Consider the following 90,926-nt stretch of genomic DNA (forward strand, 5'->3'; position numbering starts at 1 on the left):
ACCCCAACGTCACGCTCAGCCCCCGATTTCCCAACAGTGTCGCGAACGCCGGGGGCTGTCTCCCGGAGCAGCGCGAGGCCGCTCTCGAGGTCACCGTCGATCTGGTGAGCCAGGCGCACGGCCGGGCTCCGGGGGTCACACGCTGAGGCCCTCCGCGCGGAGGAACGTCACGGGGTTGATCGCCGTGCCGTAGTTCGGCGTCGTACGGATCTCGAAGTGCAGGTGCGGGCCGCTGGAGTTGCCGGTGTTGCCGGAGAGGGCTATGCGCTGGCCCGTCTTGACCTGCTGGCCGGGGTACACGTTGATCTTCGACAGGTGCGCGTACTGCGAGTACGTGTTGTTGTCGTGCCTGACCACGATCGCGTTGCCGTACGCCGGCCCGTCACCGGCACCGTTCGGGCCCGCCTTCACGACGGTGCCGCCGTGCACGGCGTCGACCGGGGTACCGACGGGCACCGCGAAGTCCTGCCCGGAGTGCTTGCTGGCCCACATGCTGCCGCCCTTGCCGTACGTCGCACTGAGCGAGTAGTGCTGGACGGGCTTCATCCAGGACGACGCCTTCTTGGCCGCCGCCTTCTTCGCGGCCGCCGCCTTGGCTGCCTTCTTGACCGCCGCCGCCTTCTTGGCGTCGGCAGCCGCCTTCTTCGCGTCGGCGGCGGCCTTCTTCGCACCGACTGCCGCCTTGGCCTGGATCTCGGCCTGCTTCTCGACGGCAGTGGCAGCGGTCCCCTCGACGGCGAACGCCACGCCCGCCGTGCCGAGCACCATCGACGCGCCGAGCCCGGCGGCCACGACGGCGTTGCGACGGGTGCGGACGGACGAGGAGCGGGCTCGGGAGAACATGTCGAACTTCGGCATACGGGAGGGACCTCCGGGGTGAGTGAACCCGGCAGTCCGCCGGGCTGGCTTCACATTGGTAACCCGCGCCCCCGCCCCACCCAAAATGGCCCATCTACTAACAATGACCGTATTACCGTCATCAATTATTCGACTCTTGACGGCATCCCCAGCACCCTCTCGAAGCATGGAAATAAGCCTCCTTGTGGCGGTTTAAACCCACGCCGGACCGGCACAAACCTGCCGCCGGCCCAGGTTTCCGCCCCGTCCTCCCCCCAGGCCCGAAGGTCCCGCCGCCCACCACCCCAAAGTCCCCCGCCCGGCACGCGGCGGACCCACTACCGCGCCTCGTAGGCCCCGAAACCGCTGTGCGCCTTGTCACCGCGAGGCCCCCCGATACGCTGATCCGACAACGCACAGCACAGACCTCGGGGGAGGGAACCGCGCGTGGATCCCGCAGTCGTCGGCACCCGCCTCGCAGCGAGCGTCGCCGGGCCACTGGTGAAGAAGCTCTTCGCGGCGCAGCCCCCGGGCGCCGGCCTGGTCGACCGACCGGTCCGTCTGGCCGGTTACGTCTCCTTCAGGGGCGAGAAGCGCACCCTCACCCACTCCGACCTGCGCACACTGGCCGCCGAGCTGGTCAAGCAGGCCCTGCGCACGGCCGGGCCGGGCGAGCGCCCGCTGCCCGCCGGCGAGGACCAGGCGGTGGTGGACGCCCTGACCACGACGCTGTACGCCCTGGGGGACCTCACCCTCACGGACGTCGAGGCAGTCGGCCTGGGCCACACCGCCCTGGCCGCGGAACTGCGCCGCGCGAGCGACAGCCCCGAGCGCCACCTGTCGGCCGACGCGACGTACTTCTACGAGCGCCTCCTGACCGCCACCTGCCTGCACATCGTCCACTTCTTCACCCAGCGCTCGACCTTCGTCCCGGCGGCCCTCGTCGCGCAGGGCCGCCGCCAGGGCGAAGTGATCGCCAAGGTGGACGCCCTCATCGCCCGCAGCCCGCTGCCGGGGGCCGAGGACGCGGCCTTCGAGCGGCGTTACCTGGCGCACATGGCGAAGAAGCACAGCAAGCTGACGATCTTCGGCATCGACCTGAGCAACTCACCGGGGAAGTGGCCGCTGGACGCGGCGTATCTGAGCCTGGAGGCGACGGCGGGCACCAGGGACATGCCCAGCCCGCGGGAGCCCTTCTCCGAGGACTGGCTCACGCGGCGGAAGCCGGACGACCGGGACGACCGGTGGGACGGGCCGGTCCACCCCGCCGCCTTCGCCCCGCACCCCGCCGACCAGGTGCTCGCCGACCACGAGCGCGTTCTACTACGCGGCGAGGCCGGCTCCGGCAAGACCACACTGGTCCAGTGGCTGGCGGTCTCCGCGTCCCGCCAGGACTCCGGCGGCCTCGGCCGTCCCGACGACCGCATGGCGTACCTCTGCCACCGCATCCCCTTCGTCCTCCCCCTCCGCACCCTCACCCGCCACGGCGAGCGCCTCCCCGCCCCCAAGGACTTCCTGGCCGCGGTGGGCTCCCCGCTCGCCGGGGAACAGCCCCCCGGCTGGGAGTCGCGCGTACTGACGGCGGGCCGCGCCCTCGTCCTCGTCGACGGCATCGACGAGATCCCGGAAGCCGAGCGCTCCCGCACCCGCGCCTGGCTGAGCGACCTCGTCGACGCCTGCCCCGGCAACCGCTGGCTGGTCACGTCACGCCCCTCGGCCGTACGGGAGGACTGGCTGGCCGACGAGGGTTTCACCGAGCTGACGCTCTCCGCGATGCGCCCGGCCGGCGTGGCGGCGTTCATCAAGCGCTGGCACGCGGCGGCCCGTACCGGCTCGGAGGACGAGGACACGGCCCTGCTCGCGTACGAACGCCAGCTCCTGGCTGCGGTACGTGCCAAACCCGACCTGGGCCGCCTCGCCACCAACCCCCTGATGTGCGGTCTGATCTGCGCCCTGCACCGCGACCGCCGCGGCTTCCTCCCGCTCGGCCGCAAGGACCTCTACACGGCGGCGCTCTCGATGCTGCTGGTCCGCCGCGACCGCGAGCGCGACATGGGCGGCGTACCCGAACTGCGCGAGGAACCGCAGGTCCAGCTCCTCCAGCGGCTCGCGTACTGGCTGATCCGCAACGGCCGTACGGAGATGGACCGCGCCCGGGCGGAAAGCATCATCGCCGACACGCTCCCCGCCGTCCCGGAGGTGGCGGCGCTGGGTGACGCGAAGGCGGTCTTCGACCACTTCCTGCACCGGAGCGGCCTCCTCCGCCAGCCCTCGCCGGGCACGGTCGACTTCGTCCACCGCACCTTCCAGGACTTCCTCGGGGCACGTGCCGCCGTCGACGAGGGCGACTTCGGCGTCCTGGTCGCCCACGCGGCGGACGACCAGTGGGAGGACGTCATCCGCATGTCGGTGGCCCACGCGCGCCCACGCGAACGCGCGGAGTTCCTCACGGACCTCATCGCACACGGAGACGGCCCCGCGAGTCCCACGGTGCGTACCCGAACGCACCTCCTGGCGGCTGCCTGCCTGGAGCACGCCGCCGAACTCTCCCCGGCCGTACGCCAGGAAGTCGAGCGCCGCGCGGCATCCCTGATCCCGCCGCCCGACGCCCAGGCGGCCCGGGAACTCGGGGCGGCCGGCCCGGTGATCCTGGACCTGCTGCCGGGCCCCGAGGACCTGGACGCACACACGGCGGTACTCGTCGTCACCGCGGCCTCCCACGTCGGCACGGAGGCGGCGATCCCCTTCCTGACCCGCTTCCGCGGGCACCCGTCGATCTCGGTGCGTTCGCAACTCGTCTGGTCGTGGGGCCGTTTCGACACGCAGCAGTACGCCGACGAGGTGATCGCCCGCCTCGATCCGCTCCGCCTGTACTTCACCGCCACATCGGACGAACAGCTGACGGCACTGCACCGGCTCGGCACCCGGCCGTGGACCGAGGTGCGGGGCGGTGTCTCGCCGGACGCTCTCCGGGCGTACGCGCGCGGAGCAGCCATGACCCGGCTCAGGATCCGTGACAACGAACGGCTGCCCGACGTGTCCTTCCTCCGCGGCCAGTCCGGTCTCCACACCCTCGACATCGCCGGCTGCCCGCGGCTCGACGACCTCTCCGGACTCGCGGGGCTGCCGCTGGCCTCGCTCCGCCTGGAAGCGGCGCCCGGTGCGGACCTCGGCCCGCTGTCGTCGCTGGACCGGCTGCGGGCCCTTGAGCTGGAAGGCTGCGAACGCGGAACGTCCCTGGACGTACTGCCCGTTCGCGCGCCGTTGCGGGGGCTCACCCTGACGCGGATGAGCCGGCTGGTGGGCGCCCTTCGCGGACTGAGCAGGTTCACCGGGCTGCGAGAGCTCACGCTCGGGCCGGTGAGCAGTCCCCGGGACGCGGCGGACTGGGAGGAGATCGGCGGCCTGCCGGGCCTGACGGTCCTGCAGGTGCACTCCGACACCCTGGCGTCGGCGCCCCGCTCGCTCGCCGTGCCGTCCGTCCGGCGGCTCGTCCTGCGCGGGAACGTCGCGCAGGGGGAGGCCGAAAGGGGTGCGGAGCTGTTCCCCGGGACCCGGGAGCTGTACATCGCCGGCCCGGCGGAGGAACTCGACCTCGCGCCCCTGGCGGCGGCGCTGCCGGATCTGGAGAGCCTGCACGTCCTGGCGGGAGTCGGCGCCGTACGCGGTACCGACCGGCTCCCCGCCTCGGTCACGGTGTCACGTCCCGGCCCTTCCGTCACCCACTGACCGCGCCCGGCTACGCGGCGTCCTTCCCCCCGCCGTTCCCGTCCGGGATGCTCATGTCGCATGAGTAGACCCGTGATTCGCGCGAAGCGCCCGGTGCGCCGCGACCGTGCCCGGGTGTGGTCCGCCGCCGTCGCCCTCGCCTGCGCCCTCACCTGGAGCTCGACCCCCACGACCACCGCCGGCCCCTCCGACACCGGCCTCAAGGGCGCCATCGACACCATCCTCACCGACCCCCGCCTCGACGGCGGCGCCGCGAGCGTCGTGGTCGCCGACGCCACCACCGGCGAGACGCTCTACCAGCGCGACGGCGCCGACCGCCTCATGCCCGCCTCCAACACCAAACTGCCCACCTCCGTCGCGGCCATGGCCCTCCTCGGCCCCGACTACCGCTACCGCACCGACGCCCTCTCCACCGGCAGCCGCCACGGTTCCGTACTCCGCGGCGACCTCTACCTGCGCGGCACCGGCGACCCCACCACCCTCGCCGAGGACTACGACGGACTCGCCGCCCAGGTGGCGAAATCCGGCATCAAGCGGATCACCGGCCGCCTGATCGCCGACGACACCCGCTTCGACACCCAGCGCCTCGGCCGCTCGTGGGCCGCCGACGACGAGTCGTCGTACTACTCCGCCCAGATCTCGGCGCTCACCGTCGCCCCGGACACCGACTACGACTCCGGCACGGTCGTCGTCGAGGCCGCCCCGGGCGCCGAGCCGGGCGCCGCTCCCCGGCTCACCCTCACCCCGCCCACCGGTTACGTGGACATCGACGCCCGTACCGCCAGGACCGTCCCCGCCGGCCGGCCGGACACCCTCACCGTCGAACGCCGGCACGGCTCGAACACCATCAGCGTCTCCGGCGACATCCCCGTCGGCGCGAACCCCACCAAGGAGTGGGTCACCGTCTGGGAGCCGACCGGCTACGCCGCCGCCGTCTTCGCCGACGCGCTGGCCGCCCACGGCGTCCGCGTCACAGGCCCCGCCCGCCTCGGCCGCCCCACCCCCAAGGACGCCAAGCCCCTCGCCACCCACACGTCCATGCCCCTCAAGGAGCTGATGCACCCCTTCATGAAGCTGTCGAACAACATGCACGCCGAGGCCCTCACCAAGACCATCGGCCACGAGACGGCCGGCAAGGGCACCTGGAACGCCGGCCTCGCCGCCATCTCCGCCCACCTCGCCACGGAGGGAGTGGACACGGCCACCCTCCGCCAGGTCGACGGCTCCGGCCTCTCCCGGATGAACAACATCCCGGCCGCCCAGTTCGCCAAGCTCCTCCTCGCCGTACGCACCGCGCCCTGGTACGCCGACTGGTACGCGTCCCTCCCCGTCGCCTGCGCCCCGGACCGCGCCGTCGGCGGCACCCTCCGCTCCCGCATGTGCAAGACCCCGGCCGCCCTGAACGCCCGGGCCAAGACCGGCTCCCTGACCGGCGCCTCCGCCCTCTCCGGGTACGTCACGGACGCGGGCGGCCGCGAGCTGGTCTACAGCATCGTCCTCAACAACTACCTGGCCTCCTCGGTCAAGAGCATCGAGGACGCGATCGTGACCACCCTCGCCTCCTCGACCGGGACCACCACCACCCTGGTACGCCCGTCCGCCCCCCGGGCCGCCGCCTCCGCCACCGGCACCACGCTCGAATGCTCCTGGCGCAAACCGGCCCTCTGCTGAGGCGGCAGCAGTTCCAGCGGCAGCGGGCACGCGCCATGAACGAAGACAAAGGGGCGGCCCCGGAACCTTGGTGTGGTTCCGGGGCCGCCCCTTCAGGCCGTCAGGGCGCCGTTACGCGTCCTTCGACATGTTCGGGCCGCTGCTGCCGCCCGTTGCCTGCTCGATCGGGGGGACGTCGGGCAGGGCCGACTTCTCCTCGCCGCGGAAGGTGAACTTCTTCGCGTCACCCTCGCCCTCGACGTCGACGACCACGATGTGGCCGGGACGCAGCTCGCCGAAGAGGATCTTCTCGGACAGGACGTCCTCGATCTCCCGCTGGATCGTCCGGCGCAGCGGCCGGGCGCCCATGACCGGGTCGTAACCCTTCTTCGCGAGCAGCGACTTGGCCTCCGAGCTGAGCTCGATGCCCATGTCGCGGTCCTTCAGGCGCTCGTCCACCTTGGCGAGCATGAGGTCGACGATCTGGATGATGTCTTCCTCGGTGAGCTGGTGGAAGACGACCGTGTCGTCGACACGGTTGAGGAACTCGGGGCGGAAGTGCTGCTTGAGCTCTTCGTTGACCTTGTTCTTCATCCGCTCGTAACCGGTCTTGACGTCGCCCTGGGCGGCGAAGCCCAGGTTGAAGCCCTTGGAGATGTCCCGGGTCCCGAGGTTGGTCGTCATGATGATGACCGTGTTCTTGAAGTCCACGACCCGGCCCTGGGAGTCGGTCAGGCGACCGTCTTCCAGAATCTGGAGCAGGGAATTGAAGATATCGGGGTGGGCCTTCTCGACCTCGTCGAAGAGAACGACGGAGAACGGCTTGCGGCGCACCTTCTCGGTGAGCTGCCCGCCCTCCTCGTATCCCACGTAACCGGGGGGAGAACCGAAGAGGCGGGAAACCGTGTGCTTCTCGCTGAACTCCGACATGTCGAGGGAGATCAGCGCGTCCTCGTCGCCGAAGAGGAATTCGGCGAGCGTCTTGGAAAGCTCGGTCTTACCGACACCGGACGGGCCGGCGAAGATGAACGAGCCACCGGGGCGCTTCGGGTCCTTCAGACCGGCTCGCGTACGGCGGATCGCCTGCGAGAGGGCCTTGATGGCGTCCTTCTGGCCGATGACGCGCTTGTGGAGCTCGTCCTCCATGCGCAGCAGGCGGGAGGACTCCTCCTCGGTGAGCTTGAAGACCGGGATGCCCGTGGCCGTGGCCAGGACCTCGGCGATCAGTTCCTCGTCCACCTCGGCGACGACGTCCATGTCGCCGGCCTTCCACTCCTTCTCGCGCTTGGTCTTGGCCGCGAGGAGCTGCTTCTCCTTGTCACGGAGAGAGGCGGCCTTCTCGAAGTCCTGCGAGTCGATCGCGGACTCCTTGTCCCTGCGGACACCGGCGATCTTCTCGTCGAACTCACGGAGGTCCGGCGGTGCGGTCATCCGGCGGATGCGCATCCGGGAGCCGGCCTCGTCGATCAGGTCGATCGCCTTGTCCGGCAGGAAGCGGTCCGAGATGTAGCGGTCGGCCAGGGTGGCCGCCGCGACCAGCGCCGAGTCCGTGATGGACACGCGGTGGTGCGCCTCGTAGCGGTCGCGCAGGCCCTTGAGGATCTCGATCGTGTGGGGGAGGGAAGGCTCCGCCACCTGGATCGGCTGGAAGCGGCGCTCCAGCGCGGCGTCCTTCTCGAGGTGCTTGCGGTACTCGTCGAGCGTCGTGGCGCCGATGGTCTGGAGCTCACCACGGGCGAGCATCGGCTTCAGGATCGAAGCCGCGTCGATCGCGCCCTCGGCGGCGCCCGCACCCACCAGGGTGTGGAGCTCGTCGATGAACAGGATGATGTCGCCGCGGGTGCGGATCTCCTTCAGGACCTTCTTCAGGCGCTCCTCGAAGTCACCGCGGTAGCGGGAACCGGCGACGAGCGCGCCGAGGTCGAGGGTGTAGAGGTGCTTGTCCTTGAGGGTCTCGGGCACCTCGCCCTTGACGATCGCCTGCGCCAGGCCCTCGACGACCGCCGTCTTTCCGACGCCGGGCTCGCCGATGAGGACCGGGTTGTTCTTGGTACGGCGGGACAGCACCTGCATGACCCGCTCGATCTCCTTCTCGCGCCCGATGACCGGGTCGAGCTTGGATTCGCGGGCGGCCTGCGTCAGGTTGCGGCCGAACTGGTCCAGGACGAGGGAGGTCGAGGGCGTGCCCTCGGCCGGACCGCCGGCAGCGGCGGTCTCCTTGCCCTGGTAACCGGAGAGCAGCTGGATGACCTGCTGCCGCACCCGGTTCAGATCGGCACCCAGCTTCACGAGGACCTGGGCGGCGACGCCCTCGCCCTCGCGGATCAGGCCGAGCAGGATGTGCTCCGTACCGATGTAGTTGTGGCCGAGCTGGAGGGCCTCGCGGAGCGACAGCTCCAGGACCTTCTTGGCACGGGGGGTGAAGGGGATGTGACCGGACGGAGCCTGCTGGCCCTGACCGATGATCTCCTCCACCTGCTGGCGGACCGCCTCGAGCGAAATCCCGAGGCTCTCCAGGGCCTTAGCGGCGACACCCTCACCCTCGTGGATAAGGCCCAGGAGGATGTGCTCGGTGCCGATGTAGTTGTGGTTGAGCATCCGGGCTTCTTCCTGAGCCAGGACGACAACCCGCCGCGCGCGGTCGGTGAACCTCTCGAACATCGTTAATCGCTCCTCAGAGCGGTCAGGCAGTTAGGGGTCGGTCCCCTCCCTGTCCTTCCGCATGCTAGTCCCGCTGGGCAGGACAGCTCATTCCAACTGCCGACACCCGTCCTTGGCCTCCTGCCCCGAACAGCCGACAACTGCTCCAACCTGATGGTGCGAGACGATGTTCCCGCAGGCCAAGCAGATACCCGTTCATCCACTACGCCGATGGCGAACGTGAGACGCTCCGGCCAGCGTGTCGCCCCTTCCCACTAGGGATGTCTTACCCGCAAGCACTGACACTCCATGCGGCGCGCGCCGGTTCCCTCAGCTACGGGCGAACATCTTTGCGCCGCCGGATGCCTCCGTACGCCCTCATGGCCTTGACCCAGCGTATCCGGACAGGGGCTCAGCGTAACTCCGGGGCGCTTCGGCAGTTGGTCCGGACATGACGTCCAGGGTTCCGCCGCCGCGCACGCCGCTGCCCCTGCCACGCGAAGGCGGCATCGCGCAGTGGTACGAGCACGAACTCGGCTGGGCCACCGCACCGGCCACCGCGGAGGGCCTCCCGGTCCGGTTGCTGACGGGGCTCCGCTTCGACGTACTGGAACTGCCCGCGGACGCGGGTCTCGCCGTACTGCGGCGCCACACGGGGCTCACGGGTCCCGTCGCGCTCAGGGGGCGGCGGATCCGGCTGCTGGTGGCCGCGGGGAGCGCCGAGGAACTGCCCGGGCTGCTCGACTGGCTGGAATGGGGCGGCGTCGCCCTGGAACTGCGCGCGATCGGCGCGGGGGGGCAGATGACCGCGCCCCCGCCGCCGGGGTGGGCCGGCCGGCAGGGCGGCGGATCACCGGGGGGCGGGTCGCAGGGGGCCGCCGTCTGGCTGCGGCCCCCCGAGCCGCGGCACGAGGTGGAACCGACGCTGCCGGCCTTGGCCGGACTCGGGTGCCGTGGGGAAACACCCGATCTCGTACGACTCGTGGGCACGGCGGCGACGGAATGCCACCGGGCCCGGTTGTCGCGTGCGAATTCCGCTCACGCGAATGCTCAGCCGTTGGCCTTCTCGTAGGCCTCACGGATGTCGGCCGGGACGCGGCCGCGGTCATTCACGTTGTAACCGTTCGCCTTGGCCCACTTACGGATCTCGGCGGTGTTCTGGTTGCCGCCCGCGGCTGCGCGCGTCTTGCCACGACCCGAAGCCGCACGGCCACCGGTGCGTCGGCCGCTCTTGGTGTACGGGTCGAGCAAGCTACGGAGCTTGTCCGCGTTCGCGGTGGTGAGGTCGATCTCGTAGGTCTTGCCGTCCAGAGCGAACGTCACGGTCTCGTCCGCCTCGACGCCGTCGAGGTCATCGACAAGAAGGACCTGAACCTTCTGTGCCACCGGATTTCCTTTCATCGAAAATGCAGTACGCGGAAAGGAAACCGCTTTTCCCTGGAAAACACAAACCCCCGGAGGAGGTTCAGTACCTCGAGAAGACGGGAAACATGCGCGTTTCGGACATAGGGATCTGACCGCTTCTGCCGATCACAGGTGCAGAAGCATCCGGCTGTTGCCCAAGGTGTTCGGCTTCACTCGTTCGAGACCGAGGAACTCCGCCACACCCTCGTCATAGGAACGCAGCAGCTCGCTGTAGACATCTCCGTCGACCGGCGCCTCTCCGATCTCCACGAAGCCGTGCTTGATGAAGAACTCGACTTCGAAGGTGAGGCAGAAAACCTTGCGCACACCGAGCCAGCGGGCGGTCTGGAGCAGCTTGTCCAGCACGTGATGTCCGACTCCGGCGCCCTTGAAGGACGGGTCCACGGCGAGAGTGCGGACTTCGGCGAGGTCTTCCCACATCACGTGCAGCGCACCGCAGCCGACCACGGCCCCGTCCTCGTCGCGTTCGGCGACCCAGAACTCCTGGATGTCCTCGTAAAGGGTCACGTTCGCTTTGTCGAGCAGGATCCGCTTCTGCGCGTACGTGTCCACGAGGCGGCGCACGGACGGCACATCACTGGTCCTCGCCCGCCGGACGGTGATGGCTTTTAGCTCTGAAGGCATACCTCGACGCTATCGCCCCGGGCCGCCGGGGCTCTCGTCACCCTCTGCCGGATCAGTCGCTGCTTCAGTCGCGGGTTCCGTCACAGCTTCAGTCGCGGGATCGTCGCGCTGAACGACGCGCATCGCGTCCTGAAGGGCTTCGCGCTGCCCCGCCGACATCATGCCGAAGAACGCGACAAGAGCCGCCGCGGGGTTGTCACTCGTCGACCAGGCTTCGTTCATCAGTGCGGCCGAGTAGGCGGCCCGGGTGGACACGGCCGTATATCGATAGGCGCGGCCGTCGACTTCCCTGCGCACCCAGCCCTTCTGATGGAGATTGTCCATTACGGTCATGACCGTGGTGTAGGCGATGGACCGTTCCCTCTGAAGGTCTTCGAGGACTTCCCGGACGGTGACCGGTCGGTTCCACTGCCACACGCGCGTCATGACGGCGTCTTCCAGCTCTCCCAATTGGCGAGGCACAGCGCCACCATAGTAGGAAATATCGGTAATGGCTGGTTATTCGCGCAGCGAAAAGGGCGCACGGCTCGAAATGAGTCGTACGCCCTGGTGAAGTACAGGGGCGGGGTGGGCGGAGTCAGGCGCCGTCGGTCCTGGGGGTTCCCGCCTGCCGGGCGGACTCGGCGCGGGCGAGCGTGGCGTCCACGGCCGCATCTTCCTTGGCCTTGTTGGAACCACCCTGCGTCTTGACGATCGTCGTGACCAGGGCGATGAAGAACGCGGCCATCACCACGGGGGGCAGGAGCGCGGAAACGTAGTCCATGCCGTCCAGAGTAGCTACCCCGCGACCCTTCGCTCCCGCGGGGGCGCGGGGCGTCTGCGGGGCGGGAACACCTCGGAAGGCTTCGGCATCGGACGCTGCACGGGCTCGCGTCCCGGCGACGGGCCCCTGGGCTTCGACGGTTCGTCGGCGGCCGTGGCCCGGCCGCCGGCGATGGCCAGCAGCCGGGCGCGCGGGAGCGGCGCGTCGCTGCGGCCGGCCAGGCGGGCCCGTACGGACTGTTCCACGATGGCCCGGCAGCGGTCGTGGAGCAGCGCGCCGGCCGGCATGCCGCGCAGGGTGCGCAGCGCCACGAGGTCGTCGGGGGTCGGCTGGTAGCCGGTGGCCAGGGCGTCCTGGAGCAACCCCAGGTAGCCGCTGGCGGCCGCGGGGAGCGCGGCGCGGTACCGGGCGAGGTCGGCGAGGAGGAACGCGCGCAGTCGGCCCGCCTCGCGGACCGCCTCGTCCAGGGTGCCGGCGAGGCGCAGGCAGTCCTGGACGTCTTCGTCGGACAGTGACGCGGGATGGAGGGCGATGGCGAGGGCGCGTCGGAGCACACGCAGCTCGTCCGCACCGAACGCCATGCCGCCACGGGAACCGTATGGCGTGGGCATGCAGTGACAATACGCACTAAACAGACACAATCTGCTTAATGCATGTATGACGGCGCGCCGGACGGCCCTCCCCCGCTCGTTCCCCGGTCGTTCCCCGTCACATCCGGGCGATGTTGCGCTCGTACACCAGGCGCAGGCCGATCAGGGTGAGCCACGGTTCGTGCTCGTCGATCTCCGAGGACTCGCCGAGCACCATCGGGGCCAGCCCGCCCGTCGCGATGACGGTCACGTCGTCCGGGTCGCCGTCGGGGCCCACGAGCTCGCGCGCCATGCGCCGGGTGACGCCGTCGACCTGGCCCGCGAAGCCGTAGATGATGCCGGCCTGCATGGCCTCGACGGTGTTCTTGCCGATCACGCTGCGCGGACGGGCCAGCTCGATCTTGCGGAGCTGGGCGCCCTTGACGCCGAGGGCCTCGACGGAGATCTCGATGCCCGGGGCGATGACGCCGCCGGTGTACTCACCGCGCGCCGACACCGCGTCGAAGGTCGTCGCCGTACCGAAGTCCACGACGACGGCGGGGCCCCCGTAGAGCTCGACGGCCGCGACCGCGTTGATGATGCGGTCCGCGCCGACCTCCTTGGGGTTGTCCATGAGGATCGGCACGCCCGTCTTGATGCCCGGTTCGACGAGCACGGCCGGGACGTCGCCGTAGTAGCGGCGGGTCACCTCGCGCAGCTCGTGCAGGACGGACGGGACGGTGGAGCAGATCGCGATGCCCTCGATGCCGTCGCCCAGTTCGTCGCCCAGGAGCGGGTGCATGCCCATCAGGCCCTGGAGGAGTACGGCGAGCTCGTCGGCCGTGCGGCGGGCGTCGGTGGAGATGCGCCAGTGCTCGACGATCTCCTCTCCGTCGAAGAGGCCGAGGACGGTGTGCGTGTTGCCGACGTCGATGGTGAGCAGCATGGGTTACTTCGCCTCGCGCAGGTCGAGGCCGATGTCGAGGATCGGGGAGGAGTGCGTGAGCGCCCCGACGGCGAGGTAGTCGACGCCCGTGTCCGCGTACGCGCGGGCGTTCTCCAGGGTGAGGCGGCCGGAGGATTCGAGCGTCGCGCGGCCGTTCACGAGAGCGACCGCCTCGGCGGTCCGCTCCGGGGTGAAGTTGTCCAGGAGGATCAGGTCGGCGCCGGCCTCCAGGACCTCGGTGACCTGGGCGAGTGTGTCGACCTCGACCTCGATGGGGAGGTCGGGGAACTGTTCGCGTACGCGCGTGAACGCCTCGGCCACGCCGCCCGCCGCGACCACGTGGTTGTCCTTGACGAGCGCCGCGTCCGAGAGGGACATGCGGTGGTTGACGCCGCCGCCGCAGCGGACCGCGAACTTCTCCAGGGCGCGCAGGCCCGGCGTCGTCTTGCGGGTGTCGCGGACCTTGGCGCCCGTGCCGTCGAGAGCGTCCGCCCACGCGCGCGTGGCGGTCGCGATGCCCGACAGGCGGCACAGCAGGTTGAGCGCGCTGCGCTCGCCGGTGAGCAGGTCGCGGGTGCGGGTGGTGACGCTGATCAGCTTCTGCCCGGCCTCGACGCGGTCACCGTCCTCGACGTGCCGCTCGACCTCGAACTCGTCCGTGCAGACGATGGACAGGACCGCTTCGGCGACGCGCAGGCCCGCGACGGTGCCGGCCTCGCGGGCCGTGAAGTCACCGGTCGCGACGGCGTCCTCGGGGACGGTCGCGACGGTGGTGGCGTCGGGGCCGTGGGCGAGGTCCTCGGCCAGGGCGACGTTCGCGACGTCCTCGACCTCGACCGGGTCGAGGCCCGCCGCGACGAGGAGCTGGGCGAGGTCGGGGTCGAGACCGCACTCGGCGGTGTCGAGTTCGTACGTCGCCTCCGTCCCGTCGCCTTCGCAGCCGCAGGAGTCGCCGCAGCCGCCGGACGCGGTCGGCAGGAGCTGGGGGTTGTCGGGCGTACTCACGGTTACTGCTCCCTCGGGAGGTGTACGGGCGGGAATGAGGCGGATGCGGTGCGGTGCACGGCGAGGGCGCGGCCGGGGGTGAGCCGTACGACGAGGTGGCTGCGCCAGGTGTCGTCGTCGCGGTCGGGGTGGTCCTCGCGCCAGTGGCAGCCGCGGGTCTCCTCGCGCGCGCGGGCGGCGGCGACCAGGACCCGCGAGACGAGGAGGAGGTTGGTGGCCTCCCAGGCGTCGACGCCGGGCTCTGTGTCCTTGGTGTCCTGGACGCCGTGGGTGTCGTGGACGCCGTGGGCGTCGTTCCCTCGGTCCTGGTCCGCTTCGGCGGCCGCGCTGCGGTACAGGGCCTCCAGGGCGTCCGCCGCGTGGTCGAGGCTGGCCGCCGACCGGAGCACTCCCGCGCCCGCCGTCATGATCCGCTGGATCTCGATGCGGGTGGCCGGGTCGAGGAGCGGGCCGGGGGCCTCCTCGCTCCGCGCGGCGGAGTCCGGGACAGGCGCGGTGGCGGCGGGGCGGGCCGCGATGTCCTCGGCGATGCGTTCCGCGAAGACCAGGCCCTCCAGGAGGGAGTTGGACGCGAGCCGGTTCGCGCCGTGCACGCCCGTGCAGGCCACCTCGCCGCACGCGTACAGGCCCGGGACCGTCGTACGGCCGTGCAGGTCCGTCCGTACGCCGCCGGACGCGTAGTGGGCCGCCGGGGCGACCGGGACCGGCTCGGTGACCGGGTCGATGCCGTGGGAGCGGCAGGCCGCCAGGATGGTCGGGAAGCGGGTCTCCCACATCTCGGCGCCGAAGTGCCGGGCGTCGAGGTACATGTGCTCGGCGCCCTGTTCGCGCATCCGCCGCATGATGCCCTTGGCGACGATGTCGCGGGGGGCCAGCTCCGCCAGCTCGTGCTGCCCGAGCATGAAGCGCACACCGTCCGCGTCGACGAGGTGGGCGCCCTCGCCGCGTACCGCCTCGGAGACCAGTGGCTGCTGGCCCTCCGCGTCGGTGCCCAGGAAGAGCACGGTGGGGTGGAACTGAACGAATTCGAGGTCCGAGACCTCCGCGCCGGCGCGCAGGGCGAGCGCGACGCCGTCGCCCGTCGAGACGGACGGGTTGGTGGTGGCCGAGAAGACCTGCCCCATGCCGCCGGTGGCGAGGACGACGGCCGGGGCGCGGACGGCGCCGACGCCGTCGTGCTGGCCCTCGCCCATGACATGCAGGGTGACGCCCGCCGTGCGCCCGTCGGGGTCCGTCAGCAGGTCCAGGACCAGGGCGTTCTCGATCGTACGGAGAGAGGCGGACCGTACGGCTTCGACGAGCGCCCGGGAGATCTCCGCGCCGGTCGCGTCGCCGCCCGCGTGGGCGATGCGGCGGCGGTGGTGGCCGCCCTCGCGGGTGAGCTGGATGACGCCCGACTCGGGGTCGGTGTCGAACAGGGCGCCGGTGTCGATCAGCCGGCGTACGGCGTCGGGACCCTCGGTGACCAGGGTCCGTACGGCCTCCTCGTCGCACAGGCCCGCGCCCGCGACGAGCGTGTCGTCCAGGTGCTGTTCGGGGGTGTCCCCGTCGCCGAGGGCGGCGGCTATGCCGCCCTGGGCCCAGCGCGTGGAGCCGTCGTCGAGGCGGGCCTTGGTGACGACGACCGTGCGCAGGCCGGCGGCGGTGCAGCGCAGGGCGGCGGTCAGGCCGGCCACGCCGGAGCCGACGACCACGACGTCGGCCTCGACGGTCCAGCCGGGGGCGGGGGCCTTCAGCCGTATACCGGTGCTGGTGCGGGTCATGCCGAAGCTCCCTGCTCGCTGTCTTCGCCGACTTCGTTGCCTTTGCCGACTTCGTTGCCTTCGTCGGCGAAGGTCAGCGGGATGTTGTCGATCAGCCGTGTGGCGCCGACCCTGGCGGCCACGGCGAGGACCGCGTCGCCGCGGTAGGTGTCGGGGACCTCGGTGAAGTCGGACGGGTCCACCAGGGCGACGTAGTCGAGGGTGAGCGGCGGGTCGGAGCGCGTGGCGGTGTCCAGGACGGCGGATGCCGCCGCGCGGACGGCCGCGGGACCGCTCAGGTCCGCGTGGCCGGCCTGCTCGACGGCGTGCGCGTCGGCTGCCGCCCGGGTCTCGCCGACGGCCGCGAGGGCGGCGGCACGGGCGGGGTGCGGGCCGCCGAGGGCGGCCGCGCGCGCGTGCAGTGCCTCCTGGGCGGCGAGCCGGTCACGGCCCGCGAACAGCGCGCGGGAGAGGGCGAGCGCGGTGCGGCGCTCGGCGGGCGAGAGGTAGCGGTTGCGGCTGGACAGGGCCAGGCCGTCGTCCTCACGGACCGTCGGTACGCCGACGATCTCGACGGGGAAGTTCAGGTCGCGCGCCATGCGGCGGATCAGGGCGAGCTGCTGGGCGTCCTTCTGCCCGAAGAAGGCGGCGTCGGGCCCCGTCAGGTGCAGCAGCTTCGCGACGACGGTCAGCATGCCGTCGAAGTGGCCGGGACGGGACGCCCCTTCGAGGCGCCCGCCCATCGGTCCGGCGGCGATACGGACCTGCGGTTCGCCGCCCGGGTAGACCTCGTCCACGGACGGTGCGAACACGGCGTCCGCACCGGCCCGTTCCGCGAGGATCAGGTCGGCTTCCAGGGTGCGGGGGTAGCGGTCGAGGTCCTCGCCGGCGCCGAACTGGAGCGGGTTGACGAAGACGGTGACGACGACGAAGCCCTGGGGTCCCACGTGCTTCCGCGCGGCGCGGACGAGCGTCGCGTGGCCCTCGTGCAGAGCGCCCATGGTCATGACGACGGCGGTGCGGCCGGGGGCGCCGGAGCGGTCGACGGCGTACTGGTCGAGGGCGTGCTGGAGGTCCTCGCGCGTGGGGACCAGTGCGAAGGTCCCGGCGGTCCCGGGGGTTTCGGGGGTGCTGCTCATCGGTCGTCTCCCTCGGCCCCGTCGGTCCCGGCCCCGTCGGCCAGTACGTCCAGAAGGTCCTCGGCGAGCTCCGGCCTGAGCAGCCCGTGCGCGAGGGCGCGGTCGGCGGTCGTACGGGCCATGGCCAGGTATCCGGCGACGGTCTGCGGTGCGTGCTTGCGCAACTCCGTGACGTGCGCGGCGACCGTTCCCGCGTCACCGCGCGCGACGGGTCCCGTGAGGGCCGCGTCGCCGGAGCGCAGGGCGTTGTCGAGGGCGGCGCCCAGGAGCGGGCCCAGCATCCGGTCGGGGGCCCCGACGCCTGCCGTACGGAGCAGCTCCATGGACTGGGCGACCAGGGTGACCAGGTGGTTCGCGCCGAGGGCGAGGGCCGCGTGGTAGAGCGGACGCGCCTCTTCCGCGACCCACTCGGGCTCGCCGCCCATCTCGATGACCAGGGCCTCGGCGGCGAGACGCAACTCCTCGGGCGCGGTGATGCCGAAGGAACAGCCGGCCAGCCGCTGGACGTCCACGGACGTTCCCGTGAACGTCATGGCGGGGTGCAGGGCGAGGGGCAGCGCGCCGGCGCGCAGGGCGGGCGCGAGGACGCCCGTTCCGTACCGCCCCGAGGTGTGCACGATCAGCTGGCCCGGACGGACCGCGCCGGTCTCGGCGAGGCCCTCCACCAGGCCCGGCAGGGCGTCGTCGGGGACGGTCAGCAGGACGAGCTCGGCGCGGGCCAGGACCTCGGCGGGGGTGACGAGCGGGACGTCGGGCAGGAGCGCGGCGGCCCTGCGGACGGACGCGTCCGACACGCCGGAGACGGCGACCGGGCGGTGGCCCGCGAGCCGCAGCGCGGCGGCGAGCGCGGGGCCGACCCGGCCGGCTCCGACTACGCCGACGGTGAGGCGGGCGGGGCGGTCCCTGGCGTCCAGGGGCTCATGTGCTGCGTTTGGTGCGTTCGCGTTCACGCGGGGACGGCCTTCCGTTCCAGTCCGCGGGGGGTACCGGACGATTTCTCGTCATGCTACGCCAGCGTTTCGTCCGATTGCCCCGCTGTCCACAGGCTGTGGGCACGGGTACCGCCGTACGCGGTGACCGGCCGATGGCGGACACCGGCGAGCAGGAACAACGCCGGCGCGGGCTCACCGCGTGGAAGAACTCCGGCCGCGTACTTTCGCGCTCCTCCCCGGAGGCGACGCCCGGCGAGCGGCTGACGGCGCCAGCACTAGCCGCAGGCGCGGGGGGTGCCGGAGCCCGCCGGGCGGGGCCGCGCGGTGCGGGGGCGGGGGCGGGGCCCGGAGTCGCGGGCGGCCGGGGTGCGGAGCCCGAGCAGGCGCGTCAGGGCGGTCCGGAGCCGGCGGGCCAGCGGCGGCCGGCCCTCGGCCACCGCGCGGAAGCGCCAGTAGTCGCGGACCTCCCGGACCGCCTGCCAGTCGTTGAGGCCGGGCGCCGGCGGGACGGGGGCTCCGAGCCGGGTGGCGCGGTAGGCGTCGAGCATGTGCTGCTGAGTGGCGTTCATGTCCTCACCATGCGTACACCGCACCGCGCACCGCGCTTCGTTTGACGACCCCCGTCAATCGGCGGCCGCGCTGTCAGTGGCAGCGGGCACGATGAGCCCATGAGCGTGTCCATCGACATCACCGGCCTGCCGCCCGAGCGCATCGCCTTCGAGACCTCTCCGCTGGCGGAGCTCGGCATGGCCCTGCACGCCCTGTCCGAGCCCGGCCACCACCCGGGGCTGCACGGCTGGGCGACCGCGACCGCCGCCTCCCTGAAGCCGGACCTCGCCGACCGGCTGAGCGAGGCGGACTTCCTGTGGCGCAGCACGTTCTCCGACGTCTTCATGCCGTTCGCCGGCGTGCGGGGCGGTGACGGCAGGACGGGCGCGAGGCTCAGCGAGGACCTGGACGCGCTGGACCGGCTGGACGACGAGCGGTTCGTCTCCTCGGCACTGGAGTTCACCTGCTCCAGTACGTACGGCGCCGGCGGCCCCTCCCCGCTCGTCGACCCGGCGGTGCGCGAGCGGGCACTGGACCTCGCCGCCGCGCGCGGGCCGAAGCAGACGGACTTCGCGCGGCGGCTGCTGGCCGACCCCGCGTCCGTACGGGCCTGGCTGCGGCGGCTCTTCGAAGACTGCGACCAGGCGTTCTTCGCCGACACCTGGCGCCGCGCACGGGTCCAACTGGCCGCCGACGCCCGGCACAAGGGCGAGCTGCTGCGCCACAAGGGCCTGGCGGAGGCGCTGCACGCGGTCTCCCCCGCGCTGACCCTGGTGGAGAGCGGCGGCGCGGGCGGGGCCAGGACCCGCATCCACGCCGACAAGCTGGCCGAGGGCCGCACCAGCGCCGTGGAGGCGGCGGTCGGCACGGGGCTCACGTTCGTCCCGTCCAGCTTCGGCTGGCCGCACCTGTCCGTCCTGCACGCTCCCGGCTGGCGACCGGTGATCCACTACCCGGTCGGCGCCCCCGAGCTGCCGAGCCCGGCATCGGTGGAGCTGCTGAAGCTGCGGATGGAGGCGCTGGCCCACCCGATGCGCATGCGCCTGTGCCGCAATCTGGCCCGCTCTCCGTACACGACGGGCGAGCTCGCCGACTCGCACGGCATCACCGCGCCCGAGGTCTCCCGTCACCTGGCGGTCCTGAAGAAGGCCGGCCTGCTGACGACACAGCGCCGCGGCCGGTACGTCCTGCACAGCCTGGACCTCCAGGTGGTGTCCCGGCTGGGCAGCGAGTTCCTGGAGGGCGTCCTGCGCTAGGCGGTGACGCGCGGCGGGGCGCCGCCCCGGTTACTTGTCGATGTCGCCGACGACGAAGAAGAGCGAACCGAGGATCGCCACCATGTCGGCGACGAGCGTTCCCGGGAGCAGCTCCGTCAGAGCCTGGATGTTGTTGAACGACGCCGAGCGCAGCTTCAGGCGGTACGGCGTCTTCTCGCCCTTCGAGACGAGGTAGTAACCGTTGATGCCGAGCGGGTTCTCGGTCCAGGCGTAGGTGTGGCCCTCCGGGGCCTTCAGCACCTTCGGCAGCCGCTGGTTGATCGGGCCGGGGGCGAGGCCGGCCATGCGGTCCAGGCAGGCGTCCGCCAGGTCCAGGGCGTTGTGCGTCTGGTCGAGGAGGACCTCGAAGCGGGCGAGGCAGTCGCCCTCGGTCCGGGTGGCGACCTTGAGCGTGTCCTGGAGCTCGCCGTAGGCGAGGTACGGCTCGTCGCGCCGGAGGTCGAAGTCGACGCCGGAGGCGCGGGCGATGGGGCCGCTCACTCCGTACGCGTGCACGGCCTCGGGCGACAGCACGCCGACGCCGCGCGTACGGCCGCGGAAGATCTCGTTGCCGAGGACGAGGCTGTCGTACACCTCCATCCGGGACCGGACGTCCGCGACGGCCTCGCGGGCCCGGCCGAGCCAGCCCGCGGGCAGGTCCTCCTTGAGGCCGCCGACCCGGTTGAACATGTAGTGGATGCGGCCGCCGGAGACCTCCTCCATGACGGCCTGGAGCTCTTCGCGCTCGCGGAAGGCATAGAAGACGGGGGTGATTCCGCCCAGTTCGAGGGGGTACGACCCGAGGAACATCAGGTGGTTGAGCACCCGGTTCAGCTCGGCGAGGAGCGTGCGGGTCCACACGGCGCGCTCCGGGACCTCCATGCCGAGCATGCGCTCGACGGCCATGACGACGCCCAACTCGTTGGAGAAGGCGGACAGCCAGTCGTGGCGGTTCGCGAGCATCACGATCTGGCGGTAGTCTCGGGCCTCGAAGAGCTTCTCCGCGCCCCGGTGCATGTAGCCGATGACCGGCTCGGCGTGCTGGATGCGCTCGCCGTCGAGCACGAGTTTGAGGCGGAGGACGCCGTGCGTGGAGGGATGCTGGGGGCCGATGTTGAGCACCATGTCGGTGCTCTCCGCCGCGCCGCCGATGCCGACCGTGGTCTCCGTCATGCGGACAGTATCCCCCCGCCGGGGTCGCCGCGGCCGGGCGGGTGCGGGGGCGTGCGGGGACGCGCTGGGTACGGGGACGCGCCGGGCCTCGGGGGCGGGGACGCGTGGGGTGCGGGACGCGCTGGGAGCACGGACGCGGTGCGCGGCGGGGTCTCGGGGGCAGGGCGAGGGGACGGTGGCGCGCCGGGTGCGGGGTCGCGTGGGCCTTCGGGCGCGGTGGCGCGGTGGCGCGTGGGGTACGGGCCTTCGGGCGCGGTGGCGCGGTGGCGCGTGGGGTACGGGCCTTCGGGCGCGGTGGCGCGCTGGGCGCGGTGGCGCGTGAGGTACGGGCCTTCGGGCGCGCTGGGCGCGGTGGCGCGTGGGGTACGGGCCTTCGGGGCGGTGGCGCGTCGGGGTGTTTCCTCGGGTGCCGAACCTTCGGGTACGGGGGTTCCTTCGGGGGGCCGCGTTCGACACCCTGCGGGGAGCGCCCCGGCACACCCCCTCCCGCCACCGCCGGACGCTCCGCGGGGCGGTGGCCGCTCACACGGCCGGCGGGAGCGGCTGGGTCAGCCAGGTGAAGTCGCCCAGACCGCCCCGGGCCGTGAGCTCCGCCGCCTCGCCCGCCCCCGCCAGCGCGCGTACGTACGCCGCCGGGTCCGTGGACGCCAGGGCCAGCGGGGGGCGGCCCGCCGTCACGCCCAGGCGGCGCAGGGCCTCCCGCTGCGACAGCAGCTCCGCGCCCGGCAGTGCGCACGCGTCCAGGGCGACGTGGGAGGTGATGTCGCAGGTGCCGTCGGGGACCGGGCGTACCTCCCGGCCCGCCCGGAAGCCCGTCAGCGTGCCGAACGGGGGGCGCGCCGTCCGCTCGTGGGCGTAGTCCACCGCCACCGCCAGGCCCGCGTCGAGCGTCGCCACCGCCGCCGCCCACGCCGCGTCGCGCGGGCGGCCGATCTCCGCCCGCAGTCCGGGCCCGCCGCCGCGCGGCAACGGCCACCAGCGCGCGAGCCACTCGGCGTCCGCCCCGGTCACCGGGTCGCCGAGGCGCTCCTCGCCGTCCCGGCGTACGAGGACGTACCGGGCGGCACCCGCCGCGTCCGTCTCGGCCACCTCCACCGGGACGTTGTCCAGCCACTCGTTCGCGAACAGCAGCCCGGCCACGCCCGACGGCGGTGCGGCGAGCCACTCGACGCGGTCGTCCAGGCCGGCCGGGCGGGGCGCGCGTTCCACGGCGTAGGCCCTCACGCGCGCCGAAAGCTCCGGCGCCAGGGCCGCGAGCACCGCCGACACCAGCTCGCCCCGGCCCGCCGCGACATCGACCAGCGCCAGCTCCCGCGGGTGGCCGAGCGACGCGTCGACGTCCCCGAGCAGCCGGGCGACCGCTCCCGCGAACAGCGCGGACGCGTGCACCGACGTACGGAAGTGCCCCGAGGGGCCCGGACCCGCGGGGTGCACGTAGAAACCCCCGGGGCCGTACAGCGCCTGCTCCGCCGCCTCCCGCCATCCCTGCCACTCATCCGTCACGACACCAAGTCTCCACCTTGGGGAGTAGGCTCCGGCCCACCGGATCGCTCCTCCGGTTGACCCCTGCACCTCTTCGTTTTCCTTACGCTGGGTTACGTGCAACGCCTCTACGATTTCATCCGCAGGCACCCGACGAGTGTCGACAGCTTCTGGGCTGTGATGCTCTTCGGGTTCTCCCTGCTGTGGGCCGTCCAGGCGTCCATGGAGACCGCGTCGCGCATCGCGGCCGTTCCGATCGTCGCGCTGCTCTCCCTCGTGGTGGCCCTGCGCCGCCGCGCGCCGGAGAGGATGCTGCTGCTGACCCTCCTGCTGGGCGTCGCCCAGCTCGTGTCCGACGTGGAGGTCAATCCGGCCGACTGGGCCATGCTGGTCATCGTCCACACCGTCGCCGCGAGCGACGGGCCCCGCTGGGCCTCGCGGGTCGCGCTCGGCGGCGGCCTGGCCGCGGCTCCCCTGGCGCAACTGCGCTGGCCCCCGCCGGACAGCGGCCCGGTCCTCGCGTCGGTCTTCTTCGTGATCGTCATGGCCCTGCCGTTCGCGCTGGCGTGGGTGCTCGGCGACTCGCTGCGGACCCGGCGCGCGTACTTCGCCGAGCTGGAGAAGCGCGCCGCGCGCCTGGAGAAGGAGCGCGAGGCGCAGTCGAAGGTGGCCGTCGCCGCCGAGCGGGCCCGTATCGCCCGCGAACTGCACGACGTCGTCGCGCACAACGTCTCCGTGATGGTGGTCCAGGCGGACGGCGCGGCGTACGTCCTGGACGCCTCGCCCGCGCAGGCCAGGCAGGCGCTGGAGACCATCTCGACGACCGGGCGCCAGGCGCTCGCCGAGATGCGGCGGCTGCTGGGCGTCCTGCGGACCGGCGAGCCCCAGGAGGGCGGCGAGTACGTGCCGCAGCCCGACGTCGAGCAGATCGAGGACCTCGTGGAGCAGGTGCGGACGGCCGGGCTGACGGTCGACTTCAAGGTCGAGGGCACGCCGCGGCCGCTGCCGAGCGGGGTGGAGCTCACGGCGTACCGCATCGTGCAGGAGGCCCTCACCAACGCGCGCAAGCACGGCGGTCCGGACGTGGGCGCGAGCGTGCGGCTCGTCTACTTCGACGACGGGCTCGGCCTGCTCGTCGAGGACGACGGGCGGGGCGCGACGCACGACCTGTACGAGGACGGCGGCGCGGACGGGCAGGGCCACGGCCTCATCGGCATGCGCGAGCGCGTCGGTATGGTCGGCGGCACGCTCGACGCGGGGCCGCGGCCGGGCGGCGGCTTCCGGATCAGCGCGCTGCTCCCGCTCAAGCCGGCCCACTGAGCCCCTTTCCTGTTCCTCCCCCCTGCCTACGCCGACGAAAGGCACCCACCCCATGTCCATCCGCGTGATGCTCGTAGACGACCAGGTGCTGCTGCGCACCGGCTTCCGGATGGTCCTCGCCGCCCAGCCGGACATGGAGGTCGTCGCCGAGGCCGGTGACGGGGCGGAGGCGATCGAGGTGCTGCGCGCCACGGCGGTGGACGTCGTTCTGATGGACGTACGGATGCCGAAGCTGGACGGGGTCGAGGCGACGCGGCGCATCTGCGCGGATCCCGGAGCGCCGAAGGTCCTCATCCTGACCACCTTCGACCTGGACGAGTACGCGTTCTCCGGGCTGAAGGCGGGGGCCAGCGGCTTCATGCTGAAGGACGTGCCGCCGGCCGAACTGCTGGCCGCCATCCGCTCGGTGCACAGCGGGGACGCGGTCGTCGCGCCGTCGACCACGCGGCGCCTGCTGGACCGCTTCTCACCGATGCTGCCGGGTTCGGGCAAGGAGACGAAGGCGGCCGACACCGCGCTGGCCCGGCTGACCGACCGTGAGCGCGAGGTGATGCTGCTCGTGGCGCAGGGGCTGTCGAACGGCGAGATCGCGGCCCGGCTGGTGCTCTCGGAGGCCACCGTCAAGACCCATGTCGGCCGCATCCTGGCCAAGCTCAACCTGCGCGACCGCGTCCAGGTCGTGGTCCTGGCGTACGAATCGGGGCTGATCCGCGCGGGTGGCGGCGGCCACGCGTCCGCGTAGGCCCGTTCACGAGATCGCGCTGCGCAGCTCCACCACGTCGAGTTGTTCCGTTTCGTCATGGGCCGTCAGGTCGATGACCTGGCCCACCACCGGGGCTGCCGAGTCCCGGTGCGCGGCCGCCAGGGCCTCCTGGCCGACCACGTCCGCGAGATCCTCGTCCTGGACTGCCGCGATCGCCGCCTCGGCCGACTTCTGGGTGCCGAAGAAGTCGAAGCCGCCCTCCACGCGCGAGGCGCGGCGGCGCCGGGCGGCGTACGGCTTGTCCGTGGAGGCGGCCGCGACGCGGCGCGGGACGATGGCGGACGACGGGCGCGCGCGGTCCGCAAGGGACACGGCGTCGGTACCGGCGGCCGCCTCGTGCTTCCCCTCCGGCTCCTCCACCCCGCGTCCCCGGGCCTCGTGCCCCTGGGCCTCGCGTCCCTGGCCGGCGGGGCCCCGCTCGTCACGGTCGCGTGCTTCGCGCGTCCTGCGGGCCTCCTGGTCCGCCGCGTTGCGGGCGAGCCGGTCCAGCGCCATGGACGCCCGCAGGTACGCGGACGGCGTCGGTGAACTGCCCGCCGCGGGCAGGGCCTTCGCGGAGGCCGACGCCTCGATCGCCAGCAGCCGCCGGCCTTCCAGCGCGCTGGCCCGCTCGGTCTCCGCGGTCGCGTAGCGCCGCAGCAGGGCGGCGTGCTCGCCGCGCAGGGCGGCCAGCTCGGCCCGTTTGCCGCGCAGTTTCGCGTCGAGCCTGGCGCGCAGCCGACGCGACTCCTCCAGATCCGATTCGAGGTCCGCCACCCGCTCCTCGGTCTTCCATTCGTCGCTGACCCGGGCCCGGGTCAGCTCGGCCACCCGCCGGCCCGCCGCCCGGTCCCAGTCACGCATGAGAACCGCGCCGGTGACCGCCGCGGCCGCGGCCGCGGCCACCAGGCCGCGCAGCACCACCGGTTCCGCGAACAACCAGGCACCGGCGGCGCAGAGCATCGACGCGCCGGCGACCGCCGAAGGCGGAAGGAGCTTGTGCAGGGGTGGCGAATGGCGGTGGCGTCCACGTGGCATGGCCTGAAATTTACCGTGCGTACGCGGAAGATGGGGACCCGCCCGGCAATCTGTTCCCGGGCGGTTACCCAATTCCTCGCAGGATCTACTTCTTGATCAGACCCTTCGACTCCAGATACTCCTTCGCCGCGTCGGCGGGCTTCGCCCGGTCGGAGTCGATCTTGCGGTTCAGCTCCACCAGATCATCGGTCGTGAGCACCTTGGTGAGCTTGCCGAGAGTGTCGGCTATCTCCCGCGTTCCGGCGTCCTTCGCATTGACCACCGGCAGTACGTTGTCGGCGTTCTGGAGCTTCTTGTCGTCTTCCAGGAGGACGAGCCCGAAGCTCTCCAGCGTCGCGTCGGTCGTCGTGGTCAGCACCAGCTGATCGGCGCCGTCCTTGACGGCCTGCTTGGACTGCGTAGTGCCCACGCCCTTGGGGTCGACGCCGGTGACGTCAATCCCGTACTCCTTCTTCAGGCCCGGTGCGCAGAAGGGCCGGATCTCGCATTCGTCGCCCGCCGCGATCTTCACCTTCAGCTGGGACTTGCCAAGATCGGAAAGGGTCTTGAGGTCGTTCTTCTCCGCGTATTCCTTGCTCACCGCGAAGGCGTTCTGGTCGACGGCCCCGCCGGCCGGCAGCACCTTCAGTCCGCGCGGCTCCGCGAGCTTCTCCAGTGCTTCGACGGTGGCGGCCACATCGCTGGACGCGACCGGATTCTTCTCCGGCGCCTCGGGGCCGTTCGCCTTCGCGTTGAGGAATTCGGCAAGCGTGGCGGCGTATTCCGGTACGACGTCGATCTCGCCCTTCTCCAGGGCGGGTGCGTAGAGTTCGCGGTTCTCCACGGTCTTGACGGAGGTGCCGTATCCGGCGTCGGAGAGAAGCTGCGCGTACAGCTCGGCCAGCACCTTGGACTCGGTGAAGCCGGCCGAACCCACCACCAGCGACCCCTTCTTCCCGGCCGCACCGGCCTCGGTGGCGCCGCCGGTCCCGCCCTCCTCCAGGTTCTTGCCGCCGCATGCCGCCAGCCCACCGGCCAGTGCGATCACGGCCACTACCGCACCCGCTGTGCGTGAGGTCCTGCTCATGACGTTCACCATCCAAGAGAAGAAGTAGGGAAACCAACCAGAGAGTGCGTCAGGCGGCCGGCCGGTCCGCGCCGCGCCGCCGCATCGGGTCGAGCAGCCGGTCCGCCGCCACCAGCACTCCCTCGACCAGGAGCGCGAGGACGGCGACGAGCAGCGCGCCCGCCACCACCTGCGGCGTGTCGTACGTGTTGAAGCCGGCCGTGATGATCCGGCCGAGGCCGCCCTCGCCCGCCATCGCGGCGAGCGTGGCCGTGGCGACCACCTGGACGGCCGCCGACCTGAGCCCGGTCATGACCAACGGATACGCGAGGGGCAGCTCGACCCGTACGAACAACTGCCACCCCGACATGCCCATCCCGCGCGCGGCCTCCACCACCGCCCGGTCCACCTCCCGCATGCCGATGTACGCGTTGGTCAGCAACGGCGGTACGGCGAACAGCACCAGCGCGACGATCGTCGGCAGGTCGCCCTGCTTGCCCAGCGGGGTGAGCGTCAGCAGGACCAGCACCGCGAGGGTGGGGACCGCCCGCCCCGCGTTGGAGAGGTTGACGGCGAGCGCGCCGCCCCGGCCCACGTGCCCGAGCCAGAGCGCCACCGGCAGCGCGATCAGGCAGGAGAGCAGCAGGCACACGCCGCTGAAGTACAGGTGCTCGCCGAGCCGGTTCCAGATCCCGCTCTCCCCCTGCCAGTTGGCACCGGCCGCCAGCCAGGCGAAGGCCTCCCCGATCGCTCCCATGGATTCAGCCGGCCTTCGTGACAGAGGCGGGTACGGAGGTGGTGCGGGTGGTGCGTACGCGCGGTGTGCGCGGCCGGGTCCACGGCGTCAGCAGTCTCTGCAGCCCGAGCAGCAGCAGGTCCGCCGCCACCGCCAACAGCACACAGATCACCGAAGCGGTGAGGACCTGCGCCCTGAAGAGGGAGTCGAGGCCGTCCACGATCAGCGTCCCCAGACCGCCGTACCCCACGATCGCGCCGACCGTCGTCAGGGCGACCGTCGAAACGGTCGCGATCCGCACCCCGGCGAGCAGGGCCGGGAGCGCCAGCGGCAGTTCGACCTCCCACAGCAGCCGTCCGCGGCCGTACCCCATCCCCAGCGCGGCCTCCCGCGCCTCCGCCGGCACCGCTTCCAGCCCGGCCAGGATGTTGCGCACGAGGACGGTCAGCGAATAGAGGACCAGGCCCGTGACCACCACGGCCGCCGAAAGCCCGAACACCGGCAGCAGCAGGGAGAACATCGCCAGCGAGGGGACCGTGTAGAGCACGGTCGTGAGGCCGAGGACCGGCCCCGCGAACCGGGACCGGCGTCCGTCCCGGTCCCGCGCGAGCAGGGCCAGCGGGAAGGCGATCAGCAGGCCGATCAGCACGGAGACCAGGGTGATCCACACATGCTGGACGGTCGCGTCGGCCAACTCCTGGCTCCGGGAGCGGACGTACTCCCCGCAGATCCAGTCGTTCGCCGTCAGGCAGCTCCGGCCGCTCATGCCGCCCCGCCTCCCCCCGAGATCCCGAACTTGTGTCTGACGACCCTATCCCCGGCCACTGACAGCCGCCGGAATCCGTCACGTTCCCGCACCATGGTCGTGACACCGGACCGGCCACAATGGAGAGTCATGATCCGTTTCGAGCACGTCACCAAGCGGTACGCCGACGGCACCACCGCCGTCGACGACCTCTCCTTCGAGGTCGCCGAGGGGGAACTGGTCACGCTCGTCGGTCCTTCCGGTTGCGGCAAGACCACCACCATGAAGATGGTGAACCGCCTGACAGAGCCGACCGGCGGCCGGATATTCCTCGACGGGGACGACATCTCCACCATCGACCCGGTGCGGCTGCGCCGCCGCATCGGCTATGTCATCCAGCAGGTCGGCCTCTTCCCCCACAAGACGGTTCTGGACAACACCGCGACCGTGCCCCACCTTCTCGGCGTCAAACGCGCCAAGGCCCGCGAGCGCGCCGCCGAACTCCTCGACCTGGTCGGCCTCGACCCGTCCGTCCACGGCCACCGCTACCCCGACCAGCTCTCCGGCGGCCAGCGCCAACGTGTCGGCGTGGCCAGGGCCCTGGCGGCCGACCCGCCCGTACTCCTGATGGACGAGCCCTTCGGCGCGGTCGACCCGGTGGTCCGTGAGCACCTCCAGAGCGAGTTCCTGCGGCTCCAGTCCCAGGTGCGCAAGACCGTCCTCTTCGTCACCCACGACATCGAGGAGGCCGTCCGGCTCGGCGACCGCATCGCCGTCTACGGGCAGGGCAGGATCGAGCAGTTCGACGCCCCGGCCGCCGTCCTCGGGGCGCCCGCCACCCCGTACGTCGCGGATTTCGTCGGCGCGGACCGCGGTCTCAAGCGCCTCTCCGTCACGCCCGTCGAGCCGGGCGACCTGGAGCAGCCGCCGGTCGTCCACCTCGACGACCCGGTCGGCAAGGCTGCCGCCGAGCTGGCCTCCAGGGGCGCCCGGTGGGCCGTCGTCCTCGACGGCGCCGACGATCTGCACGGCTGGATCTCCGCCGAACAGGCACGGACGGCCACCGGGACCGTACGGGAACACGCCCGCCGCATGGAGGCGTGGCTGCCCGTCGGCGCCTCCCTCAAGCAGGCCTTCTCCACGATGCTCCAGCACGACGCGGGGTGGATCGCGGTCGTCGACGCGGAGGGCGCGGGACGTTTCCTCGGTGTCCTCACACCGGCCCGTCTCCACGAGGCGCTGCGCCGTTCCATCGACGCGGACGCGCAGGCCGTTCCCCGTACGGCGGTGGAGGTGGAGACCGTCGGCCGGGACTGAGTCATCGGCTCGTCCACCGGCTTTCCGGCTGAGGATTTTCCGCGCGCGAGTGAACCCGCCTCCCGGATGCGCCGTCCTAGAGGGCGCAAATTGTCCGGATGCCTCGGCCACGGACAGACGATCTCTCGCGGAGCCACGGGAAGCGATGTCTATCAGCCTGGACGGCGACAACTCAGGGGCGGTTCCGGACCGGGCACGGCGGACACGGCGGACACGGCGGATTCTGCCGGTACGGGGGATCCTGCGGGGCCCGCGTCCCGATCGGGTGCCTTTCCTGGTCGGGACGGCCTGCACGGTCGTGGGCGTCCTCGACATCGCCGCCGGCGTCTTCCCGCGCTTTCGGCACAGCAGGACGCACACCGTCGCCGAGGTGTTGCCCGGGGCGCTCGGCCCGTTCGCGGCCGCTCTCGCGATCAGCGCGGGCGTACTGCTGTTACTTCTCGCGCACGGCCTCAAGCGCCACAAACGCCGTGCCTGGCGGGCCGCCGTGGTCCTGCTGCCCGCCGGAGCGGCGGCGCAGTTCGCCTACCGGCACTCGGTCATCGGCGTGCTGCTCCCGATGGCGCTGCTGGTCCTCCTGGGGCGCCACCGCGGGGAGTTCGCGGCCCTGCCCGATCCGCGCAGCCGCTGGAAGGCGCTCGCCAACTTCGTCCTCCTGGGCGCCGGTTCGCTCGTCATCGGTCTGATCGTCGTCAGCTCGCACCCGGCGAAGGTCGTCGGGGACCCGAGCGTGGCGGAGCGACTGGAGCACGTCCTGTACGGGCTCTTCGGCATCGAGGGCCCCGTCGACTACACGGGCGGAATCTCCTCCACCGTCGGCTACTCGCTCGGCGCCCTGGGCCTGCTCACCGCCGTCACCACCGTCTATCTGGCCCTGCGGCCCCAGCACCCCGCGGCCCGCCTCACCGCCGACGAGGAGCAGCGGCTGCGCGCCCTGCTGGCCCGGCACGGCGGCCCCGACCGCCCGGGCCACTCCGCGCCGCGCCACGACCGGGCCGTCGTCTTCTCCCCCAGCGGCAGGGCCGCCGTCACCTACCGCGTCGTCTCCGGCGTGATGCTCGCCGACGGCGACCCGATCGGCGACGTGGAGGCATGGCCGGGCGCCATCGAACGCTTCCTGGACGAGGCCGGGGCCCACTCCTGGACCCCCGCCGTGACGGGCTGCAGCGCGATCGGCGGTGAGGTGTGGGCCCGCGAGAGCGGACTCGACGCCCTGGAGCCCGGGGGCGAAGCGGCGGTCCACGGGCCGGGTTCCTCCCTGGCCGGGCGTGCCGTACGCCGGATGGCCCAGCGCATCGGACAGGGCGGTTGCGCGTCCCGCGCGCGCCGCGCCCGTGACCTCGGCGACGCCGGGCCGGAGGGCACCGGACGGGCCCCCGCCGACCGGCGCGGCCCGGACACCGCGCGCGGCGCCCCCGTGGCGCCCGGCCCCGCCGGGGAGCCCGGCGGGGGGCCGGTGCCGCGCCCGAGCGAGCACCTCGCCCGGGCGCGGACCGGTGATCACGGGCGGCCGGACGGCCTGCCCGTCACGACGCTCAGCCGACGCTGATCGCGATCTTGCCGCGGGTGTGGCCTTCCCCGCTCAGCCGCAGGGCCTCGGCCGCCTTCTCCAGCGGGAAGACCGCGGCCACCTCGACGGTCAGCGCGCCGCGCTCGGCCAGCTCCGTCAGCGCCGTCAGATCGGCGGTGTCGGGGCGTACGAAGAGGTAGGTGCCGCCGAGGCCGGTGACCGCGGCGTCCGCGACGGAGACCAGCCGGCCGCCGGGGGCGAGCAGCTGCGGCGAGAGCTTGAGCGCGTCACCGCCGACGAGGTCGAGCACGGCGTCGACGCCTTCGGGCGCGAGCGCCCGGACACGGTCGGCCAGCCCTTCGCCGTACGTCACCGGGAGGGCGCCCAGGGACCGCAGGTAGTCATGGTTGCGCTCGCTCGCCGTGCCGATGACCCGCACACCGAAGGCGCGCGCGATCTGCACCGCGAGCGAACCGACGCCGCCCGCCGCGGCGTGCACCAGCAGCGTGTCCCCCTCGCCCGCCCCGAGGTGGCGGACCAGGGCCTGGTACGCGGTGAGGCCGGCCAGGGGCAGCCCCGCGGCCTCCTCGAAGGAGAGGTTCGCCGGCTTGCGTGCCAGCGTGCGCACGGGTGCGGCGACGTACTCGGCGAAGGTGCCGCGGGAGACGAAGTCCTCGCGCACGTACCCGATGATCTCGTCGCCCGGCGCGTACTCGGTCACTCCGGCGCCCGCCCGCTCGACGACGCCCGCCACGTCCCAGCCGGGGACGACGGGGAAGACCGCGGCCAGCGCGGTGTCGAGGTGACCGGCCTGGACCTTCCAGTCGACGGGATTGACCGCGGCGGCCCTGACCCGGACCAGCACGGAGTCGGGGCCGAGCCGGGGCTCGGGCACGTCGCCGAACTCGAGGTCGTCCGGGGTGCCGTAGTGACGGTAGGTGATGGCCTTCATGGTGCTGCTCCTGGGACAGGCGTGAAAAAAATACTTGAGATCCTCAACTAATAACCGCACGGTAGGCCTCAATGCTTGAGAACGTCAAGTTTCGAGCGATAGGCTGCCCCCATGGCAGAGACAATCCGGACGACTCCCACCAAGGCCCAGCTCATGGAACGGATCGCCGAGGCATTCAGCGGTTACTACGGCGACTTCTCCCTCGCCGCCGCCGAGGCGGGCCTCACCGCCAGCCAGGCCAAGACCCTCGGCGTGCTGCGCGCGGCCCCCGCCTCGATGCGCGCCCTCGCCACCACCCTGGCCTGCGACGCCTCCAACATCACCGGGATCGTCGACCGGCTGGAGAAGCGCGATCTCGTACGCCGCGAGGTCAGCCCCACCGACCGCCGCGTCAAGAACGTCGTCCTCACCCCCGCGGGCGAGGAGACCGTCGACGCCATCCGGGCCCGCATGCACACCACCCATGCCGCCCTCGACGCCCTCGACGACTCCGGCCGCGCCATCCTCCACGACCTCCTGGGGCGCGTCTTCTGCGGTGCGCGCGGTCCGGGCACCACCGCCTGACGCCTACGCTGGACGCATGAGTACGTTGCGCACGCGTGGCCGGGTCGACGGTCTGCCGGAGTGGGACCGCTGTGCGGTGATGGGGGTCGTCAACGTGACGCCCGACTCCTTCTCCGACGGCGGCCGCTGGTTCGACACGACCGCCGCGGTCAAGCGCGGCCTGACCCTCGTCGCCGAGGGTGCCGACCTGATCGACGTCGGCGGCGAGTCGACCCGCCCCGGCGCCTCCCGCGTCGACGCGGACGAAGAGCTGAAGCGGGTGATCCCCGTGGTGCGCGGCCTCGCCTCCGAAGGCGTCACCGTCTCCGTGGACACCATGCGCGCCGCCGTCGCCGAACAGGCGGTCGCGGCGGGCGCGGCCTTGGTCAACGACGTCAGCGGCGGTCTGGCCGACCCCGCCATGATCCCGGCGGTCGCGGCGGCCGGAGCGCCCTTCGTCGTCATGCACTGGCGCGGCTTCAGCGAGCAGATGAACAGCCGGGCGGTCTACGCCGACGTGGTCGGCGAGGTCGTGTCCGAGCTGCACGCGCGCGTGGAGGCCGTGATCGCCGGCGGCATCGCCCCCGAGCGCATCGTCGTCGACCCGGGCCTGGGCTTCGCCAAGCAGGCCGAACACGACCTGGCCCTGGTCGCCCACCTCGCCGACCTGCGCGCCCTGGGCCACCCCCTCCTGGTCGCCGCCTCCCGCAAGCGGTTCCTCGGCCGCGTACTGGCGGCCGAGGCCGGCGAGGGAGCCGCGCCGCCGCCCGCCCGCGAACGGGACGCGGCCACCGCCGCCGTCTCCGCCATCGCCGCCCACGAGGGCGCCTGGGCGGTGCGCGTCCACGAGGTACGGGCGACCGCCGACGCCGTACGGGTCGCCAGGGCCGTAGAGGGAGCCCGGTGAGCCCCACGCCCACGGACGTCGAGCAGGTCGAACTGGCCAACACCGCGTTCTACGAGGCCGTGGAGCGCGGTGACTTCGAGGAGCTGTCGACGCTCTGGCTGGAGGACGAGGTCTCCTGCGTCCACCCGGGCTGGCCGGTGCTGACCGGGCGCGGCGAGGTGCTCCGCTCGTACGCCCTGATCATGGCCAACACGGAGTACATCCAGTTCTTCCTCACGGACGTGAAGGTGACGGTGCTGGCCGACGCCGCGGTGGTGACCTGCACCGAGAACACGCTCAGCGGCGGCCCGGCCGAGGAGGCCGGCGAGCTGGGCCCGCTGGTCGGCCAGCTGATCGTGGCCACCAATGTGTTCCGACGCACCCAGGAGGGCTGGAAGCTGTGGTCGCACCACGGGTCTCCCGTTCTGGCCGAAACCGATGACGAAGAGGACGACGAGACACCCGCCTGAGTGGGTAGGGGCCTGTGGAAGATTGGCGTCCGGACTCCCTGGGTAGGGGCGGCTACCAGCCGGACGAGCTTCTGTCCATAGCCCCCGTGGGCGGCCGCTGTCAGTACTCGCAGGTAGATTCGGGCGAGGGTGGCAGGCCGACCGCACTCGGCAGGTGCCCTTGTTCTCTACGACAGCAGGAGTGATTCGCGTGGATCGTGTCGCGCTGCGCGGCCTCAAGGCCCGTGGGCACCACGGCGTGTTCCCCCGGGAGCGCGAGGAAGGCCAGACCTTCATCGTCGACCTGGTTCTCGGTCTCGACACCCGCCCCGCGGCGGCCGACGACGACCTGGCGAAGACCGTGCACTACGGCGTCGTGGCGGAGGAGGTCGTGGAAGTCGTCCAGGGCGAACCGGTCGACCTGATCGAGACGCTCGCCGAGCGGATCGCCCAGCAGTGCCTCAAGCACGACGGCGTGGAGGAGGTCGAGGTCTGCGTCCACAAGCCGGACGCCCCGATCACGGTTCCCTTCGACGACGTGACCATCACCATCACCCGGAGCCGAGTATGAACCGCACACCGAGTGACCCCACCGTGCAGCCGGTACCCGCCTCCGTGGTGGAGCAGGTGGACGCCGCGGACATCACGCTGTCCAACCCGAAACGGGCCGTGATCTCCCTCGGCTCGAACCTCGGCAACCGTCTGGAGACCCTCCAGGGCGCGATCGACGCCCTGGAGGACACCCCGGGCCTGCGGGTCAAGGCCGTCTCCCCGGTGTACGAGACGGAGCCCTGGGGCGTCGACCCCGGCACCCAGCCGTCGTACTTCAACGCGGTGGTCGTCATCAAGACCACCCTGCCGCCGTCCTCCCTGCTGGAGCGCGGTCAGGCCATCGAGGAAGCCTTCGACCGGGTCAGGGAGGAGCGCTGGGGTCCGCGCACGATCGACGTGGACATCGTGGCGTACGCCGACGTGGTCTCCGAGGACCCGGCCCTCACCCTCCCCCACCCCCGCGCCCACGAGCGGGCCTTCGTGCTCGCCCCGTGGCACGACGTGGACCCCGAGGCCCAGCTGCCCGGCCGCGGCCCCGTCGGGGAGCTGCTCGACGGCGTCGGCGCGGGCGGCGTACTCCCCCGCCCCGACCTGGAACTCCGTCTGCCCGAGTAGTCGTTAGGCTGACGGGCCGGTACGGACCGGTGGCGGACCGGCAGTGGCCGTGACCTGATGATCGTGACTGGATGATCGTGACCGCATGTGAGGGGCGCTCTCGGTGAAGCAACTTCGGCTCGGGCTGCTGGCCGGCCTCTTCGCCGCGGCAGGAGTCCTGTCCTGGGGCGCCGCCCGGCTCTGGGACACGGTCGGCACACTGCCGAGCGTGCCGCTCGCGGCGCCCGTCGTGCTGGCCGTGATCGCCGTCGTGCTCCTGGCGACCGCCCTCTCGATCCGCTCCCGGCTGCGCGCCCAGCGTGAGCGCCGGCCGGGCGCGAAGGGCGTGGAGCCGCTGATGGCGGCCCGTGCGGTGGTGTTCGGCCAGGCGAGCGCGCTCGTCGCGTCCCTGGTCTGCGGAATGTACGGCGGCGTGGGCGTCTTCCTGCTGATGAACAGCCTCGACGTCCCCGCCCGCCGGGACCAGGCCATCTACGCGGGCCTGTCCGTCCTGGCGGGCGCGGGCGTCGTCGCGGCGGCCTTCTTCCTGGAGCGGGTCTGCAAGCTCCCCGACGACGAGGACCAGGGCACCGCCCCGGCGGTCTGAGCCCTTCCGGGCCGGTGGGCCGGCGCGGGAGGCTCGGGAGCGTCCTTCGGGCTTCCCGCAGGCGCCCTACAGCAGCGTGCCGCCCTCGACGCGGGTCTGCGCGAGGATCACGTCCAGCCGCTCCCGTACGCCGTCGGGCAGCTCCACCCGCGCGGCCGCCAGGTTCTCCTGGACGTGGGCGGGCGTACGGCTGCCGGGGATCGGCACGACGTGCTCGTCCTGGTGCAGCAGCCAGGCCAGCGCCAGCTGCGCCGGGGTGATCGAGAGCTCCTCGGCGACGGCCCGCACCGGCGCGAACCGGTCCTTGTTCATCTGCTGGTTGGCGGCGTCGAAACGCGGCATCTGCCGCCGGAAGTCGCCCTCCTTCACCTCGCCGACCGTACCGGTGAGGAAACCGGCGCCCAGCGGCGACCAGGCGACGAGGCCCACCCCCAGCTCACGGGCGGCGGCCAGCAGCTCCGGGTCCACGGGCCGCCACATCGACCACTCGGTCTGCACGGCCGTCACCGGGTGCACCGCGTGCGCGGCGCGCAGCTGTCCGGCCGTCACGTTCGAGAGCCCCAGGTGGCGCACCAGACCGGCACTGACCAGGTCGGCCACGGCGCCCACGGTGTCGGCCAGCGGCACCTGCGGGTCCGGGAAGTGCGGGTAGTACAGGTCGATGCGGTCGGTGCCCAGCTCGCGGAGGCTGGCCTCGGCGTAACCGCGTACGTGCTTGGGGTCGGCGTTGACCGCCAGCTCGCCCAAGGCGAAGCCGACCGGGAAGGGGTGCGCCTCGACGCCCTCCGGGAGCCGGAAGCCGAACTTGGTCGCGATGACGACCTCGTCGCGCCGGCCGCGCAGGGCCCTGCCGACGAGCCGCTCGTTGTGGCCGTCCTGTCCGTGGCCGTCGGAGGTGTCGACGAAGGTGGCACCCGCGTCGAGCGCGGCGAGCATCGCCCGCTCACCGCGCTCGTCGTCGATCTCTCCGTAGACCCCGGGCGAGAGGACCATCGCGCCGAAGCCGAGCGCGGACACGTCCAGGCCGCCCAAGCGGCGTATGGACAGCAGATTTTCAGCCATGCGCCCGATGCTTGCGCAACACCGCTTCCAGTAGCGGAAGTCGGCCGGATCTCAGCGGGCCATGATCAGGCTCATCGCCTCGTTGCGCGTCGCCGCGTCCCTGAGCTGCCCGCGCACCGCGGAGGTGATGGTCTTCGCGCCGGGCTTGCGGATGCCGCGCATCGACATGCACATGTGCTCGCACTCGATGACCACGATCACGCCGCGCGGCTCCAGGATCTCCATCAGGGAATCGGCGACCTGCGTGGTGAGCCGCTCCTGCACCTGCGGGCGGCGGGCGAAGACGTCGACCAGCCGGGCCAGCTTCGACAGGCCGGTGATCTTGCCGGTGGTCGCCGGGATGTACCCGACGTGGGCGACCCCGCGGAACGGGACCAGGTGGTGTTCGCACGTACTGAACACCTCGATGTCCTTGACCAGGATCATCTCGTCGTGGCCCAGGTCGAACGTCGTCGTCAGCACGTCCTCGGGCTTCTGCCACAGACCGGCGAATATCTCCCTGTACGCCCGCGCCACGCGCCCCGGTGTGGCCAGCAGCCCCTCCCGGTCCGGGTCCTCCCCGACCGCGATGAGGAGCTCACGCACGGCGTTCTCGGCCCGCTTCTCGTCGAACTCGCCGATGGAGCCTTCGCCGTCCAACGTCACCGGGTCGGTCATCTGTGCCTCGTTCCTGTGCTTTCACATGCCGCAAACGTGCAGGCGTACGAAAACGCCGCGTCCCCCAGGCTAAAACCTGGGGGACGCGGCGTTCATTCCGGGCCCGCGGGAGCGCCGGAGCGATCAGCTCTCGGGGCGCTCCTCGGGGACCGCCTCGGTGGCCGGGGTGTCCACGGGGCCGGCCGTCACCGCGGGAGTCACACCGTTGGCAGTGGCGCCATTGGTGAGGGAGAGCTCCTTCGGCGAGAGCACCGGCGGCCGGGTGGACGGCGTACGGCGGGAAGAGCCGGTCCACGCGGGGCGGGCCGGGCGCTTCACGATCGGGCTGAAGATCTCGGCGATCTCCTCCTTGTTCAGCGTCTCCTTCTCCAGGAGGGCCAGAACCAGGTTGTCGAGAACGTCGCGGTTCTCGACGAGGATCTCCCACGCCTCGTTGTGCGCGGTCTCGATGAGCTTCTTGACCTCTTCGTCGACCAGCGCGGCGACCTCTTCCGAGTAGTCGCGCTGGTGACCCATGTCACGGCCGAGGAACGGCTCGGAGCCGTCCTGGCCGAACTTGATCGCGCCGAGGCGCTCGGTCATGCCGTACTGCGTGACCATCGCGCGGGCCGTGGCGGTGGCCTTCTCGATGTCGTTCGAAGCGCCCGTGGTCGGGTCGTGGAACACCAGTTCCTCGGCCGCACGGCCGCCCATCATGTAGGCGAGCTGGTCCAGCATCTCGTTGCGCGTGGTCGAGTACTTGTCCTCGTCCGGGAGCACCATCGTGTAACCGAGGGCGCGCCCGCGGGACAGGATGGTGACCTTGTGCACCGGGTCGCTGTTCGGAGAAGCCGCCGCGACCAGGGCGTGTCCGCCCTCGTGGTACGCGGTGATCTTCTTCTCCTTCTCGCTCATGATCCGGGTCCGCTTCTGCGGTCCGGCCACGACACGGTCGATCGCCTCGTCCAGCGCGTGGTTGTCGACCAGCTTCTTGTCGCTGCGGGCGGTCAGCAGGGCCGCTTCGTTCAGCACGTTCGCCAGGTCGGCGCCGGTGAAGCCGGGCGTACGACGGGCGACGGCCCGCAGGTCGACCTCCGGCGTGACCGGCTTGCCCTTCGCGTGCACCTTGAGGATCTCCAGGCGGCCCATGAGGTCCGGACGGTCGACCGCGATCTGCCGGTCGAAGCGGCCCGGGCGCAGCAGCGCCGGGTCGAGGATGTCGGGCCGGTTCGTGGCGGCGATCAGGATGACGCCGCCCTTCACGTCGAAGCCGTCCATCTCGACGAGCAGCTGGTTGAGGGTCTGCTCGCGCTCGTCGTGACCGCCGCCCATGCCGGCACCGCGGTGCCGGCCGACGGCGTCGATCTCGTCGACGAAGACGATCGCCGGGGCGTTCGCCTTGGCCTGCTCGAAGAGGTCACGCACCCGCGAGGCACCGACACCGACGAACATCTCGACGAAGTCGGAACCGGAGATCGAGTAGAACGGGACGCCGGCCTCGCCCGCGACAGCACGCGCGAGGAGCGTCTTGCCCGTACCGGGCGGCCCGTACAGCAGCACGCCCTTGGGGATCTTGGCGCCGACGGCCTGGAACTTCGCCGGCTCCTGGAGGAACTCCTTGATCTCGTGGAGCTCCTCGACCGCCTCGTCGGACCCCGCCACGTCGGCGAACGTCGTCTTCGGGGTGTCCTTGGTGATGAGCTTGGCCTTGGACTTCCCGAACTGCATGACCCGGGAGCCGCCGCCCTGCATCTGATTCATCAGGAACAGGAAGACGACCACGATGAGGACGAAGGGGAGCAGGGAGAGCAGAATCCCGACGAAGGCGTTCTGCTTGGTGGGGGAGACCGTGTAGCCCTTTTCGATGTCCCCGCTGTCGAACTTCGACTGCAGCTTGTTGGCGAGCGCGACGCCCTGGTCGCCGATGTAGCTCGCCTGGATCTTGCTGCTGTCCTTGACCTTCTGGCCGTTCTTCAGCTCGACCTTGATGACCTGTTCGTCACCGGTCGTCAGCTTGGCCTGCTTGACCTGGTTCTTGTCGATCGTCTGGACGACCTCGGCAGTGTCCACCGTCTTGTAGCCGCCGGACGAGCCGACAACCTGCATCAACACGACCACGGCGAGGACGGCCAGCACGATCCACATGACCGGCCCACGGAAGTATCGCTTCACGTCCATCCATACGGGGCGGCAGTCGCCCCGTCCCTCCTGCCCGTAGGTAAATGCTGCTGGTTAAAAAGACTGTTCTTCGGACGGTACCCCAGCATTGTCACCCGCGACTGCCGGGGACGGCCGGTGAACCTGCCTTCCCCTGCTCCAACGGCGGGACACGGGTGGAGGTTCCCGGCAAGCGGGGCACGGCTCGGCCCGGCCGGCTCAGCCGCCGTAGACGTGCGGCGCGAGCGTGCCGACGAAGGGCAGGTTCCGGTACTTCTCGGCGTAGTCCAGGCCGTAGCCGACGACGAACTCGTTGGGGATGTCGAAGCCGGCCCACTTCACGTCGAGCTGGACCTTCGCCGCCTCGGGCTTGCGCAGCAGCGTGCACACGTTCAGGGAGGCGGGCTCGCGCGATCCGAGGTTCGACAGCAGCCAGGAGAGCGTCAGGCCCGAGTCGATGATGTCCTCGACGATCAGGACGTGCTTGCCCTTGATGTCGGTGTCGAGGTCCTTGAGGATGCGCACCACACCGGAGGACTGGGTGCCCGCGCCGTACGACGAGACGGCCATCCAGTCCATCGTGACGGGGGTGGACAGGGCGCGCGCCAGGTCCGCCATGACCATCACGGCGCCCTTGAGGACACCGACGATCAGCAGGTCCTTGCCCGCGTACTCCGCATCGATCTTCGCGGCCAGTTCGGCCAGCTTCGCGTCGATTTCTTCCTTGGTGATGAGCACCGACTTGAGGTCGGTGCCCATGTCCTTCTCGTTCACCCGGGTCACTTTCGTAGTGCTTCAGCGCATCAGCCCTGCCGAATGACCAGTCTGCCACCCTGCCGCCGCGCCTCCACCCGGCCGGGGAGGTTGATGACTCCCTGCCCGCGCCAGCCGGTGATCAGCCGGTCGACCTCTTCGACGTGCCGCGCGAAGAGCGCTCCGGCCGGTGAGCCCGCCGAGATGGCCGCCCGGCGCAGCACGCGGCGGCGTACGGCCGGGGGCAGGGCGTAGAGCTTGACGCACTCCAGGTGGCCGGATTCGTCCCGTACGGACGCGTCCGCCTCGGCGGCCCAGCCGTCCAGCGCGTCGGCGTCGTCCCGGGAGAGCTGCGCCGTCCGGGCCAGGGCTTCGACGACGCCCTTGCCGAGCGCCTTCTCCAGGGCCGGCAGGCCGTCGTGGCGCAGTCGCGAGCGCGTGTAGGCGGGGTCGGTGTTGTGCGGGTCGTCCCAGACGGGCAGCGACTGGACCATGCACGCCTTGCGGGCGGTCTGCCGGTCCAGCTGGAGGAAGGGCCTGCGGTAGCGGCCGGCGCCGGTCACGGCGGCCATGCCGGACAGCGAGCGGATGCCGGAACCGCGGGCGAGGCCGAGCAGGACCGTCTCGGCCTGGTCGTCGCGCGTGTGGCCGAGCAGGACCGCGGCGGCGCCGTGGCGCTCCGCGGCGGCGTCCAGCGCGGCGTAGCGGGCGTCGCGGGCGGCCGCTTCGGGGCCGCCGCCGCGGCCGACGGTCACCGCGACGGCCTCGACGGGGTCGAGGCGCAGCCCGGCGAGGCGGTGGACGACCTCGCCGGCCCGTGCGTCGGAGCCTTCCTGGAGGCCGTGGTCGACGGTGACGCCCCCTGCCCGGATGCCGAGCTTGGGCGCTTCGAAGGCGAGGGCGGAGGCGAGCGCCATGGAGTCGGCGCCGCCGGAACACGCGACCAGCACGAGCGGCGGGGGCGGCTCGTGCGGGGGCGTGCCCGGTGCGGTGACCGGTGTCGCGCGTGAGGTGATGTCGTTGAGTACGTCGTGGAGTACGCGGCGGACCGCCAGGCGTATCGCTGCGACCGCAGGATGGGGACCCATGTCCGGTGCCCTTCGGTGAAGTTGGGGGTGCCTCGGGAGGAGAAGCCAGTCACTCAGAGTGCGTCGATGGTGACAGAGCCGAGCCATTACCCGAGCATCGCACGCCTACTCAGCCCTCACGGTCCCTCGGATGGGTGATTGAAGGGGCGTTCTCCTGCCGTCGGCCGGATCCGGATCACGACTCTGCCCTACGGTGCACCCGCGCGACCCAGTCCGCCGGTTTGGCGATCTCGGCCTTGGTGGGAAGCGTGTTCGGGGAGGTCCAGGCCCGGTTGAAGCCGTCCATCCCGACCTCCTCCACCACAGCGCGCACGAAACGCTCACCGTCGCGGTACTGACGGAGCTTGGCGTCCAGACCGAGCAGCTTGCGCAGGGCGAGGTCGAGGCGGCTCGCGCCGCTGGCCCTGCGCTGCTGGAACTTCTCCCGGATCTCGGCGACGGAGGGCACCACGTCGGGGCCCACCCCGTCCATCACGAAGTCGGCGTGGCCTTCGAGCAGCGACATGACCGCGGTCAGGCGGCCCAGGATCTCGCGCTGGGCGGGGGTCTGGACGATCTCGACGAGGCTGCGGCCGCCGTCCTCGCCCGCCTCGCCCTCGGGGCGGCCGCCGGCCAGCGACTGGGCCGCCTCGCGCAGCCGCTCCAGGACGGTCATCGGGTCGACCTCGGTCTCGGCGAGGAAAGACTGGATTTCGCCCTCCAGGTGGTCGCGCAGCCAGGGCACGGCCGTGAACTGGGTGCGGTGGGTCTCCTCGTGCAGGCAGACCCAGAGCCGGAAGTCGTGCGGGTCCACTTCGAGCTCCCGCTCGACGTGCACGATGTTGGGGGCGACGAGCAGGAGGCGGCCGCCGCCGGTACCGGCGGGCAGCTCGCGGGAGGGCGGGGCGAACGTCTCGTACTGCCCGAGGACGCGCGAGGCGAGGAAGGAGAGCAGCATGCCGACCTCGACGCCGGTCACCTTGCCGCCGACCGCGCCGAGCACCGCGTTGCCGGGGCCCGAGCCCCTGCGCTCCTGCATCTTGTCGAGCAGCGGCCGCAGCACTTCCCGGAACCCGGCGACGTTCGCCTTGATCCAGCCGGCCCGGTCGACGACGAGGACCGGGGTGTCCTGCGGCTCGTGCCCCTCGGGGATCATCCGTGTGAAGGAGCGGACGTGCTCCTCGGAGGCCTTGGCGTGCCGGCGGAGCTCGGCGACGACGGCTCGCGCCTCGTCCCGGCTCACGTCGGGGCCCGGCCTCACCAGTCGGGTCGCGGTCGCCACCGCGAGGTTCCAGTCGACCATCTCCGCACCACTGATGCTCGTCATGCGTCAACCGTACGTTGTCGACCGGGCCCGCGGTCAGGTGTCGCCCTCCACCCGTACCCCTGAACTTCCTCGGGGTTCACGTACGTCCCGGCCGCCCGCCGGAGGGCTCGCAGCCGCAGTTGGCGATCGTGGAGGCCAGCCGGTCCAGGGCGGACTGGGCCGCGGCGGGGTCCTTGGCGCCCTCGGCGAGGAAGGCGAAGGAGAGGAGCCGGCCGTCCGCGTCGACGACGGTTCCGGCCAGGGCGTTAACGCCGGTGAGGGTGCCGGTCTTGGCGCGGACCATGCCCGTGCCCGCGGAGTCCTCGGTGTACCGGTTCTTCAGGGTGCCGTTGAAACCGGCCACGGGGAGGCCGGTCAGGACGGGCCGCAGCTCGGGGCGGGCCGGGTCGGCGGCGCGGGCCAGGAGTCCGGAGAGCAGGGCGGCCGGGACGCGGCCGGCGCGGTCCAGGCCGCTGCCGTCGGCGAGACGGGCGTCGGCCAGCGGCAGCCGGAGCTTCTTCAGCCGCGCCCCGACGGCCCTGCCCGCCCCTTCGAAACTGGCCGGTTCGTCCGAGGCGAGCGCGGTCTGGCGGGCGAGTGCCTCGGCGAGGTCGTTGTCGCTGTGGGTGAGGGTGCGCTCGACGAGGGCGGAGAGGGGCGCGGAGAGGGTCCTGGCGACCGGTGCGGCGCCGCCGGGCGCCTTCCCGGGGGCGGGGGCCCGCTTCACCTCGACGCCGCGTTCGCGCAGCATTTCGGCGAAGGCGCGGGCGGCGTCGCCCGCCGGGTCGGTGCTGCGCGGGGCGGGACCGTGGCGGGAGCCGTCGAGACGGCCCTCCTCCAGCATCAGTGGGGTGACGGGGCTGATGTTCTCGTTGGGGCCGATGGGGTGAAGGGCGGGTCCCGAGTACAGCGAGACGTCGTACGCCAGCTCCGCCTCGGTGACACCGCGGTCCCGCAGCACCCGTACGGTGTCGTCGGCCAGGGAGGCCAGGTCGTCCCGGTCGAGCGTGGGGTCGCCGCCGCCGGCCAGCACGACCTTCTTGCCGTCGGGGACCGCGGTGACGGTGGTGGCGATGCGGTGGCCGGGGCCGAGGGCCAGGAGCGCGGCGGCCGTCGTCGCGATCTTGACGGTGGACGCCGGGACCAGCCCGTCCGCGTCGCCCTTCCCGTACACCTGGGTGCCCGTCGCGGTGTCGAGCACCGACGCGGTACGCACCGTGCCGAGCGCGGGGTCGCGCAGCAGCGGTCCGAGGGCGTCCGCGAGCGCGCCGGGGGCCGGCGGCGGTACGGGCGAACCGAGCGCGGTGAGCACACCGGGCGCGCTGGGGGCGGGCGCCGGGGCGGCGGGCGGCGGCGGTTCGTGACGTGCGCCACCTTTCCCCGTGCTCCCGTGGCCCCGGGAGGCGGCCCACGCCCGCTCGGCCTTACGCTGACCGGAGTCCCAGGGGCCCGCCGCGGCCACCGCACCGGCGGAGAGGGCGAGACCGGCCACCGCCGCGACCGTCGCGAGCTGCCATGTTTTTCGCTCCGGCACCTCGGACCAGCCCCTTTCGCGATCACACACCTGCGTGAGGGACACTTAACCACTGCGTGTTGCCGGGAGCGTGACGCCCCGGCTCGTCCGGCCTACCGAACCGGCCGGGAGGTCTGGGGGTCCCTCCCCAGGAGGACGCAGCACCACCCGAAGCATGTGCTGATCATGGAGGAGCCACCCGTGGAGTTCGACGTCACCATCGAGATCCCGAAGGGTTCGCGGAACAAGTACGAGGTGGACCACGAGACCGGTCGGATCCGCCTGGACCGTCGACTCTTCACTTCCACGAGCTACCCGGCGGACTACGGCTTCGTCGAGAACACCCTCGGCGAGGACGGCGACCCGCTGGACGCGCTCGTACTGCTGGACGAGCCCACGTTCCCCGGCTGTGTCATCAAGTGCCGCGCGATCGGCATGTTCCGGATGACCGACGAGGCCGGCGGCGACGACAAGCTGCTGTGCGTCCCGGCGTCGGACCCGCGGGTGGAGCACCTGCGCGACATCCACCACGTGTCGGAGTTCGACCGCCTGGAGATCCAGCACTTCTTCGAGGTCTACAAGGACCTGGAGCCCGGCAAGTCCGTCGAGGGTGCCGACTGGGTCGGCCGCACCGAGGCCGAGGCCGAGGTCGAGGCCTCGTACAAGCGCCTCCAGGCGCAGGGCGGCAGCCACTGACGAGCCCCCGGGCTCACGCGACACCACGACGGCGGGCGGTGCACCCCAACGGGGGCGCACCGCCCGCCGTGTGTTGAGCCACCCGCAAGGGGAAGGTGTCCGTCCGCATACTGGGCACTGCCTGGGCACCGAACCGGGCACGGCCTGGCCTTTCACCGGGCAGGCGGGCTCACTGGATCAAGGAATCGAAGCGAGGCGAGTGGTGGCGGAGCCGAAGCGCGGCGGCAGTGGGGCCGAGAGCGAGGGCCCCGAGGACCGCAAGCCGCAGTCGGACGAGGCGCGCAGCGCCTTCGCACCGCCGGCCGGGGTGGAGCAGCCGGAGCCGGCCGACGAGGACAGCCCGACCTCCGAGTTCGCCCTTCCGCCGGGGCTGACCACCGGGGAGCACCCCGTGGTGCCGGAGGCGTCGGCCTTCGACACCCCGAGCACCTACAGCACCCGCAACCCGCCGCCCGCGTTCACCCCGGCCCACGGCATGCCCACGGTCAGGCTGACCAAGGAGGCGCCCTGGCAGGACCGGATGCGCACGCTGCTGCGCATGCCGGTGGGCGACCGGCCCGTACCGGAGCCGGTGCAGCGGCACGACGAGGCCGGGCCCGCCGTGCCGCGCGTGCTGGACCTGACGCTGCGTATCGGGGAGCTGCTGCTCGCGGGCGGCGAGGGGGCCGAGGACGTCGAGGCGGCGATGTTCGGCGTCAGCCGGGCGTACGGGCTCGACCGCTGCGAGCCGAACGTCACCTTCACGCTGCTATCGATCTCGTACCAGCCGTCGCTGGTGGAGGATCCGGTGACGGCGAGCCGGACCGTGCGCCGCCGGGGCACCGACTACACCCGGCTGGCCGCGGTCTACCACCTCATCGACGACATCACGTCCCCGGACACCGACGTCACGCTGGAGGAGGCGTACCGCACGCTCGCGGAGATACGCCGCAACCGCCACCCGTACCCCGGCTGGGCACTGACCTCGGCCAGCGGGCTGCTGGCCGGCGCGGCCTCGGTGCTGGTCGGTGGTGGGCCCGTGGTGTTCCTGGCGGCCGCGATCGGAGCGATGCTCGGTGACCGGCTGGCGTGGCTGTGCGCGGGACGCGGGCTGCCGGAGTTCTACCAGTTCCTGGTGGCGGCGATGCCGCCCGCCGCGATAGGGGTGGCGCTCACGCTGGCGCCGACGACGACGATGTGGGACGTGCGGCCCTCCGCCGTGATCACCGGCGGGCTCTTCGCGCTGCTGCCGGGACGGGCCCTGGTCGCGGGCGTCCAGGACGGCCTGACCGGCTACTACATCACCGCCTCGGCGCGGCTGCTCGAAGTCATGTACTTCTTCATCGCGATCGTCATCGGCGTGCTGGTCGTGCTCTACCTGGGGGTGCAGCTGGACGCGGAGCTGCACGCGTCGACGGCGCTGGAGACGGTCGAGCGTCCGGTGACGCAGATCCTGGCGTCGATGCTGCTCTGTTTCGCCTTCGCGATCCTGCTCCAGCAGGAACGCAACACCGTGCTGATAGTGACGCTGAACGGCGGAGTGGCCTGGCTCGTCTACGGCGCGATGCACGACGTCGGTGAGATCTCGCAGGTGGCCGCGACGGCCGTCGCGGCCGGGCTCGTGGGGCTCTTCGGGCAGCTGTTCTCGCGCTACCAGTACGCCTCGGCGCTGCCGTACGTCACGGCGGCGATCGGACCGCTGCTGCCGGGTTCGGCGACGTACTTCGGTCTGCTGGCCATCGCGCAGAACGACCTGAACTCGGGGCTCGCGTCGCTGTCGAAGGCGGCGGCGCTGTCGCTCGCGATCGCCATCGGGGTGAACCTGGGTGGCGAGATCTCCCGGCTGTTCCTGAAGATGCCGGGGGCGGGGCGGGGGGCGAGCCGCCGCGCGGCCAAGCGGACGCGCGGCTTCTAGGTCTCGTACGGAGCGGATCCGGTCCTTGTGCGTACGCGGATCCGGCCCTCTCGGGTACACGTAGCGGATCCGGCCCTCGTACGTACGCGGATCCGCCCGGTCAGCGCTTGGCGTGGCGGCCGCGCTGGGGGGCCGGGGACGCGCCGTCGGCGGTCTCGGCCGCGGCGGCCTTCTTGCCCTTGCTGCGGGCGCGCAGGTACTCGACGACGATCGGGAGGACCGAGATCAGCACGATCAGGATCAGGATCGCCTCGATGTTCTTGTGGACGAAATCGATCTTGCCGAGCGAGGCGCCGAGCAGCGTGACGCCGGCGCCCCAGAGCACACCGCCGATGATGTTGAACGTGATGAACGAGCGGTAGTTCATCCGGCTGACGCCGGCGATGATCGGCGTGAAGGTGCGGACGATCGGCACGAAGCGGGCCAGGACCAGCGACTTCGGCCCGTACTTCTCGAAGAAGTCGTGGGCCTTCTCGACGTTCTCCTGCTTGAAGAGCCTGGAGTCCGGGCGCTTGAAGAGGGCGGGGCCGACCTTGCGGCCGAAGAGGTAGCCGACCTGGTCGCCGACGATCGCCGCGATGCAGACCAGGGTGCAGACCAGCCACAGCGGGGTGTCCAGGACCCCCGTGGTCACCAGCAGACCGGTGGTGAACAGCAGCGAGTCGCCGGGCAGGAAGAAGCCGATGAGCAGGCCGGACTCGGCGAAGACGATGACCAGCAGACCGATCAGGCCGAACTGCTCCAGCAGGTAGTCCGGATCCAGCCAGGCCGGTCCGAGCGCAAGCGTATTCATCGGGTACCGGCTCCAGGGTGGGATCGTCTGCGGCGGGGTTGCCGACCAAAGCTATCAACGTGGCCGGAGCACTCCTGGTTCCAGTAGGCGTTCCAGCGGCCGTTCCCGTGGGCCCCGGGGCGCTCCGGGACCCACATGGGCTGTTTGTCCTGCCGCTCGTTCCGCCGCGTTACGCGTGGCGGGCGGCGTTGGCCAGGATCGCCTCGCGCAGATAGGCGGCCAGGCCGGGCTCCGCCGCGTCGATGGAGGTGGTGAAGCGCTCGTCCGTGACGTACATCTCGGCGAGGCGGGTGTGCATGTCGTAACCGCAGTCGTAGTGATTGCCGCTGATCCAGGCGCGGTGCTCCTCGGCCAGGTCCATGGCCCGGACCGAGTCGGGTGCGGCGCCCTCCTCCATGGCGGCGACCAGGCGGGCGGTGTTCTCCTCACCCTCCGCCTTGATCCGCAGCCAGTCCTCCTTGGTGTACGACGCGGTCCTGCGCTGCGACTGCTTGTACGCCTCGCCGGTGCCCCAGCGCCGCTCGGCCTCCTCGGCGTACTGCTCGGGGTCGTGGTCGCCGAAGACCTCGAACTTCTCTTCCGGGGTGAGGCTGATGCCCATCTTCCGTGCCTCCAAGGCGGTTTCGACGGCGGCGGCCATCTCCTGCAGCTTCGCGATCCGGCCGGACAGCAGCTCGTGCTGGCGCCGCAGGTGTTCCTGCGGGTCCGCGTCCGGGTCGTCGAGGAGGGCCGCCACCTCGTCGAGCGGGAAGCCGAGCTCCCGGTGGAACAGGATCTGCTGCAACCGGTCGAGGTCGGCGTCGTCGTAGCGTCGATGGCCCGCGTGGCTGCGGCCGCTCGGGGAGAGCAGTCCGATCTCGTCGTAGTGGTGCAGTGTGCGCACGGTCACTCCGGTGAATCCGGCGACCTGTCCGACGGAGTAGCCCATCGCTTTCCGCTCCTTCTTCTTCTCGGTACGCGCCTCAGCCTGAGCCCTCACGTCACGTGAGGTGCAAGCCCCGGGCGCCGGCCGCCGGGGTCGGTCCCGGCACTCGCCCACCTCGAAGGTGTCCCACCGCAAGCCGCTGCCGTCAGAGGCGACCCCCGCCGTGTCCGCCCAGCCGGGCAGGCCGGTCCCGGACGGCACCCGAGGTACCTGGGCCGGCACTGGCACCGGTACTTGCGCCGGTGCCGTCGGTTGCCGTGCGCCCCGGTCACCCGGATCGCGCTCCCCCGTCGCACACCCCGCCAGCAGTGCCGACAGCGCCGACGCCGCGCGAACGGCGCCGGCGCTGTCGGCACTGCTGGTCTGAACGGCCTGCGCCTCGCAGCTCCCCGGTCTCGCGGGCTGCGGGCTGCGGGCTCGCGGTGGACCGCTTCTCCTTCCGGTACACCGCGAGACCGCGCCCGGGTCCCCCTTCTCGGGCCGTCTCTCCGAATGGCTCGGCCGCCCGTGCCGACGGCCGGCTCAGCCCCAGGTTTCGCCGCGCTCCAGCGCCACCAGCTCGAACGCCGTCCTGCCGTCCAGGCTCTCGCGGATGATGTCGGCGTGGCCGGCGTGCCGGGACATCTCGGTGATCAGCCGGAGCAGCAACCAGCGCATGGACACCCGCTGCCCGTCGGGGAACCAGGGCTCGTCGGGCAGCGGGAAGGTGTCGTCCAGGCTGGGTACGGAGCGGATGAAGTCGTCGGTCTGCCGGGCGGTCTTCTCCCAGTACGCCAGGCGGCTCTCGACCGTCTCGTCACCGACGAGACGGAAGCTCTCGTGCCAGTTCTCCTCGGACCGCTGGATCTCCGGTGCGACCTGCTTCGCCCGGGCCAGCCAGGCCTGCTCGGTCTCGGACACGTGCTTGAGGAGCCCGGAGAGCGAGAGCTCGCTCGCGCTCGGCCTCGTCGCCGCCTGCTCGTCCGTCAGGCCCAGCAGCGCCCGGCGGACACCGCCGCGCTCGGCGTCCAGGAAGGCCAGGAGCGCGCCGCGCTCGTCGCCGTGGGCCTCTGGGTTCACGTGTACGACCATGGTGTCCGCCTCTTGCCGAAGGGGGTTCAGGGACGCTGCCGTCCTGCTGACAAGAACCACGTTACGAACCCTTGAGGACAGCTTCTGTCCGCATCGATCCGCGCCGATCCGCGCCGGTCCGCGCCGAATCCGTGTCGACCCACGCCGGTCCGCGTCGGCCAGTGGCGGAAGGGGACGTCAGAAGGGGAACTTCCTCCGGCCGTGCTGCACCGAGATCCACTTCTGGGTGGTGAACGCCTCCACCGCCGACTCCCCGTTCAGCCGCCCGATCCCCGAGAGCTTCTCGCCGCCGAAGGCCACCTGCGGTTCGTCCTGCACGGTCGCGTCGTTGATGTGGATCATCCCGGTCTCGATCCGCTCGGCGAACCGCACGCCCCGCTCCAGGTTCCCCGTGTGCACCGCCCCGCTCAGCCCGTACCGGCTGTCGTTGGTCATCCGTACGGCCTCTTCCTCGCCGTCGAAGGGCAGCAGCAGCACCACGGGCCCGAAGATCTCCTGTTCCAGGACCGAGGAGCCGGCCGGCAGGTCGCTCAGTACGGTCGGCTCGACGAGGTTGCCGCGCACCGCGCCCCGCACGAGCGCGGTCGCGCCCTCCGCGAGCGCCTGCTCCACCAGCCCCGTCAGGGAGTCCGCCTGGAAGCTGTTGATGACCGGGCCGATGTGGGTCCCGGGGTCGGCCGGGTCGCCGGTCACCAGGGACCGTACCTTCGCGACGAACTTCTCCGTGAACTCCGCCTCCACCGACCGGTCCACCAGGATGCGGTTGGCGGCCATGCAGACCTGCCCCTGGTACACGAAGCGGCTGAAGACCGCGGCGTCCACCGCGTAGTCGATGTCCGCGTCGTCCAGCACCACCAGCGCGCTGTTGCCGCTCAGTTCGAGCACGGTGCGTTTGAAGTGGCTCGCGGCGACCGCGGCGACGTGCCGTCCCACCTTGTCGGAGCCCGCGAAGGAGATCACCTTCGGCACCCGGTGCTCTATCAGCGCGTCGCCGATCTCCGCTATGTCCGTGACGAGCACGTTGAGCAGCCCGGCCGGCAGCCCCGCGTCCTCGAAGATCCTGGCGATCAGGCCGCCGCCGACGACCGGCGTGTTCTGGTTCGGCTTGATCACGACCGCGTTGCCGAGCGCCAGCGCGGGGGCGACCGACTTGAGCGTCACCAGGAACGGGAAGTTGAAGGGGCTTATGACCCCGACGACGCCGACCGGCAGCCGGTGGACGCGGTTCTCCTTGCCCTCCACGGGCGAGGGCAGGATGACCGCCCCGGGGCGCAGCGCCGTCCGCATCGCCTCGCGCAGGAACTCCTTGGCGAGGCCGATCTCGTACGACGCCTTCAGCCGCGTACCGCCGAGCTCGTCGGTGATCGCCCCGGCGATCTCGTCCTCCCGCTCCTCCGTGATCCGCAGGGCGCGTTCGAGGACGTCCCTCCTGCGGTACGCGCTCGACGCGGCCCAGGCGGGCTGCGCGCGCTCCGCCGCCAGGTACGCCTCGTCGACCTCGTCCACCGAGGCCACCGTGATCGCGGCGAGCTTCTCCCCGCTGTAGGGGTTGAAGTCGATGATGTCCCACGAGCCGCCGCCGGTCCGCCACTCGCCGTCGATGTACTGGTGGGCCAGGTCGGTGAAGAAGGACATGCGATCCCTTACTGCAGGGTGAGCAGGTGCGGACTCCCGTCGGAACCTCATCCTACTGGCGGGTTACGTCAGTTGGAGCAGACCACGGAGCACGTCCCGGGACTCGGCGGGGCTCGGACTGTCCTTCTGGAGCCGCTCCATCACCCGTTCGTACAGGGCGACTTCCTCGGGCTTGTCCAGGTAGAGCGCGCTGGTGAGCTGCTCCAGGTAGACGAGGTCCGAGAGGTCCGACTCGGGGAACCGCAGCATCGTGAACGCACCGCTCTCGCCCGCGTGTCCGCCGAAGCTGAACGGCATGACCTGAAGCGTGACGTTCGGCTGCTCCGAGACCTCGATGAGGTGCCGCAACTGCTCCCGCATCACGGCCCGGTCGCCGTACGGGCGGCGCAGCGCGGCCTCGTCGAGCACGGCGTGGAAGTGCGGCGCGCGCTCGGACACGAGCACCTTCTGGCGCTCCAGACGCAGGGCCACCCTGCGGTCGGTCTCGGCGGCGCTCGCGTGGGGCATGCCGCGGGTGACGACCGCGTGGGCGTAACGCTCGGTCTGCAACAGGCCGTGGACGAACTGGACTTCGTAGATCCGGATGAGCGAGGCGGCGCCCTCCAGCCCGATGTATGTCTGGAACCAGCCGGGCAGTACGTCGCCGTAACTGTGCCACCAGCCCGCCACGTTGGCCTCCCGCGCCAGGCTCAGCAGAGACTCGCGCTCCGCCGTGTCCGTGACGCCGTAGAGGGTCAGCAGGTCCTCGACATCCCTGGCCTTGAAGCTCACCCGTCCCAACTCCATGCGGCTGATCTTCGATTCGGACGCTCGGATCGAGTAGCCGGCCGCCTCGCGGGTGACACCACGCGACTCGCGCAAACGCCTGAGCTGAGAACCCAGCAGGATGCGCCGCACCACGGAGCCGCTCGACTCGCCTGCGGTCACTTCTCCGGCCCTCCCCAGTCCGACAGTTCAGCAGCGGAAGCCCTCCCCCGGGCTCCAAGAGGCGCAGTCTGCCATCAAAACGCTTCACCCCGTACTCGTTCGGTTACAGAAATGGCAAGAGCCACACAAGGCGCCGAAAGAGGACAGCGGAAGAAATGTGCAAGAACTGTCACGGAAACGAACAGGTCCGGCACATGCACGTGCATCTGCCCTTGCATCTGCCGTACGCATTCGGAACCATGGGCCGCGCGTACCTGCATGCTCTTTCGTGCTGTCGCCGTACCACCGCCGCATCGCTACCGCCGTATCGCAACGACCGCGAATCCCGGGAGTGCCTCGCATGGGGACGAATGGATCGACCGTGCTCGAGCCGTTCGAGCCATTGAGGCAGGGCCTCCCACCGATCGACCCCGCGGCGGTCTCCAGCTCGGCCTCCTGCGCGCTGCCCGCCCGGTACGAGGCGGTGTGCGGCGCACGGCAGTTCACCAAGTCGACGCTGGCCCGGTGGGAACTCGGCGAGCGCTTCGACGACGTGGCCCTGGTCGTCTCCGAACTCGTCACCAATGCGCTGCGGCACGCCCTGCCGGCCGACGTCCCGCGTACGGGCGAGCAGGATCCGCCCGTACGGCTGCACCTGATGCGCTGGACCTCGCGTCTGGTGTGCGCGGTGCGCGACCCCAGCGACGAGAGTCCGGTGGCGCGCGAGGAGGACGACTTCTCCGCCGAGTCGGGGCGCGGCCTGTTCCTGGTCGACTCGTTCAGCGACAGCTGGGGCTGGCACCCGCTCGCCGGACGACCGAGCGGCAAGGTCGTCTGGGCGCTGTTCCGCCTGAGAGCCGAGTAGCGGTGCAGCTGGTAGCTGACCGTTGCCGCCGCGGCCGGTGGGTGGCCGCCGGCTTCCGGTCAGCCGCCGGCTGTCAGGTGGTCGAACTCGCCGCCCTTGACGCCGAGCAGCATCGCCTCGATCTCGGCGGGCGTGTAGACGAGAGCGGGCCCGTCCGGGTGGCGCGAATTGCGGACCGCCACATTCCCGCCCGGCAATTTGGCGAACTCCACACAGGAGCCCTGCGAGTTGCTGTGCCTGCTCTTCTGCCAGACCACCCCGTGGAGCTCTGTGGCCGCCATGCCGTTGTACGCGTGGTGCACAGGTCGCTCCCGGAAAGTGCAGATGTCAACTGCCCCGGATCATAGCTTTGTTCACTTGCTGATGCATGGGCAGATGCACGTGCACGCGGGGTGTTCCCTCGGTTACAGAATCCCCCGCTCAGCGCGAGGAGTACGGCAGGAGGGCCATCTCCCTGGCGTTCTTGACGGCACGTGACAGCTGCCGCTGCTGCTGGGCCGAGACCCTTGTCACACGGCGGCTGCGGATCCTGCCGCGATCCGAAATGAATTTCCGCAGCAGATCGGTGTCCTTGTAGTCAAGGTACGCAATACCCGCCTCGTCCAGCGGATTGGGGCGGTACTTGGCGGATTCGCGAGGGTCATTACCTCGGAACGGCCGGGACATCATGCCTCCAGAAGGGAATCAAAAGCGGACGGCAGGCGCTTCCACGCATCACGCCCCGCCGCGTATTCGGCGTCGGTCAGCAAGCAGGATTCGAGGAGTCCTTCGAGCCCGTCGCGGTCGAGCCCGGGGGACGTGAAGACCAGGTGCTGGCAGCAGTCCCCGTGCTCGGGGTGCCAGTCGAGTGCGGCCGCCGCCCTGCGGACCGGCGGGACCATCTCCCACGCGGCGTCCGGCAGCGACGCCAGCCACGGCCCCGCGCTCTCCACGCACAGCGCTCCGCCCGCCGCGTCCCACGCCATCAGCGTGTCCGGCCGGTCGGCGAGCCAGAAACGGCCCCGGCTGCGGGCCGCGGCGCAGGTCAGGTCCTCCAGCGCCGCGTACAGCCGCTCCGGGTGGAAGGGGCGGTCGCGGTGCCACACCAGCGTGGAGACGCCCCTGTCGTCCGCGTCCTGCGGAAGCAGCGCGCACGCCGGGTGCTGGCGGGTGGCCGCCGCCTCGATGTCGAAGCCGGCGAAGGCCGCCTCGGCCAGCTCGCCGGTCGCGGCCCGGACCCGGCGGGCCGTCGGGTGCAGCTGCACGAGGAGGGCTTCGTCCTGTTCGTCCGCCTCCTCGCTCTCGACGACGGCCAGGACCGGGGCGTACTCCAGCTGCCGCGCCCAGGTGTCCGCGACCGTCCTCCGGTCGGTGGCCGCCGCGGCCAGGCCGGCCTCCGCCAGGTCGTCGCCGCAGCCGAGACAGGGCAGGAGCAGCGCGGGGTCGACGGCGGTCATGACGGCGGTGAGGTCGAGTACGTCCCCGCCGTGCGCGACGACGACCTCGGCCATCGCCTTGGGCTCGACCGAGTCCCACAGCTCGACGACCGCGAGGCGGGTGAGGCCGCCGCCGGCCAGCCGCTCCAGCTCGGGCACGAGGTCTTCGCGCAGCGCGCAGCAGGCGCAGTCGTCGACCAGCGGCGCTTCGCCGGACGTGCATATGCCCCCGGCGTCGCGGACGGTACGGCGTACCGTCCCTTCGGCCGCGGTCGAGAGGTCGTGGTGCAGGGCGACGCTGCCGGGGACCCGGCTCAGCAGTTGCTCCACGACCTCCTTGCGGGCGTCCGAGTGCAATCCGCCGACGATGACGACCGGCAGTTTCGATGTCTCGCCGCTCACCGCTTCTTCGCCCCGTAGCGGCGCTCGAAGCGCTCCACGCGTCCGGCGGTGTCCAGCACGCGCGCCGTCCCCGTGTAGAAGGGGTGGCTCCGCGAGGAGATCTCCACGTCGACGACGGGGTACGAGCGGCCGTCCTCCCACTCCACCGTCTTGTCGCTGGTCATGGTGGAGCGGGTGAGGAAGGCGAAGCCGCCGGCCTTGTCGCGGAAGACGACGGGGCCGTACGGCGGGTGGATTCCGGGCTTCATGGAGTGATGCCCCCTTCTGGTCTGGCTGGTCCGGTCGGGCCGTGGTGCCGGTCAGCGCTCTTCGCGGAAGTCGACGTGGCGGCGGACCACCGGGTCGAACTTGCGGAGCGTCATGCGGTCGGGGTCGTTACGGCGGTTCTTGCGGGTCACATAGGTGTAGCCGGTCCCCGCCGTGGACCTGAGCCTGATGATCGGGCGGATCTCGTTGCGTGCCATGTGGTTAGTATATGGAAATGGTTCCCATTTTCAAGAAGGAGTGATCAGCCTTGTCCGCCCACTGCCAGCTGACCGGCGCCCAGCCGGGATTCGGCAACAACATCTCCCACTCGCACCGGCGCACCTCGCGCCGCTTCGACCCCAACATCCAGCGCAAGCGCTACTGGCTGGCGAGCGAGGGCCGCCAGGTGCGGCTCACGCTCAGCGCCAGGGCGGTCAAGACCGTCGACGTGATCGGCGTCGAGGCGGCCGTGGCCCGGATCCGCGCGCGGGGGGTGAAGGTCTGATGGCCAAGAAGAGCAAGATCGCCCGCAATGAGCGGCGCAAGGCCGTCGTCGAGCGGTACGCCGTGCGGCGGGCGGAGCTGAAGGAGATCCTCCGCAGGCCCGGAACGAGCGAGGCCGAGCGCCGGTCGGCGCGGGAGGAGCTGGCCCGCCAGCCGCGCGACGCGAGTCCGACGCGCGTACGCAACCGGGACAGCGTGGACGGCCGGCCCCGGGGCCACCTCGGGAAGTTCGGGCTGTCCCGGGTCCGGATGAGGGAACAGGCACACGCCGGTTTCCTCCCCGGTGTGCGCAAGTCCTCCTGGTAGCTTGGCGCGTTCGGACCTGACGAAACTGGGGAGCCCGGAGTGCGTGAGCACGTACGTACCACCGTCGCGGCGGCGGCCGTCGCGGCCGTCCTCGTCCTGACCGGCTGCAGCGGTGACAGCGGCGGCACGGACGGCGGCAAGAGCGAGGAGAAGGGCGGCGGCAGCGGGCAGAGCAGCACGCCGTCCGGCGGGGCCAAGGGGGCGGGGGCGTCGGCGGACGTCACCGGGTCCTGGATCGCGACGACCGACGGCAAGGTCGTCGCGCTGATCGTCCAGGGGTCCGACGCGGCCGTCGCGGGTGAGCACGTCTGCTCCGGCAAGGTCAACAAGGAGGACACGGTGACGCTGGACCTGAGGTGCGGGGACGGCAACACCGACCGTACGGCCGGGCTGGTCACGCCGGGGGCCGACGGCGGCACCCTCACGGTGAAGTGGGACAGCGGGCTCAAGGACTCCTTCAGGAAGTCCGCCGGTGGCGCGCTGCCGGAGGGGATTCCCACGGACGTGCCGAAGCTGCCGGGTTCCTGACGGGCGGTCGGCCGGCCGGTCGGTCGGCCGGTCGGCCGGGCCGGGTCGCGCGTGGGCCGCGGTTCCCTCACGGGGCCGCGGCCCTTCGTCGTCCGGGGTCCGCGACAGGTCGTCCAGGGCGACGCCGCTCCCTGTGCGACCCGCCCCTCGCGCCGGTGGGCCGGGCCGCGGCCGGTGGGTGGTGTCAGCGGGTGATGCCGGGGCGGCCGGGCATTTTCGCCCGGTCGGCGGCGGCCGTGCCGTGTTCCCAGCCCGCGTGGTCGTCGACGCCCCGTACCCGCGTCGATGTCGTCTGCGGGAACATCCGCTCCGCGCGGTCCTCCACCGCCACGTCCCGCGCCGCCAGCACCGGCAGCAGCGAACCGCCGGCCTCCTCGGTCACGTGCCGCGTCGCCTCGGACAGGCGGTGGCCCACCCGGCTCGCGTACGCCGTCAGGAACGCCTGGCGGAACGCCCTGGTGCGCTTGCGGCCGGCCGCGCGCTGGGCCGCCTCCGCGCGGGTCATCGCCGTGGTGCCCTGCACGAGGAGGGAGGTGTAGAGCAGTTCCACGGCTTCGAGGTCGGGTTCGAAACCGATGACGGTGGAGAAGCCCAGGGCGCTGTTCCACACCGCGCGGCAGCGGTTCGCGGAGGCGGCGGCGTCGAGGAGGATCGCCTTGGCCGTCTCGTACGGGGCGTCGACGCCGATCCGGCAGGCGGCCGGCGCGTCACCGGTGTGGCCCTGGGCGGCGAGCAGCGCGGCGTCGATGCTGTGGCGCGCCATCAGCTCCTGCGCCTTGGCGGTCAGGGCTTCCGCCTCGTCGGGGTAGTCGGTGGCCTCCGCCTTGGCCAGCAGCGCGCGGATGCGGGTGAGCATGCGCGGTTCGCCGGGGGTGGCGGGTGAGTGCGGGCGCGCGCGGACGGGGTCGCCCGGGGGCGGGCCCACCGGCTCGATCACGGGGAGGCGGATCAGGAGGCGGAAGAGTTCGAGGAGCGCTGTGGCGAGGGAGAAGCGGTCCGTCCGCTCACGGGCGGCGAGCGCGTCGGCGTAACGGTCGTCACTGCCCCACCAGGGTTCCGTCGCCGTCAGATCGCGCAGCTGCGCCTCCCAGCGGGGGGCCGTTGTGGCGTACCTGCGGTTCTCGGCCGCGATCAGGTCGGTCGTCAGGCGCACGTGCAGGTCGTCGAGGTCGCGCCGGACGACGCGGACGACGTCGGCGGGCTGCCAGCCACGCTCCCAGGCCCGGCGTACGGACTCCTCGCCCCGGCGCAGGAGCTCACGGCCCGCGTCGGACCAGGGCGCGGCGGCGACGAGGGAGGCGCCGAGGTCGAGGCCCGCGTCGTCCTCGGCGTACACCGCTGCCGCGACCGCCTTCTCGATCTGTTCCATCAGCGGGTTCCCGCCGCTGGTCCGGCGACGGCCGGGATGCCGTGGTCCTTCCGCGGTTCGCCGCAGCCGGCCACGGGCCCGGTGGTTGTTCTCCTGTGCTCCGCTGACATCGGAGTGCCTCCTTACGCGACCGCGCGCCGCCACCGACGATGGTCCCAGTTGCGGACAGGAATCACGAACAGGGGGGAGAGCCGTCCCGCCGGGGGAGGAGGAGCACCGGCTTGCCGCCCGTGGTTCCCGGCCCGCTCGGCCCGTACGGCTTCCCGGTCGCTGTGAGCCGCAGCACTCCGGGGCCGTCGAACCGGCCGAAAACGTTCGCGCGCAGGGAGTTCTTCCCTGTGGGGATCATCACCCGGCCTCTCAGCGCTGTCCCTGCCCCGCCCAGGCGGGGCCCGCCTTCTGGCCGGTTCGGCCTCTCCGGAAGGCGGGCCGGCGGGCAGGATCGCCGCCTTACGCTGTCTGCCATGGAGCCGATGGCCGACAGGAACGCAGAAACCGCCGCTCTCACCGCTGCCGCCGAGGTGATCGGCGCACCGCTGGAGCAGGTGCACGGGAAGCTGTCGGCCGTGCTGGGCGGGATCGTCGCGCACCGCGCTTCCGCCGAGCTGTCCGGCGGGCGCGCGCACTCCCCCTTCACGGCGCACGGCGAGCCGGACCTCGCGGGCCGTGTCACCGGCTCCGAGCTGGCGGCGATCGCCGACGGTGTGCGGGCCGGGCGGCCCTGGCAGGGGCAGGCCCGTATCGCCGGGGACGAGCGTCCCGTACTGGCCGTGTCCGGGGCCGGTGACGGTGACGCGACGGCTCGCGGTGCGCTGCTCGTGCTCGTACGGACGGAGGACGCCCCGGTGCCGGAGGCCGACGCCGCCACCGTCCAGGCGTTCTGGGACCTCGTCACCGGCCACCTGGACCGCTTCTCCACCGAGGCCGTGCCCGGCCCGCTCGCCCCGTCGCGCACCGCCGCCGGCGAACGGGCGCGCGCCGTCGCCGAGCTGGGCGAGGCGCACGCCGCGGCCCTGACCGCCCTGCTGGGCGTACTGCGCAGCCGCGCCCTCGACGACACGGCGGCCCGCGCCCACGCCACCGAGCTCGCCGTGACCTCGCTGGTCGAGCTGCGCGCCGAAGCGGAACGGGACCAGGCCGTCACCGAAGAGCCCGCCGACCAGGCCTTCGCCCGCCTCGCGCAGTCGCTGCGCCCGCTGCTGAGCCACGGTCCGGTCCGGTTGGAACTCGGTCCGCCCGGCGACAGCCGTCCGCTGGCCGCCGACGTCGCGCACGCGGCGCGTGCGGTCGTACGGGCCGTGGTCCTCGCCGTACTGGAGCAGCATCCGCTCGACCGCGTCCACGTCGGCTGGCAGATCGGCGACGGGGGCGTACACGGCTCCCCGGGCACCGAGCTGCGCGCGACCGTACGGGACGACGGCCCCGGCGACCTGACCCGCGACGCCGTCGCCGTCCACCGCGTGGGTGAACGGCTCGCCGCGCTCGGCGGCCGCCTGGACGTCGACGCGGTGCCCGGCTGGGGCAGCACGGTCACGGCGGTTCTCCCGCTGGGCACGCCGGAGGCCGCGCCCGGCGATCCGCTGGCGGTGCTCGGGGCGCGCGAGCGGGAGGTGCTCACGCGTCTCGCGCGGGGGCACCGGAACCGGGCCATCGCGCAGGAACTGCAGATCAGCGAGTCCACGGTGAAGTTCCACGTGGCGAACATCCTCAGCAAGCTGAGCGTCAGCACGCGCGGTGAGGCCGCCGCCCTGGCGCACACGCTGCGGGCGGCCTGACCGGGCGCCGCGAATCGCTCCGGACCCCGCCGTCTTCGGACCCCGCCGGTGAACGGCCGTTGTCAGTGCCGGGTGCCAGACTCGCACCCATGAGCGAGCGCTGGGCCGTCGCCGCGACGGACGGGGGTGGGGCGCTGCTCGTGCCGCTGGGGCGGGACGGGCGGCCGGCCGGTGACGTGCGCGAGGAGCCCGATCTCGTGGCCGCGGTCGGCTCCCGGCCCGAGGTCGGGCGGTGGGTGTGGCGGTCCACCGCCGGGATCTATCCGCGCCTGCTCGCCGCCGGGGTGCGGGTCGAGCGGTGTTACGACATCGAGGACGCGGAGTCCCTGCTGCTCGGCCACGAGGGGCGGCACGGCGAGCCGCATTCGGCGGCGGCGGCCCGAGCACGGCTGCACGGTCTGCCCGTACCGCCCGATCCGCCGCAGCGCGCCGCCGAGCCCGGCTCGCAGTCCTCGCTCTTCGAGCCGCAGCCGGTGGCGGTGGCGTTCGAGGACCTGCTGGAGGTGTACGCCGATCAGCAGCGCAGGCACGGCGCGGCGGAGCACCCCGGCCGGATGCGGCTGCTGACGGCCGCCGAGTCGGCGGGGATGCTGGTGGCCGCCGAGATGAACCGGACGGGGCTGCCGTGGCGGGCGGACGTCCACCGGGCGCTGCTGGAGGAGCTGCTCGGCGAGCGGTACGCGGGCGGCGGCGAGCCGCGGCGCCTGGCGGAGCTGACGGACCAGGTGTCGGCGGCCTTCGGGCGACGCGTACGGCCGGAGCTTCCCGCGGACGTGATCAAGGCGTTCGCGCAGGCCGGGATCAAGATCGGGTCGACGCGGCGGTGGGAGCTGGAGGAGGTCGGCCATCCGGCGGTGGAGCCGCTCATCGCGTACAAGAAGCTGTACCGGATCTACACGGCGCACGGTTGGGGCTGGCTCCAGGACTGGGTGCGCGGGGGCCGTTTCAGACCCCAGTACCTGCCGGGCGGGACGATCACGGGCAGATGGGTCACCCATGGCGGCGGCGCGCTCCAGATCCCGAAGGTGATCCGGCGCGCGGTGATCGCGGACGACGGCTGGCGGCTCGTGGTCGCCGACGCGGACCAGATGGAGCCGCGCGTCCTCGCCGCGATCTCGCGCGACCCGGGGCTGATGGAGGTGGCGGGGCAGCCCGGCGACCTCTACAAGGCGGTGTCGGACCGGGCGTTCGCCGGTGACCGCGACATGGCGAAGCTCGCGGTGCTGGGCGCGGTGTACGGGCAGACGTCGGGGGACGGGCTCAAGAACCTCGCCGCGCTGCGAAGACGCTTCCCGCGTGCCGTCGCGTATGTGGACGACGCGGCGCGCGCGGGCGAGGAGAAGCGGCTCGTACGGACCTGGCTGGGGCGGACGTGCCCGCCTGCCGCGGGGTCGGGTGACGACGGTGACGGCAACGGTGAGGCGGGCATTCCGCAGGACGACGGCACGCCGGTGGCGGTGCAGCGCGACGGGGGGTTCACGCCGGGGTACGCGTCGGTGAACGCTCGCGCGCGGGGCCGTTTCACCCGGAACTTCGTGGTGCAGGGCAGTGCCGCCGACTGGGCGCTGTTGATGACGGCGGCGCTGCGGCAGAGCCTGAGGGCGGCGGGGCTCCGGGCGGAGCTGGTCTTCTTCCAGCACGACGAGGTGATCGTGCACTGTCCCGCCGAGGAGGCGGAGGCGGTCACGGAGGCGATCCGCGCGGCCGGTGATCTGGCCGGGCGGACCGCCTTCGGGGAGACGCCGGTGCGTTTCCCCTTCACGACGGCGGTCGTGGAGTGCTACGCCGACGCGAAGTGAGGAAATGTTTCACCTGTACGGCAGCTCATGACTCGGACGCCCATGGGTACTCGCCGCGCATGAGCGCACTCCAGAGCAGAACAACCGGTGAGATCGCGGGCTTCGCGGACCCCGTCGCCGCGAGTGACCTGGTCATCGGCATCGCGCCGTTCATCGCGGGCCTGGCCGTCGTGGCCGCTCTGACCGCCGCCGTGTGGTGGGGCATCCGGATCAGAAGCCGCGAACCGGCTCCTCCCACGCCCGAGGAGCAGCCGCACCGCCCGCCCGACGCGGAGCTGCCCGAGGACATGGAGTACCGGGAGCCCGACGAGGTGACGCCTGCGGAGGGCAGGCGGCTCCTGCCGCACGAGCTCAGGAACAGCGGGAACTCGTCCGGCAGGCACAGCGACAAGGACCCCCACGAGCGCCGGCAGTGGAGTGAGAACTCCGGCGGTTCGTTCGGCAGCGGGGGCCCCGGCGGCTGACTCGCCGGCGGACGGCACGGCGCCGGGCGTCAGCGGACCGGGAAGGCGGGGACCGGGCCGGTCCGGCCGGCCGGGCCACACGTGAAGACGGACGACACGACAGACGACAGAGCATCGAAGACGACAGAGCAACGAGAAGGAGCAACTGCATGACCACCCTGAAGAGCACCCTCCCCGAAGCTGCCCGCCAGACCACCGCGGACGCCCTCCAGGGGGCGCTGGTGGATCTCCTCGGTCTGTCGCTCCTGGCCAAGCAGGCGCACTGGACGATCGTGGGCCCGCGCTTCCGTTCCATCCACCTCCAGCTCGACGAGGTGGTGGCCTTCGCCCGTTCGTACGCCGACGTCGTCGCCGAGCGCTCGTCGGCCATCGGCGTCGCACCGGACGGCCGGGTCGAGACGGTCGCCAAGACCAGTGAGCTTCCCGAGCCCTCGAACGGCTGGAACCAGGACAACGACGTGGTGGCGCTGATCGTCGACACGCTCGGCACCATCGGCACCAGGATGCGCGAACGGATCGAGGCGACCGAGAAGGCCGACCCGGTGACCCAGGACATCTTCATCGGCCTCACCGCGGAGCTGGAGAAGCAGCGCTGGATGTTCCAGGCCGAGAACGGGTGACCTGGTCAGAGGCCTATACCGGACCTGACCAGTGAGGGAAGGCCCTACGACGCACCACGAGGCATAACACGACGTCTCGTGTTCGTACGGAAAATCTGCGGAAATCCGGGCGCGGCCGGAAGGCTTCCGGAAGGTTTCGGTGGGGCTCACCAGCTAGAACATCCGCTGAACATGTCTCAGGTGCCAAGAGGCCCTATCCGCTGTCTACGCGGATAGGGCCGAGTCGTTGCACGATAGAAAAAGCGACCGTCTGGGTACTGACTCAAGATCGATCGGACCTAACTGTTTGTCGAGTGCCAGCTCGACGAACGCCCCTGCCCGACTGGGTCATCGCCCGTTGCAGGGACCTTGGCCAGCGCATCGCTGAATCCCGGTGTCCCGCTCGCCGACCTCGTCAGGCAGTGAAGAACCCCGGCCGGCCGCCGCACGGCGCCGAACGACCGGGGCGGTGAGTCAGCCCTTCCGTGCGGGGACGACGAATCCCCTCACCGGCTCAGGCTCCGGGTCTCGCGAGTCCGGCTGCTGTGCGCGCTTCCACGCCGCGACCATTTCCGCGTACCGGGGGTCAGGACACCGCCGCCCGTCGGGGTTCCCGTGGGGACGGTGGCAGCGTTGCCGACGGCTACGACCCCGACACCGCCGCCGAGAGACGTGCTGTTGAGGGACAGGCTGGACGCGGACGCCGAGCCCCCGCGCGCGACCAGTCCCGGCCCGAGCGTGACGTTGCCGGTTGACCGGCTGACGGGGATCGGGTTGTCGAGGAACATGCCGTTGTCGTCATAGCGGGCGAGCTGGAGGTTCGCGCCCGCGTTGCTGCCGGTCTCGGACTCGTCTGTCGAGCGCAGCTTCCAGCGCCGGTACCGGGGGGCTCCCTCGGCGTCGCGAGAGAAGGTGATCGTCTTCTCTTGGCCGTTCGGGCTCGACAGCCGGAGGGAGCGAAAGGGACTCGTCGGCCCCGCCTGCTGGGCGCGTACCTGGACCGGGCGGAGCCGGGCAGCCCCGCCGGGGCGTGGGCGGGAGCCCCGGTCCGCCAGGTCCGCGCGGACGAAATGATGCGGCGCGCGCCCCTTCGTGCGTAGCTGGACGGGACCGCCCGAGAGGGACGACCGAGGGGGACGGAGGAGACGCGCCATGAGCCGTACGCCCTCGCAGGGGCCCGGCGCCGCAGGGTCCCCGGCAGCCGTGCCGGACCACACGTCCGGCCCGGGAGGGCTTGTCGTCCCGTACGGCCCGGACGGCGACGACGTGCCGGTCCTCTCGGTGTACGAGGACCCGCGCTGCCCGTACTGCGCGGCCATGGAGCGGTCCTCGGGCGCCGCGGTCCGCGCCTTCGCGGACGAGGGCCGGCTGCGCCTCGAATACCACTTCGCCACCTTCCTCGACGCCTCGCTGGGCGGCCGCGGCTCGAAGCTGGCACTGGGCGCGCTGGGCGCGGCGGCCGACGAGGGGCAGGCCGCGTTCAAGGGCCTCCACGAGGCGCTGTACGCGAACCAGCCCGCCGAGAGCGACGACGCGTACGGCGACACGGCCCATCTGCTGGTGGTCGCCGGGACGGTCGCCTGCCTGCCCTCCGAGGCGTTCAGGCAGGCGGTCGAGGACGGCACTTACCTCCCGTGGGCGGAGGCGGTGGCCGACGCCTTCGAGCGCGGCGGCGTACGCGGCACGCCCGCCCTGCGCCTGAACGGCCGCTCCCTGCACGCCTTCGACAAGGAGGGCCGGGCCCTGCCGGGCCCGGAGGTCGCCCAGCAGATCGAGCAGGCGCTGGCTCCCGGCCGCACGATCTGAGAGAGCCGACGGGCGGTTGTCAGTGGCGGGTGACAGGCTGTTCTGCAAGTCATGAGGTTTACGAGTTATGAGGATCTGCGACGAAAGGAAACGTCATGATCACCACTGACTTCGTGCCCGGTTCCCCCTGCTGGATCGATCTCGGCTCCCCCGACGTACCCGCCACGACCGCCTTCTACGGCTCGGTGTTCGGCTGGCAGTTCCAGAGTTACGCCCCCGACGCCCCGGACGCCTCCGACTTCGGCTTCTTCAAGCAGGGCGGCAGGACCGTCGCCGGAATCGGCCCGCTCACCGAGGAAGGCGCCCGGTCGGCCTGGATGATCTACTTCTGCACCCCGGACGCCGACGCCACCACCGAGGCCGTGGAGCGGTCGGGCGGCACGGTGCGGGTCGCCCCGACGGACGCCGAGGGCGAGGGCCGGATGGCTCAGTACACCGACCCGCAGGGCGGTCAGTTCGCCGCCTGGCAGCCGGGCAGGACCCGGGGCGTGGAGATCACCGACCAGCCGGGCAGCCTGTGCTGGACCGAGCTCTACACCACCGACTCGGCCGCGGCGAAGCAGTTCTACGGCGGCCTCTTCGGCTGGGAGACGCAGGACATGGAACTCCCGGGCGGAGGCGGGACGTACTCGATGATCGTTCCTTCCGGCCTCCCCCAGGAGCGCATGCACGGCGGCCTCATGCAGCTCCCCCCGGACGCACTCGCGCTGAACGGCGGCAAGCCCTACTGGCACCCGGTGTTCGCGGTCGAGGACTGCGACGCGACGGTCGCCAAGGTCACCGGGGGCGGCGGCAGCGTGCAGATGGGGCCGGAGGACGCCGAGGACGTGGGCCGGCTGGCCGTCTGTGTCGACCCGTCCGGCGCGGACTTCGTGGTGCTGGCCCCGGCCATGCCGGCCCCGGCCACTGCCTGAGGCGGTGCCCTGACACCTCGCGCGCAGAAGCAGAAGGGGACGGGAGGGAGGGGAGGAGACCGGGCCGGTGAGCCACCGGGCCGGTGAGCCACCGGCCCGGACCCGGGTGCGCTCAAGCAGCCACCACCACGACGACGGCGGCGTGCCGCCCGCCCCGTACGCCTCGCTGACCGGTACGAGCCGCAGGACTTCGGCTGCCGTCCCGCGGGCTGTCGTCCCGCGGTGTGCTCGTGCCTCGTCCGGCCGTCCCCGCGCCGCCGGATGCTTGTTTCTGTTCGTAACGCCGTTCCTGCGAACACCTATTGACATGTAACTGGCGACCCGACCAGAGTCAACTCCGCAAGTGATGCCGGTCACGTCACGAGGAGCGCTGTCGCCATGCCCGAAATCCCCGCAGTCTCACGTCGCCTGCTACTCGGAGGAACGCTGGCCACCGGAGCGCTCGCCGCCGGGATCGGCTCGGCCGGGAGCGCGTCGGCGGCGTCCGGGGCCGCCGCGTCCGAGGCATCCGACGTGTCCGCCGCGACGCCCGGCCGCAGACCGGGTCAGAAGTCGATGATCAACGTGCCCTTCGAGGTCCACAGGACCGTCCGCGTCGCAGTGATCGGACTCGGCAACCGGGGCTCCGGGATGACCCCCGGCTGGTCGGCCGTCCCCGGCTGCGTGGTGACCGCCGTCTGCGACATCCGCGCCGACCGCGCCAAGCGCACGGCCGACCGGCTGGCCGCCCAGGGCAAGCCGCGCCCCGCCGAGTACGGCGGCTCGGCCGGCTCGTACGCGGACATGCTCAAGCGCGACGACATCGACCTCGTCTACATCGCGACGCCGTGGGAGTTCCACTACGAGCAGGGCAAGGCCGCGCTGCTGGCCGGGAAGCACGTCGTCGTCGAGCTGCCCGTCGCGACCGAACTGAGCGAGCTGTGGGACCTCGTGGACACCTCGGAGCGCACCCGCAGGAACCTGATGCTGTCCGAGAACTGCAGCTACGGCCGCAACGAGCTGGCCATGCTCAAGGCGGCGCACGAGGGCCTGTTCGGCGACATCACCAACGGTCACGGCGGTTACCTGCACGACCTGCGCGCCCTGCTCTTCTCCGACACGTACTACACGGACTCCTGGCGCCGGCTCTGGCACACCCGCTCCACCGCGTCGTTCTACGCGATGCACGGGCTCGCCCCGGTCGCGGCGGCCATGGACATCAACCGCGGCGACCGGATGACCGTGCTGCGCGCCACCGCGACCGCGCCGAAGGGTCTCGCCGACTACCGCGAGCGCTTCGTGCCGAAGTCCCACCCCTCGTGGCGGGAGACGTACATCAACGGCGATCTGGTCACGTGCCTGATCGACACGGCCAAGGGCAGGGTCATCCGGGCCGAGCACGACGTGAGTTCGCCCCGGCCGTACAGCCGCATCAACTCACTCGCCGGCAGCCGCGGCATCTTCGAGGACTACGCCGGCGTCTCGTCGGCCGGGGGCGGCCGCATCTATGTCGAGCCGGACCACGGCGGTCACTCCTGGCGTGCCTTCGACGCCTACCGCAAGGAGTTCGACCACTGGCTGTGGAAGAAGATCGGCGACGACGCCGCGAACAACGGCGGCCACGGCGGCATGGACTACGTCCTGCAGTGGCGCACGGTGCAGCTGATGCGGGCGGGGCTGGTCCCGGACATCGACGTGTACGACTCGGCCGCCTGGTGCGCGCCGGTTCCGTTGAGCGTCATGTCCCTGGCGAACAAGGGGCGTCCGGTCGCGATACCGGACTTCACGCGGGGCGGCTGGGTCAATCTCCGTTCCGGCCTGGACTCGCGCGCCACCGAGATGCCCCCCGTTTCCTGAGGACGCGAAGCGTGAAGGAGGAGCAGGCCATGAGACCAGCGCGACTGATCAGACCGCTCGGAGCCGTGGCCGTGGCGGTGGCGGGAGCGGTCCTGCTCGTCCCCGCCCCGGCGGTGGCGGCCGCGCCACCGGAACCGGCGACGGCGACGGCGGCCGGGACCGGGACCGGGACCGAGGTGAGCGTCTCCCCCGTGGACCTCGACGGTCCGGCCGTCTCGACGGTGAAGGTGACCGTCAGGAACGGCGGCCCGCAGCGCATGCGTTCGCTGAAGGTGTCGTTCGCCGGACCGGCCGGGTGGGCGGTCCAGCCGTCCGCGCAAGCCGTGGACGGCTCCCTCGCGACGGGGGCCTCGGCCGGTGCGACGTTCCGGATCCAGGTGCCGGAGAAACGGCCGGGGTTCATGATCCGTACGTTCACGGCGACCGCGACGTACCAGGGCGGGGACGGCAGGGGCACGGCCACCGGCACCCGCGCCGAGCGCAGCGGAACACCGCGGGCGAGCCTGTCGGCGGCGTACAACAACGTGGCGATCACCGACGAGTCCGCGACGCGGGCCGGTGACTACGACGGCGGGGGCAACAGCTTCTCGGCGCAGAAGCTGGCGGCCGTCGGCCTGACGCCCGGGGCGAGGGTCGACGCCCTCGGGGCCGAGCTGACCTGGCCGGACGTGCCGGCCGGCACGAAGGACAACGTGGCGAGCTCCGGGCAGGCCGTCGCGCTGGGCGGCAAGGGCGGCAAGCTGGTGTTCCTCGGCTCCGGCGTCACCAGCGCCGCCACGGGCAGCGCCACGGTGTACTACACCGACGGGTCGTCCGGCACGGGGACGTTCGGCTTCCCCAACTGGTCGTTCGACCCGGTCACCGCGCACGGCGCGACGCTGGTCAAGTCGACCGACGGCCGCAACCGGCAGGACGGGTACGGCAACGCCGACGTGAAGTACAGCGTCTTCGCGCACTCGGTCCCGCTGGATCCGGCCAAGACGGTCGAGTTCGTGGTCCTGCCCTCGAACGCCGACGTCCACATCTTCGACATGGCGATCGCGCCCTGACCGCGTGCCGGTTCACCGGCGTGAAGCGCCTCTTCAGTGCGGTGTGCCGGGTCCCGTACCGCGCGGGCCGGGGCGGGTCCGCGAGCGGAAGGTGCGGCGGTAGGTGTACGGAGGCACGCCGACCGTGCGGTTGAAGTGCCGGCGCAGCGTGGTGGCGGGGACATCGGGCCGGGGCCGGGACAGCCCGACGACTCCGGCTCCAGAACCGTCGGTCCGGGACAGCGGGGTTTTCCGAACGGGCCCCGCCCCGGGGTCCGGACCCGGGCCGGGCCCCGGGGCGGGGCCTCCGGACCGCCGCGCCGTCCTCAGACGGCGATCACCTTGATCCCGGCGTCGGTGAGGCGGCCCGTCGCCTCGGCGGAGATGGCGGAGTCGGTCACCACGACGTCGATGCGGTCCAGCCCGCAGATCCGGGCGAAGGCGCGCTTGCCCATCTTGGACGAGTCGGTCACCACGATCACCCGGTGCGCGCGTTCGGCGAACAGCCGGCTGACGCCCGCCTCGTCCTCGTGGTGCGCCATGACGCCCAGGTCCGGGTCCACCCCGTCGACGCCGAGGACGACGACGTCCAGCACGACCTCGTTGAGTACGCCCATGGTCAGCGGCCCGACCAGCTCGTACGTCTGCGGGCGGGCCACCCCGCCGGTGACCACGATCTTGATCTGCGGCCGCACCGCCAGTTCGCCCGCGATGTTGAGCGCGTTGGTGACCACGGTCAGGACCGGACCGACGGGGGCGGGGACGGAGGCGGAGGAAGGGGCGGTGGCCGCGTCGCGCAGGCCGCTGCCGGTCCGCAGCGCCAGGGCCCGCGCCACTTCCGTCGTGGTCGTGCCGCCGTTGAGGCCCACCACTTCCCCGTCGGCGACCAGATCGGCCACGGCCGCGGCGATCCGCTGCTTCTCGGACGCGTGCCGGGAGGACTTGTAGCGCAGCGGCAGCTCGTACGACACCCCGTGCGCGATCGCGCCGCCGCGGGTCCGCACGAGCATCTGCTGCTCCGCGAGTTCGTCGAGGTCCCGGCGGATCGTCGCGGCGGAGACCTCCAGGGTGGTGGCCGCCTCCTCGACCTCCAGCCTCCCCCCGGCGGCCAGCAGTTCCAGCAGCGCGCTCCACCGCTCGTGTTTGGACATGCGGCCGGACTCCTTCGTGCCAGACGTGCGTGAAGGCGATGGTAGCCCGCCGGGGCGGCGCGGCCCCGGGGAGCGCACGGCCCCGCCGGGGGCCCGCGAGAGAGCCCGCAGGAGAGCCCCACCAGGGCGTCCTGGACTGCGTGTTCAGCTTCGTGGATACTTCGCCCCACGACAGACCAGCGCTCGAACCTGCTTGAAAGCCGACTGCTTTGAGCAGTTCCAATCATCGGGGAGTTCGTTCCATGTCCACCGCAGATTCCTCCCGCACCTCGGCCGAGATCGCCTCCCAGCCCGCCACCTGGGCCGAGGCGGCCGCGTCCCTCCCTCTCCACACGGACGCCCTGCCCCGCCGCGGCGAGCGCGTCGCCGTGATCGGCTGCGGCACCTCCTGGTTCATGGCCCAGGCGTACGCGGCACTGCGCGAGAGCGGCGGCCACGGCGAGACGGACGCCTTCGCCGCCTCGGAGTTCCCGTACCGCGACGGCTACGACCGGGTACTGGCGATCACCCGTTCCGGCACCACGACCGAGGTCCTGGAGGTCCTCCGGCGCGTGCGGGGCACCGTGCCCACCGGCGCGATCACCGCCGACCCGGCGACACCCGTCATGCGGGCGGCGGACGCCGTGGCCGTACTGGACTTCGCCGACGAGGAGTCGGTGGTGCAGACCCGCTTCGCCACCACCGTCCTCGCGCTCCTCCGCGCCCACCTGGAGGCCGAGGGCGCGCTGCCGGCCGGTGTGCGTCCGCTCGCGGAGGCGATCCGGGACGCCGGGCTCGCCGTCACCGTACCGCCGGCCGCCGAGGTGCTCGGCGCCGAGCAGTTCACCTTCCTCGGCACCGGCTGGACCTACGGTCTCGCACTGGAGGCGGGGCTCAAGATGCGCGAGGCGGCGGGCGCCTGGACGGAGGCGTACCCGGCCATGGAGTACCGGCACGGCCCGATCAGCATCACCGGCCCCGGCCGGGTGGCCTGGGTCTTCGGCGCGCTGCCGGCGGGGCTGGCGGACGACGTCCTGCGGGCCGGCGGCACGGTGGCCGCCGGCTCCCGGGGGGCGGCGGGCGACCTGGACCCGCTGGCCGACCTGATCCGCGTCCAGCGCCTGGCGGTCGCGCTCGCCGGGGCGCGCGGCTGCGACCCGGACAGGCCGCGCAACCTCACGCGGTCCGTGGTCCTGGAGGACACCGCCGCGTAACGCTCAGGACCGGCCCAGCGGGTACGCCGTACGGTCCCGCCAGCGGTCGCCGTCCCGGACGATCAGGTGGACCGCCCCGACCCGGGCGGTCAGCGGCAGGGCGGGCGCGCACTCGGCCTCCAGTGCGTCGTACGCGCGCTCCCAGGTCTCCGGGCCCTCGTGGTTGGCGAGCGTCAGATGAGGGTCGAGGCCCTCGCCGAACAGGCCCCGGTAGGGCACCGCTTCGGGCCAGCGGCCGGTGAGCTCCTTGGTGAGCGCCCGTACCGGATCGTGCGGCCGCGGGTCGAGGAAGAGGACGCCCGGATACCGGCCGAACCCGGCGAAGGACAGCTCGAAGGGGTCGTGCGAGCGGAACAGCTCCAGCAGCTCGCGGTGGACCGGACCGTCGATCCGGCTCTCGTGGAGGAACGGGTAGAGCACGGTGACGTGGGCGGGAAAACCGGCCCGGACGAGCGGATCGGCCTCGGGTACCTTGATGGTCAGGGCCGTGTCCCCGTCGACGTCCGGCCACCCCACTGTCCCGCCCCTCCCCCTGGTCTCCCCCGGTCGTTCCCGCGGGAGCCAAGGGAACCACAGGCGGCCCGGCCCCCGGCGCTCAGCCCCCGCCCCCGCGCTTGTCCCCGCGCCCGCCCCGGCGCCTGCGTACGGCCGCCAGTGCGCCGAGCAGCGCGCCCGCCGCGAGCACGACCAGGCCGCGGGTCCACACCTCGCGCTCGATCTGGGTCGCGAGGAGGAGGCAGGACACCGCACCGAGCACGGCGACCGGGACGGGTGTCCTGAAGTGGTCGTGGGCCACCGCGTCGCGGCGCAGCACGAGCACGGCCGTATTGACGACGAAGAAGACGACGAGGAGCAGCAGTACGAGGGTGGAGGCGAGCGCGGCCACGTCACCGGTGAGCGCGAGCAGGAGGGAGAGCGAGGTGGTGGCGGCGATCGCGGCCCAGGGGGTGCGGCGGCCGGGCAGCACCTTGGCCAGGAACCCCGGGAGGAGTCCGTCGCGTGCCATGCCGTACGCGAGCCGGGAGGACATGATGCCGGTGAGGAGCGCGCCGTTGGCGACCGCGACCAGCGCGATGAGGCCGAACAGCCGTGCCGGTACGCCCCCGGCGGCCTCGACCACTTCGAGCAGCGGTCCGCTGGACGCGGCGAGCGTCTTCGTGTCGACCGCCGCCGTGGCCGCGATGCCCACCAGTACGTAGACCAGACCGGCGGTGGCCAGCGCGCCGAACAGGGCGCGCGGGTAGGACCGCCGGGGGTCGCGGGTCTCCTCGGCGACATTGACGGACGTCTCGAAGCCGACGAAGGAGTAGAAGGCGAGGACGGAACCGCTCAGGACCGCCGCCGCGGGGCCGTGTCCGGGCGTACCGAGCTCGGTCAGTCTGCTCGGGTCGCCGTCGCCGCGCAGCACCACCCAGGCACCGAGCCCGACGACCAGCACCAGGCCGCCGACCTCGACGAGCGTGGCGACGGTGTTGGCCCGGGTCGACTCGCTGATGCCGCGGGCGTTGAGCAGGGCCAGGGCCGTCAGGAAGACCACCGCCACGAGCGCGACGGGCAGGGAGACGAAGGCGGTCAGGTAGTCCCCGCCGAATCCCCGGGCGAGGGCCGCGACGGAGACGACGCCCGCGGCGAGCATGCAGAAGCCCGCGAGGAAGCCGGCGAACGGTCCGTAGGCGAGGGTGGCGTAGTGCGAGGCACCGCCCGCACGGGGGTACTTCGTGGCGAGTTCCGCGTACGAGGACGCGGTCAGCAGGGCGAGGCCGAGCGCGACGGCGAGGGGCACCCACACGGCGCCGCCCGACTCGGCGGCGACCTGGCCCACCAGCACGTAGACGCCCGCGCCCAGCACATCGCCGAGGATGAAGAAGTAGAGCAGCCGTGTCGTCAGGGCCCGCTTGAGCGGGCCGCCCGGGGCCGGTCCCGGTCCCGGTGCCGATTCCTGTGCTGCTGTCCCGTACGAGGCCACGGCCTCCCTTTCTCTCCGCTTCTCCACCGGCCGCGTACCGCCGCCGTGACGCCCCGCTTCCGCGACGCCCCGCTCCTGCGGTACCCCGCTTCCGCGAGGCCACCGCCGCGAGGCAGCCGCGCTCCGCCCGTGCGCGACCGCACACGCCGGCGGACGGCGCCCCAGCCCCGGCGCTCTGCCGGATCCCCCACATCTCCGACACTCACCGCAACGAAAATGCGTCCGCAATCACGGTGCGTATTGAGCTGTTGTATCCGCATTGACTTTGCACCCCGTGTGGTGATCATTGGAAACATGTCTGCTGCCGCCCGCTGCCCGCATTCGACCAACGCGGTTCAGCCGCCCTCAGGTTGCGGACCATCCGGCTGTGGGTTCGAGGCGTCCCGCGTAGTCCCCGGGCATCACCCTTCCGCAGCCCGGGCACGGCACTGCCCGACCGTCCTGGAACACCCCCATCCACCTGCTGTTTTCAGCCACATCGCACAGGAGCGGCCAGCGGTGACCGAATGCCGCCGAGCAGACAACAGGGACAGGAACATGCAGTGACCCACCCGTTGTCCTTCAAACTGCTCGGACCACTGGAAATCTCAGCCGGCGGCGAGATGATCCGGGTGCGCAGCCCCCGGCAACGCGCGGTTCTGGCCATGCTGCTGCTCTCGCCCGACCGCGTCGTCTCGATAGCGTCTCTGACGGAAGCCGTGTGGCAGGGTGATCCGCCGACCACCGCACGCAACCAAATAGCCATTTGCATTACCACTCTCCGCAAAATATTCCGGGAAGCCGCTTCCGTCGAAGACCTCATTGAGACGAGGCACCCGGGTTACATCCTCAATTCGAAGAACTGCTACATCGATCTGCAGGACCTGAGCGAATCGGTCGCGTGCGCCCGCCTGGCCGCGGCGCACGACGAACAGGCCGACGAGGCCACCGCCCTCTTCGAGCACACCCTGGCCCTGTGGCGGGGTCCCGTCCTGGACGGGCTCACGGGGAGCAGGATCGACGACGCCGTCTCCCAGCTGTCCGAGTTCAGGCTGGACATCAGCGAGGAGTACGCCGCGCTGCAACTGCGCTCCGGCGGGCACCACTCGGTCATCACCCGGCTGACCGCGCTGGTCAAGGAACACCCGCTGCGCGAGCAGGCCAGGGTCCACCTCATGAACGCCCACAACCTGGCGGGCCGGCGCCCCGAGGCGCTCCAGGTGTACCGCGAGGGGCGCAGGGCCCTCGTCGACGAGCTGGGCATCGAGCCGGGGGCCGCGCTGCAGGAGCTCCACCAGCAGATCCTCCAGGACGCGAACGAGCTGGAGGGGTTCACCACCCAGCCCGCTCCGGCTCCGGCCCCCGCCTCCCCGGCGCCGGCCCCGCCCGCCCCGGCCGTCCACGCCCACGGCGCCGCCGTCGCCGTGCCCGCCCAGCTTCCGCTGCCCGTCACCGCGTTCACCGGCCGCGCGCCGGAGATCGCCACGCTCGACGGGCTGGTTCCCAGCGACGCCGACCGCGGTCCCCTGGCGGTCGCGGTCATCTCCGGGGTGAGCGGCATCGGCAAGAGCGCTCTGGCGGCGCACTGGGCGAACCAGGTCGCCGACCGGTTTCCCGACGGCCAGCTCTTCATCGACGTACACGGCTATCACGAGTTCGACCAGCCGCTGTCGCCCATGTCCGTGCTCGACCAGTCGCTGCGCGGGCTCGGGGTGCCCAGCGCGCAGATCCCCGCCCACCTGCAGGAGCGGTCCGCCCTGTACCGCAGCATCCTGAACAACAGGAAACTGCTCATCATCCTCGACGACGTGCGGTCGTTCACCCAGATCCAGCCGCTGCTCCCCGGGCGCGGCCAGTGCTTCGTACTGATCACCAGCCGTGATCCGCTGGACGAACTGACCAGCGACTACGCGGCGGTGCGGATCCCCCTGAAGGTCATGACCCCGGACGAGGCCGGCAGCATGCTCGCCACGGTGATCGGCGCCGAGCGGGTCGCCACCGACCCGGCGTCCGCGGAACGGCTCGTGGAACTGTGCGGCAGGCTGCCCCTGGCCCTGCGGATCGCCGCGGGCCGGCTGGCCACCCGGCCCCACTGGTCGCTGCGCCAGCTGACGTCGCGCCTGGAGGACCGGTGGCGCCGCCTGGACGTCCTGAGCCCGAACGACGGCGGGGTGAGAGCCGGTTTCTGGCTCAGCTACCGGGAGCTCTCCCCCGACGCCGCCCGGCTCTACCGAAGACTCGGCCTGCTCCCGGTGACCACCTTCGCCGCCTGGATGGGCGCCGCCGTCCTCGACGTCGGGACCGACCAGGCCGAGGACCTGCTGGAGCAACTCGTGGACGCCCAGCTGCTGGAGGTGTCCACCCTCGTGCCGGGAGCCCCCGTCCGCTTCCGGTTCCAGGAGCTGCTGCGGCTGTTCGCGTGGGAGCGTGCACACTCCGAGGACTCCGAGGCCGACCGGAACGTCACGATCGAGCGGGCCTACGCCGCCATGCTCACCCTGGCGGACACCGCGCACCAGCGGCTGTACGGCAAAGGGCATCTGACGGCCCACCGGCTGAGCCCGGACGCGGCGCTGCCCCCGGACACGGTCGCGGAACTGCTGGCCGACCCCCTGGAGTGGTTCGAGTCGGAGCGCACCTCCATCGTCGGCATGGTCGGCCACGCCGCGCAGAGCGGGGCGTCCGCCCACGCCTGGGGGCTGACCGCGCGCACCATGCCGCTCTTCGAGATGCGCAACTACCTGGAGGACTGGCAGCAGACCGCGCAGAGCGCCCTGGACGGGGCCCGCAGCGCGGGGGACGCCCCGGGTGCGACGATCATGCTGCGCTCGCTCGGCACCCTGGCGATCTACCAGCGGCGTTACGCGGAGGCCGACTCCCTCCTCTCTTCGGCGATGGACCTCCTGGAGCAGAGTGACGACCTGCACGAGCGGGCCATCGTGCTGCGCAACCTCGCGCTCTGCTCCCGCTTCAAGGGGGACCTGGACAACGCGGCCCGGCACTGCCGCGCGGCGCTCGACTGCTTCGGGCGGACGGACGATCCGACCAGCCGGTCCCACGCGCTCGGCCTGCTCGCGCAGATCGAGCTGGAGCGCGGGCGGACCGATCTCGGCATCACGCTGACGCGCGAGGCCATCAGGACGAGCGACGAGGCCGGCTCCGTACGGGGAAAGGCCCAGAACACCTACCGGCTCGCCGAGGCGTACCTGCGCGCCGGCGAGCTGGAGAGGGTCGAACGCGCCTGCCGGGAGGTCATCGAGCTGACCCGCGCACAGGGCGACCGCCTGGGCGAGGCCTACGCCCTGCGCGCCCTGGGTGAGGCGCAGTGGCGGCAGGACCGTTCCCCCGAGGCGGAGGTCACCCTGCGGGAGGCGCTGACCGCCGCCGAGGACGTCGGGGACCGGTTCCTCCAGGCCCGCATCGAAACCGACCGGGCCTGCGCCGAGGCCATCCGCGGTGACGCCGCGGCCGTCGCGCGGCTGCGGCGGGCCCACGAGATCTTCCGCTGCCTGGCCGCGACCTCGTGGGAGGAGCGCACCGCCCAGATCACGCACCTGATCGGCACGACACGGCAGGGCGCACGGGTCGACGCCGAGACACTGGCGGGGCTGCTGGGCACCCGCTAGCGGAGGCCGCGCGCCCGCCGGCGTCCGGCCGCGGCCCGGTTTCCCGCCGGGAAACCGGATCGAAAAGACGTCTTCCTACGATGCGCCAATGAACCTCACGGGCCCTGCGGGCAACGGCCTGCAGCTCATCCCCTTCCGCGGTCTGCGGTACGTCCCCGAACGGGTCAGCAGTCTCGCCGCCGTGACCTCGCACCCGTACGCCGCCGGGGCGGGCCCGGACGGCCCGCACCACCCGGACTCCGCCGACCCGCACCACATCGTGCGGCTGATCCTTCCGCGGGGGGCCACCCCCGCCGCCCGCGCCGAGCAGGCGGCGGCCACGCTCCGCCGCTGGCTGTCGGGGGGCGTGCTCGCGCCCGACCCCGAACCCGCGCTGTACGTGTGCGAGCAGCGGGGCGAAGGGCTCATGCAGCGCGGACTCGTCGGAGCGCTGCGGCTGTCCGAGCCCGCCGAAGGCATCGTCCACCCCCACGAGGCCGTGATGCCGCACGTCGTGGAGGACCGGGCCGGCCTCATGCGGGCGACCGCCGCCCACCTGGAGCCGCTGCTGCTGGCCTACCGCGGCTCCGGCGGGAGGGCCGGCGCCGTCATCGAACGCACCGTGCTGCGCCCGCCGCTCGTGACGACCACCACGCGGGACGGCGTCAGCCACCGGATGTGGGCCGTCACGGACCCGGTGGAGCTGGCGGAGATCGACGCCGACCTCTCCGGCCGGCAGGCGCTGATCGCGGACGGGCACCACCGCTGGGCGACCTACCTCCGGCTCCGGTCCGAGCAGCCCCGCTCCGCGGCCTGGGACTTCGGGCTCGTGATGCTGGTGGACACGGACCGCCACCCGTTCCAGGTACGGGCCATCCACCGCGTCCTGCGCCGGCTGCCGGTGGCCGAGGCCCTGTCGGCGGTCGAGGGCTCCTTCCGGGTCCGTCCGGCCGGGGCGTCCCTGCCCGCCGCCCTGGAGGCCCTGGGCGCGGCCGCCCGTGACGGCAACGCCTTCCTGCTCACGGGCGGCGCGGGTTTCCACCTCATCGACCGCCCCGATCCGGACCTGCTCGCCCGTACGGTCCCCGCCGACCGGCCCCGGGCGTGGCGGGCGCTGGACGCCGCGGTCCTGCACGCCACCCTGCTCGACCACCTCTGGAAGGTGCCGGACGGGCCGCGGGACATCGCGTACGTCCACGACGGCCGGGCGGCGGTCGACCACGCGCGGCGGGACGGCGGGACGGCGGTCCTGCTGCACCCGGTACGGGAGGAGACCGTCCGGGACCTGGCCGGCGAGGGGGTCACCATGCCGCGGAAGTCGACCTCGTTCGGGCCCAAGCCGGCCGCGGGCCTGGTGCTGCGGAGCCTCGCGCACCACTGAGCGCGGGGCGGCGCGCGAAGGGGCGGGCCCGTTCACGGGCCCGCCCCTTCGTCACCTCGTTCAGGAAGCGACCTCGGCCCTGGCCCCGGCCTCGGCGAGCAACGCGCCGACCTGGGGGTTCACCTGGAGGTACCGGCTCTCCAGCCGGCCCTGGAGGAACGTCTCGCGGATCGCCGCCCGCTGGATCTTGCCGCTCGTCGTCCGCAGGATCCCGCCGCGCCGGACCAGGACCACGGCCCCCGGCCGCACGCTGAAGCCGCGGGAGACGCCCGCCCCGATCCGGCCGGCCAGCTCCTTCAGGCCGTCCTGCGAGATCCCGCCGCGCACCTCGTGGGCCACGACGAGCTGCTCCTCGACCCCGCCCCCGGCGTTCTGGACGGGGACGACGAAGGCCGCACCGAACAGCCCGGTCAGGTCGCTCTCCTGCGCCCTGAGGAAGTGTTCGACGTCCTGCGGGTAGATGTTCCGGCCGCGCAGGATGATCAGCTCCTTGATCCGGCCGGTGACGTAGACCTCGCCGTCGTGGACGGTCCCCAGGTCGCCGCTCCTGACGTAACCGCCGTCCCCGTCCGCGGTCCGCACCCCGAAGGTCTCGCGGGTGGCGTCCTCGCGGCCCCAGTACCCCTGTGCGACGCTCCCGCCCCGGAGCCAGATCTCGCCGATCCGGCCGGCGGGCAGCACCTCCAGGGTCCGCGGGTCGACGATGCGTACGTCATAGGCCTTCGCCGACCCGCAGCTGACGACGTCGCGGCCGGGCTCCGCAGGGCTCACCGGGTGGAACTCGTGGCGCTCCAGGCGCTCCTCGTCGATGTGGCTGACGGTCAGCTCACGGGGGCCCGTCCCCGAGATGAACACGGTCGCCTCGGCCATGCCGTAGCACGGCGCCATGGTGTCGCTGCGAAAGCCCGCCGGGGCGAAGCGCTTGGCGAAGGCGGTCAGGGTGGACGCCTGGACCGGCTCGGACCCGTTGGCGGCAAACCTCCACCGTGACAGGTCCAGCTGGTCCAGCTGCTCGTCGGTGACCTGCCGCACGCACAGCTCGTACGCGAAGTTGGGCGCCGCGGACCAGGTGATGCCGTACCTGTCGATCATCTGGAGCCACCAGTGCGGCCGCTTCAGGAACGTGGTCGGGCTCATCAGCACGCAGGAGCCGCCCAGCAGCAGCGGGGGCAGCAGGATCGCCAGCAGTCCCATGTCGTGGTACTGCGGGATCCACGACCCGAAGCGGGTGGTCCTGTCGAGCCCGAAGGCCTCGCTGAGGATCTGCGAATTGTGCAGCAGGTTGCCCTGGTTGACCATCACCCCCTTGGGCGTGGAGGTCGACCCGGAGGTGTACTGGAGGAGTGCCAGGCTGTCGTGGTCCGCCGCGGGCATGCGCCAGGCCGCCGCGTGCGCGTCGGTGAACGCGGGACCGTCCGTGACGGCGCAGGCGATGCCGGCCGCCGGGTCCGACGCGGCCCAGTCCAGGACGGAGGGTGCGGCCGCCTCGCTGGTGAGGGTGACCGCGACGACGGCGTTCTCCACGATGGAGTCCACCCGGCGCCGCTGGTGCTGGTACTGGCCCGGCAGGGAGGAGGGGATGGCGACCATCCCCGCGTAGAGGCACCCCACGAACGCGGCGGCGAACTCCAGGCTCTCGGGATAGAGCAGCAGGACCCGGTCGCCCGGCGCGTACCGCTCCTGGAGCCATCCGGCTATCTTCCGCGCCTCGTGGTCCAGCCGGGCGTAGGACCAGGTCTCGGCGCCGTCCGGCGCGGAGGGATCGCGGACGAAGATCACCGCGGGCTCGTCCGGAGTGGCCAGCGCGTTCTCGCGGATGCGTGCCGTGGCGCTCGGAGCCTGCATGAGCTGGTGGTGCTGGGACATGGAACCCCCTGGGATGAAGTGGGCTGGAATGCGCGGACGCCGGTCGTCGGTACGGTCACCAGTCATCGGCCGCTCCCAGCGCCAGCAGCTCGTCCAGCTCGCCGGTGCCGACCAGGGCCGGTGCCGTCACCGGTGCGTCGACGTCCTCGACGGCGGCGCCGAGCAGGTGGACGTAGTGGTCCAGGAGCCGCTCGACGGTGTCCTCGTCGAACAGGTCCGTCGCGTAGCGGAACACCGCGGTGAGCGAGGACGCGCTCTGCCGCATCTCCACCGAGATGTCGAACTGGCCCTCCAGCTGCGGCACGTCGACGAGCGACAGGCGCAGTCCGGCGTACTCCGTCGACGTACCGGCCGCCGCGGCCTCGGTGACCCGCTGGAGCAGCGGCTCCAGACGGCCCGGTGCGACCATCGTGAAGGCCATCCGCACCGGTGGGCTGCCGGCGGCGTACCGGGCTTCCCCGGCCAGCAGGGCGTAGGGGTAGCCGATGTGCTTCATCGCCGACATCACCTGGCGCTGCGCCGACCCGGCCGCGTCCGCGAAGGTCGTCGAGGCCGTGAAGCGGGCCGGGAGGACCAGCGTGTTCACCAGGTACCCGACGACCTGCCGCATGCCGGGGCCGCTGCGGGTGGTCGTCGGGCAGCCGATGAGGAAGTCGGTCCGGCCCGTGTAGCGGTGGACGAGGGTCTGGAAGACGCTCAGCAGCAGGGCGAAACCGGTGACGCCCGTCCGCTTCGCCGTCTCCCGCAGCCTCGGCAGCAGCTCGTCGGGAACGCGCAGTTCGCGGGTGGCCCCGTTGAACACCCCGGGCCGGTCCTCGCCCCGCGGGCGGTCGGCGAGCAGCTCGGCGGCGTCGGCGCCCTCGGTGAACTCCTCCCAGAACGCCTGGAGCCTCTCGCGCCGGGGCCCGGCGAGCAGGTGCTGCTCCTGGGCCACGTAGTCGTCGTAACCGCGCTTCAGCGGTGGCAGCGGCGACGCGGAGTCCGCCGCGTACGCGTCGAGCAGTTCCTGGAGGAGCAGCCACTGCGAGGTGGCGTCGGTGACGATGTGGTGGGCGGAGACCACCAGCACGGCGTCGTCCGGCGCGACGCGCAGCAGCAGCGCCCGGCAGGTCCCCTGCCCGGTCAGGTCGAACGGGGTGTCGCCGAACTCCCTCACCAGCCGCGCCAGTCGGTCGTCGTCGGCGGCGGCCTCCGGCGCCTCGCGCACCTCCAGGGCGACCAGGTCCGGCGGCCCGACCAGCCGCCGGGGGCCGGCCGGGGTGTCCGCGAAGGTGGAGCGCAGGACGTCGTGGCGGTCCACCACGGAGCGCAGGGCGCGGCGGACCCGCCCCTCGTCGAGCGGGCCGCGGATCCGCAGGGCGGCCTGGACGTTGTACGCCGGACTGTCGGGCGCCATCCAGTACAGGAACCAGAGCGCCTCCTGCCCGATGGACAGCGCCCTGGCGGCGGGTCCGGTCCCCGCCATCAGCGGGCGCCGAGTTCGGAGTGGATGTGGGCCGTGAGCGCGTCGACGGTGGGGTGGTCCCAGGCGAGGGTCGCCTCGACGAGGATGCCGTACTCGTCCTCGACGTCACCGCACAGGGTGAGGGCGTAGACGGAGTCGAGGCCGATCTCGACGAGCAGGTCGTCCGGGGCGATCTCCTGCGGGGTGACGTCGAGGAAGTACGCGACCCGCTCGGTGAGCCAGGTGCGGATGGTCTCGACGGTCGCCGCGGTGCTGATGGCCTCGACGGTCGCCGCGGTGGTGAGGTCGGACATGAGAAGACTCCTTGAGATGTGCAGGGTGTGGAAATTGGTGGGGAAGGGTTTCTGGTCCGGGTACGGATACGGGCCCGGGGCCGGGGCCGGACAGGTTCTGGGGTCAGGCGAGCGAGAGTTGCGGACGGCCGAGGTCGTAGCCCTCATGGCTTTCCTCCCTGGAGATCAGTTCCTCGAAGAGCCGTCGCTCCGTCGGGGCGGGCAGCTCGCCCACGTCGTGGCCGAGGCGTGCGGCGATCCTGGACAGGACGCCGGTCAGCCAGTCGGGGTCGCGCAGGAACGCGTCGTCGCTGTGCTGGTTGTCCTGCCAGACGCCGATGCAGGCGGCGGCCATGGCGAGCTGGGCGTACCGGTCGGCCAGGGCGAAGCCGGCCCGGCCCGCGACCACCGAGTGCTCCCTCGGCGGCAGCGCGAGGCAGCGCTCGCGCAGGTCCGCCAGGTCCGCGCGCAGCAGGCCGGTCAGCCGTGTCGTGGCCGTGGGCAGGAGCGCCTCGGCGCTCGGGTGGCCGAGCATCGCGGTGAGGTGGTCGGCTCCCCGGGAGGTGAGTTCCAGGGCCTGGTAGTCGATGTCGTCCAGCGGGGCGTCGAGCCGGAACAGCTCCGCCGGCGGGCGCTGGGCCCGCAGCCAGCTGGTGGCGGCGAGCCGGGGCAGCTGGGGCAGCATCGTCGCCTGGCACACGGAGGCGTTGGCGTGGGCGAAGGTGATGGCGGGCAGGTCGCGGGCGAACTTCTGGAAGACGCCGTACGTACCGTCCCGCAGGTAGGAACCGGCCCCCAGCACCGTGCCCAGGGCGTGCGAGGACCGGTGGAGGACCTTGGGCACCAGGTACTTGTTGGCCGCGGTCAGGACACTGGTCTGGCCGGGCAGGACGTGCAGGGCGCGGCAGGCCACGGTGGACAGGCAGTCGCCGGCCAGCAGGTCGAGGAAGGCGCCGACCAGCGTGGACCTGGCGTGCGGCAGGTCGGCGACCCGGCGCCCGTACAGCCGGCGGTCGAGCGCGAAGCGGGTGACCGTGCGCAGCAGGGTGTCCGAGGTGCCGACCATCATGCCCGGCAGCACCGCCCGGGTGGTCTGGAAGGCGCGCAGTACGGTCTCCATCGCCCCGCCGGGCGGGCCGATGTGCGCGTCGGCGGGGACGGGGTAGTCGGTGAACTCGGCGCCGCCGATGAGGCAGCCGCGCAGGCCCACGGTGGGGTACCGGAAGTCGCGCCGGACCCGGTCGGCGGGACCGTCCGCCAGGTCCACGAACAGGTGCGAGTGGCTGCGGTTGCCCGGGCCGTCGCCGGTGCGGGCGAGCAGCACGACGGCGTCCGCCCGGCCGATGTTGTTGACGATCTGCTTGCGGCCGTTGATCAGGATCCGGTCGCCGTGCGGGGCGGCGGCGAGGTCGGTACGGGTGAAGTCGTTGCCGTGGGCCAGTTCGTTGTAGCCTGCCGCCGTCCTGCCGCCGCCGAGCAGGATCTCGGCCATCCGCCGCTGCTGCCGGTCGTTGCCGGAGGTCCACACGGCGGACCCGGAGATGTAGTTGGTGAAGCCGTACCCGAGCGCCAGGGTGGGGTCGCGCCGGGAGACCGTGCGCATCATGAGCATCAGGCGTTCGATGCCGCCGAGCCGCCCGCCCAGCCGCTTGGGCACGTACTCGGCGTTGAACCCGTAGGCGTCCAGGGCCTTCTCGCCCTCGGGCAGGATCTCGGCGCGCTCGTCCGCCTCCAGTACGGACCGGAAGCCCAGCGGATTGTCCGGGTCGTCGGCGTTGCCCAGCGCGCTCTCCAGCGCGGCCGGTCCGCCGGTCTCTGCGGCTGTCTCGGTCATGACGTCTCCAGGAGCTGTGACGCGGAGGGGAGGGCGGAGGGGGAGACGGCCAGCGGGAAGGAGAGCAGGGAGAACATCTCGCCCGTCCGGTACTGGTCGAGGAGCAGGGGCATCAGCCGGTCGAGCACGGCCGTGGAGTCGGCCGCGGGCCGGCCGTCCCCGGCGGCCGCGGGCAGGACCCCCGGAGCCAGGCGTTCGAGGAGGCGGCTCAGGCATGCCTCCAGCCACAGGCCGTCCTGCCACAGTCCGGCGACGGCCGCGGTGTCCCGCGCCACCCGGTCCCGGTTGCGCAGCCACACCTGGAGGCAGGCGGCCGCGGCCGTGCACAGGGTGTAGCGGTGGGCCAGCGAGAAGGCGGGGGCGGGGACGTCCCGGGGGGTGGGGCGGTGGGACGCCATCTGCCGGTGCGTCTCGTCGGTGATCTCCAGTACGTCCTCGGCCAGGGCCAGCAGCGTCTCGGGGACCTCTCCGCCGGCGGCGAGCCCGCGCAGCTCGGCGACGCTCTGCGGCAGGGCGGCGGTGACGCTGTTGCCGGTGCGTGAGGTCAGGTCGAGGCGGGTCGGGTCGAAGTCGGGGACCGGGGTGCTCAGGGTCGCCGCGACGGCCAGTCCCTCGGGGTCCGTCCGCTCCGCCCGGTAGCCCCGTGCGAGTACGCCGAACTGGTTGATCAGGGCGTTCAGGTTGACCAGGCTGTTGCCGTCGAAGATGCCGACGATCCGGTGGTCGCGCTCCAGCTTGGCGAAGGCGCCGTGCGCGTACTCCTCGCTGAGGAAGGACCGCGCGCCCAGGAACTGGCCCATGCTGGAGACGAGTTCGTCGACCGTGCTCGGCACGAGGTACTTCACCGCGCTCGACGTCACGCTCATCTCCTCGGTGAGCGCGTGGGCTCCGCGGCCGGCCACCAGGGTGACGGCCTCCATGGCGAGCAGGTCTGCGTACGCCTCGGTCAGGGTGCGGTGCGCCTGCGGCAGGTCGATGAGCCGCTTCCCGTACAGCTCGTGCTCCAGGCCGAACTCCGTCGCGATCCGCAGGGCCCGGTCGGCCGCGCCGAGCGACAGGGCTGCGCAGATCGTGCGGGTGATCTGCAGGCTCCGCAGGACGATCTCGATGCCCTGCCCCTCCTCCCCGATCAGGGCGCCGGCCGGGACGCGGGCGTCGGAGAACGCGATGCCGCTGATGTCCGCGCCCCGGATGCCGTGGGTGCGGGCGGCGGGCAGGCAGGTGTACGTGCCGGGGGCGAGCTCCGCCTTGTCGACGAGCAGCAGGCTGTAGCCGCGGGTGCCGCCCTCCGGTGCGGTACGGGCGAGGACGCAGACCAGGTGGGACCGGGTGGCGTTGTTGATCAGCCACTTCTCCCCGTCGAGCCGGTACCCGTCCCCGGTGGCGGTGGCGGTGAGACCTCCGGACAGCAGGTCGCTGCCGTGCTCGCGCTCGGTGAGGCCCCAGGAGACCACGGCGCCCGCCGCCACCCGCTCGCCGAGCGCCCGGGCCTGGGCCGCCGTGCCGCCGACCCAGGTGCTCACCGCGCCCAGGTAGGTCTTGGTGTGGGCGATCGCCACCGTCAGGTCGCGGCGGGCCACCACGCGGACGAGCTGGAGCAGGTCCTCGTAGCTCCGCAACGCCCCGCCGTGGCGCGCGGGCACGTAGTGGGCGGGCAGTTCCCGCGCGTCGAGCAGACGCACCGCGTCCTCGGGGAACGCCTCCAGCGCGTCGAGTTCACGGAGCCGGCCCGCGAAGAAGGGCAGGTCGGGGCGGTGGGGATCGCCCAGGTCCTGGTCGAATCCGCCGGCCAGGTCGTACGGCGCGTAGCGGGTCGGCCGGTCCGGTACAAGCTGAGGTTTCGTCACAACTCCACCTGGATCTGAGAGCGCATGAATTCCGGAAGAACCCCAGTCTTGGGTACGTGCGGGAGCGCTGTCCTGGCCCTTCCCTGACAGGACCTTGCGGTGGCACTTCCCTGCCAGCACAGAACCCGTTACCTCGTTTGGGCGGCAGCTACTGTCTCCATTGCACGCCTACAGGTGAGAGGGAATCCATGCCGAAAAGATCTGATTCGGGGATTCTGGGTACGATCGGCCGGACGCCCCTGGTGGAACTGGAGAGAATGTTTCCCGGGGGGCACTCACAAGTCTTCGCCAAGATCGAGCGTTTCAACCCAGGTGGCAGTATAAAAGATCGAAGCGGCCTCAACATGATCTCCGAGGCCCTGCGCAGCGGCGAGATAACGCCGGGGCGATCGGTCGTGGTGGAATCGAGCTCGGGAAACCTGGCGGTCGGACTCGCCCAGATATGCAGATACTTCGGGCTGCGTTTCATCTGCGTGATCGACGCCAAGACCACCGAGCAGAACATGGCCATCCTCCGGGCCTACGGGGCCGAGGTGGAGGTGGTCGACAAGAGGGACCCCGCCACAGGGGAGTTCCTGCCCGTCAGATTGCGCAGGGTGCGCGAGCTGGTGGAAAGCATTCCGCACGCGTACTCGCCCGACCAGTATGCGAACCTGTTCAATCCGAAGGCCCACGAAAGCACCATGCACGAGATAGTCGAAGCCCTCCACGGGCGGCTCGACTTCCTCTTCTGCTCGGTCAGCACCTTCGGCACGCTGCGCGGCTGCGCGGACTACATCCGCCGCGCCGGGCTGGCGACCAAGGTCGTGGCCGTCGACGCGGAGGGCAGCGCGATCTTCGGCCGGCCGCCCACCAGGCGGCTCATCCCCGGCCACGGCGCCTCCGTACGGCCCGCCCTGATGGACCCGGGAGCGGCCGACGACGTGGTGCACGTCTCGGACCTCGACTGTGTCGTCTTCTGCCGGCGACTGGTGGGGCGGGAGGCGATCCTGGCCGGCGGATCGTCCGGGGCCACGCTCGCCGCGGTGGACAAAATGCTGCCGCGCATTCCGCGCGGATCCGTCTCCGCCCTGATTTTCCCCGACGGGGGAGACCGCTACCTCAAGACCATCTATTCCGACGACTGGGTGCGTGAGAACTTCGGTGAAGTATCGCACCTGTGGAAGGGTTGATCTGTCCCATGCTGGTAATTCGCCAGTCCGACGTGGAAAAGCTCCTCAGCGGAAAGGAGAAAGAACACATCGAGATGGTCCGGGCGACCTACGAACTGCATGAGCAGGGCGCCACGACGGTCCCGCACTCCATCTTCCTCCGTTTTCCGGAGCAGCCCGCCAACCGGATCATCGGTCTTCCCTCGTACCGCGGCGGCGACAACCCCGCCGCCGGGATCAAGTGGATTTCCTCGTTCCCCGGGAACGTCCAGTCCGGCACGGCGCGGGCCAGCGCGGCGATGCTCCTCAACTCGCTGCGCACCGGTCACCCCGAGGCCCTGCTCGAAGGGTCTTTGATATCGGCCGCGCGTACCGCCGCCAGTGCGGCGCTCGCCGCCGAGATGCTCACCAGGGAAAACCGCCCCAAGGGTGTTTCCCTCATCGGCTGCGGCGTCATCAACCTGGAGATCCTGCGCTATCTCAAGGCCGCTCTCGAAGGTCTTGAAGAAGTGACGGTCCACGACAGTTCCACGATACGTGCGCAGGAATTCGCCCGGCGCTGCGCGGAAATCCTTCCCGAGGCCCGCGTCTCTCTCGCGGCGAGCCTCGACGACGCGCTGGCCGCGCAGTCCCTGGTCTCCTTCGCCACCTCGGCGGGCGAGCCCCACACCGACCTGACCGCGGCGGCGCCCGGCACGGTGGTCCTGCACATCTCCCTGCGGGACATCGACCCCGAGACGCTCATCCAGGCGCACAACATCGTGGACGACGCGGACCACGTGTGCCGCGAGCGCACCTCGCTCCACCTCGCCGAACAGATCACCGGGGGCCGCGCCTTCATCGACGCGTCCATCGGCCAGCTCATCGCCGGCACCCGGCAGTTCACCCCGTCGCCGAAGAAGGTCACCGTCTACTCGCCGTTCGGGCTCGGGGTCCTCGACCTCGCCCTGGCCGTCGACGTGCACCGCACCGCCCGCGGGCTCGGCCTGGGCGTGGAGATCACGGACTTCCTGTCCTGAGCCCCGCCCGCCGCCCTTCCCCTTTCCACGCACCCCCCTTCGCACCGCACCGAGGAGAACCATGTCCAGCGAACTGAACGACACCGCCGTGTACCGCGTCGTGCTCAACGGCGAGGAGCAGTACTCGATCTGGCGGGCCGGCCGGGCGCTGCCCGCCGGCTGGAGCGCCGAGGGCACCGAGGGCACCCGCGAGGAGTGCCTGGCCCGCATCAACGACGTGTGGACCGACATGCGTCCGCTGAGCCTGCGCCACCGCATGGAGAGCCAGAACTCCGCCGCCTGATCCGCCGCCCCGAGCGGGCCCTCCACCACCACTGAATTCCGAGTCGCACCTGGCGCCAGGTCATTCGAAGGAGCACCTGTTGAACGCCGCACAGTTGCCGGGGACCTCCCTGAGCGGAACTGTCCCTCCCACCCTGCCCGTGCTCGTCGCACAGCAGGCCGCCCGCACTCCCGACGCGACGGCCGTCATCGACGGTGCCCGCACGCTGACCTACCGGGAGCTGGATCTCGCCGCCGACCGCACGGCGCGCTTCCTGCGCTCGGCCGGCGCCGGCCCCGGCTCCCCGGTCGGCGTGTGCCTGGGCCGGGGCATCGACCTGGTCGTCACCCTCCTGGGGGTGTGGAAGGCGGGGGCCGGCTACCTGCCCCTGGACCCCGGCCACCCCCGGGAGCGGCTGGAGTCCCTCCTCCTGGAGTGCGGCGCCACCCTGGTGGTCGGCGAGCGGGAACTGACCGGCCCGGCGGCGGGCGTCCGCGCCGTGTCCCCGCAGGACATACGGGACCGGGCGGGGGCTCTCCCGGAGACGGCCGCCCCCGCCGTCGCCGTCGATCCCCTGGGCGTCGCGTACACCATCTTCACCTCGGGATCGACGGGACGGCCCAAGGGGGTGCAGGTCACCCACGCCGGCATCGCCAACCGGGTGACCTGGGCCGTGCGCACGCAGAAGCTGACCGCCGACGACCGCGTCCTCTTCAAGACCTCGATCGGCTTCGACGCGGCCGGCTGGGAGATCTTCGCCCCGCTGATCAGCGGCGGAAGCGTCGTCACCGCCCCGGACGGCACCGAGCGTGACGCCGCGGCGCTGCTGAAGGCGGTCGCCGACGGCGGCGTCACCGTCCTCCAGGTCGTCCCCTCCGTCCTCAGGCTGCTGGTCGAGGAGGACGGCTGGGCCGGCTGCCACGCGCTGCGCCTGCTCTTCTCGGCCGGTGAGCCGCTGCACGCCGAACTCGTCGAGCGGCTGCGCGAGCGGGCCGGCCGGGGGATCGGCGTGTGGAACACCTACGGGCCCACCGAGTGCTCCATCGACATCACCGCCCACCGCGTGGACCCGGAGCAGAAGTCCGGCCCCGTGCCGATCGGCCGCGCCCTCAGCAACATGCGCGTGCTGGTGATGGGCCCCGACGGCACCCCGGTGCCCAAGGGCGTCACCGGAGAGCTGTACGCGGACGGAATCGGCCTGGCCCAGGGGTACGCGGGCCGCCCGGACCTCACCGCGGAGCAGTTCGTCCCGAACCCGTACGGCGCCCCCGGCTCCCGGCTGTACCGCACCGGCGACCTGGTGCGCTGGAACGCCGAGGGCGTACTGGAGTACCAGGGCCGGGCCGACGCCCAGCTCAAGGTCAACGGCGTGCGCATCGAGCCGGGCGAGATCGAGGCCGCGCTCACCTCCCACCCGGACGTGAGCGGCGCGGTCGTCTTCGCCTTCGCGGCGGGCGACGGCGGCAAGCGGATCGGTGCCGCCCTCACGACCCGCGTCCCCCTCGACACCACCGCGCTGCGCCGCCACCTCCGGCAGCGGCTGCCCGACACCCACGTCCCCTCGCTCTTCCACGGCGTCGACGTCTTCCCCCTGACCCCCAACGGCAAGGTGGACCGGGCCGCGCTCGCCGCCGCCGTGGACGAGACCGGCGCCGCGGCGGGGCAGGGCGGCTACGTCGCCCCCCGCACCAGCGCCGAGGAGCAGGTCGCCGAGGTGTGGGCGGCCCTGCTCGGCCGGGAGAAGGTCGGCGCGACCGACGACTTCTTCGCCCTCGGCGGTACGTCGCTCCAGCTCACCAGGCTGGCGGCCAGGCTCCGCGCCTCGGGCGTCTCGATCTCGATGCGCGGCCTGTTCAGCGCCACCACGGTGGAGGCCCAGGCCAGGCTGATCGACGCGCCGTCCGACGGTGCCCGGCCGATACCGGCCGTGTCCAGGTCCGGTGCCCTGCCGCTGTCCTCCGGGCAGCGCAGGCTGTGGTTCCTCGACCGTCTGAACCCCGGCAGCCGCGAGTGGGTCGCCCCCCTGATCCTGCGGCTGCCGGCCGCCACGCCGGTGGACGTCCTGCGGTCCGCGCTCACCGCGCTCGGCGCCCGCCACGAGGCGCTGCGCACCCGCTACCTGGACGACGGCGGCGAGCCCCGCCAGGTCGTCGGGGACGCCGGGCCGGTGGAGCTCCGGGTCGTCGACACCGGACGCGACGGCCTGGCCACGTACTTCGAGGAGCAGTTCGCCCGCGGTTTCGACCTGGCGACCGGTCCGCTGTGGCGCGTCCTGCTGGCCAGGGTCCCCGGCGAGGACCACGTCCTGCTCGTCACCATGCACCACATCGCCTGTGACGGCTGGTCCACCGTCGTCCTGGAGCGCGAGCTGCGGGAGCTGTGCGCCGCCGCACTCGCGGGCCGCGAGCCCTCGCTGCCGGCGACCGGCATCCAGTACGCCGACTACGCGGCCTGGCAGAGCTCCCGGCTGACCGAGGAGTTCACGGCCGCGGAGCTCGCGCACTGGCGCACCGCCCTGGACGGCATCGCCCCGCTGGAGCTGCCCACGGACCGCCCCCGTCCGCCCGAGCGCGACCCGCGCGGCGCGGTCGTCCCGGTCCGGGTGGAACCGGAGCTGGTGGCGAAGGTGGAGGAGCTGGGCCGCGGGCACGGCGCCACACCGTTCATGACCCTGCTGACCGCCTTCGCCTCGGTGCTGGCCAGGCAGAGCGGGCAGTGGGACGTTCCGGTCGGCACCCCGGTCGCGGGCCGGACCCGCCCGGAGGTCGCGAACACGGTCGGCTTCTTCCTCAACTCCCTGGTGGTGCGCTGCGCGTTGGAGGGCGATCCCACCTTCGCCGAGGCGCTGGGGCGGGTGCGCGCCGCGTCCGTGGCCGCGTTCGCGCACCAGGAGCTGCCGTTCGACCGGCTGGTCGACGAGTTGCAGCCCGAGCGCGACATGTCCCGTACGCCGCTCTACCAGGTCGCCTTCGACATGCACAGCGAGGGCGTCACCAGCGTCGCCACCGACGCGGCGGACCTGCGGGCGTTCGCCGAGGCGTGGACGGTCGCCAAGACGGACCTCTCCGTCTTCATCGGGCGGTCGGCGGACGGGTCGCTCGAAGGCGTCTTCGAGTACGCGACCTCGCTCTTCGACGCGTCGACCGTGGTCCGCGTGAAGGAGCAGTTCATCCGCTTCCTGGAGGAGGTCACGGCCGACCCGGCCGTCCGGCTCTCCTCGGTCGCGCTCCTGCCGGCCGACGAGCGGCAGCGGCTGCTGGACCTGGGTACGGGCGAGGCGGCCGACTTCACGGACGCGTCCGTGCTCCGCCGCTTCGAGGAGCAGGCCCGCCGCGGCCCGGACGCGCCCGCGGTCGGCTTCGCCGACGGGACGGTGACGTACAGCCAGCTGGACGTGCGGGCCAACCAGATGGCCCACCACCTGAAGGCGGCGGGCGTCGGCGCGCGGTCGGTGGTCGGGGTGCTGCTGGACCGCGGGCCGAATCTGCTCGCGAGCCTGCTCGGGGTGTGGAAGGCCGGCGCGGCCTACGTGCCGATCGACCCCTCCTACCCGGCCGAGCGCATCGCGGCCATGCTCACCACCTCGGGCGCCGTGCTCGCGGTCACCGAGGAGGCGTACGAGGACCGCTTCGGCGGCGTCGGCACGGTCCTGGTGGACCGCGACCGGCCCGTGCTGGACGAACGGCCGCGGACCGCGCCGGACCGCGCCGAGGACGGCGACGCCCTGGCCTACGTGATCTTCACCTCCGGATCGACCGGCCGCCCCAAGGGCGTCGCCGTCACCCACCGGGGCCTGGCCAACCACGTCGGCTGGGCCGCCCGCGAACTGGCCTCGCAGGGCGGGCGGGGCGCGCCGCTGTTCTCCTCGGTCGCCTTCGACCTGGTCGTCCCCAACCTGTGGGCCCCCCTGGTCACCGGCCAGCGGGTGCACACCGTCGCCCAGGACACCGACATCGCCGACCTCGGCGCCGCCCTGGCCAAGAGCGGACCGTACAGCTTCGTCAAGCTGACCCCCGGGCACCTCGAGATCCTCGCGGAACAGCTCACCGCGGAGCAGGCGGGCGCGCTGGCGCCGGTGCTCGTGGTGGCCGGCGAGGCCTTCACCCGCGCCACGCTGGAGCGCTGGCGCGCCCTGGCCCCGCAGACCCGCCTCATCAACGAGTACGGC

At 72.1% G+C, this 90,926-nt stretch carries 81 protein-coding genes and 1 pseudogene; 35 read left to right on the plus strand and 47 right to left on the minus strand.

The features are described 5' to 3' along the window. Positions 1-135 precede the first annotated feature (135 nt). On the minus strand, positions 136-858 hold the full coding sequence (locus ABD374_RS14820) for a M23 family metallopeptidase (protein ID WP_344495267.1): 723 nt from the start codon (positions 856-858) through the stop codon (positions 136-138). 426 nt (positions 859-1,284) lie between these two features. On the opposite strand from ABD374_RS14820, the gene ABD374_RS14825 reads away from it, so the two are divergent. Both ABD374_RS14825 and dacB (ABD374_RS14830) read left to right on the plus strand, forming a co-directional pair. Then, positions 1,285-4,566: an NACHT domain-containing protein gene (locus tag ABD374_RS14825; protein ID WP_344495269.1), complete on the plus strand. Its 3,282-nt coding sequence runs from the start codon at positions 1,285-1,287 to the stop codon at positions 4,564-4,566. Between the two features lie 60 nt (positions 4,567-4,626). Next, positions 4,627-6,237 carry a D-alanyl-D-alanine carboxypeptidase/D-alanyl-D-alanine endopeptidase gene (gene dacB / locus ABD374_RS14830; RefSeq protein ID WP_344495271.1) on the plus strand — a complete coding sequence of 537 codons (1,611 nt, stop codon included), beginning with the start codon at positions 4,627-4,629 and terminating at the stop codon, positions 6,235-6,237. A gap of 111 nt (positions 6,238-6,348) precedes the next feature. Here dacB (ABD374_RS14830) and ABD374_RS14835 read toward each other — a convergent pair whose 3' ends face one another. Then, a complete protein-coding gene (locus ABD374_RS14835; RefSeq protein ID WP_344495273.1) occupies positions 6,349-8,877 on the minus strand; it encodes an ATP-dependent Clp protease ATP-binding subunit in 2,529 nt (842 codons plus the stop codon). 430 nt (positions 8,878-9,307) lie between these two features. Here ABD374_RS14835 and ABD374_RS14840 point away from each other — a divergent pair, with 430 nt between their 5' ends. Next, positions 9,308-9,928 (plus strand): SCO3374 family protein, encoded by a 621-nt coding sequence (locus ABD374_RS14840; RefSeq protein WP_344495275.1) that lies wholly within the window; start codon positions 9,308-9,310, stop codon positions 9,926-9,928. Here ABD374_RS14840 and ABD374_RS14845 read toward each other — a convergent pair. The 11 genes from ABD374_RS14845 to ABD374_RS14895 all read right to left on the minus strand — a co-directional run bounded on the left by ABD374_RS14845 (position 9,907) and on the right by ABD374_RS14895 (position 18,570). Beyond that, positions 9,907-10,242, minus strand: a complete 336-nt coding sequence (locus ABD374_RS14845; protein ID WP_344495277.1) for a histone-like nucleoid-structuring protein Lsr2 — start codon at positions 10,240-10,242, stop codon at positions 9,907-9,909. The two genes, ABD374_RS14840 and ABD374_RS14845, sit on opposite strands and share 22 nt — an antisense overlap. Before the next feature lie 144 nt (positions 10,243-10,386). Continuing rightward, a complete protein-coding gene (locus ABD374_RS14850) occupies positions 10,387-10,905 on the minus strand; it encodes an amino-acid N-acetyltransferase (protein ID WP_344495279.1) in 519 nt (172 codons plus the stop codon). A gap of 9 nt (positions 10,906-10,914) precedes the next feature. Further along, positions 10,915-11,367 (minus strand): BlaI/MecI/CopY family transcriptional regulator, encoded by a 453-nt coding sequence (locus tag ABD374_RS14855; protein ID WP_344495281.1) that lies wholly within the window; start codon positions 11,365-11,367, stop codon positions 10,915-10,917. A 115-nt stretch (positions 11,368-11,482) separates the two neighbouring features. Next, positions 11,483-11,668 carry a hypothetical protein gene (locus ABD374_RS14860; RefSeq protein WP_344495283.1) on the minus strand — a complete coding sequence of 62 codons (186 nt, stop codon included), beginning with the start codon at positions 11,666-11,668 and terminating at the stop codon, positions 11,483-11,485. Between the two features lie 14 nt (positions 11,669-11,682). Next, complete coding sequence (locus tag ABD374_RS14865) at positions 11,683-12,249, minus strand: hypothetical protein (protein WP_344495408.1); 567 nt, start codon at positions 12,247-12,249, stop codon at positions 11,683-11,685. A gap of 127 nt (positions 12,250-12,376) precedes the next feature. Next, on the minus strand, positions 12,377-13,183 hold the full coding sequence (locus ABD374_RS14870) for a type III pantothenate kinase (RefSeq protein WP_344495285.1): 807 nt from the start codon (positions 13,181-13,183) through the stop codon (positions 12,377-12,379). Between the two features lie 3 nt (positions 13,184-13,186). Beyond that, positions 13,187-14,188 (minus strand): carboxylating nicotinate-nucleotide diphosphorylase, encoded by a 1,002-nt coding sequence (nadC, locus tag ABD374_RS14875; RefSeq protein WP_344495287.1) that lies wholly within the window; start codon positions 14,186-14,188, stop codon positions 13,187-13,189. A gap of 2 nt (positions 14,189-14,190) precedes the next feature. Further along, positions 14,191-15,951: an L-aspartate oxidase gene (locus ABD374_RS14880; protein WP_344495289.1), complete on the minus strand. Its 1,761-nt coding sequence runs from the start codon at positions 15,949-15,951 to the stop codon at positions 14,191-14,193. After that, entirely contained in the window at positions 15,948-17,069 is a 1,122-nt protein-coding gene (gene panC, locus ABD374_RS14885; protein ID WP_344495290.1) for a pantoate--beta-alanine ligase, read from the minus strand. The genes ABD374_RS14880 and panC overlap by 4 nt, the downstream gene beginning before the upstream one ends. Beyond that, positions 17,066-18,019, minus strand: coding sequence for a Rossmann-like and DUF2520 domain-containing protein (locus ABD374_RS14890; protein WP_344495292.1), 954 nt, complete (start codon positions 18,017-18,019; stop codon positions 17,066-17,068). Before ABD374_RS14890 ends, panC begins: the two co-directional genes overlap by 4 nt. Before the next feature lie 257 nt (positions 18,020-18,276). After that, the gene (locus ABD374_RS14895; RefSeq protein WP_344495294.1) at positions 18,277-18,570 is read right to left on the minus strand and encodes a hypothetical protein; all 294 of its coding nucleotides are present in this window, start codon (positions 18,568-18,570) and stop codon (positions 18,277-18,279) included. Positions 18,571-18,675: 105 nt separating this feature from the next. On the opposite strand from ABD374_RS14895, the gene ABD374_RS14900 reads away from it, so the two are divergent. Next, complete coding sequence (locus ABD374_RS14900) at positions 18,676-19,806, plus strand: DUF5937 family protein (RefSeq protein WP_344495410.1); 1,131 nt, start codon at positions 18,676-18,678, stop codon at positions 19,804-19,806. Positions 19,807-19,836: 30 nt separating this feature from the next. On the opposite strand, the gene ABD374_RS14905 is transcribed toward ABD374_RS14900, so the two are convergent. Together ABD374_RS14905 and ABD374_RS14910 are read right to left on the minus strand one after the other, a co-directional pair. Then, positions 19,837-20,979, minus strand: coding sequence for an NADH-quinone oxidoreductase subunit D (locus ABD374_RS14905; RefSeq protein WP_344495296.1), 1,143 nt, complete (start codon positions 20,977-20,979; stop codon positions 19,837-19,839). A gap of 522 nt (positions 20,980-21,501) precedes the next feature. Beyond that, positions 21,502-22,482, minus strand: coding sequence for an SAM-dependent methyltransferase (locus ABD374_RS14910; RefSeq protein ID WP_344495298.1), 981 nt, complete (start codon positions 22,480-22,482; stop codon positions 21,502-21,504). 96 nt (positions 22,483-22,578) lie between these two features. On the opposite strand from ABD374_RS14910, the gene ABD374_RS14915 reads away from it, so the two are divergent. After that, complete coding sequence (locus ABD374_RS14915) at positions 22,579-23,781, plus strand: sensor histidine kinase (protein ID WP_344495300.1); 1,203 nt, start codon at positions 22,579-22,581, stop codon at positions 23,779-23,781. Between the two features lie 52 nt (positions 23,782-23,833). After that, positions 23,834-24,523, plus strand: coding sequence for a response regulator (locus tag ABD374_RS14920; RefSeq protein ID WP_344495302.1), 690 nt, complete (start codon positions 23,834-23,836; stop codon positions 24,521-24,523). A 6-nt stretch (positions 24,524-24,529) separates the two neighbouring features. Here the strand turns inward: ABD374_RS14920 and ABD374_RS14925 are convergent, their stop codons facing one another. The 4 genes from ABD374_RS14925 to ABD374_RS14940 all read right to left on the minus strand — a co-directional run bounded on the left by ABD374_RS14925 (position 24,530) and on the right by ABD374_RS14940 (position 28,108). Then, positions 24,530-25,561, minus strand: a complete 1,032-nt coding sequence (locus ABD374_RS14925; protein WP_344495304.1) for a hypothetical protein — start codon at positions 25,559-25,561, stop codon at positions 24,530-24,532. Positions 25,562-25,646: 85 nt separating this feature from the next. Then, positions 25,647-26,627 (minus strand): ABC transporter substrate-binding protein, encoded by a 981-nt coding sequence (locus tag ABD374_RS14930; RefSeq protein WP_344495306.1) that lies wholly within the window; start codon positions 26,625-26,627, stop codon positions 25,647-25,649. A gap of 49 nt (positions 26,628-26,676) precedes the next feature. Next, the gene (locus tag ABD374_RS14935; RefSeq protein WP_344495308.1) at positions 26,677-27,363 is read right to left on the minus strand and encodes an ABC transporter permease; all 687 of its coding nucleotides are present in this window, start codon (positions 27,361-27,363) and stop codon (positions 26,677-26,679) included. A 4-nt stretch (positions 27,364-27,367) separates the two neighbouring features. Further along, on the minus strand, positions 27,368-28,108 hold the full coding sequence (locus tag ABD374_RS14940) for an ABC transporter permease (RefSeq protein ID WP_344495310.1): 741 nt from the start codon (positions 28,106-28,108) through the stop codon (positions 27,368-27,370). A gap of 129 nt (positions 28,109-28,237) precedes the next feature. Between ABD374_RS14940 and ABD374_RS14945 the strand changes: the two genes are divergently transcribed. Both ABD374_RS14945 and ABD374_RS14950 read left to right on the plus strand, forming a co-directional pair. Continuing rightward, entirely contained in the window at positions 28,238-29,404 is a 1,167-nt protein-coding gene (locus tag ABD374_RS14945; RefSeq protein WP_344495312.1) for an ABC transporter ATP-binding protein, read from the plus strand. 145 nt (positions 29,405-29,549) lie between these two features. Continuing rightward, positions 29,550-30,911: pseudogene (locus ABD374_RS14950) on the plus strand (phosphatidylglycerol lysyltransferase domain-containing protein); the annotation flags it as partial. Positions 30,912-30,939: 28 nt separating this feature from the next. On the opposite strand, the gene ABD374_RS14955 reads toward ABD374_RS14950, so the two are convergent. After that, on the minus strand, positions 30,940-31,866 hold the full coding sequence (locus tag ABD374_RS14955) for an NADP-dependent oxidoreductase (RefSeq protein WP_344495314.1): 927 nt from the start codon (positions 31,864-31,866) through the stop codon (positions 30,940-30,942). Positions 31,867-31,977: 111 nt separating this feature from the next. On the opposite strand from ABD374_RS14955, the gene ABD374_RS14960 reads away from it, so the two are divergent. The 6 genes from ABD374_RS14960 to ABD374_RS14985 all read left to right on the plus strand — a co-directional run bounded on the left by ABD374_RS14960 (position 31,978) and on the right by ABD374_RS14985 (position 35,497). Continuing rightward, on the plus strand, positions 31,978-32,430 hold the full coding sequence (locus ABD374_RS14960) for a MarR family winged helix-turn-helix transcriptional regulator (RefSeq protein ID WP_344495316.1): 453 nt from the start codon (positions 31,978-31,980) through the stop codon (positions 32,428-32,430). Positions 32,431-32,446: 16 nt separating this feature from the next. Beyond that, positions 32,447-33,316, plus strand: coding sequence for a dihydropteroate synthase (gene folP, locus ABD374_RS14965; protein ID WP_344495318.1), 870 nt, complete (start codon positions 32,447-32,449; stop codon positions 33,314-33,316). Further along, entirely contained in the window at positions 33,313-33,765 is a 453-nt protein-coding gene (locus tag ABD374_RS14970; RefSeq protein WP_344495320.1) for a nuclear transport factor 2 family protein, read from the plus strand. Before folP ends, ABD374_RS14970 begins: the two co-directional genes overlap by 4 nt. Before the next feature lie 190 nt (positions 33,766-33,955). Beyond that, positions 33,956-34,315 (plus strand): dihydroneopterin aldolase, encoded by a 360-nt coding sequence (folB, locus tag ABD374_RS14975; RefSeq protein ID WP_093799744.1) that lies wholly within the window; start codon positions 33,956-33,958, stop codon positions 34,313-34,315. Then, positions 34,312-34,911, plus strand: coding sequence for a 2-amino-4-hydroxy-6-hydroxymethyldihydropteridine diphosphokinase (folK, locus tag ABD374_RS14980; RefSeq protein ID WP_344495323.1), 600 nt, complete (start codon positions 34,312-34,314; stop codon positions 34,909-34,911). The genes folB and folK overlap by 4 nt, the downstream gene beginning before the upstream one ends. 103 nt (positions 34,912-35,014) lie before the next feature. Next, positions 35,015-35,497 carry a DUF3180 domain-containing protein gene (locus tag ABD374_RS14985; RefSeq protein ID WP_344495325.1) on the plus strand — a complete coding sequence of 161 codons (483 nt, stop codon included), beginning with the start codon at positions 35,015-35,017 and terminating at the stop codon, positions 35,495-35,497. Between the two features lie 66 nt (positions 35,498-35,563). Here ABD374_RS14985 and ABD374_RS14990 read toward each other — a convergent pair whose 3' ends face one another. From ABD374_RS14990 to dacB (ABD374_RS15020), 7 genes are all read right to left on the minus strand, one after another. Then, positions 35,564-36,559, minus strand: coding sequence for an aldo/keto reductase (locus tag ABD374_RS14990; RefSeq protein WP_344495327.1), 996 nt, complete (start codon positions 36,557-36,559; stop codon positions 35,564-35,566). Positions 36,560-36,610: 51 nt separating this feature from the next. Then, a complete protein-coding gene (gene folE, locus ABD374_RS14995) occupies positions 36,611-37,216 on the minus strand; it encodes a GTP cyclohydrolase I FolE (RefSeq protein ID WP_344495329.1) in 606 nt (201 codons plus the stop codon). A 123-nt stretch (positions 37,217-37,339) separates the two neighbouring features. After that, positions 37,340-39,373, minus strand: a complete 2,034-nt coding sequence (gene ftsH, locus ABD374_RS15000; RefSeq protein ID WP_344495331.1) for an ATP-dependent zinc metalloprotease FtsH — start codon at positions 39,371-39,373, stop codon at positions 37,340-37,342. Between the two features lie 198 nt (positions 39,374-39,571). Further along, entirely contained in the window at positions 39,572-40,111 is a 540-nt protein-coding gene (hpt, locus tag ABD374_RS15005; protein WP_344495412.1) for a hypoxanthine phosphoribosyltransferase, read from the minus strand. 44 nt (positions 40,112-40,155) lie between these two features. Beyond that, positions 40,156-41,193, minus strand: coding sequence for a tRNA lysidine(34) synthetase TilS (gene tilS, locus ABD374_RS15010; protein ID WP_344495333.1), 1,038 nt, complete (start codon positions 41,191-41,193; stop codon positions 40,156-40,158). Between the two features lie 175 nt (positions 41,194-41,368). Continuing rightward, positions 41,369-42,499, minus strand: a complete 1,131-nt coding sequence (locus tag ABD374_RS15015; protein ID WP_344495335.1) for a zinc-dependent metalloprotease — start codon at positions 42,497-42,499, stop codon at positions 41,369-41,371. A 76-nt stretch (positions 42,500-42,575) separates the two neighbouring features. Further along, entirely contained in the window at positions 42,576-44,012 is a 1,437-nt protein-coding gene (gene dacB, locus ABD374_RS15020; protein ID WP_344495337.1) for a D-alanyl-D-alanine carboxypeptidase/D-alanyl-D-alanine endopeptidase, read from the minus strand. Between the two features lie 180 nt (positions 44,013-44,192). Here dacB (ABD374_RS15020) and ABD374_RS15025 point away from each other — a divergent pair, with 180 nt between their 5' ends. Together ABD374_RS15025 and ABD374_RS15030 are read left to right on the plus strand one after the other, a co-directional pair. Next, complete coding sequence (locus ABD374_RS15025; RefSeq protein ID WP_069930540.1) at positions 44,193-44,687, plus strand: inorganic diphosphatase; 495 nt, start codon at positions 44,193-44,195, stop codon at positions 44,685-44,687. A gap of 199 nt (positions 44,688-44,886) precedes the next feature. Then, positions 44,887-46,581, plus strand: a complete 1,695-nt coding sequence (locus tag ABD374_RS15030; protein ID WP_344495338.1) for a threonine/serine exporter family protein — start codon at positions 44,887-44,889, stop codon at positions 46,579-46,581. 100 nt (positions 46,582-46,681) lie between these two features. Here ABD374_RS15030 and ABD374_RS15035 read toward each other — a convergent pair whose 3' ends face one another. From ABD374_RS15035 to ABD374_RS15055, 5 genes are all read right to left on the minus strand, one after another. Beyond that, positions 46,682-47,374 (minus strand): DedA family protein, encoded by a 693-nt coding sequence (locus tag ABD374_RS15035; protein ID WP_344495340.1) that lies wholly within the window; start codon positions 47,372-47,374, stop codon positions 46,682-46,684. Between the two features lie 169 nt (positions 47,375-47,543). Beyond that, positions 47,544-48,302, minus strand: coding sequence for a MerR family transcriptional regulator (locus ABD374_RS15040; protein WP_344495414.1), 759 nt, complete (start codon positions 48,300-48,302; stop codon positions 47,544-47,546). Positions 48,303-48,821: 519 nt separating this feature from the next. Further along, the gene (locus tag ABD374_RS15045) at positions 48,822-49,370 is read right to left on the minus strand and encodes a DinB family protein (protein WP_344495342.1); all 549 of its coding nucleotides are present in this window, start codon (positions 49,368-49,370) and stop codon (positions 48,822-48,824) included. 177 nt (positions 49,371-49,547) lie between these two features. Next, positions 49,548-51,005, minus strand: a complete 1,458-nt coding sequence (locus ABD374_RS15050) for an aldehyde dehydrogenase family protein (protein ID WP_344495344.1) — start codon at positions 51,003-51,005, stop codon at positions 49,548-49,550. Between the two features lie 63 nt (positions 51,006-51,068). Further along, positions 51,069-51,932 (minus strand): helix-turn-helix domain-containing protein, encoded by an 864-nt coding sequence (locus ABD374_RS15055; protein WP_344495346.1) that lies wholly within the window; start codon positions 51,930-51,932, stop codon positions 51,069-51,071. 340 nt (positions 51,933-52,272) lie between these two features. Between ABD374_RS15055 and ABD374_RS15060 the strand changes: the two genes are divergently transcribed. Then, the gene (locus ABD374_RS15060) at positions 52,273-52,776 is read left to right on the plus strand and encodes an ATP-binding protein (protein ID WP_344495348.1); all 504 of its coding nucleotides are present in this window, start codon (positions 52,273-52,275) and stop codon (positions 52,774-52,776) included. 59 nt (positions 52,777-52,835) lie between these two features. On the opposite strand, the gene ABD374_RS15065 is transcribed toward ABD374_RS15060, so the two are convergent. The 5 genes from ABD374_RS15065 to rpmG all read right to left on the minus strand — a co-directional run bounded on the left by ABD374_RS15065 (position 52,836) and on the right by rpmG (position 55,057). Beyond that, entirely contained in the window at positions 52,836-53,078 is a 243-nt protein-coding gene (locus ABD374_RS15065) for a DUF397 domain-containing protein (protein ID WP_344495350.1), read from the minus strand. Positions 53,079-53,196: 118 nt separating this feature from the next. After that, a complete protein-coding gene (gene rpsR / locus ABD374_RS15070; RefSeq protein ID WP_344495352.1) occupies positions 53,197-53,442 on the minus strand; it encodes a 30S ribosomal protein S18 in 246 nt (81 codons plus the stop codon). Next, complete coding sequence (locus tag ABD374_RS15075; RefSeq protein ID WP_344495354.1) at positions 53,442-54,593, minus strand: CobW family GTP-binding protein; 1,152 nt, start codon at positions 54,591-54,593, stop codon at positions 53,442-53,444. Before ABD374_RS15075 ends, rpsR begins: the two co-directional genes overlap by 1 nt. Next, on the minus strand, positions 54,590-54,841 hold the full coding sequence (locus tag ABD374_RS15080) for a type B 50S ribosomal protein L31 (RefSeq protein ID WP_344495356.1): 252 nt from the start codon (positions 54,839-54,841) through the stop codon (positions 54,590-54,592). Before ABD374_RS15080 ends, ABD374_RS15075 begins: the two co-directional genes overlap by 4 nt. Before the next feature lie 51 nt (positions 54,842-54,892). Beyond that, complete coding sequence (gene rpmG, locus ABD374_RS15085) at positions 54,893-55,057, minus strand: 50S ribosomal protein L33 (protein WP_093799764.1); 165 nt, start codon at positions 55,055-55,057, stop codon at positions 54,893-54,895. A 50-nt stretch (positions 55,058-55,107) separates the two neighbouring features. Between rpmG and rpmB the strand changes: the two genes are divergently transcribed. From rpmB to ABD374_RS15100, 3 genes are read left to right on the plus strand one after another with little or no spacing between them, the layout of a single operon-like run. Next, a complete protein-coding gene (gene rpmB / locus ABD374_RS15090; protein ID WP_344495358.1) occupies positions 55,108-55,344 on the plus strand; it encodes a 50S ribosomal protein L28 in 237 nt (78 codons plus the stop codon). Further along, on the plus strand, positions 55,344-55,649 hold the full coding sequence (rpsN, locus tag ABD374_RS15095; protein WP_344495360.1) for a 30S ribosomal protein S14: 306 nt from the start codon (positions 55,344-55,346) through the stop codon (positions 55,647-55,649). The genes rpmB and rpsN overlap by 1 nt, the downstream gene beginning before the upstream one ends. 39 nt (positions 55,650-55,688) lie before the next feature. Beyond that, entirely contained in the window at positions 55,689-56,177 is a 489-nt protein-coding gene (locus ABD374_RS15100; protein ID WP_344495362.1) for a hypothetical protein, read from the plus strand. Positions 56,178-56,361: 184 nt separating this feature from the next. On the opposite strand, the gene ABD374_RS15105 is transcribed toward ABD374_RS15100, so the two are convergent. Then, positions 56,362-57,546 carry a DUF2786 domain-containing protein gene (locus tag ABD374_RS15105; protein WP_344495364.1) on the minus strand — a complete coding sequence of 395 codons (1,185 nt, stop codon included), beginning with the start codon at positions 57,544-57,546 and terminating at the stop codon, positions 56,362-56,364. 464 nt (positions 57,547-58,010) lie between these two features. Here ABD374_RS15105 and ABD374_RS15110 point away from each other — a divergent pair, with 464 nt between their 5' ends. The 4 genes from ABD374_RS15110 to ABD374_RS15125 all read left to right on the plus strand — a co-directional run bounded on the left by ABD374_RS15110 (position 58,011) and on the right by ABD374_RS15125 (position 62,204). Then, positions 58,011-59,321, plus strand: a complete 1,311-nt coding sequence (locus ABD374_RS15110; protein WP_344495366.1) for a helix-turn-helix transcriptional regulator — start codon at positions 58,011-58,013, stop codon at positions 59,319-59,321. Between the two features lie 89 nt (positions 59,322-59,410). Then, on the plus strand, positions 59,411-61,120 hold the full coding sequence (locus ABD374_RS15115) for a bifunctional 3'-5' exonuclease/DNA polymerase (RefSeq protein ID WP_344495368.1): 1,710 nt from the start codon (positions 59,411-59,413) through the stop codon (positions 61,118-61,120). Positions 61,121-61,179: 59 nt separating this feature from the next. Then, positions 61,180-61,584, plus strand: a complete 405-nt coding sequence (locus ABD374_RS15120; protein WP_344495370.1) for a DUF6479 family protein — start codon at positions 61,180-61,182, stop codon at positions 61,582-61,584. Between the two features lie 149 nt (positions 61,585-61,733). Further along, positions 61,734-62,204 (plus strand): Dps family protein, encoded by a 471-nt coding sequence (locus ABD374_RS15125; RefSeq protein ID WP_344495372.1) that lies wholly within the window; start codon positions 61,734-61,736, stop codon positions 62,202-62,204. A 485-nt stretch (positions 62,205-62,689) separates the two neighbouring features. On the opposite strand, the gene ABD374_RS15130 is transcribed toward ABD374_RS15125, so the two are convergent. Then, positions 62,690-63,337: a hypothetical protein gene (locus tag ABD374_RS15130; protein ID WP_344495374.1), complete on the minus strand. Its 648-nt coding sequence runs from the start codon at positions 63,335-63,337 to the stop codon at positions 62,690-62,692. On the opposite strand from ABD374_RS15130, the gene ABD374_RS15135 reads away from it, so the two are divergent. The 4 genes from ABD374_RS15135 (at position 63,336) to ABD374_RS15150 (ending at position 67,788) form a co-directional block, all read left to right on the plus strand. Further along, positions 63,336-63,989 carry a DsbA family protein gene (locus ABD374_RS15135; RefSeq protein ID WP_344495375.1) on the plus strand — a complete coding sequence of 218 codons (654 nt, stop codon included), beginning with the start codon at positions 63,336-63,338 and terminating at the stop codon, positions 63,987-63,989. The genes ABD374_RS15130 and ABD374_RS15135 overlap by 2 nt on opposite strands. A gap of 95 nt (positions 63,990-64,084) precedes the next feature. Beyond that, positions 64,085-64,903, plus strand: a complete 819-nt coding sequence (locus tag ABD374_RS15140) for a VOC family protein (RefSeq protein WP_344495377.1) — start codon at positions 64,085-64,087, stop codon at positions 64,901-64,903. 378 nt (positions 64,904-65,281) lie between these two features. Next, a complete protein-coding gene (locus ABD374_RS15145) occupies positions 65,282-66,739 on the plus strand; it encodes a Gfo/Idh/MocA family protein (RefSeq protein WP_344495378.1) in 1,458 nt (485 codons plus the stop codon). Positions 66,740-66,768: 29 nt separating this feature from the next. Next, positions 66,769-67,788: an NEW3 domain-containing protein gene (locus ABD374_RS15150; protein WP_344495380.1), complete on the plus strand. Its 1,020-nt coding sequence runs from the start codon at positions 66,769-66,771 to the stop codon at positions 67,786-67,788. A 305-nt stretch (positions 67,789-68,093) separates the two neighbouring features. Here ABD374_RS15150 and ABD374_RS15155 read toward each other — a convergent pair whose 3' ends face one another. Then, positions 68,094-68,918 carry a DeoR/GlpR family DNA-binding transcription regulator gene (locus ABD374_RS15155; RefSeq protein ID WP_344495382.1) on the minus strand — a complete coding sequence of 275 codons (825 nt, stop codon included), beginning with the start codon at positions 68,916-68,918 and terminating at the stop codon, positions 68,094-68,096. Between the two features lie 242 nt (positions 68,919-69,160). Here ABD374_RS15155 and ABD374_RS15160 point away from each other — a divergent pair, with 242 nt between their 5' ends. Further along, positions 69,161-70,111, plus strand: a complete 951-nt coding sequence (locus ABD374_RS15160; protein WP_344495384.1) for an SIS domain-containing protein — start codon at positions 69,161-69,163, stop codon at positions 70,109-70,111. A gap of 3 nt (positions 70,112-70,114) precedes the next feature. Here ABD374_RS15160 and ABD374_RS15165 read toward each other — a convergent pair whose 3' ends face one another. Both ABD374_RS15165 and ABD374_RS15170 read right to left on the minus strand, forming a co-directional pair. Next, on the minus strand, positions 70,115-70,627 hold the full coding sequence (locus ABD374_RS15165) for a 2'-5' RNA ligase family protein (protein ID WP_344495386.1): 513 nt from the start codon (positions 70,625-70,627) through the stop codon (positions 70,115-70,117). 79 nt (positions 70,628-70,706) lie between these two features. Then, positions 70,707-72,077 (minus strand): APC family permease, encoded by a 1,371-nt coding sequence (locus tag ABD374_RS15170; RefSeq protein WP_425577245.1) that lies wholly within the window; start codon positions 72,075-72,077, stop codon positions 70,707-70,709. Between the two features lie 542 nt (positions 72,078-72,619). On the opposite strand from ABD374_RS15170, the gene ABD374_RS15175 reads away from it, so the two are divergent. Continuing rightward, positions 72,620-75,682: an AfsR/SARP family transcriptional regulator gene (locus tag ABD374_RS15175; RefSeq protein ID WP_344495388.1), complete on the plus strand. Its 3,063-nt coding sequence runs from the start codon at positions 72,620-72,622 to the stop codon at positions 75,680-75,682. An 88-nt stretch (positions 75,683-75,770) separates the two neighbouring features. Further along, entirely contained in the window at positions 75,771-77,042 is a 1,272-nt protein-coding gene (locus ABD374_RS15180; protein WP_344495390.1) for a DUF1015 family protein, read from the plus strand. Positions 77,043-77,102: 60 nt separating this feature from the next. Here ABD374_RS15180 and ABD374_RS15185 read toward each other — a convergent pair whose 3' ends face one another. The 5 genes from ABD374_RS15185 to ABD374_RS15205 form a co-directional block, all read right to left on the minus strand. Then, entirely contained in the window at positions 77,103-78,908 is a 1,806-nt protein-coding gene (locus ABD374_RS15185; protein ID WP_344495391.1) for a fatty acyl-AMP ligase, read from the minus strand. 55 nt (positions 78,909-78,963) lie between these two features. Continuing rightward, positions 78,964-80,373, minus strand: coding sequence for a condensation domain-containing protein (locus ABD374_RS15190; protein ID WP_344495393.1), 1,410 nt, complete (start codon positions 80,371-80,373; stop codon positions 78,964-78,966). After that, the gene (locus ABD374_RS15195; RefSeq protein ID WP_344495395.1) at positions 80,373-80,666 is read right to left on the minus strand and encodes an acyl carrier protein; all 294 of its coding nucleotides are present in this window, start codon (positions 80,664-80,666) and stop codon (positions 80,373-80,375) included. Before ABD374_RS15195 ends, ABD374_RS15190 begins: the two co-directional genes overlap by 1 nt. 103 nt (positions 80,667-80,769) lie before the next feature. Next, entirely contained in the window at positions 80,770-82,479 is a 1,710-nt protein-coding gene (locus ABD374_RS15200) for an acyl-CoA dehydrogenase family protein (RefSeq protein WP_344495397.1), read from the minus strand. Beyond that, positions 82,476-84,326 carry an acyl-CoA dehydrogenase family protein gene (locus ABD374_RS15205; protein WP_344495399.1) on the minus strand — a complete coding sequence of 617 codons (1,851 nt, stop codon included), beginning with the start codon at positions 84,324-84,326 and terminating at the stop codon, positions 82,476-82,478. The genes ABD374_RS15200 and ABD374_RS15205 overlap by 4 nt, the downstream gene beginning before the upstream one ends. A gap of 188 nt (positions 84,327-84,514) precedes the next feature. On the opposite strand from ABD374_RS15205, the gene sbnA reads away from it, so the two are divergent. The 4 genes from sbnA to ABD374_RS15225 form a co-directional block, all read left to right on the plus strand. Next, entirely contained in the window at positions 84,515-85,498 is a 984-nt protein-coding gene (gene sbnA, locus ABD374_RS15210) for a 2,3-diaminopropionate biosynthesis protein SbnA (protein WP_344495401.1), read from the plus strand. 8 nt (positions 85,499-85,506) lie between these two features. Then, positions 85,507-86,496, plus strand: a complete 990-nt coding sequence (sbnB, locus tag ABD374_RS15215) for a 2,3-diaminopropionate biosynthesis protein SbnB (RefSeq protein ID WP_344495403.1) — start codon at positions 85,507-85,509, stop codon at positions 86,494-86,496. Positions 86,497-86,557: 61 nt separating this feature from the next. After that, positions 86,558-86,779: an MbtH family protein gene (locus ABD374_RS15220; protein ID WP_344495405.1), complete on the plus strand. Its 222-nt coding sequence runs from the start codon at positions 86,558-86,560 to the stop codon at positions 86,777-86,779. A gap of 79 nt (positions 86,780-86,858) precedes the next feature. Further along, on the plus strand, positions 86,859-90,926 hold a 4,068-nt coding region (locus tag ABD374_RS15225), incomplete at its 3' end, for an amino acid adenylation domain-containing protein (RefSeq protein WP_344495407.1).

This window comes from Streptomyces enissocaesilis, assembly GCF_039533765.1.
GTDB lineage: Bacteria > Actinomycetota > Actinomycetes > Streptomycetales > Streptomycetaceae > Streptomyces > Streptomyces enissocaesilis.

Excerpts from the sequence above, each read along its gene's own strand:
- ABD374_RS14820 (WP_344495267.1), bottom strand. The coding sequence starts at position 858 with ATGCCGAAGTTCGACATGTTCTCCCGAGCCCGCTCCTCGTCCGTCCGC.
- dacB (WP_344495271.1), top strand. The coding sequence starts at position 4,627 with ATGAGTAGACCCGTGATTCGCGCGAAGCGCCCGGTGCGCCGCGACCGT.
- ABD374_RS14835 (WP_344495273.1), bottom strand. The coding sequence starts at position 8,877 with ATGTTCGAGAGGTTCACCGACCGCGCGCGGCGGGTTGTCGTCCTGGCT.
- ABD374_RS14840 (WP_344495275.1), top strand. The coding sequence starts at position 9,308 with ATGACGTCCAGGGTTCCGCCGCCGCGCACGCCGCTGCCCCTGCCACGC.
- ABD374_RS14850 (WP_344495279.1), bottom strand. The coding sequence starts at position 10,905 with ATGCCTTCAGAGCTAAAAGCCATCACCGTCCGGCGGGCGAGGACCAGT.
- ABD374_RS14860 (WP_344495283.1), bottom strand. The coding sequence starts at position 11,668 with ATGGACTACGTTTCCGCGCTCCTGCCCCCCGTGGTGATGGCCGCGTTC.
- ABD374_RS14865 (WP_344495408.1), bottom strand. The coding sequence starts at position 12,249 with ATGGCGTTCGGTGCGGACGAGCTGCGTGTGCTCCGACGCGCCCTCGCC.
- ABD374_RS14870 (WP_344495285.1), bottom strand. The coding sequence starts at position 13,183 with ATGCTGCTCACCATCGACGTCGGCAACACGCACACCGTCCTCGGCCTC.
- ABD374_RS14880 (WP_344495289.1), bottom strand. The coding sequence starts at position 15,951 with ATGACCCGCACCAGCACCGGTATACGGCTGAAGGCCCCCGCCCCCGGC.
- panC (WP_344495290.1), bottom strand. The coding sequence starts at position 17,069 with ATGAGCAGCACCCCCGAAACCCCCGGGACCGCCGGGACCTTCGCACTG.
- ABD374_RS14895 (WP_344495294.1), bottom strand. The coding sequence starts at position 18,570 with ATGAACGCCACTCAGCAGCACATGCTCGACGCCTACCGCGCCACCCGG.
- ABD374_RS14905 (WP_344495296.1), bottom strand. The coding sequence starts at position 20,979 with ATGACGGAGACCACGGTCGGCATCGGCGGCGCGGCGGAGAGCACCGAC.
- ABD374_RS14920 (WP_344495302.1), top strand. The coding sequence starts at position 23,834 with ATGTCCATCCGCGTGATGCTCGTAGACGACCAGGTGCTGCTGCGCACC.
- ABD374_RS14925 (WP_344495304.1), bottom strand. The coding sequence starts at position 25,561 with ATGCCACGTGGACGCCACCGCCATTCGCCACCCCTGCACAAGCTCCTT.
- ABD374_RS14930 (WP_344495306.1), bottom strand. The coding sequence starts at position 26,627 with ATGAGCAGGACCTCACGCACAGCGGGTGCGGTAGTGGCCGTGATCGCA.
- ABD374_RS14935 (WP_344495308.1), bottom strand. The coding sequence starts at position 27,363 with ATGGGAGCGATCGGGGAGGCCTTCGCCTGGCTGGCGGCCGGTGCCAAC.
- ABD374_RS14940 (WP_344495310.1), bottom strand. The coding sequence starts at position 28,108 with ATGAGCGGCCGGAGCTGCCTGACGGCGAACGACTGGATCTGCGGGGAG.
- ABD374_RS14945 (WP_344495312.1), top strand. The coding sequence starts at position 28,238 with ATGATCCGTTTCGAGCACGTCACCAAGCGGTACGCCGACGGCACCACC.
- ABD374_RS14955 (WP_344495314.1), bottom strand. The coding sequence starts at position 31,866 with ATGAAGGCCATCACCTACCGTCACTACGGCACCCCGGACGACCTCGAG.
- ABD374_RS14960 (WP_344495316.1), top strand. The coding sequence starts at position 31,978 with ATGGCAGAGACAATCCGGACGACTCCCACCAAGGCCCAGCTCATGGAA.
- folP (WP_344495318.1), top strand. The coding sequence starts at position 32,447 with ATGAGTACGTTGCGCACGCGTGGCCGGGTCGACGGTCTGCCGGAGTGG.
- folK (WP_344495323.1), top strand. The coding sequence starts at position 34,312 with ATGAACCGCACACCGAGTGACCCCACCGTGCAGCCGGTACCCGCCTCC.
- ABD374_RS14990 (WP_344495327.1), bottom strand. The coding sequence starts at position 36,559 with ATGGCTGAAAATCTGCTGTCCATACGCCGCTTGGGCGGCCTGGACGTG.
- folE (WP_344495329.1), bottom strand. The coding sequence starts at position 37,216 with ATGACCGACCCGGTGACGTTGGACGGCGAAGGCTCCATCGGCGAGTTC.
- ftsH (WP_344495331.1), bottom strand. The coding sequence starts at position 39,373 with ATGGACGTGAAGCGATACTTCCGTGGGCCGGTCATGTGGATCGTGCTG.
- hpt (WP_344495412.1), bottom strand. The coding sequence starts at position 40,111 with ATGGGCACCGACCTCAAGTCGGTGCTCATCACCAAGGAAGAAATCGAC.
- tilS (WP_344495333.1), bottom strand. The coding sequence starts at position 41,193 with ATGGGTCCCCATCCTGCGGTCGCAGCGATACGCCTGGCGGTCCGCCGC.
- ABD374_RS15015 (WP_344495335.1), bottom strand. The coding sequence starts at position 42,499 with ATGACGAGCATCAGTGGTGCGGAGATGGTCGACTGGAACCTCGCGGTG.
- ABD374_RS15035 (WP_344495340.1), bottom strand. The coding sequence starts at position 47,374 with ATGAATACGCTTGCGCTCGGACCGGCCTGGCTGGATCCGGACTACCTG.
- ABD374_RS15040 (WP_344495414.1), bottom strand. The coding sequence starts at position 48,302 with ATGGGCTACTCCGTCGGACAGGTCGCCGGATTCACCGGAGTGACCGTG.
- ABD374_RS15045 (WP_344495342.1), bottom strand. The coding sequence starts at position 49,370 with ATGGTCGTACACGTGAACCCAGAGGCCCACGGCGACGAGCGCGGCGCG.
- ABD374_RS15050 (WP_344495344.1), bottom strand. The coding sequence starts at position 51,005 with ATGTCCTTCTTCACCGACCTGGCCCACCAGTACATCGACGGCGAGTGG.
- ABD374_RS15060 (WP_344495348.1), top strand. The coding sequence starts at position 52,273 with ATGGGGACGAATGGATCGACCGTGCTCGAGCCGTTCGAGCCATTGAGG.
- rpsR (WP_344495352.1), bottom strand. The coding sequence starts at position 53,442 with ATGTCCCGGCCGTTCCGAGGTAATGACCCTCGCGAATCCGCCAAGTAC.
- ABD374_RS15080 (WP_344495356.1), bottom strand. The coding sequence starts at position 54,841 with ATGAAGCCCGGAATCCACCCGCCGTACGGCCCCGTCGTCTTCCGCGAC.
- rpmG (WP_093799764.1), bottom strand. The coding sequence starts at position 55,057 with ATGGCACGCAACGAGATCCGCCCGATCATCAGGCTCAGGTCCACGGCG.
- rpsN (WP_344495360.1), top strand. The coding sequence starts at position 55,344 with ATGGCCAAGAAGAGCAAGATCGCCCGCAATGAGCGGCGCAAGGCCGTC.
- ABD374_RS15105 (WP_344495364.1), bottom strand. The coding sequence starts at position 57,546 with ATGGAACAGATCGAGAAGGCGGTCGCGGCAGCGGTGTACGCCGAGGAC.
- ABD374_RS15110 (WP_344495366.1), top strand. The coding sequence starts at position 58,011 with ATGGAGCCGATGGCCGACAGGAACGCAGAAACCGCCGCTCTCACCGCT.
- ABD374_RS15115 (WP_344495368.1), top strand. The coding sequence starts at position 59,411 with ATGAGCGAGCGCTGGGCCGTCGCCGCGACGGACGGGGGTGGGGCGCTG.
- ABD374_RS15120 (WP_344495370.1), top strand. The coding sequence starts at position 61,180 with ATGAGCGCACTCCAGAGCAGAACAACCGGTGAGATCGCGGGCTTCGCG.
- ABD374_RS15125 (WP_344495372.1), top strand. The coding sequence starts at position 61,734 with ATGACCACCCTGAAGAGCACCCTCCCCGAAGCTGCCCGCCAGACCACC.
- ABD374_RS15135 (WP_344495375.1), top strand. The coding sequence starts at position 63,336 with ATGAGCCGTACGCCCTCGCAGGGGCCCGGCGCCGCAGGGTCCCCGGCA.
- ABD374_RS15130 (WP_344495374.1), bottom strand. The coding sequence starts at position 63,337 with ATGGCGCGTCTCCTCCGTCCCCCTCGGTCGTCCCTCTCGGGCGGTCCC.
- ABD374_RS15140 (WP_344495377.1), top strand. The coding sequence starts at position 64,085 with ATGATCACCACTGACTTCGTGCCCGGTTCCCCCTGCTGGATCGATCTC.
- ABD374_RS15145 (WP_344495378.1), top strand. The coding sequence starts at position 65,282 with ATGCCCGAAATCCCCGCAGTCTCACGTCGCCTGCTACTCGGAGGAACG.
- ABD374_RS15150 (WP_344495380.1), top strand. The coding sequence starts at position 66,769 with ATGAGACCAGCGCGACTGATCAGACCGCTCGGAGCCGTGGCCGTGGCG.
- ABD374_RS15155 (WP_344495382.1), bottom strand. The coding sequence starts at position 68,918 with ATGTCCAAACACGAGCGGTGGAGCGCGCTGCTGGAACTGCTGGCCGCC.
- ABD374_RS15160 (WP_344495384.1), top strand. The coding sequence starts at position 69,161 with ATGTCCACCGCAGATTCCTCCCGCACCTCGGCCGAGATCGCCTCCCAG.
- ABD374_RS15180 (WP_344495390.1), top strand. The coding sequence starts at position 75,771 with ATGAACCTCACGGGCCCTGCGGGCAACGGCCTGCAGCTCATCCCCTTC.
- ABD374_RS15185 (WP_344495391.1), bottom strand. The coding sequence starts at position 78,908 with ATGTCCCAGCACCACCAGCTCATGCAGGCTCCGAGCGCCACGGCACGC.
- ABD374_RS15190 (WP_344495393.1), bottom strand. The coding sequence starts at position 80,373 with ATGGCGGGGACCGGACCCGCCGCCAGGGCGCTGTCCATCGGGCAGGAG.
- ABD374_RS15195 (WP_344495395.1), bottom strand. The coding sequence starts at position 80,666 with ATGTCCGACCTCACCACCGCGGCGACCGTCGAGGCCATCAGCACCGCG.
- ABD374_RS15200 (WP_344495397.1), bottom strand. The coding sequence starts at position 82,479 with ATGACCGAGACAGCCGCAGAGACCGGCGGACCGGCCGCGCTGGAGAGC.
- sbnA (WP_344495401.1), top strand. The coding sequence starts at position 84,515 with ATGCCGAAAAGATCTGATTCGGGGATTCTGGGTACGATCGGCCGGACG.
- sbnB (WP_344495403.1), top strand. The coding sequence starts at position 85,507 with ATGCTGGTAATTCGCCAGTCCGACGTGGAAAAGCTCCTCAGCGGAAAG.
- ABD374_RS15220 (WP_344495405.1), top strand. The coding sequence starts at position 86,558 with ATGTCCAGCGAACTGAACGACACCGCCGTGTACCGCGTCGTGCTCAAC.